Genomic DNA, 112654 nt, shown 5'->3' with positions numbered 1-112654 from the left:
CGCTGCGGCGCTTGCAGTCCAACGGATTGGTGGAACGGCAGTCGTACCCCGGAGCACCGCCGCGCGTGGAGTACCAACTCACCTCCCTGGGGCGCACCTTGCTGGCCCCCATCGATGCTGTCGGAGCATGGGCGTTCGAGTATGGCGATGAGCTCATGGCCGCCCGGGAAGCCGACTGTGCTGCCACCATCCGGTCCTCCTCAGAGTGATCGCAGACGCCGGCAGCAGATGAGTGCGCAGCCAGGAGTGAGGAAGGCTTCGTGGATGTCGTCGTGGATGTCGTCGCGGATTTCCCAGCGGATTCGCAGACGGCGGAACCCGTGCCGGTGGGCGAACGTACGCATCACGACTCAGCGTTGAGAGCCCAGCCCGGACCCGTGCTCGATGCCGCGGCGGGCGATCAGCGGCTTCACGCCGAGATCCCAGGCCAGGCGGTACTTGTCGTGGTCGTAGCCGCGGTCGCCCAGGACCACGTCGGGGCGGCGCCGGGGCCGGCCGCGCTTGCCGCGTACCGGCGGCACGGCTTGGAGGAGCGGGATCAGCCGGGTGGCGTCGTTGCGGTTGCCGCCGGTCAAGGTGGCGGCGAGCGGTATGCCGCCGGCATCAGTGATCAGGTGTCGACTTCGCGGTTTCGGCCGAGCCACCCCGCATCCCCAGATCAACGGTCCGGGAGTGGTCCCACCACCTCGAAGGTCATTTCGTCAGCGGTTCTCAACACCACCTGATCACCGACGGCAACGGCACACCGCTGGCAGTCATCCTCACCGGCGGGAACCGCGGGCGGCGTCACCCGGCTCCTGCCGCTGCTCGACGCGCTCCCCGCCGTCCGCGGCGGGCGCGGGCACCCCCGCCGAAAGCCGGACTCGCTGTTCGCCGACCGCGGCTACGCCCCCGACATCTACCGCGACCAGGTCCGCGCCCGCCGCATCGTGCCGGCCATCGCCCGCCGCGACAGCCGACACGGCACCGGCCCGGGCACCTGCCGCTGGGTGGTCGAACGCACCTTCGCCTGGCTCCACGGCTTCAAACGACTCCGCATCCGTTGGGAACGACGAGCCGGCATCCACGAAGCCTCCTTGAGCTCGCCTGCTGCCTGATCACCCTGCGACAGATCAACTCGTCGTGTGAGCCACTGTCAGCGCAACACGTCGCGCAGGAGTCTGGCGTTCTGCACGATCTGGCTCGATCCCTTGCGCGCGGCCACCTCGTCGACCTCGGGGATGGAGCCCTTGGCCCCGGAGTGGGAGGCGCACTCGGCGGCCAGTGCCAGGATCGCTCCAGCTCCGTTGACCGGTTTGTCGCGCAGCAGGGCCGGCAGGGCGGCCTCGAGTATCGACCAGACGGTCGCCCAGGCGCCGGTCTCGGCCGCGGCCCGCAGTGCGGCGGTGGCCCGGGTGTGGGTGCTCGCGCCGAGCCGCAGCAGGGCCTGCCACTGCCCGGCGAGCAGCCCTGGGTCCAGCTGTCCCTGCGCGGCGAGGACCAGGAGGGCGTCCACCACCGCGTCCGCCTCCTTCGGGTTCCCGCCGAGCCGTCGCGCGATCTGCCAGTGCGTCGCGTAACCCGCAGGGCCGTGGGTTTCCATCAGCCACGGGAGCGCGCGCTGGTGGGTGGTACCGAGACGCGCGGCCATTTCGTCGCGGTGGTGCGGCAGTTGCGCGAGCCAGAACGGAGCCGCCCAGGAAGTGCACCAGCCGTGGGGGCTGAGGAGGGCCGCGGCGACCGGCGGGAGAGGCAGGTCGTGGTCGATGCAAGGGACGGCGGGTTCCCACCATCCTGGTTCTGCACCGGTCGGGTGGTCGTTCGGCCACTTCTCGGGCGTCGTGTCCCGGTGGGGGACGCCGCCCTGGTTCAGCCACCGTGCCAGCAGGCGGCCCGCGTCGGAGTGGAGTGCGCCCGCCGTCTGCCGTACCTGCTCGTCGTCCGTGGGGGTGACCCGGAGCAGGGCCTGGGCCAGGTCGACGGGTGCGGGGATGACGCCCAGGCTCTCGAACTCGGCGATGCGCTCCACCAGGGTGGCCGCGTCCACCGCCCCGTTGGCCCGGGTCGGCAGGGCCAGCAGACAGGGCTGTGTGCCGGACTCGATCAGGTCGATCGCCTCGCTGAGCCGCGCCTTGAGCATGTCGCCCGGTGAGTCGGGTGTCCCGGCGTAGTAGGTGAGGAAATTGGTGTGTTCGTGACGGAGGTGGATGTGCCATATTCGCGGCTTGTCGCCGCGCACCGCGGTCACGACGTCGTAGATGTCGAGCTGCGCGTCGGCCGGCGACCAGCTCCAGTACCAGTTGTCGTCCGGTTGGTGCAGCTTCTTGCGCACGACCGGTTCGAGCGCCTTGGACAGGGTGCTGCGGTCGAGGCGTGCGTGCCGGACGAGGCCGTCGAGGGCACGCTCGAAGGCCACCACGTTGTCGGGGTCGGCGAGCGCCACCGCGACCTGGGGGGCGACCTCGGCCGTCGTGGCGACCGGGTGGACCGGTGCCGGCTCGGGCACGTCCGGCAGGACGTCCGGGAGCACCTCGCCGGACGGCCCGGCAGACCCTCCCGGGGCGTTCTGCTCCGGCAGGCCGAACATCTCGGTGGCGCGCGGGGTGAGAGCGGGGGTGAGAAAGGCCGCGGCCTCGCGCAGGGCGCACAGCACCTCCTGGTCACCGTCGTGGACGGCCGCCCTGCGCAGGTGACGGGCGACCAGGTCGAGGGCGCTTTCCTGGAGGCCCACGTCGGGATGCTGGAAGGCGAGCGCCATGTCGGTCAGGAGCCTGCCGGTGTGGGCGGCGTCCCGCTTGGCCGCCCGGTTCAGCCAGGCGAGCTGGGCGCGGACCAGTTTCTTCTCGGGACGCAGCAGGACGCGTTCGCTGATCTCCGTGAGGACGTCGGCCTCGACAAGCCCCGCCTCGTCAAGGCCGATGAGGACTTCCTGGCCGTAGGCGGCGACGGGTGACGACAGGTCGAGCATCGCGACGTGGTCGCGGAGCAGGGGCGCGTTCTCGGCGGGGGTGAGGGCAAGGGCCCGCAGGTACGCGAGCGTCGGCGCGGTCGCCGCAGGGGTGCCGTCCTCCAGCAGCCGGGCGGTCAACGGCTCGGCGAGTGCGCGGCGTTCGCGGGACACCGAGGCGTGTTCCGCCGGAGTGAGCGCGAGTTCCGTCAGCGCGACGGTGGCGTCGAGTCCCCCTGCCGCGTCGTCGGACAGGAGGGCGAAGATGCGCGGGACCAGTGCGGCACGGTCGACCAGGCCGTCGCCCTCCGTGGAGAGGCTGATGAACACGCCGAGCCTGGTGTTCTCCCGCACGTGCTGTGAGCCGTGCTTCTTCACGAGGTGGTGGAACATTTCCACGCCACCGACGGAGATGTCCGGCCGGTCCACGACCAGCGGGAGGAGCTTCGGCGTCAGCCCGTCCGCGCGCAGCCGCGCCAGGAGGCTGTCGCCGGGCAGGCCCCCGCCGCACAGGTGTGCGGGAGGCTCGCTGTTCCAGCCGCGCCAGCTCAGCCAGCTCTCGATGAAGCCGTCGGAGGTCGGGACAGGGCAGCCCGTGCTGTGGACGAGGTGGTCGAGGAGGTCGAACCTGACGGTTTTCCCGGGCGTCGAGCGCTCCGCGAGCCGGGCGACCAGCTCGGCTCGCCAGGCGGCGGGGTAGAGGTCGACGACGTCGAGTATCCAGGCACCGCGGCGGGGCAGGTAGAAAGTCAAGTGGTGTTCGCGCAGGATCCAATCGGCCGCGGCCACCGGGTCGGTCCGGCAGCCGAGTTCGGCGGCGAGCTGGGCGTCTCTCTCCCCCGCGGGACAGGCGTGCCAGCCTTCCGGCGTCTGTGCGCGCCGGTCCTCCAGGGCTTCGACCTGCGCCGCCCGCTCGTCCGGGGTCAGCGCGGCGAGTTCCCGGAGTACTCCCTCGACGTCGCCGGCCTCCACGAGGTGGATCAGTGTCATCGTGCCTTCTCCGCTCGTGCCGTTGCTGTTGCCGCCGTCGCCGTCGTGCCTCCCGCGGCGGTTTCCGCTTCCCTGTCCGTCTCCCTCCCGCGCACCATGCCCGCTGCGAGCACGTGCTTGCACGGTCCGCGCCCGCCCTGGTAAAGCGCCCACCAGAGGCAGGTACAGGTCGCCCGCCCGGCGTCGTCCGCACCGACCATGTGCGCCTGGTCGTCCTTCCCGACCCAGGCGAGCGCGCCGTCGAGCCGGACGGCGCCTTGGTCCACCAGGGCCCGCGCCCCGCGCAACCGGGGGTTACGGGCCTCCGCGTCGCCCGCCGACCAGGGCAGGTGGCGGTGGAAGTACGCCTCTTCGGCGAGGTCGTAGCCGATCTGCCCCGAGGTCCCGAGCACCGTGAGCGCCGCGCGGACCCGCTCGAGGGTCAGGCCGGCCTGGGCGGACAGGACGGCCATGTCGATCTTCGGCTCCCAGGCGAGGTGTTCCGCCACTCGTTCCGCGTCTCGCGTGACGGGTCCGGTGGCGAGGTCGTCGAGGACGCCGCCCTCGCCGGAGAACCCGCGCGACGCGCTCTGGGAGAGCAGCAGCGTCAGCCGCATGCCGGGCAGAGCGACCTCCCAGGCGACGGCCGTCTCAGCGCCCTTGGCGGCCTCGGGGGCGTAGAGCCGCACGCTCGTCGCGTGCCGCAGCACGGGTGTCAGCCCGGCCAGCCGCTCGGCGCCGGGCAGGCACACCGCACCGCGGGCCGGCCTGCTGACGGGTCGCAGGGTGTGCCCGGTGGGCACCACCCAGCGCGTGGTGCGGGCACCGGAGCCCAGGGTGAGGCGCGGCAGGGACCGCAGGACGGCGGCCGCCTGCGCGGGCGCCACCTCGGCGCGCGGCACCAGCCCGGCCCCGAGCACCTGGGCCTCGGCGAAGCCGCGCAGCCAGCGCTGCGGGAGCGGGACCTTCTTCTCCACGAACCGTCCGTCGAAGGTGGTGGCCTCCACTCCCTCGGGGCCCACCCGCAAGTGCAGCGGATCCAGGCCGCCGAGCTTGGCGAGGGCCTGACGGAGCGGCACGTTGATGTCGACGTTGGTGGTGCCGTGGCCGATGTCGTCGCCGTCGAGGCCGGGGGCGAGGACGTCGAGGCGCGCGTAGACGCCGCAGCAGCCGGAGAAGGACTCCACGCGCAGCCGGTCGCCGTTGGCGGTGACGACCGGGTCGAGAAAGGCGGCGGAGCGCGGCCGGTAGTAGCGGGTGGCCGCGACGTCCGCGACAGCGAGCAGCGCCGACGCCGCGGCGGTCGGCGCGGTCAAGAACCCGTCGAAGAACCGTGGGTTGGCCGCCTCGCCGGCCGGAGTCGCACCACCCGAGGTCTCCAGGGCGAGGCTTCGTCCGGCGGCGGATTCCCGCACCGCCGACGCGTCGAGGTAGGTGTAGGACTGGGTCGCTGAGATCACGCCCGCACGCTACCGGCCGGCGCTGACAGCGATCTCCGTGACGGACCGACTGCCGCCGCGCGCACGGGCGCAGCCCGGTCACCTCCCCGGCACCGGCCGCGGGCCGGACCGGCGTGCTGTGCGAGTTCCGCGCAACGGCGTCACCGGCCCGGATCGCCCCCCGGCCGAGGGTCTGGTGCCCGATCGGGTGACGTCTTGACCTGTCGCCCCACCCTGCACCAGACCCTCCCCGCGGCCTTCGCGCCGAGCTCGTGTGTTCCTTGGCCGGACCACGTGCTCAGCCGAAGGCCGCCTGTGCGTTGAGCAGTTACCCACCCGAGTGATCACGTACGCGGCCTCGTTCGGACACCGGGGTCAAGCCGGGCGGTGTCCTCCATGGCTGGTCGGGCAGGCGAGCGCCCTGGCCTGGGCCGCTCTCCTCGGCGTCAGGCTTCTCCAGGGCGTCGAGCGCACCGGGATCCAGCTCCGTGTGAGCAGAGTCGTCATTGACCGGGACCCGACGCCCCCTTCCGCCTCCCTCCCCGGAGCGGTCCACCAGCCGCGGCCGCCTTCTGCCGGTCGCCGCGCCCTGCCACCGGGGCCCGCCACCGGGGCCCGCCACCGGTGTCGGAGGGCCGGCGGTCCAGCACGCCGGAGAGAACGGCGAAGCCGAGACCGAGCGCGGCCAGAGCGGCCCCGACCAGGTTGGGGGCGGTGTACCCGTCGCCCTTGCGGATGACCAGCCCGCCGAGGGACGCCCCCAGCGCGTTGGCGACGTTGAACGCCGACAGGTTCAGGGTGGCGGCCAGCGTCGGGGCCCCGGCTGCCTTGTCCAGGATGCGCATCTGAAGGACGGGCACCGTCGCGAACCCGAACATGCCGAGCAGGAACAACATCACGGCCGCCAGCAGTTTGACGTGCGCGGTGACAGCGAAGACCGCCAGTACGAGGGTGAGGCCGGCGAGGAACACCTGGAGGGCGGGCAGCAGTCCCCGGTCGGCGTACCGGCCGGACAGCGCGTTGCCCGCGGTCATTCCCAGCCCGAACAACACCAGCAGCGGGGTCATGGCAGTCGCCGAGTAGCCGGCGGTCTCGGTCATCATCGGGGTGACGTAGCTGAAGGAGGCGAAGACGCCGCCGAAACCGGTCGTGGTCACGGCCATCGCGAGCCACACCTGCGGCCGGCGCAGCACCGCGAACTCCGCCCCGATCCGCACGTCCTCGGGGCGCGGTCGCCGCGGCACGAGCAGCGCGACCCCGGCCAGCGCGACGCAACCCAGCGCGGCTATGGCCCAGAACGACGCCCGCCAGCCCGCGTGCTGTCCCAGCAGCGTGCTGCCCGGGACCCCGGCGACGTTGGCGAGGGTGAAGCCGGCGAACATCACCGACATGGCCCTGGCCCGCCGCTCAGGAGCGGCCAGCTCCGCGGCCACCACGGCACCGACCCCGAACAGCGCGCCCTGCGGGGCTCCGGCGAGAAAGCGGGCGGTCATCAGGAGCCCGTAGGTGGGCGCCACAGCCGACAGCGCGCTGCCCACGATCAGTAGCCCGGTGATGACCATCAGCGTGGTGCGGCGCGGCAGCCGAAGGGAGAGCAACGTGAGGAGGGGCGCTCCGACGATCACCCCTACCGCGTACGCGGTGATCAGCCCGCCCGCGGCGGGGATCGACACCCCGGTGTCGTGCGCGACGTCGGGCAGCAGGCCCATGATCGCGAACTCGGAGGTCCCGATGCCGAAGGCGGCGAGGGCCAGGGCGAACAGTGCGTGGGGCATGGAAGGTCTTCCTGTACGGTGCGAGCTGCGGGCTCGTCCCATGGTGTCCGCGCTCGACCGCACGACGGGAGCTGCGGAAACGACGCTCCTGGTGAGATTGCCGCCATGCAGCGGATTGGCATCCTGGTCTTCGACCGGATACGGGTCTTCGAGTACGCCGTGGCAGCGGAGGTGTGGGGCATCGACCGCACGGCCCACGGGGTGCCGGCCTTCGACGTCCTGGTCTGCGGTCCGCGGGAGAGTCCGGCCCGCCTCGCGCCCGGTCTGCACTGCACGCCCGACCACCCCCTGGAGGCCCTGTCCGGCTGCGACCTCGTGGTCGTCCCCGGCGTCGAGGACGTCCAGGCCCCCGTCCGTCCCGACGTGCTCGCCGCGCTGCGCGCCGCGCACCGGGCGGGCGCCTCGCTCGTCGCGCTCTGCTCCGGCGCGTTCGTCCTGGCCGCGGCGGGCATCCTCGACGGACGGCGGGCCACCGCCCACTGGCTGGACAACGACGAACTCGCCCGCCGCTACCCCGCGGTCTCCGTCGAGCCCGGCCTGCTGTTCGTCGGAGACGGACCCGTCTGGACATCCGCGGGCACCGCTGCAGCCATCGACCTCTGCCTGCACCTCATACGGGAGGACCACGGCGCCGCCGTCGCCGCCGAAGTGGCCCGCACCATGGTCGCCGCGCCTTTCCGGGCCGGAGGCCAGGCGCAGTACGCCCCCGCGCCGGGACCAGGCCCCGACAGCCGGACCGACGTGATGGCGCACGTCCGCGCCCACGCCTTGGAGGATCTCGCCCGCCCGTGGACGGTGCGGGAACTGGCCGCCCGCGCGTGCATGTCGGAGCGCACCTTCGCCCGCCAGTTCACCCGGTCGACCGGCGCGACCCCACTGCGCTGGCTGCTCACCCAGCGGGTCCTCGCCGCACAGCGCCTGCTGGAGATCAGCGACCTGCCCGTCGGCACCGTCGCCCGCCAGTGCGGCTTCGGAACGGCGCTCTCGCTGCGGCAGCACTTCACGCGCCACGTGGGTCGCACGCCCCACGCCTACCGGCTCACCTTCCGCAGGCGGACGGCAGGCGAAGGCGTTTCCTGAGGCCCTGAAAGAGTTCTCGGCCCGTCTTCGACGCCGACGCGGTACCACGCGAAATCCGCGTGATCGCGGACGACCTGTACTGCGACGCCGTACGGATCACCGGTGGCGACCCGCGGCGACTGGCCCTGGCGGCCCGGCACGCCGCCGACGCCGATCTGGAGATCTGGTTCTCCCCGTTCCCTTGCGAACTGTCCGCCGAGGAGCTGCCTGCCCTACTGCGCCGACTGCGCTGATCGCGCCGAAGAGGTGGGAGCGGACGTCTTCGTCGCCGGCTGCGCGTTGAGCCTGTTCGCCGCTGAACTCCTCCCCGGAGACGACAGCAACGCCAGAAGCGAAGCCCTGACCGGCGGCGCTCCCGCCGGGACGACACCGGCCGCCCTCGCCGGGGTGCCCGCCCGGCTGAATTCCTTGCTGTCCGACATCGCGGCCACGGTCCGCCCATCTCCCGCCGACGCCGATTCGACAGCCCCGGAACCCGGCCGCTCTTCAGGACTTCCTCGACTGGCGGCACATCCCCCGGCCCCGATCCTGGCGCGTCGCCACCCACCCTGCCCGGATGAACTGACCATTCTGAAGGTGCTGACCGGCACCTCGCTCCGGACCGCTCCGGAGACGGACGCCGAATCCAATCCTGGCACTGCACCCCGGCGGGGCGGCGGGCCGGTCTGCTTGCCGGGAATCGGATCGCCATCAACGGGGTTGGTGGGGAATGAGCCGTTACTGGAGGGTCATGCGAGCGATTCAGGTGTACGAAGTGGGCGGTCCCGAGGTGCTGCGGGAGGCCGAGGTGGACCAGCCGCGGCCGGGTCCGGGCGAGGCGGTCGTGGAGGTCGCCGCGTCCGGGGTCAACTTCCTCGACGTCTACCACCGCGAAGGCCGCTACAGCCTCCCGCTGCCCTTCACCCCGGGCGCTGAGGGCGCCGGCACGGTCGTCGAAGTGGGACCCGGCGTCGCCGACGTCGCAGTCGGGGACCGGGTCGGTTGGGTGGAGATTCCCGGCACGTATGCCGAGCGGGCCGTCGTGGACTCCTCCCGGCTGGTGCCGCTGCCCGACGACATCGGCTTCGAGACAGCCGCCGCCGTGCTCCTCCAAGGCATGACCGCGCACTATCTCGTCAAGGACGCCTACCCGGTTCAGGCGGGCGACACGGTGCTCGTGCATGCGGCTGCCGGTGGCATGGGGCTGCTTTTGACCCAGCTCATCACCCATCTCGGCGGCAGGGTGATCGGCACGACGTCGACCACGGCGAAGGCCGGGCTGGCGAAGCGTGCCGGGGCCGCCGAGGTGATCCTTTCCTCCGCGGTCGACGATCTCGCAGCCGAGGTGAGGCGGCTCAACGGCGGTCAGGGATTGCCGGTTGTCTTCGACGGCGTCGGCGCGCACACCTTCGATGCGAGCCTCGCCAGCCTGCGCACCCGCGGCCATCTCGTGCTCTTCGGCGCGGCAAGCGGTGCCGTGCCGCCGTTTGACCCGATTCGGCTCGCCGAGGGCGGTTCGCTGACCCTGATCCGGCCCAGCCTCGGGCACTTCATCGCCGATCGGCCCGAACTGCTCCGCCGGGCCGCCGATGTGTTCGAGTGGGTGCGCTCCAAGGCGCTTGAGGTCACCGTAACGGGCCGCTACGCATTGTCCGAGGCCGCCCGGGCCCACAGCGATCTGGAGGCTCGGCGTACCACCGGCAAGCTGCTCGTCCTACCCGGTGCGGCCGCTGTTGGACGCCGCGAGGAGACGCAGAGCTGATCGCGCACCGGCACGCGCAAGCCGGCCGGTGGTCCGCTCAGGCGCTCGTCCCGGCCGGCGCGGCCGGGATCGCGGTGGGGAGTCATCCTGGCGTGATGATCAGCTTGCCCCGCTTGGCCGCGCCGCCCTGCTCGAGTTCGGTAAGCGCCGGGATGGCTTGCGAGAGCGGGACGGTGCGTGCGATCGGCAGCCGCAGTGTCCCCTCGCCGGCGGCTCGTGTGACCTCTTCGAGGTCTTCGGTGACCGGCTGGGTGACCAGGACCTTGTACGGGCCGGGCAGGAAGCTTCTTACGAAGTTCGCGGGTGTGGGGGCGATGCTGACGATGTGACCGCCCGGCTTGAGCATCGTCCGCGCGGCCTTGACCGGCAGCGAGTGCTTGCCGCCGGCATCGAGGACGAGGTCGAACCGCCCTGCGAGCGAGGCGGGGTCGACGTCGAAGTCGACCACCGGGTCGACACCGAGGGCGCGTGCTTCCGACCTGGCGGTATCCCGGCAGCTGCCCGCGACCGTGGCCTGGTGCGCGAGGGCGATCTGCACGGCGGAACGGCCGACCCCGCCGAGGCAGCTGTGCACGAAGACGGCCTGGCCCGGCCGCAGGTTTCCCTTGGTGAGGAGGGCCTGCAGGGCGGTGGCCCCGACCGTCGGGAGCGTGGCAGCGTCCTCGAACGAGAGATTCGCGGGCTTTTTCACGACGAGCTTCTCCTGGGTGACGATCATGTCGGCGAACGCGCCCGCGGACTTCATCGTCGCCCCGCCGAGCACTTCGTCACCGACGTGCAGCCGGGTGACGCGGTCGCCGACCGCCTCGACGACGCCCGCGAAGTCATAACCCATCGCCCGCGGGAAGCTCCGGCCGGTCACCATCTTCATGCGGCCGGCGCGGATCCCGAAGTCCATCGGGTTGGCCCCGGCCGCGCGCACCCGGACGAGGACCTCCCCGGTGCCGGGCGGTGCCGGATCGAAGTCCTCGAGCCGCATGACCTCCGGCCCGCCGTACTGGTGATACTGAATGCGCTTCACTGTCATCCCCTCATCGCTTTTTGGTGAGTTCTGTCCGACGTCGTCACAGCGTGACCACGACTTTGCCGTGGACGTGCCGTCCGGCCTGCACGGTGACGGCGTCACGGATCCGCTCGACCGGGAAAACCTCCGCGACGGGGACGGTGAGCCGGCCCGCCAGGATCGCGTCGGTGACCTGCTGAAGGGCATCCGGCGCTGCGTCGAAGCCCCCGGTGGCGCGCACGCCGCCGGGAGGGTTGGGGCCCGCGGCGATCGTCGAGATCCGCTCGGGCGGCACGCCGAGCGCCAGCGCGGCCTCGGCCGTCTCGGTGCCGAACAGGTCCGTCGCCGCGCTCACCCCGCCGGGGGCCAGTGCCCGGACCCGGTCCGCCAGCCCGGGGCCGTAGGCCACGGGCTCGGCGCCGAGCTGCCGCAGGAAGTCGAAGGTGCCCGGCGCGGCAGTGCCGATCACGGTCGCGCCGGCCAGGACCGCGAGCTGTACGGCGAACACGCCCACGCCGCCGGCCGCGCCGCCGATCAGGACGGTGTCGCCGGACCGCGGGCCGATCGCCGCCAGGGCGGCGACAGCGGTGGCGCCGGCCACCCCGAGCGTGCTCGCCACCTCGTCGCTGATGCCCTCCGGCGTGGGCCACAGCGCATCGGCAGGGGGCCTGACCACCACGAAGTCCGCCACGGACCGTCCCAGGGCGGCCCCGTAGACGCGGTCGCCCACGGAGAAGCCGGTCACCCCGTCGCCGACCTCGTCGACCACGCCGGCGAGGTCGGACCCGAAGCCGGACGGCACGGTGATGCCGAACCGCGCCGCCGTCTCCGGCCGTGCGGCGATGCCCCAGTCCATCGGGTTCAGCCCGGCGGCGGTGACGCGGACGCGGACCTCACCCGGGGCGGCGTGCGGCTCCGGAACCTCCCGCACCTCCAGTACCTCAGGGCCTCCGAACGTCTCGTAGATGACAGCTCGGCTCATGGTCGGACCTCCAGCGGACCAGTGACGGAACTTGGTTCCCTCACCCTACACGAGTGACGGAACCAAGTTCTGTAAACTGCGTCCATGGCTCGCTGGGAACCGAACGCACCCGAACGGCTCGCTCAGGCCGCCCTCGACCTGTTCGCGGAGCGCGGCTACGAGAACACGTCCGTGGTCGACATCGCGCGGCGGGCGGGACTGGGGAAAACCACCTTCTTCCGGCACTTCCAGGACAAACGGGAAGTGCTCTTCGGCCGCGGCACGATGGACGACCTGGTCACCAAGGCGGTAGCCGACGCGCCGGCAGCCGCCACCCCGCTCGAAGCGGTCGCCCACGCACTTGACGCGACCGGGAGGGAGGTCTTCACGCCCGCCCGCCGCGCATTCACCATCCGCCGGCAGGAGGTGATCGCCGCCCACCCCGAACTGCGGGAACGCGAAGCGCTGAAGCACCTCGGCCTCATCGCATCGATGACCGCCGCGCTCGAACGGCGCGGCGTTCCCGGCCTCACCGCTCGCGTGGCCGCGGAGCTCGGCGCGCTCGCCTCCACGATCGCCTACGAACGCTGGAGCGACCCCGCCAACGGAGACGACTTCGGCGAACTGGCCCGCAGAGCGCTCGACGACGTGCGGGCGACCACCGCCCTCTGCTGAGACGGCAACAGCCTTGAGCGGGCCTGCGGCGGGATGGAGACACGCCGTGCCGACCCCCGCACCCGGCCGGCCGAGCGTGGCGCCGGGGTACTGCCGAGGGGTGGGCCTCGGCCACCCCCTCCGCCCCCCCCCCGGGCGGCCGCCGGTCACCGGGGGGTGGGGGGCGCCCCGGAGGTCGGCGTCGGTGTGACCGGGGGCTGCGGGTGCGGCTGCTCCGGTGTCGGGTCCGTCGTCCAGGGGCGCAGCGGCATGGCTTCGTTCAGGAAGTCCGTGTGCTGCTGCGCCCACAGGGCCATCGGGTTGCCGAGCTGGAGCTTGTCGCCTTCGTGCTTGCTCTTGAGGGTCGCCTCCCATTGCGTCAGATCGCTGCCCTGGTAGAGCTGGGTGAGCATCCCGACGTCGTAACGGATGGTGTAGCGCTTGTCCTTGTCCGCGTCGTCCGCGAAGGCGCCCATGATCGCCGCGATGTACCTGATCGAGCCGTCGTCGCTGCTGAGCAGGTTCTCACGCTCGCCCAGCGTCGTCCTGGGCATGTAGCCGCGGTCCTCGATCTCCTTCACCAGGGGGAAGTCCGTGTGTATCTTTCCCGGTCCGGTCGCCCAGCGGGCCAGCCGCTTGTTGATCCGGCCGAGCCCCGAACCCGCCGGGATCGGGTGGCGGAAGGGCTGCGGATTCTCGATCGCCTCCCACGCGATCGCCGCGGCGATCGCCTGCGGGGAGATGTTCCGCCGCCGGGCCTCGGTGATGATCGTCTCGCGGTGCGCCTGGAGCCAGGCGATCACCGCGTTCTCCTCGCGGGAGAACGGCCTGCCGTCCGGGTGGTAATGGACGGGCCGGGGAAGGAAGTTCGCGTCCCACAGCTCGTAGGACAGGTAGGCCGGGTCCTTCGGCGGAGCGGCGCCGGGCTGGGGCGACGGGGTGGCGCCGGGCGCGGAGAACATCCGGCCGCCGAGGGCGGCCAGGAAGTCCTTGTCCTGCGTGCCGCCCTGGAGCAGCGGCGTCAGGCGGTCCGCCGTGAAGCCCTGCTGCCCGCCGGTCACGAACGCGCCGAACCACGTGGTCCAGAAGGCCTGCTTGTCCTGGGGCGTTTTGCCCTCGGCTGCGGTCCGGGTGAATGTGCCGAAGGTCTGCACGAGCAGGGAGCGGTCGGCCGGCGTCATGGTCGGCCCGGCCGACTGATCGGACAGCCAGGCGAGTTTGTCCGGGCCGAGGGTGCTGTAGAAGGCGTTGAGGTAGTCGCCGTCGCCGGCGTGCGCCCGCAGGGCGGCGAAGAGCTGCGGGGGGATCGGACCGCCGCCGGCGATCGCGTTCCGGAACCGCGTCCCGAGGTCCCCGCCGTCCTTCTGTGCCTGGGCGGCGGCGAACCTGGTCACCTTGGCCTCGTCGATGCGGACCATGTGCCCGGGGGTCGCGTCGACGGCCACCGCCAGCCGGTACCGCCGCCGCAGCATCGGCACCTCGTCCCGCGCCCACGCCGCGATCTTCTGGACGTCCGTCAGGGTGCCCTGCGCTATTCCGTATTCGGCGAGTTTCGACTTGTAGTACTGCGCACGGAAGTGCAGTGTGTCGTGGTCCGTCACGATGGAGTCGATGGTCTCGTTGAGTTTCGCCGAATCGATACCGGAAAAACCGGAAGAATTGTCGCCCATCTCCTGGCTCCCACTTCGTCCGCTCTACCGCAGGGTGTGCCACTTGTTCATCGCCGCGGCCTCCTGCACGGTGACCTTCTCCGGCATCGCGTCGATCTTCCGCTGCATCTCGTCGAGAGTGCGGCCGAGCAGCCTCTTCACGTGGCCGCGCCGGCCGCGCACGTCCCCGCGCCAATTGTCGGCGGTCCGGCCGACCCACGCCCTGCCCGAGTCCTTGCCGCCGTCACCGATCGTCGTCTCGGCCTGCTTGAAGACGCTTTCGAGATCCGCTTGCTCCTTCTCGAATTCGATCTTCAGACTCTTGAGCCGCTCGCGATCGGGATTGGGCACTTTCGGACCTTCCGTCATGGCCGCCGCCCTTCGCCTCACGATTACCGGGCACCTCTGTGAAAGAGAGCGCCGCTCGGGCCCGTACGGTTCCGCGCCACGGCCTGGGAAACTCCGCCCGCGGTTCGCCGACCGGGCGCAGCCGCCCCCTTCCGCCCGCCCCGGGCCGTCGACATGGCGCGGGGGCCCCGGGGGGTTGAGGGCGACGAGGCCGAGCGGAGGTGGGGCGGCGCGCCCCCGGAGGCCGATGTGACGACGGAGGGGCCGTGCAGGGCCGTGTCGGTGCGGGCGGCCGCCCGGCTGTGGCCGCATGCGGCGTGAGCGCCCGGGGTACGTTTCGCCCATGACGCACGTGGCGGAGCCCGCGGATGATCCCGCCCGTGCGAGGTGGGCCTGTCTGGAGGAACAGACCCGGCGGGAGGTCGACGCGCATGTCCTGGCGGAGCGCCGGGTCCAGGCGGTCGTCGTCGTCAGGAAGGCCCTGCACGCGGTGGGGCTGGAAGCGACCCTGGGGGACGCGATGGCGGTCGTCAACGCACGCCGGGACCTCTTCACCTCCGTCCGGTTCCCCCCGCACGACTGGCAGGTGTGGCTCCTGCTGCGCCTGCAGAGCGACGCCCGGTCGGGACGGGTCGCCGCGATCGAGGCGTTCTGGGATCGCGATGCCGCCCGGGGCTGGTTCGTGGTGCTGGTCGCCGTCCTGCAGCACAGGGAGAGGCACGTGGCAACCGTCTACCAGCAGGACGGAGGATCCCCGGTGGGGGCCGTTGCCGACCAGGCGGGACGCGCTTTGGCCCACTTCGTCGACGTGCCCTTCCACTTCCCCTGTCCGGACGGTCCCGACGACCGGGCCCCACGCCTGTACGACACCCCCCGCCCGTCCGGGGGCGCGTGAGCGGGAGTTGCGGCCGCCGTCCGTGGGGGGGCGTCCCGGGAGGCCGCGGCGCCCGGAACCGGGTGGGCCGGGCCCGGTGTCAGGTGGCGGCCTCGGCGGTGCCGGTGAGGCGGTAGGCGTCGGAGGTGTCGACGCCGAGGGCGGACAGCAGGCCGAGGGCTGCGGTGAGGGGTGGGTTTCCGGCGAGGCGGGCGGCGGCGAGGCGGGTGGGGAGGCGGCCGGTGGCGGTCAGGGCGTCCCACTGCGGTTCGGAGAGGGCGAGGTAGCGCAGGCCGGGGAGGTCGGCCAGGAGTGACAGGTCGGGTGTGGGGCAGCGGGACAGGTCGAGGGCGCGCAGTGCGGGGAGGGTGCGCAGGGGGGTGAGGTCGATCGGGGTCTCGGAGCCGACGGCGAGTGAGGCGAGGTGGGGGTGGCCGGTGAGCGGGGTGAGGTCGGCACCGGGGGCGAGGCCGGCCGTCAGGTCCTCGACGGGAAGCGCGGCCAGGGGCGTGAGGTCACCGGCGGCGCAGCGGTTGAGGTGGAGGCGGCGCAGACGCGGGGTCGCGGAGAGCGGGGTGAGGTCGACGGGGGAGGCGGCGTCGTTGAGGTGGATGGCCTGGACGGCGGGCGTGAGCTGTGCGTCCAGGGAGGAGACGATCAGCCTGCTCGGCTCGTCCTCGGGCTGGTGCGGGGCGTGCGGGTCGGGCAGGCCCAGGATCCGGCCGAGCCAGGCGGTGACGGAGGAAGCGACGTAGCGCGGGCCCTCGTCGAAGTCCCGGCCGACCTCGATGACCTGGCCGGGGTGGCCGTCCGGCGCGGGGGCGAGGTCGACGGCCAGGAAGTTCCCGTCGAACCAGCTGGCGAAGGGGAGCCAGCCCGGGTGCCCCGAGCAGCGGCGGACCGTGTTCGGAGGGTCGGCGTCGAAGACCACGTGGCGCCATCCGAGTCCCCAGCCGTACCAGGTCGGGACGCCGGTGTGGTCGTCGTGTTCGGCGAGGGCCGAGTCGAGCGGCAGCCAGCAGTACCCGTCCAGCGCCTCGTTGTCGCCGTCGCCGTCCGCCTCCAGGTAGAGGGCCCGCAGGTCCGGCGGCAGCGGGCGGCCGAGGTGCTGCTCGGCGGCGGCGAGCTGCGCCTCGGTGACGGGCGCGGGCATCGTCGCTTCCTCGCCGGACTCCTCGGCGTGCCGACGGAGGAGGGCCCGCAGCCGCTCGACCGCTTCGGCCGGATCCCCGGACGGGGGCAGCACGGACGGCGCCACGTCGTCGGCCGCGCCCGGTTCCGGCGGTTCGTAGGCCGGGTCGACGGTCAGTGTCCACCCGTCCTCGACGCCGCCCCCGGGCGCCAGCGTGAGCCGGAACACCACGAGTGCGAAGGCGCCGGACGGGCGGCACCTCAGCTCCAGGGCGACGTGCTCCCAGCCGTGGGTGTCCCGGAACGACGTCCCCAGGGCCGCGAGGTCCTCGTGCGGGGACGGCATCCCGTAGAACGCGCCCGTCCGGCCCGGCACCACGTACCCGCCGCCGGAGGTGCCCGTGCCTCCCGGGCCCGCGTGCCCCCGCACCACGCACTCCGTCCAGCCCTCCGGCCCCGCGGCGACGATCGCCGCCGCCATCCGCCGTGCCACCTGCTCCACCGTCACGTCCCACCCCTTGCTCGTACCTGTCGGGCGATCATGCCAGCAGCCTCTGACAGCGCGGCGCCCCGGAGCAGCGCACCGTCCGGCGGCGTCCGCCCCGCCGGTGACCGGCCGGAGCCCGGGACCGGTGGTGTGACGGTTCCGGAGACCGTGGGACCGGCCGCGAAGCCCGGTCCCGGCAGCGGAAGGCCCGGGCGGGGGAGGAAGCCGGAGCCGAACGGACCGGGCCCTGGCAGGATTTCCCCATGGAGATCCGCCGCATCACCCGGGCCGAGGCCGTCCAGGACGCCGGGCATCTCTTCGACGTGGCCCCTCTGCCGGAGGCGACCGAGAGGTTTCTGGCGGACGAGGGCCACCACCTGCTGATCGCCTACGACGAGGGCGTCCCGGCGGGGATGGCCACCGGCGTCGAGATGACACACCCGGACAAGGGCACCGAGATGTTCCTGTACGAGCTGGGCGTGGACGAGTCGTTCCGCGGACGCGGTGTCGGCCGGGCCCTGACGTCGGCGCTCGCGGACCTGGCGCGCGAACGGAACTGCTACGGCATGTGGACGGTCACGGCCGAGGACAACGCGGCGGCGCGGGCGGCCTACGGTCGTGCCGGAGGTGTCCCGGAGGACGGGCAGGTGGTGCTCGTCTGGACCTTCGACCAGGAGTAGGGCCACGGAGTGGGCCGCCGCCCGGTCCGCGCTCCCCGCGCCGGGGGCGGCCCCACCGGCGGGGCCGGGCCCCGTCGACGCCGGGCTAGAGGAAGCGGAAACGGGCCGGGTCGGTGAGCTCGGGCAGGATCTCGCGCATCCAGGGGCTGCCGGCGGCGGGGAGCCGGACGAGGGTGTGGCGGAAGACGTGCCAGTCGGGCCACAGCGGGCGGTCGGGGCGTGGCGGGGGCGGGTCCTCGTCGGCCAGGAGGTGCCGGGTGCGTGGCCCGATGCGGTGGTGGGCGGGTTCGGGCGGGGCGAAGGCCAGCCGGTGCCACACCCCGAAGGGCAGGGGGACGAGGCGGGCCGGACGGGAGGGCGCCCAGGTCAGCCCGGTGTGCGGGTGGACCGGGACGAGGAGGACGGCGGCGTCGGTGCCGGGGAGGCCGGGTCCGGCGAGGCCCGCGCGGAGCGGCGGCGGCCCCGCGGGCAGGAGTTTGCCGAGCGCCCCTTGGAACATCTGACCGGCCGGGCCGGGCGGGACGGTCACGGGCCGGCCCCGCGAGGCCACCAGCAGGTGCGCGAGGGCGTGGCCCGCCGCCGCTGCCCAGCGGGGGCTCCAGGACCACTGGCAGTGCGGACCCGGGCGTGCGCCCCATCTGACGAGGGGTTCGTACGGGGGTGTGCCCGCACTGTGGGTCACCAGGTGCTCCCAGGACGGCGGTTCGGGGCCGTCACCGTCGGAGGGGAGGCGGTGGACGGCGGCGGGGTCGAGCCACACGGCCTGCCACAGCGAGCAGTCGTCGATGCGCGTGGCCACGGGCAGGCCGCACGCCCCGCAGGTCATGTTGGGGCCGTCGCCCCCGGCGAGGCCGCAGCAGGCGCCGCCGCGCCGGTCCGGGGTGAGGACGGTGCCGCGGACGTCTCCCGGTGCGACGGCGACCGCTCCGGCCGGGCCGTAGGACAGGGACCGGACGGGCGCGTGGATGCCGCGGGCCGCCGCCTCGTCCGGGTCGACCTCCTCCCACCTGCGGTAGGGCGGTCCCGACGGTTCCGGATCGACGGCGAAGGTGCCCGGCTCCATGAGCACCGGCAGCTGGAGCCCGTTCCCGAAGGACTGGTGGGCGTGGATCGGCAGGGCGACCTGCGAGAGCGGCACCGTCAGCTCCCTGCCGCATCCGGCGCACACGAAAACGTACACGCATCCTCCGTACGGGAGACGGGCACATCGTCACATCCCCCGCGGCGCGCTGCCAACGGTGTTCTGGCCGGGAGACGACCCGGCACCGGGGGGCCGGGCGTGTCTGCCGTTCGGATGGCGGTGCGCGGCCGGGCCGGGCGGTGACGGGTGTGCACGGCGCACCGGGGGACAGGATGGGTCAATGGAGATCGGTTACAAGCTGGCCGCGGAGGCCTTCGGCCCGCAGGAGCTCGTACGGCAGGCGGTGCGCGCGGAGGCCGCCGGGTTCGACTTCGTGGAGATGAGCGACCACTTCCACCCGTGGCTCGACGTGCAGGGCCACTCGCCCTTCGCCTGGACGGTGTTCGGGACGATCGCGGCCAGGACCGAGCGGGTCGGGCTGGCGACCGGGGTGACGTGCCCGACCGTGCGCTACCACCCGGCGGTGATCGCGCAGGCGGCCGCGACGCTCGCGCTGCTGTGCGGGGACCGCTTCGTCCTGGGGGTCGGCGCGGGCGAGCGGCTCAACGAGCACGTCGTCGGACCCGGTTTCCCGGAATCGGCCCAGGAGCGGCACGAGCGGCTGCGGGAGGCACTGGAGATCATCCGGCTGCTGTGGCAGGGCGGCTACCAGTCCTACCAGGGGACCCACCTGCGGCTGGAGGACGCCCGGATCTTCGACCTGCCGGACCGGCCGCCGCTGATCGCCGTGGCCGCGGGCGGCCCCGAGGCGGCGCGGCTGGCCGCCGAACTCGGCGACGGGATGTTCGCGACCGAGGACAGGCCCCAGCTCGTCGAGCAGTACCGTGCCGCCGGCGGGTCGGGGCCGCGCTACGCCGAGGTGCCGGTCGCCTGGGCGCCGGACGAGGAGACCGCGGCGCAGGCCGCGCGGGAGACCTCGCGGTGGGCGCTGACGGGGTGGAAGGTGATGAGCGAACTCCCCAACCCCGTCAACTTCGAGGCCGCCACCACGACCGTACGCACCGACGACGTCCGCGAGGCGTTCACCTGCGGCACCGACCCCGAGCGCTACGCCGGGGCCGTTCAGCGCTACCTGGACGCCGGATTCGACCGCCTCGTCCTCCAGAACGCCGGCCCCGACCCGGACGGCTTCCTCGACTTCTACGCCCGCGAACTCGACCAGCCCCTGCGCCGCCTGCGCCCGAACGGCACCGCGGCCGGGTGAGCAGGACGCCGCCCGCGGCCGGGGCGCGGAGCCGGACGGAGGCCGTCCGCCGTACGGCCGGTGCCGGGCCCGGTCCCGCGGCCGGCCGGGGGGAGAGGGAGGGCGGCGCGTGGTGCGCCTGGTGCTGACGTCCGACACGCACGTGCCCGCACGGGCGCGCCGGTTGCCCGCGGAACTGCTCGCCGCCGTCGACGCGGCCGACGTCGTCCTCCACGCGGGGGACTGGGTGGACGAGGCGACCCTCGACGTGCTGGCGGCCCGGTCACGGCGGCTGGTGGCGGTGTACGGCAACAACGACGGCCCCGGCCTGCGGGCGCGGCTGCCGGAGGTCGCCGAGGCGGAGGTGGGCGGGCTCCGCTTCGCCGTGGTGCACGAGACGGGTGCCGCCCGGGGCCGCGAGGAGCGCTGCGCCCGCCGCTTCCCCGGCGTCGACGTGCTGGTCTTCGGCCACAGCCACATCCCCTGGGACACCTCGGCCCCCGGCGGCCTGCGCCTGCTCAACCCCGGCTCCCCGACCGACCGGCGGCGCCAGCCGCACCGCACATACATGACCGCGACCGCGGCGGACGGGGTGCTGGCGGACGTCCGTCTGCACCGGCTGTGAGCGTGCCCCGCCGTAGGGCCGGGCAGCGCGGGGCCGCCGCGCCGGCTGCCCCGGGGCCGGGCTCGCCGCTCTCCCGGCCCTGCCCTCTCAGACGGCCCGCCGGCGGGCGAACGGGCCGTCCAGGGCAGCCCACTGCAGCAGCATGACCGTCTTGCCGTCGACGATGCGGCCGTCGCGGGTCATGCCGAGGGCCTCGGTGAAGGGGAGTTCGAGCACCTCGATGTCCTCGCCCTCCTCCGCGAGCCCCCCGCCGGTGCCCGTGCGGTCCGCCGGTGTGTAGGGGGCGGCGAAGAAGTGGAGGCGCTCGGTGACGGAGCCCGGGCTCATGTAGGCGTCGAGCACGTGGGTGAGCGGGCCGAGCCGCACACCCAGCTCCTCCGCGCTCTCGCGGCGTATCGCGGTGTGCGGGTCGTCCGCGTCGAGCAGTCCGGCGGCCGCCTCGACGAGAATGCCGTCGGGATGGTCGTTGACGTAGGCCGGGTAGCGGAACTGGCGGGTGAGCAGGACCCGGCCGCGTCCGGTGTCGTACGGCAGGACGACGGCGCCGTTGCCGCGGTCGTAGGTCTCGCGCTGCTGGGTCTCCCACCGCCCGTCGCGCCGCCGGTAGTCGAAGGTCGTGCGGCGCAGGACGTGCCAGCCCGAGGAGGTCAGCTCGACGTCCCGTACCCGGACGCCGGGGTTGCGGTCGAGGCCGCGTCCGGCGAGGTGGAGTCCGGTGCGCCCGCGGTGGTCCGGGGAGTCGGTGCCCGGGCGGCTCGTCACGCGGTCTCCCGGGGTACGCGGCGGAAGATCCCGGCGACGCCGTGACGGACGGGCGGGCCGGCGATCGGGGCGGGCAGGGGCACGTCGTCGTTCATGCCGCTACGATACATGCAGAATCGTGCAAGAACGCGGAGGAACGTGAATGCTGGCCGCCGAACGACGCGAGCACCTGCTCGACCTGCTCGCCCGTACCGGGAAGGTCGTGGCCAAGGACGTCGCCGCCGCCCTCGGCATCTCCGAGGACAGCGTGCGGCGCGACCTGCGCGACCTCGCCGCGGAGGGCCTGTGCCAGCGGGTCTACGGCGGCGCGCTCCCGGTGTCCCCGGCGGTGGCGGACTACGGCGCCCGGCAGGCACTCGGCCCGGAGGGCAAGCGCAGGGTCGCCGCCGTCGCGGCCGGTCTCGTCCGGCCGGGCGGCTCGGTGATCCTGGACGGCGGCACGACCGCCCTCGCCGTCGCGCGGGCGCTCCCGAAAGACCTCACCTGCACGGTGATCACCCACAGCCCGACGATCGCGGCGGCCCTGATCGGCCACCCGCGGGCGGATCTCTTCCTGCTCGGCGGCCGCGTCTTCAAGCACTCCGCCGTCACCTGCGGCGCCGCCGCCGTCGAGGCCGCCCAGAACGTCTCGGCCGAGATCTGCCTGCTGGGCGTCACCGGCGTGCACCCCGAGGCGGGGCTGACCACCGGGGACGCCGACGAGGCGGCGATGAAGCGCGCCCTGTCCGCGCGGGCCGCGGACACCTACGTCCTCGCCTCCCGCGAGAAGATCGGCACGGCCTCGCCCTACCGCGTCCTCCCGTGGGAGGACGTCAGCGGGCTGATCACCGACGCCGGCCCGCACGACCGGGTCACCGGCCGGCTCGCGTCGCTCGGCGTGCCGATCCTCCACGCCGGCTGACGTCCCGCCACCGCGGCCCCGCCCGCGGGATCCGCCGCCGGTGACGCGGCGCCGGCGGCGCGGCGGACGGCCGTCCGGTGTTCGGGTGCGCGATCGTCGGGGTGCGCCGCCGCGGACCCGGGTAAGGTCCTGCCGGAGAACACCGCGGACGCGTACGCCGGTGCGGCCGGCGCACGGGGACGGCGGTCGGCGGCGGGAGGCCGCGTACGGACGGGACCGCCGCCGGAACCAGGACCCCGCGCGGGGCTTCCGGACAGGCCTTCACCGCCCGTGGTCCGGCCGGGGGGCGGGGGAGCATGGGGCAGAACGGCAGATCGGTGCTGGTGCAGTTCGCGGTGGCCGCGGTGGCCGCCGCTCTGCTGTGGGTCGGGGCCTGGTGGCTGACCCCGTTCGTGATCCGGGGACTTCTCGGCGGTTGGTGACGGCCGGCCAGGGCAGGGAGGCGCACATGGTGAACGCCGGCGACACGGGGCCCGCGTACCCCGTCCGCTTACCGGGCGAGGGCGACGGCCACCCGCTGCCCGGCCCCGCCGAGCGGGTGGCCGTCGCCTTCGAGGGCCTCCCGGCGGGCGTCGAGGAGCTGACCTGGGGGCAGGCCTCGCTCTGGGAGGCGATGACGCGCCACGGGTCGTGGATGCCGCTGGGCGGCGTGAAGCGCCTGGAGGCCGGGGTCCTGGTCCGCGACGTCGCGGAGGAACTGCGGTACCTGGTGACCCGCTACCCGTCGATGCGCACCCGGCTGCGCCGCGGACCGGGGCCCGCGCCCCGCCAGGAGCTGTTCGGCTCCGGCACGGTCTTCCTGGAGATCCACGACGCCGGCGACGGCGAGGATCCCGACGGGACGGCCGCGGCCGTCGAGGCGCACTACCGGCACGCGCCCTTCGACTTCGCCGCCGACTGGCCGGTGCGCATGGCCGTCGTCCGGCGGAACGGGGAGCTCACGCACATGGTGGTCGTCATGTGCCACCTGGTGACCGACGGCGCCGGCGCCCGGGTGATGCTGCGCGAGGTCGCGGCCAGGACCGCCACCCCGCCCGACGGCATGCAGCAGCTGGAGCAGGCGCGCTGGCAGCGCTCCGCCGCCGGCCGCCGCCAGGACGACAGGGCGCTGCGCTACCACGAGAAGCTGCTGGCCGCCGTCACGCCGCACAGGATCCCCGGCCCCGCGGACCCGCGCAGCCCGCGGTACTGGAGCGCGGAGCTGCGGTCCCGCGCGCTGCGGCCGGCGGCCGCGGCCCTCGCCGAGCGCACCGGCGCCACCGCGTCCACCGTGCTGCTGGCGCTGCACGCTGCCGTGCTCGCCCGCGTCACCGGGGCCAACCCGGTGCCGGTGCGGCCCCTGGTGGGCAACCGCTTCCGCCCGGGCCTGGCGGACGTGGTGTGCATGCTCACGCAACCGGGCCTGTGCGTCCTCGACGTCGCGGACACCACCGTCGGCGAGGCGGTGGCCCGCACCCAGCGCGCCGTGACGGGCGCCTACAAGTACGGCTACTACGACCCGCGTCGGCTCGCGGACCTGATCGACCGCGTCTCCCGCGAACGCGGCCCCGACTTCAGCGTCTCCTGCGTGGTCAACGACCGGCGCGACCCGTCCGCGGCCGGGGCCGCGGCCGCCCCGCCGACCGGGGAGGAGATGCGGGCCGCGCGCGAGAGCAGCACGTTCGGCTGGACGGGCCGGACCGACAGGCCGTCCGAGCGCATGTTCCTGACCGTCGAGGACGCGCCGGAGGGCATCGTGCTCGGCTTCGGCGCGGACACCCACCACTTCCCCCCGGCGCTCTTCGAGCCCCTGCTGCGGGGCATCGAGGACCTCGCGGTCGAGGCCGCACTCGACCCCACGGCACCCACGGGTGCGGCCGGGGCCGGGCGCTGATCCGGCGTCACTCCGGCCACGGGCTGTCGCGGATCATCTCGACGAAGTCCTTGCGGCGGAACGACGGGTCGAAGTGGGCCAGGACGTCGTCGTTCATGGTGCCGAACGTCGTGTCGGGCCGGTCGGCCATGCCGTCGTGGAAGGCCTTCAGGATGCGGTTCTTGAAGTCGGGGCGCGGATGGGCGGCGACGACCTCGGCCCGCTGCCGGTCGGTGAGCTCCGCCAGGCCGGCGCCCAGGACGTCGGTCTCCACACCGAGGATCACCACCGCCACCTCGGGGGACAGGTGCAGGGGCACCTCCGGGGTGGTGTGGAGGGCGATGGCCAGCCAGACGTCGCGGGCCTCCCGCTCGGAGCGGCCGTGGTCGAGCAGGAACCCGCGGGCCGCCTCGGCGCCGTCGAGTTCGAAGCGGCGGTCCGTGGTGGCGTACGACCGGGTCAGGCCGAGGTCGTGGAAGAGGCCGCCCACGTAGGCCAGTTCCGGATCGACCTCCAGCCCGCGCGCGGCCGTCCGCAGCGATCCCCAGAAGTAGACACGGCGCGAATGGTGGAAGACCGTCTCGTCGGCGGCGTCCCGGACGAGCCGGGTGGCCTCGCGGACCAGCGGGGTGTCGGGGACGGCGATTCCCGCGACGGTCTCCGGCATCGTGTGCTCCTCGGCAGGGTGGGGAGTGGGCCGGCCCCAGCTTCACCCACCGGCGTGCGCGGCACCGGCACGAACCGCCGGGTGTCCCACGGATGCGGCCCCGGCCGTACGGACCGGGGCGCCGTGCCCGCCGCGCCGCCTCACCGCCGCGCTGCCCCTGCCGGGGCGGCCTCCAGGGGCGCGGGCGCCGGCTCCGGCGGGGGCTCCGGCAGCCGGGTCAGCAGCGCGACGGCGAGGAGCACGGGGAGCAGCGCGGCCAGCGTGCGGGTCAGGCCGCCGGCGTCGGCCGCCCAGCCCACGGCCGCGGGGCCGAGCAGGACGCCCGCGTAGGTGAAGGTGCTGAAGCGGGACACCGCCGTCGCCGCGCTCACCCCCTCCGTCCGGCCGACCGCGCTGAAGGCCAGCGGCAGCAGGACCGACATCCCGATGCCCATCACGGCGAAGCCCCCGACCGCGGCCACGGGCCGGTGGGCCAGCACGGCGACACCGAGCCCGGCGGCCGCGACGAGCCCGCCGGCGCGGAAGACGCGCCGGGCGCCGTGGCGCGTCGCGAGCCGGTCGCCCACCACACGTACGGCGGTCTGGCCTGCCGCGTAGGCGGTGACGGCGGTCGCCGCGAGCCCCGCCGGGACGCCGCGGGCCTCGTGCAGGAAGATCGGCCCCCAGCCGAGCGCCGCGCCCTCGCACACCATCAGGGCCGTTCCCGCCAGACCGAGCGCGACGAACGCCGGGCTCCAGCGGCCCGCGCGGGCCTTCCCCCGCCGGGCCGGGGCGGTCCCGGGCGTGCGCCCGGTCCCGTGCGTGCGGTCGGCGACGGGCGGCAGCAGCCGTCCGAGGACCAGACCGGCCGCCGCCAGCACCGCCGCGGCGCCGACGAAGTGCGCGGTGAGCGGGACCCCGGCCCGGGACAGCCCCGCCGTCGCCAGCGACGCCACGACCGCGCTGACGCTCCACGCGGCGTGGCAGCCGCTCAGGATCCGCCGTCCGGTGCGCCGCTCGACGGCGACGGCGTGCGCGTTCATGGCGGCGTCCGTCGTCCCGTGCACGGCGCCCAGCGCGGTGTTCGCGGCGGCGAGCGCTCCGAAGCCGCCGGCCAGGCCGACCAGCGCCAGCAGCAGCGGCATCACGGCGAGCGATCCGCGCAGCACCGGCCGGCTGCCCACCCGGGCCACCAGCGGCCCGACGAACTGCATCGCCACGACCGCCGCCACCGCGAACAGCAGCCCGAGCACGCCCATCCGGCCGTCGCTCAGGTGGTGCTCGCTCTTCAGCGAGGGCTGCCGTGCGATGGACGTGGACAGGGTCAGCCCGTTGAGGAAGAACACCGCCGTCGCCGGCCACCGCCCGCCCCCGGCCCCGCCCGCCCCTGCCCGCCGCTCGTGTCCCGCCATCCCGCGTCCTCCGTCCGTCCCGTTCCCGCGCCCCCGGAACCGGGGGCCGTACCAACGACGAACGGCACGGCGCCACATCGACACCCGCCGGCGACCGGCGGCGGGCGCGGGGCACGGCGACCCGGCGGAAGGCGCGCCCCCGCCCCCGGCGCAACGCACCGCCGGGGGCGGGGGGAACGGGCGGGCCGTGCGTGCGCTCGCGGCCGTCAGCTGTACGTGACGGAGCTCAGGGAGCAGTAGCGGACGAACGGCCCGGGGTAGACGTACTCGTCCAGGCAGTAGCCGTTCGCGCTGATGGTCGAGGTGCCCGGCGTGATGGTGTAGCCGTAGCCCTCGTACATCGGGGTCTGCGGGTCGTTCTCGCAGAAGCCCGTGTTGATCGCGAGGCTCGTGGCGCTCGCCGGGATCTGGACGGTGAAGTACTTGACGCCGCCGGAGGCGTAGCTGGAGCCGTCGGGGTAATACCAGCCGGAGCCGTTGTTGACGCTCAGCCCGTACGGCAGGCCGTAGGAGCAGCTGAGGGCGACGTTGAAGGTGCGCATCGTCTCGGCCGAGGCGGACTGCGGCGCCGCGGCCGCGATCAGCAGCGCGGCGGCGGTCGCCGACCCGAGCGCCACGAGCCGGCCGGCCGTGCTTCGTGTGTTCATCGTTGCGTCCCTGTCCTTCCGGGCGCCGTGGCGCCCTGGCGAGTGGGGGGTGCGGACGTGCGGGGAGGCCGTCCGCGGACCGCCTTCGCGTCCGCGGCGCCGGACCCCGGACCCGGCGCCGCGGACGGCGGCCCGCCCGCGGACGTGCGGGGGCCGTCCCGGGCTGCTCCCGCCGCTGCGGACGGCGGCCCGCCCGTGGACCTGCCGCCCCATCCTGGCCGCGCGGCGCGGCGGCCACCGCGGGTTCCGGGCACGGGCGAACACCGGCGGAGAGCGGCGAAGAGCGCCGAAGCCGCCGCGCCGCAGCGCCCCGGCGGACCCGCCGGACGCCGCGGCGCCGGGGCGGTCGCGGCGTGCGGGGGCCGTGGGGCGTGCGGGCCGTGCGGGGAACGGCGTACGCGTCCCGGCGCCGCCGGGGTGGCGGTAAGCTGCCGCCCGCCCACGGTTTTCGGGCTCGTGCCACGCGGAGAACGGGACGAGAGAGGACGTGGAGTGAGGCAGCCCCCGCCGGACCCGGCCGCAGCCCCGGTGGCGGAGGCCGCGGCGGCCGTCCGCACGGTGGACGGACTCGCCCTCCTTTTACGGGACTTACGGCGGCGGCACGCGCGCGGCCGGCAGGACAGCCCGCTGACCTACCGTGAACTCGCCTCGCGGACCGGATGGTCGCAGACGGCGATCGCCGAGTACTTCACCGCCCGCACGCTGCCGCCGACCGACCGCCTCGACGGGCTCCTCGAACTGCTGGGCGCCACCCCCGCCGAGCAGCGCGCGCTCGCCACCGCCCGGGACCGCGTCGAGGAGGCCGCCCGCCGTGAAAGGCGCCGCGCCACCCCCCGCCCGCGCACAGCCCCGCCTGCCGGTGCCGCCGTGCCTGGTGCGGACGCCCCTCTGACGGCGGGGGTCCTGCCCGGTCCTGGTGCCGGGGGGCCGCCCGCCGCCGGTGCCGCGCCCGTGGGGGGTGCCGCTGCTGCTTCCGCGGCCGGGGTCCTGCCCGGTGCCGGTGCTGCCGTGCCTGGTGCGGAGGTCCCCTCGGCGGCGGGGGTCCTGCCCGGTCCCGGTACCGAGGGCCTGACCGCTGTCGGTGCTGCGCCCGTGGGGGGTGCCGCTGCTGTTTCCGCGGCCGGGGTCCTGCCCGGTGCCGGTGCTGCCGTGCCTGGTGCGGGGGTTCCCCTGGCGGCCGGGGTCCTGCCTGCCGCCGGTGCCGCGGCCGCTGTTGGGGCCCCGCCCGCGCCCGGCGTGGCGGCGCCGCGTCAGCTGCCCGCTCCGCCCGGGGCGTTCGTCGGGCGCGTGCACGAGCTGGCCCTCCTCGACGACGCCGCCGGTGCGGGTGGCGTCTGCGCGATCGGCGGCATGGGCGGTGTCGGCAAGACCTGGCTGGCCCTGCACTGGGCGCACGCGCGTCGCGACCGCTTCCCGGACGGCGAGCTGCACGCCGACCTCCGCGGCTTCGACCCCGGGGGCCGGCCCGCGGCCGCGGCGGCCGCGGTGCGCGGCTTCCTCGTGGCCCTGGGTGTGGCACCGGCCGCCGTCCCGGCGGGGGCCGAGGCGCAGGCCGCGCTGTACCGCAGCCTGACCGCGGAGCGGCGGATGCTCGTCCTGCTGGACAACGCGTTCGACACCGCGCAGGTCACCCCGCTGCTGCCGGGTGGCACCGGCTGCACGGTGCTGATCACCAGCCGCCGGCGGCTGAGCGGGCTGATCGCCGCCCAGGGCGCGCGGACGGTGGCGCTCGGCGTCCTGCCGGCGGACGACGCGCACGAGGTGCTCGCCCGGCGCCTGGGCCGCGCCCGGCTGGACGCGGAGCCGGGCGCGGCGGCCGACCTCGTCGCCTGCTGCGCGGGCCTGCCGCTCGCCCTCGGCATCGCCGCCGCCTGCGCCGCCACCCACCCCGACCTGCCGCTCGCCACCCTGGCCGGTGACCTGGGCGACGACGCACGCCGGCTGGACGCCCTGGACGGCGGCGAGCCGCGTGCCGACCTGCGGGCCGTGCTGTCGTGGTCCGGCCGGGCCCTGTCGCGGGACGCCGCCCGCGGGTTCGCGCTGCTGGGCCTCGCCCCCGGCCCGGACGTCACTCCGGCCGCGGCCGCGCACCTGCTCGACCTGCCGCCCGCGGCGGCCCGCGCCCTGCTGCGCGAGCTCGACCACGCCCACCTCGTCCAGCGCCACGCCCCCGAGCGCTACCGCATGCACGACCTCCTCCGCCTGCACGCCGCCGAGCAGGCCCGGACGCAGCTGACCCCGGCCGGGCAGCGGGCGGCGGTCCGCCGCCTGGTCGACTTCCGTACGGAAGCCGCGTGCGCGTCCGCCCGCCTGATCGCGCCCCATCAGCCGCCGCTCTTCGCCGGCGACACCACCCCGCCACCGGGCTCCGCGCCCCCCGGACGCGCCTCCGGCGTTCCTGCGCCCGCCGGCGCGGCGATCTGCCGGACCGTCCCCGGCATGCCCGCACCGGGCGATAGCGTCCGCGGCGCGCCCGCACCGGGCGACACCGCCGCCGGCCGCGCTCTCCCCGGCGCCGCTCTCGCGCCCGGCGAGGCTCCGGGGAACCCCGCGGGCCAGGGCGCGGCGATGGACTGGTTCGGCGGCGAGCACGCCAACCTGCTCGCCGCCCAGCAGGCGGCTCGTGCCCACGGGTGGGACGAGCAGGTGTGCCGGCTGGCGTGGGCGCTGGACCCCTACCATCGCAGCCGCGGGTACTACGCAGAGCAGGCGGCGGCGTGGGAACTCGCCGTGGAGAGTGCCGAGCGGCTGGGGGAGTCCGGCGTGCGGGCCCGCGCGCACCAGATGCTCGGCGACGCCTGCGCGCTGCTCGGGCGGACGGGGGACGCGCTCCGGCACCTGGGCCGGGCGCTGGAGCTGGCCGGGAGCGGCGACCCCGCCGTCCGGGGCGAGATCCACCACAGCCTGGGCGGGGCGTGGGAGCGCCACGGCGACGACCGGCTCGCGCTGGAACACGCCCTGCGGGCGCTCGCGCTCTTCCGCGAGCTGGACGACACCTACCGCCAGGCCCGCGCGCTCAACGCGGTGGGCTGGCTGCGCACCCGGCTCGGCGACCACGCCGAGGCCCGCGCCGACTGCCTGGCCGCGCTCGCGCTGCTGCGCCGGCATCCCGCCGACCGCCGCCAGCTCGGCGAGTCCAGCACGCTCGACAGCCTCGGCTGCATCGCGCACCGCCGTGGTGAACACGAGCTCGCGGTCGCGTACTACGGTGAGGCGCTCGCCATCTGCCGGGCGCAGGGCCACAGCCACCTCGCAGCCGACGTGCTGCGCCACACCGCTGCCGCCCTGCTCGCCCGTCACCGCACGGACGAGGCCCGCGCGAGCCTGGTACGGGCCCGCGCGATGCTCCTGGCGCAGCACCGCCTGGCCGAGGCCGAACAGGTCGACCGTGAGATCGCGGATCTCGAAGGGTCCCTGGGCGCCGGCGCCTGAGCGGTCCGCGAGCCCCGGGCCGCGTCCGCGGGCGTTCGCGGTAGGGCCCTCACACGGCGGGCCGGGCGGTGAGGGATTGCCGGGCGCGGCGGCCGCGGAGCGCCGAGCCCTGGCCGAGGCCGAACAGGTCGACCGTGAGATCGCGGATCTCGAAGGGTCCCTGGGCGCCGGCGTCTGACCGGTCCGCGAGCCCCGGGCCGCGTCCGCGGGCGTCCGCGGTAGGGCCCTCACACGGCGGGCCGGGCGGCGAGGGACTGCCGGGCGCGCCGGCCGCGGAGCGCCGGCCCTGGCCGAGGCCGAACAGGTCGACCGTGAGATCGCGGATCTCGACGGGCCCCCGGGCGCCGGCGCCTGACCGGTCCGCGAGCCCCAGGCCGCGGGCGTCCGCGGTACCGGGCCCTCACACGGCGGGCCGGGCGGCGAGGGAACGCCGGGCGCGGCGGCCGCGGAGCGCCGAGGAGGCGATCGCGACCAGGGTGCCGCCCGCCGCCCAGGCGGCGAGTACCCAGAGCGCCCCGGCGGTGCCGTGGCCGTCGAAGTACACGGTGTTGCGGACCGCGGTGGTGCCCGCGCCGGGCGGCAGTGCCTGGCCGATCGCCCGCCAGAACGGCGGCAGCAGCGGCGCCGGGTAGACACCGCCGGAGCTGGGGTTGCCGAGGACGGTGAAGATCAGGATGGTCAGGCCCAGCCCGACCGTGCCGGCCAGCGACTGCAGGGCGACACCGGCCGCCGCCGACGCGTAGACCACGAGGGTGCCGATGCCGGCCAGTTCCCAGAAGGCGCCGGGCAGGCAGTTCAGTACCGGGCCCACGATGACCGCGCCCCCGACGCCGGACACGAACGCGTACGGCAGCATCACCAGCAGCCGCACCAGGATGCGGCGCAGGGTGGGGCGGCGGGAGCCCGCGGCCATGCTGAGCGCGGAGGACGCGAGGTAGCCGCCGATCGTCCAGCTCAGCACGAGGTAGAAGGACGACAGTCCCCGGAAGTCGCCGGCCGCGGCGGGGCGGATGTCGCGCACCACGACGGCACGGTGCTGCGCGGTGTTCACCGTCCGCACGACCCTGGTGGCCGCGTCGCTCGCCGAGGAGCCGGCGGCGGAGGCGACCAGGAGGGTGTCCGCCTTCGCGCGCGGGTCGACGAGGAAGGCGGCGTCCGTGCGCCGCTCCAGCAGCCGCTTCCTGGCCTCCGCCCCGCCGCTGACGGCGGTCGCGTGCACCGGCTCGCCGGGGAGGGCGTTCAGCCGCGAGACCGCCGCCTGCCGTACGGACGGGGGCGCGGCCACCACGACCGGCACCCGGTGTGCCCGCGGCGCGTGGAAGGCGCCCATGTACGACAGGGCGAAGCCCAGTTGGAGCAGCAGCACCCCGAGGACGACGAGCGCGGAACGCGGCGTGACCGCGTCCCGCAGCTCGCGCACGACCCCGTGCACCCCACCGACCGGCTCCGCCTCCGGCGGGCCACCGGGCCGATCCGCTCTGTCCGCCACCGCCGCCGCCCTTCCCGTGCACCGCTGCGTCCCGGGCCCGGGGCCGGGGTCGTCACATCGTCGGTCCGGTCAGGGGGCCGGTCCTGGCGGGCGCGCCCGCGCCCGGCTGCGGCCCAGCCGTTCGGCCCAGCCGGGCGCCCCGCGGCGAGGGGCGCCCGGCCGCGGTCACCGGGAGGGCGCCCAGGGCGCCGAGCGCAGGTCGGCGACACTGCGCCGGGCGCGCCCGGCGGCGGGGGGTTCGGCGGGCCTGCCGACGGCGATCATGGTGACGATCTCCCACCCGGGGCCGGGGCGCAGCTCGGCGGTCAGCTTCTCCAGGTCGAACGCGCGGAACTGGTGTGCGGCGAGCCCCATCGCCTGGGCCTGCAGGGTCAGATGGGCGACGGACTGGCCCAGGTCGTAGTCCGCGAATTCGGAGTAGAGCAGGCCGCTGTCGTCGACGTAGCGGTGCGCGAGGGTGACGACGAGCAGTCCGGCGTCCAGCGCCCAGCGGGCGGAGCTGCGCGCGAGGTGGGCCGCGACGCGGGCGTGGTCCACCTCGCCGGGGCGGGCGGTGACGTACGCCCAGGGCTGCGAGTTCCCCGCGGAGGGAGCCCAGCGGGCGGCCTCCAGGAGGAGTGCGACGGCGTGGTCGTCGACCGCGCCGGACGGGTCGAACTTCGACGGGCTGAAGCGGCCGGCGAGCAGCGGGTGGAGGCCGTCGAGCGGCGGGTGGTCACGGTTCACTGCGCGTGCAACCCGCCCCCTCAGGGACGTATTCCGCGCGGCGGGGGCGCCGGGCACGGAAAAGGGGGCGCGGCCTCAGGCCAGCGTCAGGAACAGCTTCTCCAGCTCGGCCTCCGACATCGGCGGCTGGTTCTCGTCCGCCGCGGTCATGCACTGCCGCATCCCGCTCGCGATGATCTTGAAGCCCGCCCGGTCCAGCGCGCGGGAGACCGCGGCGAGCTGCGTGACCACGTCCTTGCAGTCGCGGCCCGCCTCGATCATCGCGATGATCCCGGAGAGCTGCCCTTGCGCCCGCCGCAAACGGTTGAGGACCGACTGTGCCGCGTCCTCGTCCACCGCCATTCCCATGGCCGCCACTCCTCTCGTCCGGCAACCGTCCAGCGCCCAAGTGTACCCCTGGGGGTATGAAGTGCGGGGCCTTCGCAGGGCGCCTGCCGCATTCAGCCCCGCCGTTCCGCGGCCGGCCGCCGGGCGCGCCGGACGGCCCACAGCGGCACCGCCAGCCAGCACAGCGTGAACCACAGGACCAGCCCGCCCGCCAGCCACGCGGCGAGGGTGTCCGGCACCACGAGGCGCAGCACGAGCAGCAGCGAGCAGGTCGTCGTGCACAGCAGCAGGAAGAGGCCGAGGACGGTCAGCCGGGAGGCCCAGGCCACCGTCTCGGGCTTGAGGCGGCGGCCGGTCAGCAGCCGGTGTATCGCCGCCGGCGCCACCAGGACCCCGGTCGTGGCCGCGCCCAGCACGACGGTGACCGCGTACAGGTGCCGCTCGGTGTCGGACAGGCCGGTGAAGCGCTGCTGGAAGGCCACGGTGAGCAGGAAGCCGAAGAGGATCTGCACGCCGGTCTGCGCGACCCGCAGCTCCTGCAGCAGATCCGACCAGCGGCGGTCGGCGCGCTCCTCGGGGGTCTCGTCGCGTCCCCAGTCCTCGGTGTCCCCCGTGTTCCCCCTGTCTTCCTCGTTCCGTCTGTTCCCCGCGTCTCCCGTGTTCCCGTGCGGGCGTTCCGTCATGGCCTGTACTCCTTTCGCGGCCGGGGCGGCGGGCGCGGCGCCCGCCCGATGAATCTGCCCCGATCCGCGCGGTGCAACGGCACCGCCGCGCCGCGGGTGATCGAAACTGTCGTATCGCGGGCCGCCCGTGGGGTTCCTGTGATTGAACGCGTTTGAACGCGAGACGTGTCGTCTGACGCGAAACGCGTCTCCGCGTACCCGGTGGAAGGCGCTGCCACCTGCGGATTGTCATGCGTTCAGGGCGTCAGGGGGCTTTCGATCGCCGGCACAGCACCTGCGCGCTCATGGGGGATTTTGTGCGAAAGTCTTGCGCGCCGATCTCTCTGAAGTTACGTTTCCGCGGCACGCCCCCGCACTCCAGCACGCCCAGCTCAGCCCTGTCGCCGAAGGGAATCCCCCTGTGGAACTGTCCCGCCGCACCTTCACCGCTCTGACCGGTGGCGCGGCCGCCGCCGTCGCGCTGCCGGCCGCCGCCGCCCGGGCCGCCGACGCGGACGCCCCGGGGGCCGCCCCCTCCGGGATCCTGCCGCGCCCCGCCGCCGACGGCCGCCCGCACACCGTCGCCTTCGACCGCTACTCGCTGCTCGTCGACGGCCGGCGGGTCCCGCTCTGGTCCGGCGAGGTGCACCCCTTCCGGCTGCCCAGCCCCTCCCTCTGGCTCGACGTCCTGCACAAGATGGCGGCCAACGGCTACAACGCCGTGAGCATCTACGCCGCCTGGAACTTCCATTCGCCCGCGCCCGGCTCCTACGACTTCACCGGCGTCCGCGACCTCGACCGCTTCCTCGACCTGGCCGCGGAAGCCGGGCTGTACGTCATCGCCCGCCCCGGCCCCTACATCAACGCCGAGGTGGACGCGGGCGGTTACCCGGCCTGGCTGGCGACGACCCCCGGCCGCGCCCGCACCAGCGACCCCACCTACCTCGGCCACGCCGACGAGTGGCTCACCGCCGTCGACGCCGTGATCGGCCGGCACCTGTACACCAAGGGCCAGGGCACGGTCGTGCTCTACCAGCTGGAGAACGAGTACGCCTCCTACGTCACCAGCGCCACCGGCCAGGACTACATGGCCCACCTCTACGCCAAGGTGCGCGCCGACGGCATCGACGTCCCGCTCTTCCACAACGACAAGGGCCGCAACGGCTACTGGGTCCCCGGCAGCTTCGGCACCGGCGGCGAGCAGGGCCGCTACCTCTACGCCTTCGACGGCTACCCCTCGCCCAGCGGCCTCGCCCCCGACTGGGGCTACTTCGGCACCGGAGGCGCCAAGGGCGGCGCGACGGCGAGCCCCGACACCCCCGGATTCATGGCCGAGTTCGGCGGCGGCTGGTTCGACCCGTGGGGCGGCGCGGAATTCGGCGGCCTCGGCTACGCGGAGTCCCGCAGGACCCGCGACGCGGCCTTCGAGCGGCGCTTCTACCTCACCAACCTCGCCAACGGCATCAAGATCCACAACGTCTACATGACCTTCGGCGGCACCTCCTGGGGCTGGCTGCCCGCCCCCGTCGTCTACACCTCCTACGACTACGGCGCCGCCATCGACGAGGCCCGCAACCAGACCTCCAAGCTGCTGCCGATGCGCCAGATCGGCTCGATGCTCGCCGCCTTCCCCGACCTCGGGCAGCTCGACCGCGCCGGCGACGTGACGGCCACCCCCGTCACCGGCGGCGCCGTCCGCGTCTACCACCTGACGAACCCCGAGCGCGGCTCCCACCTGTACTTCCTGCGCAACGACAGCAGCGCGGACGCCACCTGCACGCTGCCCGTGACCACCGCCGCGGGCGAGCTGACGGTGCCCGCCGCGCCCGGGGGGCTGCGGGTCACCGGCAAGGACATGAAGGTTGTCGCGGCCAACCTGTCGCTCGGCAGCCGCGCCCTGCTCTACACCACCGCCCAGCCCATGTGGCGCGCCGCGGGCCGCGCCCAGGACCTCGCGCTGCTCACCGGCCGCCCCGGCGACCCCGTCGAGACCGTGCTGCTGTGCCGCACCCGGCCCACCGTCACCGTCACCGCCGGCGCCGCCGAGACCACCTACGACGCGGACGCCGGCACGCTGCGGATCAACGCCGTCCTCGACGGGCTCACCCGCGTCCGCGTCGAGGACGGCGGCAGCGGCACCCCGCTGCTGCTGCTCCTCGCCGACGACACCGCCGCCGCCACGCTCTGGCCGAGCACCACCGCGGCAGGCCCCCTGCTCGTGCGCGGGCCCGCGCTCGTGCGCTCCGCCCGCGTCCACGGCGTCAACCTCGACCTGACCGGCGACACCGACGCCCCCGCCCCGCTGGAGGTGTGGGCACCCGACGGCGTCAAGCACGTCGACTGGAACGGCAGCCGCGCCGCCACCCGTACCACCCGCGACGGCAGCCTCGCCGCCACCGCGCAGCTCCCCGGCCCGCAGCCGGTCCGGCTGCCCGGGCTGACCGGCTGGCGCTACGCCGCGGAGAACCCGGAGTCCGAGCCCGGCTTCGACGACCGCCGCTGGCGGGTGTGCGACCTCACCACCTCGCACAGCTCCACCGCGCTGCCCGCGGGCCAGCCCGCCGTGCTCTTCGCGGACGACTACGGCTGCTACTACGGCGACGTCTGGTACCGCGCCCAGGTCGGCGACGCGGCCGGTGCCGACACCCTGTCGCTCACGTACCAGGGCGGCACCCTCGGCCTGCTGATGGCCTGGTGGGACGGCCGCCCGCTGGGCACCCACCGGCTCCCCACCCCGGCCAAGGCGCAGGACACCGTCGCGACCTGGACCGGCACCGCCGACTTCACCGTGCCCGCCGAGCTGCGCGGCCCCGGCCCGCACACCGTCGCCGTGCTGGTGCGCCCGATGGCCCACGCCGAGGACGGCGGCGCCAACGACGCCTTCAAGGCCGCCCGCGGCCTGCTCGCCGCGACCCTCGACGGCGCCCCGCTGACCTGGCGCATCCAGGGCGCGGCAGGCCTCGACACCGTACGCGGCCAGCTCAACACCGGCGGCCTGTACGGCGAACGCTCCGGATGGCACCTGCCCGGCTTCCCCGACGGGCAGTGGGCGCAGGTCGCCCTGCCGCACACCGAGACCCGCCAGGGCGTCAGCTGGTACCGGACCGACTTCCGGCTGGACGTCGACCCCGGCACGGACGCGTCGATCGGCCTGAAGCTCACCGACGACCCGGCCCGCGCCTACCGCGTGCAGATCTTCCTCAACGGCTGGAACCTCGGCCAGTACGCCAACGACGTCGGCCCGCAGCACACCTTCGTCCTTCCCAACGGCGTCCTGCGCACCCGCGGCACCAACAGCCTGGCCCTCGCCGTCCTCGCCGACGGCACGACCCCGGCGGGCCTGCCGCAGCCCGAGCTGACGCTGCTCGGCGCCGTCGCGGGCGGCGTCCCCGTCGAGGACGTCCCCGCCCCCGCCTACGGCGGGCGCTGAAGCCGTGCGGTCCGGCACCCGGCACCTGGTGCCGGACCGCACGCCCCGCCCGGCTAGCGCGCGGGCTCGATCCGGCCCGCGACCTCGCCGAGGCCCACCGGGGCGCCGCCCGGGCCCGCGGCCGTCGCCGTGATGACGACCTCGTCGCCGTCCTCCAGGAAGGCCCGGCGGGAGCCGTCCGGCAGCTCCACCGGGCGCGTCCCGCCGTGCGTCAGCTCGATCAGCGCGCCGACCTGCTCCGGCTCCGGCCCGCTCACCGTGCCGGAGGCGAAGAGGTCGCCGGGGCGCAGGCTCGCGCCGTTCACCGTCAGGTGCGCCAGCATCTGCGCGTAGGTCCAGTACATCGACGCGAAGGGCGGCCGGGAGACGGTGTGCCCGTTGAGCCGCAGCTCCATCGCGATGTCGAACCCGCACGGCGGCTGCACGCCCGCGTCGTCGAGGTACGGCAGCAGCGGCGTGTCCCGCGGCGGCGGGGCCGTACGGGCGTGGGCCAGCGCCTCCAGCGGCACCACCCACGGCGAGACCGAGGTGGCGAAGGACTTGCCCAGGAAGGGGCCCAGCGGCACGTACTCCCACGCCTGGATGTCCCGCGCCGACCAGTCGTTGAGCAGGCACACGCCGAAGACGTGCTCGTCCGCCTCGGCCATCGCGACCCGGCCGCCGCGCGGTGACGCGCCGCCCACCACGAAGCCCAGCTCCACCTCCACGTCCAGCCGCAGCGACGGCCCGTACACCGGCGCCGCCTCGCCCGCCGCCCTGCGCTGCCCGCACGGCCGCAGCACCGGCGAGCCCGACACGACGACGGTGCCCGCGCGGCCGTGGTAGCCGATCGGGAGGTGCTTCCAGTTCGGTGTGAGCGGGTCGGCGGCCTGCGGGCGGAAGATCCGGCCGACGTTCGCGGCGTGGTGCTCCGAGGCGTAGAAGTCGACGTAGTCGGCCACCTCGAAGGGCAGGTGCGGCAGCGCCTGCGCGAGCGGCACCAGCAGCGGGGCGACGGTGGCCGCGTGCTCCGGCGCCGTCAGCCACTCCGCCACCGCGGCCCGTACCCGCGTCCACACCGGCCGTCCCGCGGCCAGCAGGGGGTTCAGCACGGGCGCCGACAGCAGCGTCACCAGCTGCGCCGGCGCGCCCACCGCCCGCGCCGCGGCCCCCGCGTCCAGCACGTGCCCGCCGTAGCGCACGCCGATCCGGGGCGCCGGGGCCTCGGCGGTCGAGTAGACCCCGTAGGGCAGGTTGTGCGGCCCGAACGGATCGTCGAGCGGTACGGACAGCGGGTTCGCGGCGTTCAACGGACCTCCAGCGCGGGGCGGCGGCAACGCCCCGAGGCTACCGCCGGGGAACCTCCACCGCGTTTGGAGCTGCCCGCAGGTCAAACGTAAAGTCGATCCGTTGACCCGGGAGGCGTACCCCGGCGGCACGGGGCCGGCCCGACCGGCGGACACGGAGAGCGGCAGCGGCATGACGGCGACCACGCAGGACCTTCACGACCCCGCGCACGAGGCGCCGGTCCCGCCCGCGCGGGTAGCGGAACCCGGCGGCGCGGAGGACGTCCCCGGTATCGACCCGGCGCGTCTGGAGATCTGCCTCGCGGTGCTCGCCGAGCTCGACGGGCTGCCCGTCGACCACCCCGACGCGATCGCCGTACGCCGTGCCACGGCCGGCATCTACCGCTCGGTCAAGCAGCGCCGCCGCCAGGAGCGCCGGGCCGCCAAGACCGCCAACGACAAGCGCGTCACCGAGGCCACCGCGACCGGCGCAGCCGACCGCATCGACGACGAGACGCTCGGCATCCAGCTCGCGCCCTCCGTCAGCACCGAGATCGCCGGCATCCTGGAACGTCCCCGGTCCTGCTACGTGTGCAAGACCCGCTACGTCGAGGTCGACGCCTTCTACCACCAGCTGTGCCCGGCCTGCGCCCGCGAGAACCGGGCGCGCCGCGACGCGCGCACCGACCTCACCGGGCGCCGCGCGCTGCTCACCGGCGGGCGCGCCAAGATCGGCATGTACATCGCCCTGCGGCTGCTGCGCGACGGCGCCCACACGACCGTCACGACGCGCTTCCCGCGCGACGCCGTCCGCCGCTTCAAGGCGATGCCGGACAGCGACCAATGGATACACCGGCTCAAGATCGTCGGTATCGACCTGCGCGACCCGGCCCAGGTCGTCGCGCTCGCCGACTCGGTGGCCGCCGAGGGCCCGCTGGACATCCTCATCAACAACGCCGCCCAGACCGTACGCCGCTCCGAGGCCGCCTACCGCGAGCTGGTCGCCGCCGAGTCCGCGCCGCTGCCCCCGGGCGAGCTGCCCGGCACCGAGGTCCTCGGCGTCTTCGGCAGCGGGGCGCGCACCGCCGCCGCCCTGCCCGCCCCGCGCGGCGGGCGCGGGCTCACGGCCGCCGACGTCACCGGCCTGGCGCTGGTCAGCGGCTCCGCCTCGCTGGCCCGTATCGAGGCGGGCACCGCGATCGACGCCGGCGGTCTCGTCCCGGACCTGGACCCGACCAACACCTGGGTCCAGACGGTCGGCGAGGTCGACCCGGTGGAGCTGCTGGAGGTCCAGCTCTGCAACATGACCGCGCCCTTCATCCTCGTCAGCCGCCTGCGCCCGGCGATGGCCGCGGCGGCGGCCCGGCGCAAGTACGTCGTCAACGTCTCGGCGATGGAGGGCCAGTTCTCCCGCGGCTACAAGGGCGCCGGCCACCCCCACACCAACATGGCCAAGGCCGCGCTCAACATGCTCACGCGCACCAGCGCCAAGGAGATGCTGGAGACGGACGGCATCCTCATGACCGCCGTCGACACCGGCTGGATCACCGACGAGCGCCCGCACCCCGACAAGATCCGCCTCGCCGCCGAGGGCTTCCACGCCCCCCTCGACCTGGTCGACGGCGCGGCCCGCGTCTACGACCCCATCGTGCGCGGCGAGCTCGGCGAGGACCTCTACGGCTGCTTCCTGAAGGACTACGCCCCCGCCGCCTGGTGACCGGCCGGGCACCGGCTCAGGGCCCGACCTCGAACTCGTTGCCCTCGGGGTCGGTGCGGGCGCCCGGGTCTCCCGGCGGGGCGGCGGCCAGCCGCAGCCGGAGCCGGTTGCGGCCGGACTTCGGCGTCGCCGGCGGGCCCATCACCAGCGGCGGCGCGAGGCCCGCCGGGTCGCGCAGGCACACGCCCCACTGCCCGCGCTCGGCGACCGCCCAGCCGGTCGCGGCCGACCAGAAGCGGCCCTGCGCCTCCGCGTCGCCGGCGTCCAGGCATATCTGCGCGAGCGCGGCGCCCGGCGCCCCGCGGTGCTCGGGCAGCACGCACAGCTCGTTGCCCTCGGGATCGGCCAGCACGTCCCACGGCACGCCGCCCTGGCCGATGTCGGCCCGTACCGCCCCGAGCCGCAGCAGCCGCGCCACCACCGCCTCCTGCTCGCCGCCCCCCGCGAGGTCCAGGTGCAGCCGGTTCTTCCCGCGCTTGCCCTCCGCGCCGCCCGCGAACCGCAACTCGATCCCGCCCCCCGGCGCCCGCACCACCCCGGCGCCCCGCCGCGGCCACTCCAGCGCCGCGGCCCAGAACCCCGCGAGCCGCTCCGCGTCCACCGCGTCGACCACGACCGCGACCACGCCGTCGGCCACACCGCCCGCCACCGCCACCACCCCCGTATCCGCTCCGTCCTGCGACGAGCTTAGGGGCGGGGTCAGACAGTGAGGCGGTAGCGGGCCATCATGCAGTCGTCCTCGTGGTCGAGGATGTGGCAGTGCCAGACGTAGCCCTGCAGGGACATGCCGTCCAGGGCCGTGAAGGCGGCGTCCGGGTCGAAGCCGAGCTCGTCGGCGGTGGGGAAGCGGACCAGGACGCGCGTGACGGTCGCCGGCGGGCAGGCGACGGTGTCCTTGAAACCCGTCTCCCAGGGGAGGGGCGGCTGCGCGGTGCCGAGCAGGTGGGCGTCGGGGGACGGGCGCCACGGGGTGCCCGCGGCCGGGCGGGGGTTGGCGCGGACGTAGGCCCCGACGTCGAGGCGCTGCCGGTCCAGGAGGCGCATGTGCACCAGGTGCAGGTGCATCGGATGGGCCTGCGGGGAGACGTTGACGAACTCCCACACCTCGGTGGTGCCCTGCCGGGGGGCGATGACCGGCCCCTGGCCGTACAGCAGGTTGTCCATCGTCATCCCGGCCGGCGGGTAGCCCGGGACGCGGGCCGGGGTGAGCGTCACGACGCGGCGCGGGGCGGTGGGCGACGGGGGCGCGGGCAGCGGGGCGGGCAGGCCCGGGCCGCCGCGCAGCACGTCCGGCGGGGGCGTGCGGAAGCCGGGGAGCCCGGTGCCGGTGAAGCGCACGATGTCGGTGGTCGGGGTGACGCCGGTCGCCGCCACCACGGCGGGCGACTCCTGCTGGTCGTTGGTCAGGTCGACGTGCTCGCCCGCCGCGAGCGAGCCGAAGTCCACGACCAGGTCCAGGCGCTCGCCCGGGCTGATGCGGACGGACGTGGTGCGGGCCGGCGCGTCCAGCAGGCCGCCGTCCGCGCCGACCACCCAGAAGGGCATCCGGTCGGAGAAGAAGAGCCGGTAGGCGCGGGCGTTGGACGCGTTGAGCACCCGCAGCCGGTAGAAGCCGCGGGCCACCCTCAGATACGGCGACACCACGCCGTTGACGGTCATCGTGTCGCCGAACATGCCGCCTTCCCAGTGCCCCTGCGGCACCGCGCGGGAGGTGCGGAAGACGAGCGAGCCGTCGTCGCCGAAACGGCGGTCGGCGAGCGTGAGCGGCACCTCGAACTCGCCGCCGGGCAGACCGAGCGGGTTGCCGGCCGCGCCGGTGTCGAACCTGTCGCGCAGCAGGTACTGCCCGGCGAGCCCGGCCACGGCGTTGAGCCGGGTGATGCCCATGGCGTGGTCGTGGTACCAGAGGTGGCCCGCCGGCTGGTCGTTCGGGTGCCGGTACGTCATCCGGCCGCCGGGCCGGAAGGTGTCCTCCGGGTGGCCGTCCGCCTCCGGCGGCGTCACGGAACCGTGCAGGTGGACGGTGGTGCGCGGGCGGGTGCGGTCCAGCTCGGACGCGCCCTGGAGCGCCGGGTCGACGTCGGCGGCGAAGAGGTGGCCCTCGAAGCCGTTGCTGAAGGTCAGCGAGAGCGGCACGCCGCTCTGCGCCTCGATCGTCGGACCCAGGTACGGCTGGCCGCCGTACGACCACGTCCGCGCCACGCCCAGGTCGCGGTGGAAGCGGTGTGCCGCGGGGGCCATGGCCAGTGTCCGGTCCCCGACGAGCACGGGAGGCACCGGCAGCTCGTCGACGTACGGCGTCAGCCGCGGGGAGGCGAAGGTCAGCTGCCGCGCGTCCGGCCCGGGAACGGGGCCGTGCCCCGCCCCGGCGGCACGGGCGGCCCCTCCCGAGGGCCCCAGCACCCCGGCGGCGCCGAGTCCGGCGGCGGTGAGCAGCGAGCGACGGGACGGGCCGTGCGGCATGCGGGCTCCTCGGGGTCGGCGGGGACCGACCATAGGCAGACAAATGACGCATCGTCAACGATATGCGGCCGTGTCCGGCGCCCGTCGGCGATCGGCGCGGGGCGCCGCCCCCCCCGGCCCGCCCGGGGAGCCGGTGCCGGACGGGCCGGGAGCGGCCCCGTGGCGCGCCGGTGCGGGACCGGGCGCGCGGGCCGGGGCACGCGGACACCGCCCCCCGGGGCGGCACGGGCGCGCGGCGGGATAGTTTCGCGTGGCCGCCCCCGCGCGGGCGTCGGAGAGGAGGAGTGCCATGGCCGGCACCGGCGACCGCCCACGCCCCGGGGGGAAGACGCTCGCGGTGATCGCCGCGGAGGCCGGCGTGTCGGTGTCCACCGTGTCCAAGGTCCTGCACGACCGCTCCGACGTCGCGGCCCGCACCCGCGCCAGGGTCCAGCGGCTGCTGGCCCAGCACGGCTACCCCGCCAGGAACGGTCCCGCCGCCACCGCGCTCGCCCCCGGCGGATTCGTCGACTTCGTCGTCGACGAGATCGACGGGGCCTGGGCCGCCGAGCTGATCCGCGGTGCCGAGGAGGCGCTCGACGCGGCCGGCATGGGCCTGGTCGTGTCGGCCGCGCACGGCGGCGGCGGCAGCCCCGCCCGGCGCTGGGTCGACTCCCTCGCCGCCCGCCGCACCCTGGGCGCCATCCTGGTCGTGCGGGAACTGGGCCAGGCGCAGCACCGCGAGCTGCTCCGGCTCGGCATCCCCTTCGCGCTCATCTCCCCGGCCGAGGAGCCGCCACCGGGCGTGCCCTGGGTCGGCGCCACGAACTGGCCCGGCGGGCTCGCCGCCACCCGGCACCTTGTCGGCCTCGGCCACCGCAGGATCGCGGTCATCGGCGGCCCGCCGCAGCGGCTCGCCTCACGCGCCCGCGTCGACGGCTACCGCTCGGCGCTGGAGGAGGCCGGACTGGCCTACGACCCCGAGCTGGTGCGCCACGGCGACTTCACGAACGAGCCCGCCTACCGGCACGCCCTCGACCTGCTGCGGCTGCCGGACCGGCCCACCGCCGTCTTCGCGGGCAGCGACCAGCAGGCGCTGAGCACCTACCGCGCCGCGGCGGCGCTGGGGCTGCGGGTGCCGGACGACGTCAGCGTCGTGGGCTTCGACGACCTGGCCTTCGCCGACTGGGTGACCCCGCGGCTGACCACCGTGCGCACGCCACTCGCCGACATGGCGGCGCTGGCCGCCGGGATGGTGCTCCAGCTCATCGCCGGCGAGCGCCCCGCCTCCCTCCGCGTCGAGGTCGCGAGCGAGCTGGTCGTCCGGGAGAGCAGCGGGCCCCCGCCGGGCCGGGCAGCGCGCCCGTGACGGCTACGGCTGGGTCGTGGCCGTGTAGAAGATCTCCCAGTGGTGCCCGTCCGGGTCGTAGAAGCTGCGGGTGTGCATCGGGCTCGCCTCCTCCGTGGCCTTCGCCGGGCGCGCCCCCGCGGCCAGCGCCGCGTCCCCGATCCGGTCCACCTCCTCCGCCGAGTCCTGCTGGACGGCCACGACCACCTCGGTCACCGACCCGGTGTCGGCGACGGGACGGCCGGTGAAGGACATGAAGAAGGGCTCCGTCAGCAGCATCACCACGCTGTCGTCCCCGACGGTCATGCACGCGGCGCGCGCGTCGGTGAAATCCGGGTCGAAGGAGAAGCCGAGCTGCTCGAAGAAGGCCATGGACCTCGGGAGGTCCTGCACGGGGAGGTTGACGAAGATACGGCCGGCCATGGGGTCCGCCTCTCTCGGGTGCGCTGCGCACGGGTCCGTTGTGCAAGGGTGGACCGGCCGGAGCGGCAGAAGTCATCGCCCGCCCCGGCCCCGCGGGCTCATTCGCCCAGACGGGCCCGCAGCCACGCCAGCGCCTCCCGGCCCTGGGCGGCCTGGAAGGCCCGCAGCGTCGGCAGCCCCGGCGGGGCCGGGCGCCGGGCGTGACCGAGCAGGTAGCCCGCGAAGGCGGCGAGCACGGCCGTGACGGCGTCCGGGTCGGCGCCCGCGGCGGCCCGGTGCGCGGCGAAGAGCCGCTCCGGCGGCGGGCCGCCCTGCATGCGCACGCTCGGCAGCATCAGCAGCAGGTCGTACCAGGGCGCGGCCAGGCAGGCCCACGGCCAGTCCACGACCACGACCCGGCCGTCCGGGGTGAGCAGCAGGTTGTCGGCCCGCAGGTCGGCGTGCGCGAGGGTGCCGCCCGCCGCGCCCGCGGCCCAGCCGGACTCCAGTTCCGCCAGCGCGGGCAGGTTCCGCGCCGCCCACGGGTCGAGGCCCGCCAGGTCGTCGGTGCCCGCCGCGTGGTCGGCGGAGAGGACCCGCCAGCCGCGGAAGGCGCTCTCCTGCCGCTGCGCGACCGGTGGCACGGCGACCGGACTCGGCGTCAGCACCGCGGCGAGGTCCCCGACCGCGCCCAGCACGAGATCCAGCTCGGCCGGCTCCCACGGCAGGGCCGGCAGCCGTCCCTCGACGTCCTCGAAGAGCAGTACCACCCAGCCGTCCAGGTCGAGGTCCGCGAGCAGCCGCGGCGCCGGGACAGCCGCGGGAAGGGCCCGCGCGATACGGACCTCGTCCCGGTGGATGCCCGGGCTCTCCGGGTTCTGGGCCGCACTGACCGCCTTGACGAAGACCCGCCGCCCGTCCGCGAGCCCCAGCCGCGCCGCGACGCCCGGGGAGAACCCGGCGCTCTGCGTGCGCGCCCGCACGACCCGCGCGCCCAGCCGCCCCTCGACCGCCGCCCGCACCCGGGCCGGCACCGACCCCCACGCCGTCCGCACCCCGCGGGCCGGGGGAGCACCGGCCTCCGCCGTGTCGTCCATCCCGGCATCCTCCCGGCCTCCGTCCTGCCGGGCGACCCCTTTTCCACGGAAGAGGAGCCCCCTGGGCCGTGGTGCCCACCACGTGGACTGCGCGGCCGGGCCACGCATGCCGAGCCGCACCCGTGTCCCCGGCCGCAGGCAGGAAAGCGGCTGTTGCGGTCCCGCGGCCTCGCCGGCACGTCCTGGGCGGCCGCCGTCCTCCACGGCGCCCGCGGTGCGGGCGTCGGCGGCCGGTCACCCGAGGACGGGACGCGGAAGCCCGCCGCCCCGGGACCCGGCCCACCGTCCCGGTCCGGCCCGGGAACGCCCGGCCGCAGGCCGGGCGATGGGCCGCGCCACTGCCGGGAAAAGCAGAAGACCCCTGGTCAACAGGGGTCTCAGCTGGTGTCCGAGGGGGGACTTGAACCCCCACGCCCGATAAAGGGCACTAGCACCTCAAGCTAGCGCGTCTGCCATTCCGCCACCCGGACGGGTGTGACGTCACGGCCTCCCGGCCGTGGCGACGGGGTAAACCATAGCAAAGATCGAGGGGTGCCGATCACCGCCCTTTCCGGGGCGGGAGCGCTGGTCGGAGGCGGGTGCGCCTTGGGGGAGCGCGGGGTCGGGGGGCAGGATGGGGGAGGCGTCCGGCGCGAGCGGCGGACGCCTCCGCGACGGGTGAGGGCGACGAGGAGGAGGCATCGTGAGCGAGTCACGGCCGGGCGGTGCGGCAGCGGGCGCCGGGGGAGGGCGCGGCGAGGACGAGGTGGCCGCCCTGTGCAGCGACCTGATCCGGATCGACAGCAGCAACTACGGGGACCACTCCGGGCCCGGCGAGCGCGCCGCGGCCGAATACGTGGCCGAGAAGCTGGCGGAGGTCGGTCTCGAACCGCAGATCTTCGAGTCGCACCCGGGGCGCGCCTCGGTCGTGGCCCGCGTCGAGGGCGAGGACCGCTCGCGGCCCGGGCTGCTCATCCACGGGCACACCGACGTCGTCCCCGCCAACGCCGACGACTGGACCCACCACCCCTTCTCCGGTGAGATCGCCGACGGGTGCGTGTGGGGCCGCGGCGCGGTCGACATGAAGGACATGGACGCGATGACGCTGGCGGTCGTCCGCGACCGGCTGCGCAGCGGCCGCAAGCCGCCGCGCGACCTCGTCCTCGCCTTCCTGGCCGACGAGGAGGCCGGGGGCACGTACGGCGCGCGCTTCCTCGTCGACAGGCACCCGGACCTCTTCGAGGGCGTGAACGAGGCCATCGGCGAGGTCGGCGGCTTCTCCTTCACCGTCAACGACGACCTGCGGCTCTACCTCGTCGAGACCGCCGAGAAGGGCATGCACTGGATGCGGCTCACCGTGGACGGCACCGCCGGCCACGGCTCGATGACGAACAAGGACAACGCCATCACCGAGCTGTGCGAGGCCGTCGCGCGGCTCGGCCGGCACGAGTTCCCCGTGCGCGTGACCAAGTCCGTCCGCGGCTTCCTCGACGAGCTGTCCGACGCGCTCGGCACCGAGCTGGACCCCGAGGACATGGAGACGACGCTCGCCAGGCTCGGCGGTATCGCCAAGATGATCGGCACCACCCTGCGCAACAGCGCCGCGCCCACCATGCTCGGCGCCGGCTACAAGGTCAACGTCATCCCCGGCCAGGCCACCGCGCACGTCGACGGGCGCTTCCTGCCCGGCTACGAGGAGGAGTTCCTCGCCGACCTCGACCGCATCCTCGGCCCGCGCGTCAAGCGGGAGAGCCTGCACTCCGACAAGGCCGTCGAGACCGACTTCGACGGCGCCCTCGTGGACGCGATGCAGCGCGCGCTGGTCGCCGAGGACCCGGGCGCCCGTGCCGTCCCGTACATGCTCTCCGGGGGCACCGACGCGAAGTCCTTCGACGACCTGGGCATCCGCTGCTTCGGGTTCGCGCCGCTGCGGCTGCCGCCCGAGCTGGACTTCGCCGGGATGTTCCACGGTGTCGACGAGCGCGTGCCGGTGGACGGCCTGCGCTTCGGCGTCCGCGTGCTCGACCGCTTCATCGACCAGAGCTGAGGCGCGACCGGCCGCCCGCGCGCGGCCGGTGTCGAACACAGCTGAACGGTCGACCGGGTGTACCCGTACCGGTGGTTTCCTTAGCCGGTACGGGTGAAGGGCCCGGTCCATTCGTAGCTCTGTTCCTCCCGGTGTCGTTACGACGATGTGGTCCGCAGGCTGGGGCCGCACACGTCCACGAGGAGGAACGAGAATGATCAAGAAGGTCGTCGCGGCCGCGGCTGCCACCGGTGGTCTGGTGCTCGCGGGTGCGGGCATCGCCGCCGCCGACGCCGGCGCGCAGGGCGCCGCGGTGCAGTCCCCCGGCGTGGCCTCGGGCAACGTCGTCCAGATCCCCGTGCACATCCCCGTGAACGTGTGCGGCAACACGGTCGACGTGATCGGGCTGCTCAACCCCGCCTTCGGCAACGTCTGCGTCAACCAGTGACCCCGCGGCGGCCGCACCGACGCGGCCGCCTGCTCCCGACCGGCCCCGGGCGCGCACCCGCGCGCCCGGGGCCGGTCGGCATTTCCCCCGCCCTCATGGCGCACGCGCGCAGGGCCGGCGTGGTGCCGGCGCAGGGGCGAAGTAGAACGAGGAGAACAGCAATGCGACAGGTCGCGACCAAGGGCCTGCTCACCGTGATCGCCACCGGCGGCGTGCTCGCCGCCGCCGGCGGTTTCGCGTATGCCGACGCCGGCGCCGCCGGAGCGGCCACCGGCTCGCCCGGCGTGGTGTCGGGCAACGCGGTGCAGGTACCGGTGCACGTGCCGGTGAACCTGTGCGGCAACACGATCGACGTGATCGGGCTGCTCAACCCGGTGTTCGGCAACCACTGCGCCAACACCTCCACGCCCGCCGCCGGTCAGGGAGGCTCCGGCGCCACCGCCCGGGGCGGCGCCCACGGCTCGCCGGGCGTCGGCTCGGGCAACGCCGTGCAGGCCCCCGTCGACGTCCCCGTCAACCTGTGCGGGAACAGCGTGGACGTGGTGGGTCTGCTGAACCCGGCCTTCGGCAACGAATGCGCGAACGGCCCGGGCACGCCGGGCACGCCGGGGACCCCCGGCACCCCGGGTACGCCCACCACCCCGGGCACCCCCGGTACGCCCACCACCCCGGGCACCCCCGGTACGCCCACCACCCCGGGCACGCCCGGAACCCCCACCACCCCGGGAACTCCGACCACCCCCGCCACCCCGGTGACGCCGGCCACGCCGGTCACCCCGGCCACGCCCACGGGCGACACCCCCGCCCCGGCGCCCGCCGGTGCCACCCTCGCGCACACCGGCGCCGACGGCGTGGCCTTCAGCGCCTTCGCCGCCGGAGCCCTGATGCTCGGTGGGGCCGTGCTCTACCGCCGCGGCCGCCGCACCTCTCGCGGCTGAGAGAACGCGGACACGACGCGTACGCGTCCACACCCCGGCCGCGTACGCGAACGGGCGCCCGCGGGCGCCCCTTCCCTGCGGGCCGCACTCCTGCGGCCCGCGCCCGGGCCCTTCGCCGCGCCTGCCGGCCGTGGCTGTGGGGCCCGTCAGCCTGCCGCGTCCGCCGCGGCGCTCACCAGGTGGCCCGCAGCTGGCGGATGATGCGGCGCCGCAACCGGACGCGTCTGCTCCCGTCCGGGTACAGGCGCAGCCGATCCAGCTCCCAGTGGCCGTACTCGGCCTCGTCCGTCAACAGGCGCGTCGCGTCCTTGCGGGAGACCCCCCGCGGGACGTACATCTCTCTGAATTCGTATTCCGGCATCGCATCTATTGTGCAAGCAACGCCCTGGTGCGGATAGCGTCTGCTCCATGTCTGATGACGTGCAGCCCACGGCGGCCGAGGTCCGTGCCGCAGTCGAGGCGGTCAAGGCCGCGCTCGACCGGCATCTCGACGCGGTCGAGAAGCGCAGCGGCGAGGACGACCCCGCCGTTCACGAGGCGTTCGAGGCCCTGGCCTCGGCGGCCGAGTCGTATGACGAGTTGCTGTACGAGGTGTACGACGAGGTCACGCCGCTCGAAGTGCCCGGCGGCAACGCGATGGCCGACTACGAGGGTCCCGAGGAGCCCGAGGCGATCAGCGTGCTGATCCGCCGCGACTACCAGATCGTGGCGCCCGACCGGCTCTTCTCGCAGGCCAGACATGCGAGTGAGGACAACGACGGATCGGCCACGGCGTCGGTCGGCGCGGCGCTCGGTGTGGTCTTCGGGGAGTACGAGCCCGACGAGATCGCCCAGCGCCACAAGGACTTCGGCCTCGAGGAGGGCGACTCCGCGGTGTGGGTGTCCGCGGTGGAACCGGCTGAGCCCGGAGAGTGGCTCGAAGCGCCCTTCGACCAGGCGGATCCGCACATGGTCATCTGCCGCTTCGACATCAGCGCCTTCTACGACGACGAGCTGAGCGTCCTCGACCCGGACTGACCGGTGTGTCCGCGGGGCGCTGCCGCCCCGTGGACGCGTGGAGGACGTGCCGGGCCGCGCCGCCGCCCCCGGGCGCCCTGGTGGGCGGGCCCGGGCGGCCGGGGGCGCGTGCCGGGCGTCAGAGGCCCGCTGCCAGCTCGGCCAGGGCCGCCGGGAGGCGGGTCGTGCGGGGCGCGGCGGCGGGTCCCGCGACCGCGTCGGCCAGACGGCCCTCCGCGCCCTGGACCACCGAGAGGTGGCGCTCGCCGCGGCTGAAGGCGGTGTAGACCCAGGAACGGGTCAGCAGCGGTCCCGCGTCGCCGGGGATCACGACCACGGCGGCGGGCCAGCGCGACGCGGCCGCCTGGTGGCCGGTGACGGCCCAGCCGTGGCGTACGGACGCGGCCACGTCCGTACGGGGGACGACCACCGGGCCGTGCTCGCACTCCAGCCGCAGCCCCTCGGGCCCGGCGCCCGCCACCGTGCCCGGTTCCGCGCGGCCGGGCGCGGGCACGTACACGACGCGGTCGCCCGGGTCGAAGCCGCCGAAGCGGCCGGGGCCGGGATTCAGCCGTTCTTTGAGCGCGGCGTTGAGGGCACGCGTGCCGACGGGGCCGCCGTGGCCCGTGGTGATCACCTGGACCTGGGCCCCGGACACGCCGAAGGCGCGCGGCACCGAATCCGCGACCAGCTGGACCGTGCGGTGCACGGCCTCGCGCGGATCGTGCACCGGCACCACCACGACCTCCCTGCCCGGCGCGTCCACGGCGGCCAGCTCCCCGACGCCGACGCACGAGACCAGCTCGCCGATCGGCCCCGGGTCCGGCGTGCGGGACACCACGCGCGGGCAGGCGCGGGAGGCCAGCAGATCGGCGAAGACCCGGCCGGGCCCGGCCGACCACAGGCCGTTCGGGTCGCCGCTCAGCACCAGCCGGGCGCCGTCCGGCAGCGACTCCACGAGTGTCGCGGCCTCCTCGACGGACAGCTGCGGCGCGTCCAGCACCGCCAGCAGGTCCAGGTCGAGACTGCCGTCCGCGGCCCGGCCCGGGCCCTCGGCGCCCGACAGCAGTCCGTCGAGCGTCACGGCCGCGTCCTGACCGGTGTCCGCCGCGAGCCGGGCGCGCCCGCTGCCGGAGTACGCGGCCGCGTACGCGCGCAGGCCCGCGGCCCGCGCGGCGGCGACCAGCGCGGCGGGCTCGGCGCGCGCCGCCTCCCCGCCGCAGTGCACGACGAGGCCGCTGCCCGCCGCGGCGCGGATCAGCTCGGCGGCGGAGGGCGTCGGGGCCGCCGCCCCCGACCATGCCGCCCCGTCGTCCGCCAGGGAGCGCAGGAGCCGGACGAAGCCTTCCGCGAGCGCCTCCTCGGCCATCGCGTAGCGGTCGAGGGCGAGGAGCACCTCGGGCTCCTCCGCGCCTTCGTCCTCGTCCTCCTCGTCGCCGCCCTCGCGGAATTCCAGCAGCTGCCCTTCGGCGACCGCCGCGGCGACCGCGGCCTCCGGCTCCGGCAGCCCGTACCGCCCGAGGGCGGCGAGCAGCCCGGCGGGGGCCAGCGCGGTGTGGCCGTGCAGGGCGGCGTCCTCCAGCGCCCGGGTGACCAGCGCGCGGGCCCGCCGCTCGTCCCCGGGCCCGCAGGCGGCACCGAGCAGCGCGCGCGCGAAACCGTCCGCCTGCTCGACCCGCACGCCGCCGAGCCCCAGCAGCAGCCACGGATCGTCCCGCAGCTCCTGCGCCGCGCGCTCCCCGAGCACCCGTACGACGCCGCCCGCCAGCTCCGCGGGCGCGCCGCCCTCCACCAGCACCTCGGCGGCGGCCTCGACCGCGGCCGGATCGACCGCGGCCGCCCGCGGCACGGCCGGAGCGGCCGGTGCACCGCCGGGCCGCCCGGAGGCGGCGGAACCGCCGTGCTGCCCCGGGGCCCGGGACCCGGCAGAGCCGCCCGCCGCGGCCGCCCCCGGGGCCCCGGCCGAAGCGCCCGCCCCACCCGGTGCCTGCGGCGCGTGATCCCCGCTCCCGGGGGCGGCCGCGGCGCCTCCGGGGCGTCCGGAGCCGTCGGCCCCGCCGGGGGCCAGACCCTCCCGGCCGGCGGCAGCGGGCCCGGACGCGCCGTCCGCCCCCGGACCGCCCGGCCCGGCGGGGGTGCCCGTCCCGCCGTCCGCGGGTCCGGCGTCTTCCGGGTGGGCGTCCGCGTCCGCCGTGGTGCGGTCCACCACCGCGGGGGTGTCCGTCCCGCCGTCCGCGGGTCCGGCGTCTTCCGGGTGGGTGTCCGCGTCCGCCGGGGTCGTCCCGCTGTCCGCCGGTGCGTCGCCGTGGTCCTGCCCGCCCGCCGCCGGGGCGGAGCCGGCGGCACCGTCCGGGCCGGCGGCTCCGGCCGTCCCCGCCGCGTCCGCAGCGGCCCCCGCGCCCGCCGCAGGGGCCGGCTCGCCCGCGGCCTCGGCCGCTTCCGCCGCCTGCAGGGCCGCAGCCTCCGCCGCCATCGCCTCACGGCGTCTGCGGCGGGCCGCGGCGGCGTCGCCGCGCGGGGCGGGGGCGGCGGCGTTCTCGCCGCGCTCGATCGAGCGGATCGCCGCCGCGAGGTCGGCGAGGCCGGAGGGTTCGGCGGGGGGCATTGCGGCCTCCGTGGGAGGAGCGTGACGCGCGTTCAGAGCGTGCTCCAGTCGTGGTCCGGATAGCGGTGCAGCGGCGCCGACACGTCGTCGAGCGCCAGGTTGATCTCTTCCGGAAGGGTAAGCGCCTCCACTGACAGTGCCGCGGTGAGCTGCTGCGCGTTGCGCGCGCCGAGCAGCGGGGCGGCCACGCCGGGCCGGTCGCGTACCCATGCCAGGGCGACGTGCAGCGGCGAGACGGCCAGGCCGTCGGCCGCTATGGCCAGCGCGTCCACGATGAGCCGGGCGGTGTCGTCGAGGTAGGGGGCGACGAAGGCGGCGAGGTCCTCGTCGCCGCCGCGTGAGTCCTGCGGGACGCCCCCGCGGTATTTGCCGGTGAGCACGCCGCGCCCGAGCGGCGAGGAGGGCAGCAGCCCGACCCCGAGGTCCAGCGCGGCGGGCAGCACCTCGCGCTCGACGCCCCGCTGGAGCAGCGAGTATTCCATCTGGGTGCTGGCCAGCGGGGTGCGGCCGGGGCCCGCGAGCTGCCATGCGGCGGCCTTCGCGAGCTGCCAGCCGCAGAAGTTGGAGACCCCGACGTAGCGCGCCCGGCCGGAGCTGACGGCGATGTCGAGGGCCTGGAGCGTCTCCTCCAGCGGCGTGCCGGGGTCGTATGCGTGCACCTGCCACAGGTCGACGTAGTCGGTGCCGAGCCGCTGGAGCGAGGCGTCGAGGGCCGAGAGCAGGTGGCCGCGGGAGGTGTCGAAGCGGCGGTCGGGGTCGGGCACGCTGCCCGCCTTGGTCGCGACGACCAGGTCGGAGCGCGGCACCAGGTCCTCCATGAGCCGCCCGAGCAGGTACTCGGCCCCGCCGTCCGCGTAGACGTCGGCGGTGTCGACGAGCGAACCCCCGGCGTCCCAGAACGCCTTGAGCTGGTCGGCGGCGTCGCGTTCGCCGGTGGTGCGGCCCCAGGTGAGCGTGCCGAGCCCGAGCCGGGAGACGCGCAGACCCGTGCGGCCGAGGTGCCTTTGCTCCATGGGCGCTGAGATTACTGCCCGCACCGCCCGAATGGGCGGCAGTGACGTACCTGACAGGTCGCGTGGCGGCGGGGCACGCTACAGTCCGGTGGAGCACAGACGTTACCGGCCAGTACGAAGGTCGGCGGCACATCGATCGGTACGACACCGACCAGCTCAAGGGAGAGCCATGAAGCTCGGGATCAACCTCGGCTACTGGGGTGCCGGCATGGACGCGGACAACCTCGCCGTCGCCCAGGAGGCCGACCGGCTCGGCTACTCCGTGTGCTGGGCCGCCGAGGCCTACGGCTCCGACGCGCCGACGGTGCTGTCCTGGGTGGCGGCGCAGACCGGGCGGATCGACGTCGGCTCGGCCATCTTCCAGATCCCGGCCCGTACCCCGGCGATGACGGCGATGACCGCCGCGACCCTGGACTCGCTGTCCGGCGGCCGCTTCCGCCTGGGCCTGGGGGTGTCGGGCCCGCAGGTCTCCGAGGGCTGGTACGGCGTCAAGTTCGACAAACCGCTGTCGCGGACCCGCGAATACGTCGAGATCGTCCGCAAGGCCATGGCCCGCGAGCGGCTGTCGTACGAGGGCGAGCACTGGACGCTGCCGCTGCCCGGCGGCCCCGGCAAGCCCATCAAGCTGACCGTGCACCCGCAGCGCGAGCACATCCCGCTCTACGTCGCGGCGATCGGCCCGAAGAACCTGGAGCAGACGGGCGAGATCGCCGACGGCGCCCTGCTGATCTTCGCCTCCGCCGCGCACCTGGAGGAGACCGCGCTGCGTCACCTCCGGGCCGGCCGCGCCAGGGCCGGGCTGACGCTCGACGGCTTCGACGTGTGCCCGACGCTGCCGCTCGCGGTCGGTGACGACGTCGCCGCGCTGGCCGACCTCTTCCGCCCCTACACCGCGCTCTACGTCGGCGGCATGGGCAGCCGCAAGCAGAACTTCTACAACCAGCTCGCCCGGCGCATGGGCTACGAGCGCGAGGCGGCCGAGATCCAGGACCTGTACCTGGCCGGCGACAAGGAGGGTGCGGCGGCCGCCGTGCCGCGGCAGCTGATCGACTCCACGTGCCTGCTCGGCCCCGTCGAGCGGATCGCCGACGGCATGCGGGCGTACGCCGAGGCGGGCGTCACGACGCTGACGCTGGCCCCCGCCGGTTTCACCCTGGAGGAGAGGGTCGCCGGGCTGCGGGCGGGCGTCGAGGCCCTGGAGCGCGCCGGACTGGCGTGACGCCGGGCCGCCGCGGCGCCCCGTGAACGCCGTCGGCCGGCCGCTCAGCCGGGGACGAGCCGGCCGAGCAGCCGGCCGAAGTCGATCAGCCGGGCTATCTGGCCCGGGCCCCCGTCGTCGAGCGACTTGCTGAAGCGGAAGGCCTCGGGCCGGAACCTGGCCGAGGCCACCGGCAGCGCCGCCTCCGGGTCGGCCGCGACCGCGCTCAGCTCGTGCGGCATCGCGGTGGCCAGTACCAGGTAGACCCCGCGGTCCACCCGTCGCCCGAGGCTGTCGCGGCCGACCAGGGTGCGCATCCCGACGTGCCCGATCGCCTCCAGCGGCAGCACCTGCACCGACGAGTCCAGGACCGTACCGCCCGGCGCGGAGGCGTCGGCCAGCTCCTCGCTGTGCCACAGGATGAGCCGCCGCCCGTCGCACACCGCGGCCTCCTGCCACACCGACGCCCCCGCCTCGGTCAGGTCCACCACCCGCTCCAGCGTGAAGCCGCGCACCCGGCGGCGGCCGAGCACCCCCGTGATGGCGTCCAGGGCGACGTCCGCGTGCAGGAAATAGACCCCCGCGGCGTCCTCCAGCCGGCCGTACGGCGACCAGTCGGTGCCGGCCGTGTGGCTCCCGCCGGGAGCCGGGCGGCTCCTCGTCGCCTTGCTGAACATCTCCACCCGCTTTGCGATACCGGCTCCCGGGGCCCCTCGACCCCTGGTGCACCTTACCGACGGGGCGGGACTCCCGGGCCTGTCCCGGAGCGAGCGGATCCGGCGAATCCCGCGGAAGGCGCGCCGAAACCCCGCGGCCGTGGTGGGGGCTCGGGGGGGATCATCCCCGCCACGGCCGTCGCCCAGCACAACGGACGCCACCGGAAAGGGTTACGGTGGCGGACATGCCTACCGCGATCCTCGTCCGGCACGGCCGGTCCACCGCCAACACCCAGGGCGTGCTGGCCGGCTGGACCCCGGGCGTCGCCCTCGACGAGACCGGGCGGGCGCAGGCCACCGCGCTCGCCGCCCGGCTGGCCGCGCTCCCGCTGGCCGCCGTGGTGTGCAGCCCGCTGCAGCGCTGCCAGGAGACCGTGCGCCCGCTGCTGGAGACCCGCACCGGGCTGCAGCTGCACACCGACGAGCGGGTCGGCGAGTGCCACTACGGCGACTGGACCGGCCGCAAGCTCGCCGAGCTGGCCGACCAGCCCCTGTGGACGACCGTCCAGCGGCACCCGTCGGCCGCGGCCTTCCCCGGCCCCGGCGGCGAGTCGCTGCGGGCCATGCAGGCCCGCGCGGTGGACGCCGTCCGCGACTGGAACGCGCGGATCGAGGACGAGCACGGTCCGGACGCGCTGTACGTGGTGTGCTCGCACGGCGACGTCATCAAGGCGCTGGCCGCCGACGCGCTCGGCATGCACCTCGACCTCTTCCAGCGGATCACCACCGAGCCGTGCTCGGTGACCGCCGTCCGCTACACCCCGCACCGCCCCTTCCTGCTGCGCCTGGGTGACACCGGCGACCTGGGCGCCCTGGCGCCGCCGCCCGCGCCGCCCGGCGGCAACACCGCCGACGCGGTGGTCGGCGGGTCCACGGGCGCCCCGTGATCAGCTTCCGCAGTAGGGTGGGGGCGGATGCGTGTTCGCGGTGAGCCCCACCGTGTGCGGCGCCCGCGCCGCGCGCCGCCGCCTCCCCGCGGCACCGCCGCACCGCGTCGGAGCCATCCAGCGTCACCGCCACACAGCCCCACAGCCGAGCAAACGGAGCAGGACGTGCCCCGCCAGGTCTTCTTCTACGAGCACCCGGACCGTTTCGTGGCCGGTACGGTCGGCCAGCCGGGTCAGCGTACGTTCTTCCTGCAAGCCACGGCCAAGGGCAGGACCACCAGCGTGGCCCTGGAGAAGACCCAGGTGGCCGCGCTCGCCGAGCGCATCGACGAGCTGCTGGACGAGGTCGTGCGGCGCAGCGGCGGCAACGCCCCGGTACCGGCGGTCGCGCCGACCGAGCTGTCCGACACCGCGCCGCTGGACGTGCCGGTCGAGGAGGAGTTCCGGGTCGGCACCATGGCCCTGGCCTGGGACGGCGCGCACGACCGCATGGTCATCGAGGCGCAGGCGCTGGTCGAGCTGAGCGGCGAGGACGAGGAGGACCTGGAGGCGGCCGAGGAGCAGATGCTCCAGGACGAGGAGAACGGCCCGCCGCTGCTGCGGGTGCTGCTCACCGGCGCCCAGGCCCGCTCCTTCGCCAAACGCGCCCTGGACGTGGTGTCCGCGGGCCGCCCGCCGTGCCCGCTGTGCAGCCTGCCCCTGGATCCGGAAGGACACGTATGCCCGCGTCAGAACGGGTACCGGAGGTCGGCCTGAGCGCCGCCGCCGCGGCGCTGACCCTGCTGTCCGAGGGCGAGCTGACCGTGCGCGGCCAGGTCCGCGACGCGTCGAACGCGGTGCTGTACTGCGAGGTCGCCCACCAGGGCGGGACGGCCGCGTGCGTCTACAAGCCGGTCGCGGGGGAGCGCCCGCTGTGGGACTTCCCCGACGGCACGCTCGCCCAGCGCGAGGTGGCCGCCTTCCTGGTCTCCGAGGCGACCGGCTGGGGCCTGGTGCCGCCCACCGTGCTGCGCGAGGGCCCGTACGGCGAGGGCATGGTGCAGCTGTGGATCGAGTCCGCAGAACAGGGTGAGGAGACCGCGCTGCTGGCCCTCACCGAGGACACCGAGCCGGCGCCGGGCTGGAAGGCCGTGGTCGAGGCCGAGGTGGGCGAGGGCCGCACCGCGCTGCTGGTGCACGCCGACGACGACCGGCTGCGCCGCCTCGCGGTGCTGGACGCGGTGATCAACAACGCCGACCGCAAGGGCGGCCACCTGCTGCCCGGCCCGGACGGCCGGCTCTACGGCATCGACCACGGGGTCACCTTCCACGCCGAGGACAAGCTGCGCACGCTGCTGTGGGGCTGGGCGGGCGAGCCGCTGCCCGAGGAGGCCGTGACGGTCCTGGACGGGCTCACGCGGGCGCTGGACGGCGAGCTGGGCGTACGGCTGGGCGCACTCGTCACGGAGGCGGAGATCCACGCCCTGCGGGCGAGGGTCGCGCGGTTGCTGGAGACCGGGATCCACCCCCTGCCGGGGGGCGGCTGGCCCTCCATACCCTGGCCCCCGGTCTGACGCGCACGGCGGACCGCGCGGCCGTGACCGATGGGGCGAGCGGGCCGCGCGGTGACCGAAACCGCTGCCCGCCCAGGTAAACGTGCTGCTCCCGCTCGTTCCGCCCGCGGGCGGAAGGTTAATCTCATTTCATGCATGCCTGGCCCGCTTCCGACGTCCCTGCCCTCCCGGGCACTGGACGCGCACTCCGTCTCCACGACTCCGCGACCGGTGGCCTGGTGGCCGTCGATCCCGGACCGGTCGCCCGCCTCTACGTCTGCGGCATCACGCCGTACGACGCCACGCACATGGGGCACGCGGCCACCTACAACGCGTTCGACCTCGTCCAGCGCGTGTGGCTCGACACGAAGCACCAGGTCCAGTACGTGCAGAACGTCACGGACGTCGACGATCCGCTGCTGGAGCGCGCCGACGCCACCGGCGACGACTGGACGGCACTCGCCGAGCGCGAGACCGCACTCTTCCGCGAGGACATGACCGCGCTGCGGATGCTGCCGCCGGCGCACTACATCGGGGCCGTCGAGTCCATCCCGCGCATCGTGCCGCTCATCGAGCGGCTGCGCGAGGCCGGCGCGGCCTACGAACTGGACGGCGACACCTACTTCTCGGTCGACTGCGACCCGCACTTCGGTTCCGTCTCCGGCTTCGACGCCACCGTCATGCGGGCGCTGTCCGCCGAACGCGGCGGCGACCCGGAGCGCCCCGGCAAGAAGAACCCGCTCGACCCCATGCTGTGGATGGCCGCCCGCCCGGGCGAGCCCAGCTGGGACGGCGCGTCGCTCGGGGCCGGGCGCCCCGGCTGGCACATCGAGTGCGTGGCCATCGCCCTGGACCACCTCGGCATGGGCTTCGACGTCCAGGGCGGCGGCTCCGACCTGGTCTTCCCGCACCACGAGATGGGCGCGTCGCACGCCCAGGTGCTCACCGGCGAGTACCCCTACGCCAAGGCGTACGTGCACGCCGGGATGGTCGCGCTGAACGGCGAGAAGATGTCGAAGTCCAAGGGCAACCTGGTCTTCGTCTCCGCGCTGCGGCGGGCGGGCGTCGACCCGGTCGCCATCCGGCTGGCGCTGCTCGCCCACCACTACCGGTCCGACTGGGAGTGGACGGACGCCGTCCTGGAGGGCGCACAGGAGCGGCTGGGCCGCTGGCGTGCCGCGGTGTCGCGGCCCGACGGGCCGTCCGCCGAGGCGCTCGTGGACGAGATCCGCGCGGCGCTCGCCGACGACCTGGACGCGCCGGCCGCGCTGGCCGCCGTCGACGCGTGGGCCGCGCGGCAGCAGGAGGCGGGCGGCACGGACACCGGGGCGCCGGGCCTGGTCTCGCGCGCGGTGGACGCGCTGCTCGGGGTGGCGCTCTGACGCCGGGGCGCACCGCGCCCCGGCCCCACGGGGGGCCCTGACACGGTGAGGGAGGGGCGGCCACCGCGCACCGGCGGTGGCCGCCCCTCCTTCCCCTGCTCCGGGGTCCCCCCCGATCCCCCCCGGCTCGGACGCCCCCCCGCGCCCGGGTCTGTTACGTGCAGTTCCCCGCGGCGGCCGCACCGCCGAGGTCGGCCGCGTGCCCGGGCAGTTCCCGGGCCGCCAGCAGGTTCAGCTCCGCGACCTTCAGCCCCAGCGCGAAGCGGCCGGAGACGCCGAGACTGTCCATCATGTGGCATATCCGCCGCTGAATGGTCCGGTGACCGCGCGAGAGTTTTCTCCCGATGGTGGCGTCGGAAAGCCCTTCGCGCATGAGTGCCAGAATGCGGAAATCCACGTCGTCCATACGCTCGCTGATTACCACGATCCCCCCCCGGGGAAAGTATGCCAACGGATGAATCTTATGCTAACCGGCGACAGTTCCCCCGCGCAACTGACGTTCCGGTGAACGGGCGTGACCGCACCGGGCACGGGATCCGTCCGTGCCGGGCGGGGTGCCGCAGCCGGCACCGCCAGACTGGCAGGTGCCGGGCGTGCGCGCCTTGACGTGACGTGCCCGGCACTTGACGGTCCGTCGCAAGCGGGCGGCCGGCGCCCTACTCCCCGTCCTCCCCGGTGCCGTCGCCGGAGTCGTCCGTGTCGCCGTCACCGGAGTCGGCGGCGTGCCCTTCGCCGTTCCGCGGCTCCTCCGGACGCTGCTGCCGTCCGAGGTCGCGGAATTGCGGGACGCCGTCCCCGCCTTCGCTCGCGTAATCGCCGGGCTGCGGATCGCGGCGCCTCAGATAACGCTCGAATTCCCGCGCGATCGCCTCACCGGACGCCTCCGGCAATTCCGCGGTGTCGCGGGCCTCCTCCAATGTCTGCACATATTCGGCGACCTCGCTGTCCTCGGCGGCCAGCTGGTCGACGCCGACCTGCCAGGCCCGCGCGTCCTCCGGCAGCTCGCCCTGCGGGATGCGCAGGTCCAGCAGGTCCTCCAGGCGGTTGAGCAGTGCGAGGGTGGCTTTGGGGTTGGGCGGCTGGGAGACGTAGTGCGGCACCGCGGCCCACAGGCTGACGGCGGGCACCCCTGCGTGCGCGCAGGCCTCCTGGAGGATGCCGACGATGCCGGTGGGGCCCTCGTAGCGGGACTCCTCCAGGTCCAGGGCGGTGGCCAGGTCCGGGTCCGAGGTGACCCCGGTGACGGGGACCGGGCGGGTGTGCGGGGTGTCGCCGAGCAGCGCGCCCAGCACCACGACCATCTCCACGCCCAGTTCGTGCGCGAAGCCCAGCAGCTCGTTGCAGAACGACCGCCAGCGCATGCTGGGCTCGATGCCGCGGATGAGGACCAGGTCGCGCGGCTTGGGGGACTGGATCCTGGCCACCGACAGCCGGGTGGTGGGCCAGGTGATCCGCCGCGCGCCGTCCTCCATCCACACGGTGGGGCGGTTGACCTGGAAGTCGTAGTAGTCCTCGGCGTCCAGCGCGGCGAAGACCTCGCCCTTGAACTCCCGGTCCAGATGGGCCACCGCGGTGGAGGCTGCGTCCCCTGCGTCGTTCCAGCCCTCGAACGCCGCCACCATGACCGGATCGATCAGCTCGGGTACTCCCTCAAGCTCGATCACCCGGCGCCTCCTTCCGGCCGGCGGGGCCGTGCGGCCCCGATCCGGCGCTGCTCTCACTTGCTCGTCACGTGCGTCCCCAGCCTACGTGCCCGGGCCCGCGCGGACCGCTGTCCCGTCGCTGCCCGGGGCGTTACCGCCGACGGCGGCCGCGGGCCCCCGGCGGCTGCCGGAAGGCGCCGATGCGCCGCCGGCGCCCGCTCCGGAGACATCCGATCTGTTACCCACAACTTCCCCCGGCCCTCTGGACGGGCCCGCAGGACTCCCGCTATACATCGGATCACCAGGAAAAGATCCGATGTCTCGCGACGGGAGTGGGCATGAGTCCGACCATCACCGGGGTCGACGTGTACGACATCCGCTTTCCGACCTCGGAACAGCTGGACGGCTCGGACGCCATGAACCCCGACCCCGACTACTCCGCCGCCTACGTCGTGCTCCGCACCGACGCGCCCGGCGGCCTCGCGGGATACGGCCTGTGCTTCACCATCGGCCGCGGCAACGACGTCGTCGCCGCCGCGATCGGCACGCTGCGACCGTACGTCGTCGGCCGCCCGGTGGACAGTGTCACGGGCGACCTCGGCGCCTTCTACCGGCTGCTCACGCAGGACTCGCAACTGCGCTGGCTCGGCCCCGAGAAGGGCGTGATGCACATGGCCGCCGGGGCGGTGGTCAACGCCGCCTGGGACCTCGCCGCACGCGCGGCCGGAAAACCGGTCTGGGCGCTACTGGCCTCCATGAGCCCCGACCAGCTCGCCGACCTCGTCGACTTCCGCTACCTCAGCGACGCGCTGACCCGCGACGAGGCGCTGGACATCCTGCGCCGCGCCGAACCGGGCCGCGCCGCACGCGCGGAACTGCTGCGGGCGCAGGGCTACCCGGCCTACACCACCGAGCCCGGCTGGCTCGGCTACTCCGACGAGAAGCTCACCCGGCTGGCGAAGGAGGCGGTCGCCGCCGGTTACGGCCAGATCAAGCTCAAGGTCGGTGCCGACCTGGAGGACGACCTGCGCCGGATGCGGCTGGCCCGCGCCGCCGTCGGCCCCGGCATCCGCATCGCGGTGGACGCCAACCAGCGCTGGGACGTCGCCGAGGCCGTGGCGTGGATGGAGGCCCTCGCGCCGTACGACCCGTACTGGATCGAGGAGCCCACGAGCCCCGACGACGTGCTCGCGCACGCCGCCGTGCGCGCCCGGCAGCCCGTTCCGGTCGCCACCGGCGAGCACGTGGCCAACCGTGTGGTGTTCAAGCAGCTGCTCCAGGCCGGCGCGGTGGACTTCGTCCAGATCGACGCGGCGCGCGTCGCAGGCGTCAACGAGAACCTGGCGATCCTCCTGCTGGCCGCCAAGTTCGGCGTCCCGGTCTGCCCGCACGCCGGCGGGGTGGGCCTGTGCGAGCTGGTCCAGCACCTGGCGATGTTCGACTACGTCGCCGTCTCCGGCAGCCTCGAAGGCCGCGTCATCGAGTACGTTCCGCACCTGCACGAGCACTTCACGGACCCCGCCGTCGTCGAGAACGGCCGCTACGTCGCCCCCGGCGCGCCCGGCTTCTCGGCCCGCATGGTCCCGGAAACGCTCACCGACTACCGCTACCCCGACGGGCCCGTGTGGCAGGAGCGCGCCCGGCGAAAGGAGTTCACCCGATGACCGACGCCACCACCCCCGCCCCCCTGAAGGACTTCGCCGGCCTGGGCGCGCTGGTCACCGGCGGCGCGTCCGGCATCGGAGCGGCCACCGCCGCCCTGCTCACCGCCCGCGGCGCCCGCGTGGCCGTGCTGGACCGCGATCCCTCCGGTGCCCCCGCGGGCTGCCTCCCGGTCGCCGCGGACGTGACCGACGACGCCGCCGTGCGCGCCGCCGTCGCGGAGGCGGCGCGCGAACTGGGCGGCCTGCACGTCCTGGTGAGCAACGCCGGGATCGGCGCCGTCGGCACCGTCGAGGACAACGCCGACGACGAGTGGTCGCGGGTGCTGGACGTCAACGTCCTCGGCATGGTCCGCACCGCCCGTGCCGCGCTCCCGCACCTGCGCCGGGCCGCCGCCGAACGCCCCGGCTGCGCCTCCGTCACCCACACCTGCTCCATCGCCGCCACCGCGGGGCTGCCGCAGCGCGCCCTGTACAGCGCGAGCAAGGGCGCGGTCCTCTCGCTGACCCTGGCGATGGCGGCCGACCACGTACGTGAGGGCATACGCGTCAACTGCGTCAATCCCGGGACCGCCGACACCCCGTGGGTCGGCCGGCTGCTCGACCAGGCCGGCGACCCCGCCGCCGAGCGGGCCGCTCTCGACGCCCGCCAGCCGATGGGCCGGCTGGTGACGGCCGACGAGGTCGCCGCCGCCATCGTCTACCTGGCGAGCCCCGCGGCCGCCGGTGTCACCGGCACCGCGCTCGCCGTGGACGGCGGCATGCAGGGCCTCCGTGTGCGCCCCGCCTGACTCGCGTACCACCCCGGGGCCGCCCGCGCGGCCGGCGCCCGCGCCGACCGCGTCACATGGACCGTGCCGGCCCCCGGCGGCCGCGACGGGTCGTCGGCCCGCACGCGGTCGTGAACGTCACCGCCCCCGGCGGAGTGCCGCCGCTGCGGGGCAGGTTCCTCTACGGTGCCATCATCGTCGTCGCCCGGACCATCTCCCGCTTCGCCGGCGGCGAGAAGCAGGACCGGCACCCCGCCCCCGTCCCCTCCCGTCTCCCGGCGCCCAGCCGGCCGGACCCAGCAGAAGGACACCACGTATGCCCCTCCCGGCACTGCCCCGGCTCGGCCTCGGCTGCGCGCCGCTGGCCAACCTCTACCGCGCCGTCACCGACGAGGAGGCGGCGGCCACCGTCTCCGCCGCCTTCGACGCGGGCCGGCCCGTCACCTACTTCGACACCGCCCCGCACTACGGCCTCGGCCGCTCCGAGGAACGGCTCGGCCGGGCGCTCGCCGGCCGGGACCGCGCCTCGTACGTGCTGTCCACCAAGGTCGGGCGGCGGCTGCGGGACCTGGCGCCGGGCGAGCAGCCCGACGGCCAGGGCTTCACCGACGTCCCGCCCCGCGCCAGGGTGTGGGACTTCACCGCGGACGGCATCCGCGCCACGCTGGAGGGCTCGCTGGAGCGGCTCGGTGTGGACGCCGTCGACATCGTCTACCTGCACGACGTCGAGGACCACCTCCCGGAGGTCTACGACAGCGGCTTCCCCGCCCTCGCGGAACTCCGCGACCAGGGCGTGGTCAAGGCCATCGGCTTCGGCATGAACCTCAGCGGCGTGCTCGCCCGCCTCGTCGCCGACCTCGACGTCGACGTGGTGCTGTGCGCGGGCCGCTGGACCCTGCTGGAGCGCACCGCCTACGACGACCTGCTGCCGGTGTGCGAACGCCGCGGCACCAAGGTCGTCGTCGGCGGCGTCTACAACTCCGGGCTGCTCGCCGACCCCGGGCCCGGGGCCCGCTACGACTACGCGGCCGCGCCGCAGCCGCTCATCGACCGGGCGCTCGCCATGGCCCGGGTCTGCGGCGACTTCGGCGTCCCGCTGCGGGCCGCCGCGCTCCGCTACCCCTTCGCGCACCCGAGCGTCGTCTCCGCGGTCGTCGGCGCCGCGAGCGCGGAGGAGGTCCACGACAACGAGGCCATGTTCGGCCACGACATCCCCGACGCGATGTGGCACGCGCTCGTCGCCGAGGGGCTGCTCGACGCGGACGTGCCGCTGCCGCTCACGGCCGCCGCGGGCGGGTGACGATGCCGGGGCCGGCCGGGACGCGGCGGATCGACGCCCACCACCACCTGTGGGACCTCGGCCGGCGCCCGCAACCGTGGATGAGCGGGCCCGGACTGGACCGCATAGCCCGCACCTTCGACTTCGCCGAGCTGGAACCGCTGCTCGACGAGCACGGTGTGGACGCGACCGTGGTCGTGCAGTCCAGCTCCTCACCGGACGAGACCCGCGAGCTGCTGGAGACCGCCGCGGGTTCCGGCGGGCGCGTCGCCGGCGTCGTCGGCTGGGCCGACCTCACGGACCCGGCGCTGCCCGACGCCCTGGCCTCCCTGACCGGGCCGCTGGTCGGCGTACGGCACCAGGTCCAGGACGAGGCCGACCCCTGGTGGCTGGCCCGCGCGGACGTCCGCCGGGGCCTCGCGAGCGTGGCCGCGGCCGGGCTCGTGTACGACCTGCTCGTCACACCGCGCGAGCTGCCCGCGGCCCTCGGCGCCGCGGCCGCGCTGCCCGGGCTGCGCTTCGTCCTCGACCACGCGGGCAAGCCGCCCATCGCCTCCGGCGGGTGGGAGCAGTGGGCACCCCAGGTGACGGCGCTCGCCGCGCTGCCCAACGTGGTGTGCAAGCTCTCGGGGCTGGTGACCGAGGCGGACCGGTCCGGCTGGGAGCCGGCCGGCCTGCTGCCGTACGCGCGGCACGTGCTGGACGTCTTCGGCCCCGGCCGGGTGATGTTCGGTTCCGACTGGCCGGTCTGCACGCTGGCCGCGTCCTACGGCGACGTGCTCTCGCTCGCGGCCGAGGCGGCCTCCGGGCTCTCGGCGGCGGAGTCCGGTGCGGTCTTCGGCGGTACGGCCGCCGCGGTGTACGGGCTGGGGTGAGGCCCCGGGCGCCACCCGAGGCGGCCTTCCCGGGCTTCCCGCCCGGTGGCGGGTTGCTCGCCCGGTACCCCGCGCCCCTGGAGAACGCTCACCCCGCGCGGCAGGAGCTCCCGCCGGCCGCGCGGGGGACGGACAAGCGGGGCGGGGGGCTCACAGGGTCGAGCGGAGCCACTGCTCGACGGAGGCGATGTGGACCGTCGCCCAGCTGCGTGCGGCCTCCGCGTCGCGGTCGCGGAGTGCCGCGAGGATCGCGCGGTGCTCCAGGAGCGTGCGCGACACCGCGTCCTCCTGGGTGAGGCCGCGCCAGACGCGGGCGCGGGTCGTGGGGCCGGACAGCCCGTCCAGCAGGGAGCAGAGGACGGAGTTGCCGGACGCGGCGACGATCCCGCGGTGGAATTCCAGGTCGGAGGCGACGAGTTCCTCCACCGACGGCTGGTCGCCCAGCGCGTCGAGCTTGCCCTGGAGGGCGTCCAGCTCGTCCTCGGGGATGCTCGACGCCGCCATCGCGGTGGCCGCCGGCTCCAGGATGCGGCGGACCGCCAGGAATTCGAGCACCGTGTCGTCGCGGTGGAAGTCCACCACAAAGCTCAGCGCCTCCAGCAGTAGCTGCGGGTCGAGGCTCGTGACGTAGGTGCCGTCGCCTTGGCGGACGTCGAGGATGCGGATGAGGGACAGCGCCCGTACGGCCTCGCGCAGCGAGTTGCGGGAAAGGCCCAGCTCGGCGGCGAGTTCGCTCTCCTTGGGGAGCCGGTCGCCGGGCCGCAGCGCCCCGGAGACGATCATCTCCTTGATCTTCTCGATCGCCTCGTCGGTGACCGCCATCCCGCGCCTCCCCGTGTACCCGGTCCGCAGCGCCGCCAGACCTCCGATGTATGCCCTCATTATGTGCCCGTACGGCCGGAACGCCTAACGGAACCGGGGATTCACGCCCGGGCGTAGCGGCCCGGTGTGGTCCCCACCGCCGCGGCGAAGTCCCGCGTGAGGTGGGCCTGGTCGGCGTAGCCGAGGTCGGCGGCGAGCGCGGCCCAGTCGAGGCCGGTGCCGGCGTCCGCGCGGGCGGCGGCCTCGTGCAGCCGGGCCCGGCGCAGCACCCACTTGGGCGAGGCCCCGACGTAGTCGGCGAAGAGCCGCTGGAGGCGCCGCACGGGCACGTCCAGCTCGCGGGCCAGCGCGTCGACCCGGAAGAGCTGCGGGCTCGCGGTGATCCGCTCGACGAGGGCGGTGACCTCGGCGATGCGCGGGTCGGGCGGCCCGTCGGGGAGCCGCCCGAGCAGGAAGCGGTCGGCGAGCGCGGCCATCTCCGCGAGGCCGTCGAGCGCGAGGATCCGCCGCCCGGTCGCCTCGGCGCCGGCCCCGAAGACGGAGGCGGCGGGCACGGCGCGGTCGGCGAGCGCGGCCGCGGGCCCGGCCGAGAAGGCGCGGAGGGCGCCGGGCCGGAACTTGACGCCGAGCACCTGCCCCCTGCCGGCCAGCCGCCGTACGTAGACCTCCCGCTGCACCCCGTAGACGAGCGGCCCCGCGGGCTCGAAGACCAGGTGGACGTTGGGGTGGGCGAGCACCTTCTGGTCGTAGGGCTCGCGGCCGCGCAGATCCCAGCGCGGGTTCCAGTAGAAGTCCACCAGGGCGGCCAGCTCCGGCGCGGGCGGGTGCGTCCGCACCTGGAGGAAGTCCGCGGCCGCCTCCGGCCGCAGCACCCCGCGGCGGAAGCCGTGGCTGCTCATGGGCCCAGCCTATGCGCTGTCGCGTTTTTTCAAGACCGGCCGCGGAGGCCTCCGTAGCGTCGGGGGCATGACCTTCCCAGCAGACCTCGCCGACGCCGCACGTGCGGCGGCCCGCGTCACCGCGTCCGTCACCCCCGGCCGGCTCGCCGGGCCCACCCCCTGCGCCGGCTTCGACACCCGCACCCTGGTCAACCACCTCGTGGCGTACACCGGCATCGGCATGGAGCTGCGTGCCCGGCGCGAGCCGCACCCCGAGGGCCTGGCCACCCGCGACTTCACCGCCGAACCGGACTGGCAGGCCGCCTACGCGGCGCAGCTGGAGCGTTCGGTGGCGGCGTGGTCCGAGCCGGCCGCCTGGGAGGGCGAGGTCAACGGCATGCCCGCCGAGGCCGTGGCGGGCATGCTCCTGCTCGAACTGTGCCTGCACGGCTGGGACCTGGCCCGCGCCACCGGCCAGGAGTTCCAGGTCGCCGACGGCACCGCGGAGCGGGTGCTCGCCGGGGTGCGCGAGAACGCGCAGCTGTACCGCGACTTCAAGGGCTTCGGGGAGCCGGCCGAGGTCCCCGCGGGCGCGGGGCCGCTGACCGCCGCTGTCGCTCTGTCGGGCCGCGACCCCTACTGGGCCGGGTGATCCAGGACCGCCTCATCTCCCGCGTGCGCGGGCTCTGCCGCGCCGACGGGACGATCCGCGCCTCGCTCGTGCACGGGTCCTTCGCCGCGGGGGAGGGGGACGAGCGCAGCGGCGTCGAGTTCTGGCCCTTCTTCGACCCCGCCGCCCGGGCCGCCCTCGACCCGGCCGCGTGGTGCGCGCGCGTCGCGCCGGTGAACCTGGTGCTGCGCCACGAGTCCGGCACGCACGTGGCCTTCTTCGAGGGCCTGGTGCGCGGCGAGTTCCACTTCGCCCCGACCGGCGACATCGCCTCGGTCGGCGACGGGCCGGCCCGCGGCGCCGCGGTCGGGGCGATGGCGGTGACCGACCGGGACGGCGCGCTCACCCTCCGTCCTGGCCGCGCTGCCCGGGCGCCCGGCGGTCCCCGGTGACCCGGCCGGGATCGCCGACCTGCGCGGGCGCTTCGCGAACTGGCCGGTGCCCGCCGCGCACGAGAGCGCGCGCGGCGAGCGGCTGCGCGCGCAGGACGCGCACGCGCACGCCGCCCGCCACCTGCTGTGGATGGCCCGGCCCGCCGGGGGCCGCACCGCCCACCGGCTGACCCCGTCGCGCGCCGCGGAGACCGGGCTGCCCGCCCGTGCGGTCGCGGCCGTCGCCGCCGGGACGCCCGCGGTCCTGTGACACGAGGGCCGCGGGCACTGGCGGACCCTGCTGGGCCGCACCGGCGGCGAGGTGCCCGCGGCGCTCTTCGCGGAGCGGGACGCGCTCTTCCCCTGAGCCGGGGCTCAGCCGCGGGGCGCGTCTTCCTCCTCCAGCCAGCCCATGGTCGCCTTCACGGCCTTGAGCCACTGCCGGTACTCGCTGTCGCGCTGCGCGGGGTCCATCCGCGGGGTCCATTCCGCGGCCCGCCGCCAGTTCTCCCGCAGCGCGTCGGTGTCCGGCCAGAAGCCGATGGCCAGGCCCGCGGCGTAGGCCGCGCCCAGGCAGGTGGTCTCGGCGACCATCGGGCGCACCACGGGCACGTCCAGGAAGTCGGACAGCGTCTGCATGAGCAGGTTGTTGGCGGTCATGCCGCCGTCGACCTTGAGGGTGCTGACCTCGGTGCCGGAGTCCTTGAGCATCGCGTCGGCGATCTCCCGGGTCTGCCACGCGGTCGCCTCCAGCACCGCGCGGGCCAGGTGCGCCTTGGTGACGTAGCGCGTGAGCCCGGCGATCACGCCGCGCGCGTCCGAGCGCCAGTAGGGGGCGAAGAGGCCGGAGAAGGCCGGTACGAAGTACGCGCCGCCGTTGTCCTCCACCGTCGCGGCGAGCGTCTCGATCTCGGCGGCGGTGCCGATGAGGCCCATCTGGTCGCGCATCCACTGCACGAGCGAGCCGGTCACCGCGATGGAGCCCTCCAGCGCGTAGACGGGCCTGGCGTCCCCGATCCGGTAGCCGACCGTGGTGATGAGCCCGGCGTAGGAGTTGACCGGGGTCTCGCCGGTGTTCATCAGCATGAAGGTGCCGGTGCCGTAGGTGGACTTCGCCTCGCCCTCGGCGAAGCACGTCTGGCCGAAGAGCGCGGCCTGCTGGTCGCCCAGCGCGGAGGCCACGGGCACCGCGTTCAGGCCGCCGACGTCCGTGCTGCCGTAGACCTCCGAGGACGAGCGGATCTCGGGCAGCACCGCGGTCGGCACGCCGATCGAGGCGCAGATCTTCTCGTCCCACTGGAGCGTCTTGAGGTCCATCAGCAGGGTCCGGGACGCGTTGGTGACGTCCGTGACGTGCCTGCCGCCGTCGACGCCGCCGGTGAGGTTCCAGATGACCCAGGAGTCCATGGTGCCGAAGAGGATCTCCCCGGCCTCGGCGCGCTCCCGCAGGCCGTCGACGTGGTCCAGCAGCCAGCGCACCTTGGGCCCTGCGAAGTACGAGGCGAGCGGCAGACCGGTCTGCCGCCGGAAGCGGTCCTGGCCGACGTTGCGGCCCAGCTCGCGGCACAGCGCGTCGGTGCGGGTGTCCTGCCAGACGATCGCGTTGTGCACCGGCTCGCCGGTGTTCTTGTCCCACAGCAGCGTCGTCTCGCGCTGGTTGGTGATGCCGATCGCCTTGACGTCCGACGGGGTGAACCCGGGCACGTCCTCCCCGGCCTTGCGCAGCGCCCCGGCGACGACCTCCTGGACGTTGGCCCAGATCTCGGCGGCGTCGTGCTCGACCCAGCCGGGCTTGGGGAGGATCTGCTCGTGCTCCTTCTGGTCGACGGCGACGATCCGCCCCTCGCGGTCGAAGACGATGCAGCGGCTGGACGTGGTGCCCTGGTCGATCGCGGCGATGTACGGTCCCGTACCGCCGGCGGGCGTGTCGGTCATGGTGTCCTCCTCGTCGAGGTTCGGGGCTCAGGGCTCGGGGACTGCGGGCGTGCGTCCGGTGACACGCCCACCGTCTATGTGAACGCGAGCTGGTACAACCCGCCCGCGATGGCGGCCCCGGCCAGCGGGCCGACCACCGGGATCCAGGCGTAGCCCCAGTCCGAGCCGCCCTTGCCGCGCAGCGGCAGCAGGGCGTGCACGATCCGCGGCCCCAGATCGCGCGCCGGGTTGATCGCGTAGCCGGTCGGCCCGCCCAGCGACAGGCCGATGCCGACCACGATCAGGGCCGTGAGCAGGATGCCCATTCCATTCTCCGCCAGACCGTCGGTCATGCCCTGCGTGAGGACGAAGAGCACCAGGACGAAGGTCGCGACGATCTCCGTCAGCAGATTCTGCACGGTGTTGCGGATCTCCGGCCCGGTGGAGAAGACGCCCAGCACCGGTCCGCCGGGGCCGGCGGGCCCGGCGGGCGGGGAGTCGGGGCCGTCGGGGGCGCCCGTTCCCGCCAGGTGGGCGGAGAACTGCCCGAGGTAGGCCACCCACACGAGGAAGGCGCCGATCACGGCGCCCACGAGCTGCCCGAGGAGGTAGTACGGCACCTTCGACCACTGGCCGGTCTTGATGGCTATGCCGAGGGTGACCGCGGGGTTGAGGTGGCCGCCGGAGTAGCCGTTGGCGATGTAGGCGCCGCCCAGCACGGCGAACCCCCAGCCGAAGGTGATCGCCAGCCAGCCCGCGTCCCTGGCCTTGGACCGTTTGAGTGTCACGGCGGCGCAGACGCCGCACCCGAGCAGGATCAGTACCGCGGTCCCGAAGATCTCGCCGGTGACGATATGACCGTTGGACACAGCGACCCCCTTGTCGCGAATGTGTTCGATATCTGGACACCTGGTCGATCGGAGGACGGGAGTCTCCCCATTGATCTGTACCGGTCAAACATTCGCCCTGGTCGGGAGCCCGTGCGCGCCCCCGTGCGGCGGCCGACCGGGGGACGCGGGGTGCGGACCACCCGTCCGCCCCTCGGAATGCCGTCCCGGGTCCGCGGCCCGGAAGGCTACGCTGGCGAGGTGCGTGGTCCGCCCCCGCGGGGGACGGACCGGTGCATAGCCGACAGCCGTCGCATCCCAGGGAGCAGTTCCATGGCCTCGCCGTCCCCTTCGTCCGCCGCGAGCAACGCCCGCGCCGCCGCCCTCCGTGAGGCGCTCGCCTCCCGCATCGTCGTCGCAGACGGTGCCATGGGCACGATGCTCCAGGCCCAGGAGCCGACCCTCGACGACTTCCAGCAGCTCGAAGGCTGCAACGAGGTCCTCAACATCACCCGCCCCGACATCGTGCGCTCGGTGCACGAGGAGTACTTCGCGGCCGGCGTGGACTGCGTCGAGACCAACACCTTCGGCGCCAACGCCACCGCCATGGCCGAGTACGACATCGAGGACCGCATCTTCGAGCTCGCCGAGGCGGGCGCCCGGCTCGCCCGCGAGGTCGCCGACGGCTTCTCCGCGGACGGCCGGCAGCGCTGGGTGCTCGGCTCCATCGGACCGGGCACCAAGCTGCCCAGCCTCGGTCACACGACCTACCGCCACCTGCGCGACGGCTACCACGCCAACGCCGCCGGCCTCGTCGCCGGCGGCGCCGACGCGCTCGTCGTCGAGACGATGCAGGACCTGCTCCAGGTCAAGGCCGCGCTGGTCGGCTCCCGGAGGGCGATGGCCGAGGCGGGCGTGGACCTGCCGATCATCTGCTCGGTCGCCGTCGAGACCACCGGCACCATGCTGCTCGGCTCCGAGATCGGCGCCGCCCTCACCGCCCTGGAACCGCTCGGCATCGATCTGATCGGCCTGAACTGCTCCACCGGCCCCGCCGAGATGAGCGAGCACCTGCGCTACCTCTCCCGGCACTCCCGCATCCCGCTGACGTGCATGCCCAACGCCGGCCTGCCCGTCCTCACCAAGGACGGCGCGCACTACCCGCTCGGCCCCGCCGAGCTGGCCGACGCGCACGAGACCTTCGCCGCCGAGTACGGCCTGTCGCTCGTCGGCGGCTGCTGCGGTACCACGCCCGAGCACCTGCGCCAGCTCGTCGACCGCATCGGCGGCCACGACCTGACCCCTCGCTCGCCCCGCCCGGAACCCGGCGCGTCCTCGCTCTACCAGACCGTGCCCTTCCGCCAGGACACCTCGTACCTGGCGATCGGCGAGCGCACCAACGCCAACGGCTCGAAGAAGTTCCGCGAGGCGATGCTGGAGGGCCGCTGGGAGGACTGCGTCGAGATGGCGCGCGACCAGATCCGGGAGGGCGCCCACCTGCTGGACCTGTGCGTGGACTACGTCGGCCGGGACGGCGTCGCCGACATGGCCGAGCTCGCCGGGCGCTTCGCGACCGCCTCCACGCTGCCGATCGTGCTGGACTCCACCGAGGTCGACGTGCTGCGCGCGGGCCTGGAGAAGCTGGGCGGCCGGGCGGTGCTGAACTCCGTCAACTACGAGGACGGCGACGGCCCCGAGTCGCGCTTCGCGAAGGTCACCGCGCTCGCCGTCGAGCACGGCGCCGCCCTCATCGCCCTCACCATCGACGAGGAGGGCCAGGCCAGGACCGCCGAGAAGAAGGTCGAGATCGCCGAGCGGCTGATCGCCGACCTCACCGGCAACTGGGGCATCCGCGAGTCCGACATCCTCGTCGACTGCCTGACCTTCACCATCTGCACCGGCCAGGAGGAGTCCCGCAAGGACGGCGCCGCGACGATCGAGGGCATCCGCGAGCTCAAGCGCCGCCACCCCGAGGTGCAGACCACCCTGGGCCTGTCCAACATCTCCTTCGGCCTCAACCCCGCCGCCCGCGTGGTGCTCAACTCCGTCTTCCTCGACGAGTGCGTCAAGGCGGGCCTGGACTCCGCGATCGTGCACGCCTCCAAGATCGTGCCCATCGCCCGTATCCCCGAGGAGCAGCGGCAGGCCGCCTACGACCTGGTCTGGGACAACCGCCGCGAGGGCTACGACCCGCTGCAGAGGCTCATGGAGCTGTTCGAGGGCGTCGACGCCAGGTCCGTGAAGGCGGGCAAGGCCGAGGAGCTGGCGGCGCTGCCGCTGGACGAGCGGCTCCAGCGGCGCATCGTGGACGGCGAGAAGAACGGCCTGACCGACGACCTGGACGCCGCGCTCGCCGAGCGCCCCGCCCTGGACATCGTCAACGACACCCTGCTGGCCGGCATGAAGACCGTGGGCGAGCTGTTCGGCTCCGGCCAGATGCAGCTGCCGTTCGTCCTCCAGTCCGCCGAGGTCATGAAGACGGCGGTGGCCTACCTCGAACCGCACATGGAGAAGAGCGACGACGGCGGCGGCAAGGGCACCATCGTGCTCGCCACCGTGCGCGGCGACGTGCACGACATCGGCAAGAACCTGGTCGACATCATCCTGTCCAACAACGGCTACAACGTCGTCAACCTGGGCATCAAGCAGCCGGTCTCGGCGATCCTCGACGCCGCCCAGGAGCACCGCGCCGACGTCATCGGCATGTCCGGCCTGCTGGTGAAGTCCACCGTGGTGATGAAGGAGAACCTGGAGGAGCTCAACCAGCGCGGCCTGGCCGCCGAATACCCCGTCATCCTCGGCGGCGCCGCCCTGACCAGGGCCTACGTCGAGCAGGACCTGCACGAGGTGTACCTCGGGGAGGTCCGCTACGCCCGGGACGCCTTCGAGGGGCTGCGGCTGATGGACGCGCTGATCGGCGTCAAGCGCGGGGTGCCGGGCGCGGCGCTGCCCGAGCTCAAGCAGCGCCGGGTGCCGATCCGGCCGCAGGACGAGCAGGACGCGCAGGAGGCCGGCGACGAGTCGCGCGGACCGGTGCGCTCGGACGTCGCGGTGGACAACCCGGTGCCCGAGCCGCCGTTCTGGGGCAGCCGGGTGGTCAAGGGCATCCCGCTGGCGGACTACGCCTCGTGGCTGGACGAGGGCGCGCTCTTCAAGGGCCAGTGGGGCCTGAAGCAGTCGCGCGCGTCGGGGCCGTCGTACGAGGAGCTGGTGGAGAGCGAGGGGCGGCCGCGGCTGCGCGGGCTGCTGACGCGGCTGCAGTCCGAAGGGCTGCTGGAGGCCGCGGTGGTCTACGGCTACTACCCGTGCGTGTCCAAGGGCGACGACCTGATCGTGCTGCACGAGGACGGCAGCGAGCGCACCCGCTTCACCTTCCCGCGGCAGCGCCGCGGCCGGCGGCTGTGCCTGGCCGACTTCTTCCGGCCCGAGGAGTCCGGCGAGACCGACGTCGTGGGCTTCCAGGTGGTCACCATGGGCAGCAGGATCTCCGAGGCCGCCAACGAGCTGTTCGCCTCCGACTCCTACCGCGACTACCTGGAGCTGCACGGCCTGTCGGTGCAGCTCGCCGAGGCCCTCGCCGAGTACTGGCACGCACGGGTGCGCGCGGAGCTGGGCTTCGCGGGGGAGGACCCGGGCGAGATGACGGACATGTTCGCGCTGAAGTACCGCGGCGCGCGCTTCTCGCTCGGCTACGGCGCCTGCCCCGACCTGGAGGACCGGGCGAAGATCGCGGCCCTGCTGGAGCCGGAGCGGATCGGCGTGAAGCTCTCGGAGGAGTTCCAGCTGCACCCGGAGCAGTCCACCGACGCGATCGTGATCCACCACCCGGAGGCCAAGTACTTCAACGCCCGCTGAGGCCCCTCACGCGCCCCCGTGGGGCTCCTGCCCGCCCCGGTTGTCACCCGGACGCCGCACGGCCGTTACCCGCCCGTCAGGCGTGCCCGGGGGCGGCCACGTAGACTGGTGGGTCCGGCGAAGGCCGGTCGTCCTCCCGCACCGCGGGACGCGGCGACCGGCCTTCGTGTCCCCCGGACGGGGCGCTCCGGACCCGGCCCGGGGCCGGTCCCGGGCCCGGATCCGCACCTCGGCCGAGGAGTGAGCCCATGACCAGCAGCATCCCCGTCACGGCCACCCGCCCGGCGTACGGCCAGGAGCTCCAGGCCGTGCTGCTGGACATGGACGGCACCCTCGTGGACACCGAGGGCATCTGGTGGGCGGCCGAGACAGGTGTGTTCGCGGACCTGGGACACGTGCTGGACGAGGTGCACAAGTCGGTCGTGGTGGGCGGCCCGATGGCGCGCAGCGTCGGCCACCTCATGGAGGTCACGGGCACCACCGCGACGCTCGCCGAGCTGATGGTCGCGATCGACACCCGCTTCGAGGAGCTGATCGAGCAGCGCGGTGCCCCGCTGATGCCGGGTGCCCGGCGGCTGCTGACGGAGCTCGCGGCGCACGGGGTGCCCACCGCGCTGGTGTCCGCCTCGCACCGGCGCACGATCGACGCCATGCTGCGCACCCTGGGCGCCGAGAACTTCGCCTTCACCCTCGCGGGGGACGAGATCGGCCGGACCAAGCCCCACCCCGACCCGTACCTGACGGCGGCCCGGCGACTGGGCGCGGACCCGGCGCACTGCGTGGTGGTCGAGGACACCGTGACGGGCGTGGCGTCGGGTGAGGCCGCGGGCTGCCACGTGGTCGCGGTGCCGTCGCTCGTGCCGATCACGGCCGCCCCCCGGCGCACCGTGGTGGGCTCCCTCGGCCAGGTGGACGTGCCGTTCCTGAGGTCCCTGATCGGGGGCTCGGCGGCGGCCGATGTGAATATGGATCTTCACCGAGGGTGACGGCTGAATAGCGTCTCACGAAGTGGAATCCGGGCAGTGTGATGATTGTCACACGACGCCCCATCGACAGCTGCTGGTGCACCTGGGTGAGATTTCACTTATCGGTTTCTTGCCCGGGTGATATGACCCTTTTGTCGCTCCAGCACTCGATAGCCCCGACGTTCGCATATCGGTGGTGAACGTCCTGTTACCGGTATGTAATGTCCCCTCAATCACTCCGTGTCCCGGTGGGCGACGGCCACCCCGCTAATGTCCAGGGCGGTCGATGCCGACTCAACCGACCGGCATGTGAGCAAGGGGATTCACTGGATGTCACGAAACAAGCGTGTCGTCGCCGCAGCCGCCGTGGCCTTCCTGGCCATCGGCGCCTCTGCGTGCGGTGGCAAGAAGGATAATTCGTCCGGCAGCAGCAGCGGCGGTGGCAACGGTGGCGGCAAGGGTGCCGTGATCGTCGGCACCACCGACTCGGTGTCCTCGCTGGACCCCGCGGGAGCGTACGACTACGGCTCCTGGGAGATCATCGACAGCGTCTACCAGAAGGTCATGCACTTCCCGACCGGCGCCACCACCCCGGCCCCGGACGCGGCGAAGAGCTGCTCCTTCACCGACCCCAAGACGTACGCCTGCCAGATGCAGCCCGGCCTGGTGTTCTCCAACGGCGACCCGCTCACCGCGGCCTCCGTGAAGTTCACCTTCGACCGGATGCTGAAGATCGCCGCTCCCAACGGTCCCTCCAGCCTGCTGGCCAACCTCGACAGCACCACCGTCACCGGGACCGACCAGGTCACCTTCCACCTGAAGAACCCCGACTCGACCTTCCCCTCGGTGCTCGCCACCGACGCGGGCGCGATCGTCGACGAGAAGCTCTTCCCCGCGGACAAGCTGCTCGACGGTTCGAAGATCGTCGGCTCCGGTCCGTACACCCTGGACAAGTACACCGCCAAGCAGCAGGCGTCGCTGAAGGCCAACCCGAAGTACAAGGGTGACGCCAAGCTCAACAACGGCCAGGTCGTGCTGCAGTACTTCTCCGAGGCCTCCGCGCTCAAGCAGGCCGTCAAGGACGGCACCGTGACCGCCGCCTTCCGCAGCCTGTCGCCCACCGACACCGAGGACCTGAAGAAGACCTCCGGCGTCCAGGTGCTGGAGGGCACCGGCACCGAGAAGCGCTACATGGTCTTCGACGCCAAGGTGAAGCCCGCCGACCAGAAGGCCGTGCGGCAGGCCGTCGCGCAGGTCATCGACCGCGCCGGCATCGCCAAGGAGGCCTACAACGACACCGTGGCGCCGCTCTACTCGATGGTCGGCAACGGCATCGAGGGCCACACCGAGGCCTTCAAGGACAAGTACGGCACCCCCGACACCGCCAAGGCCAAGGCGCTGCTCGACGCCGCCGGCATCAAGACCCCGGTGAACCTCGCCTACGCCTGGACGCCCACCCACTACGGCGCCGCGTCCGCCGACGAGGCCACCGCGATCAAGCGGCAGCTGGACGCCACCGGCCTGTTCAAGGTCACCCTGAGCTCCACCGAGTGGCAGCAGTACCAGAAGGACGAGAAGTCCGACACGTACGCCTCGTACATGATCGGCTGGTACCCGGACCTGCCGGACCCCGACAACGACGTCGCGCCGTTCCTGACCAAGGAGCCCTTCCTGGGCACCGGCTACCTCAACCCGCAGATCCTGGACCTGCTGAGCAAGGAGCAGGGCACGGACGACAAGGCCGTCCGCGACAAGGCCTTCGCCGACATCCAGAAGATCGTGGCGGAGGACGTCCCGATCATCCCGCTGTGGCAGGGCAAGCAGACCGTCGTGATCCGCGACGGCGTCACCGGCGCCGACAAGGCGCTCGACCCGACGATGTTCCGGTTCTACGAACTCGGCACGAAGTGAGCGGTGGCCGGCCCGCGGGGGAGTGACCCCCGCGGGCCGGCCCGGCCCGCGGCGCCCGCGCCGCGCATCCCGTCGTCCCCGGTCCGGGCCACTCCGGACAGCCACCGGAAAGTCACCGCATGAGCAACACGAGCAACCAGTCGGGCTCGCTGCGCCGCTACATCCTCACCCGGATCGCACTCGCCGTGCCCATGGTGCTGATCCTGCTGATCCTGGTCTTCGTGATGATGCGGGTGGCGCCCGGCGATCCCATCTCGTCGTCGCAGGGCGGCAAGCTGAACGCCACCGAACTCGCCGCACGGCGGCACGCGGCCGGCTTCGACGCCCCCCTCTACCAGCAGTTCTGGGACTACCTGAAGTCGGTCGTCACCCTGAACTTCGGCACCACCTTCTCCGACCGCCGCAGCGTGCGCGACATCATCATCGAGAACGGCGGCGCCACCCTCACCCTGACCGCGGGCGCCCTCGTTTTCGCCGCCGTCATCGGCATCCCCGTCGGACTGCTCGCCGGCCGCTACCGGGACAGCGCGGTGGACGTGGTCAGCCGGATGGTCAGCATCATCAGCTACGCCTCCCCGGTCTTCGTCACCGCGCCGCTGCTCATGCTCGCCTTCGGCACGACCTCCGGCCAGGCCTCGCCGCTCGTCCAGCTCAACGTGCCGACCCAGACCCACATCCTGGTTCTCGACGCGGCCCTGAACGGCGACTGGGACGCGGTCCAGGACATCCTCCAGCACCTGCTGCTGCCCTCCGTCGCCCTCGGCCTGCTCATCCTCGGCGTCTTCATCCGGATGATCCGCATCAACCTCATCCAGTCGCTGCAGGGCGACTACATCGAGGCGGCCCGCGCCCGCGGCGTCCGGGAGCGGCACGTCGTCGCCCGGCACGGCTTCCGCAACGCGCTCGTGCCGGTCATCACCGTGCTCGGCCTCCAGGTCGCCATGCTGCTGAGCGGCGCGGTGCTCACCGAGCGGATCTTCAACTGGCCCGGCATCGGCCGGCAGCTGATCGACTACATCAACCAGCGCGACTACGTCGCCGTCCAGGGCATCGTCACCGTCTTCGCCCTGGCCGTCGTCGTGATCAGCCTGCTGATCGACTTCGTCAACGCGCTGATCGACCCGAGGGTGCGCTACTGATGGCCACGACGACTCTCCCCACCGGGCCGATCGAGCCCGCCGAGCCGGGCCCCTCCGGCACCCCCGCCCCCGGCGGCACCCGCTTCGGCGGGCTGCGCCGGATCACCACCGCGGTCCGCGAGGCCCACGGCGTACCCAAGTTCATGCTGTGGGCCGGCGCCGTCATCTCGCTGCTGTTCGTGCTCACCGCGGTCTTCGCGCCGCTCATCGCGCCGTACAGCTTCGACACCTACCGCGACGGCGGCAAGAACTTCCCCAAGCAGGGCGCACCCGACGGCGACCACTGGTTCGGCACCACCGTGCAGAGCCTGGACGTGCTCTCCCGCACCGTCTACGGCGCCCGCACCGCCCTGGAGGTGATGGTCCTCGCGGTCGTCTTCTCGCTCATCCTCGGCGTGCTGCTGGGCCTGCTGTCGGGCTACTTCGGCGGCTGGCTGGACCGCATCCTGGTCCTGGTCATGGACGCCCTCTTCGCCTTCCCGTACCTGCTGCTGGCGATCGTGGCCGGCTTCGTCTTCTCCGGGGTCTCCGGCGGCGGCGTGGTCACCGCGGCCCTGTCCATCACGGTGGTCTACATCCCGCAGTACTACCGGGTGGTGCGCGCCTCGGCGCTGTCCGCCCGCGAGGCCACCTTCGTCGAGGCGGCGCGCGCCATGGGCGCCAAGCCCTCGGTGGTGATCCGCAAGTACCTCTTCGGCAACGTCATCCAGTCGGTGCCCGTCATCACCACCATGAACGCCGCCGACGGCATCGGCACCCTGGCCGGGCTCGGCTTCCTGGGCCTGGGCATCCAGCCCACCCAGGCCGCCGAGTGGGGCTACGACCTGGAGCGCGCGATCGACGACGTCAACGCCGGCATGTGGTGGACCTGCCTCTACCCGGGCCTGGCCATGGTCATCGCGATCCTCGGCTTCACCCTCCTCGGCGAAGGCCTCAACGACGTGCTCAACCCGACCATGCGCCGCCGCAGGATCCGCAAGGTACTGCTCCCCGCCCACACCAGGCGCCGTACCGTCACGGCTCCCGAACTGCCCGACGCGTCCGAAGGCGAGGCCGTCAAGTGACCGAACCCGTCCTGTCCGTCCGCGACCTGCGCGTCTGGTACGGCACCGACCGCGGCGCGGTGCGCGCCGTGGACGGCGTCAGCTTCGACGTGCGGCCCGGCGAGACCCTCGGCCTGGTCGGCGAGTCCGGCTGCGGCAAGTCCACCCTCGGCCGCGGCGTGCTCGGCCTGACGCCGAGCGCCGCCGCCGTCGACGGCGAGGTGGTGCTGCGCAGCGCCGGCGCCGCCGGCCGCAACCTCGTCGGCCTGCCGGCCAAGGAGCTGCAGAAGCTGCGCGGCCCCGAACTCGGCCTGATCTTCCAGGAGCCGATGACCCGGCTCAACCCGCTCATGCGGATCTCCCAGCACTTCGAGGAGGCGCTGCGCGCCCACCACAAGGGCATGCCCAAGAAGGAGATCAGGGCCCGCGCGCTGGAGGCGCTGCGCGGCATGGGCATCCCGGAGAGCCGCTACGCCAGCTACCCGCACGAGTTCTCCGGCGGCATGCGGCAGCGCATCATGATCGCCCTCGCGCTCGTGCTGCGGCCCGCGTTCATCGTCGCCGACGAGCCGACCACCGCGCTCGACGTGCTGGTCGAGGCGCAGATCATCAAGATCCTCGCCGACCTGCGGAAGAACTTCGACACGTCGCTCGTCCTGATCACCCACAACCTCGGCATCGTCGCCGAGGCCTGCGACCGGGTCGCGGTGATGTACGCCGGGCACATCGTCGAGCAGGGCGACGCCCGGGAGGTCTTCGCCCACCCGCAGCACCCGTACACCAAGGAGCTGCTGCGCTCCACCATCTCGCTGGCCACCACCGGGCTGCACTTCATCCCGGGCAGCCCGCCGGACCTGGTGGAGCCGCCGCAGGGCTGCCGCTTCCACCCCCGCTGCCCGGTCGCGATGCGCGGCTGCGCCGAGGTCGAGCCGCCCGAGGTACTGCTGCCCAGCGGGGTCACCAGCGCGTGCTGGCACCAGGCGCTGGACGTCGCGCCCGAACTCGCGGACGAGCTGGGACCGGACGGGCGCGAAGCGCTCCACGCCGTAGAGGAGATCAGCGTTGCTGACGAAGCCTGACATCGAGCCGGCCGGCGACGGCGCCCCCGGCGAGGCCGGCGAGCCGCTGGTCGAGGCGTCCGGCCTGGAAGTGCACTTCGGCCTGCGCGGCCGGCTGCTGGGCCGCCTCTCCGGGCAGCCCGCGGGCGGCGCCGTACGCGCCGTCGACGGCATCGACCTGCGGCTGCGCAAGGGCGAGGTGCTGGGCCTGGTCGGCGAGTCCGGCTCCGGCAAGACCACCCTGGGCCGCACCCTGATCGGCCTGACCAGGGCCACCGGCGGGTCCGTCCGCTACCGCGGGCAGGACATCACCGGGCTGGGCGAGCGGCAGCTGCGCCCGCTGCGCCGCCGCCTCCAGATGGTCTTCCAGGACCCGCACGCCTCGCTCAACCCGGCGATGGACATCCGCACGGCGGTCGGCCACCCGCTGCGCATCCACAACCTCGTCTCCAGCGACGCCGAGTACGAGGCCCGCGTCGTGGACGCGCTGGAGAGGGTCGGCCTGACCCCGCCCGAGCGCTACCTCGGCAAGTTCCCCGGTGACCTGTCCGGCGGCCAGAAGCAGCGCGCGGTGCTCGCCCGGGCGATCATCGCCGAGCCCGAACTGCTCGTGGCCGACGAGCCGATCTCGATGCTGGACATGAGCGTCCGCGCCAAGATCCTCCAGCTGATGCTGGACCTCAAGCGCGACCTGGACCTCACGTACGTCTACGTCACGCACGACCTGGCCAGCGCGAAGTTCTTCTGCGACACCATCGCGATCATGTACCTCGGCCGGATCGTGGAGTACGGGCCGACCGCGGACGTCTTCGCCAACCCGCAGCACCCCTACACCGAGGCGCTGCTCGCCGCGATCCCCGAGCCCGACCCCGAGCGGGCCGTTCCGCGCGAACTGCCGCGCGGAGAGATCCCGGACGCCGCCCGGCCGCCCATGGGCTGCTCCTTCCACCCGCGCTGCCCGGTGGCCGTCGCCGGCTGCGGCTGGGAGGCCCGCGACCTGCGCACGCTGCTGGAGAGCCGCTGGCTGGAGCTGGCCCCGGAGGCCGCCGAGCGCGAGCGGGCCCTGTTCGCCGACGTCGAGGCGCTCGCCGAGCCGGGCCGGGGCACGGCCGTGATCCAGCCCGGCCGCGGGCACACCGCGGACGAGGTCCTGGACTTCCTGCGGACGCTGCGCGACGAGGACGGCGCCGAGGACCGGCCGCACGAGCCGCTCTGGCGCGGTGTCGCGGACCTGCGCAGCGAGAACGGCCGGGCCGTCGTCGAGTTCGCCGCCGCCCGCGACCCGCGGCTGGCGCTGGTCGCCGGCACGGACGTCCAAGTTGCCTGCCACCTGCGGGAATCCGCCGGCTGACGGTCAGCGCGACCGCGGCCGGAACCGCACAGCACAACGAATAGGGTGAACCACGCGAGCCCCGCACACCACGCGGGGCTCGCACATCTCGTGAGCCACGCCAACAAGCGGAACTCATGACCACGCCAGGCAAGAGGAGAACGACGAGGATGAACCGCAAGCTTCTGGTGCTGCCCGTGCTGCTGGGCGCGATGTCGCCACTGGTCACCGGGTGCGGCAGCACCAGTGTGGGGAGCAGCGGCGGCAAGCCCATCGTCGTGGGCACCACCGACAGCATCGAGCTGAGCAAGGACAACCCCGCGCCGCTCGACCCCGCCACCTCGTACGACAGCGCCACCTGGAACATCTTCTACAACACCTTCCAGATGCTGCTGACCTACCAGCGCGGCAGCACCACCCCGAGCCCGGACGCCGCGTCGGAGTGCCACTACTCCGACAACACCGTGCTCACGTACCAGTGCCGGATACGCGACGGCCAGGAGTTCTCCAACGGGCACCCGGTCACCGCCCAGGACGTGAAGTTCTCGGTCGACCGGATGCTGAAGATCAACTTCGCGGCCGGCCCGGCCTCCCTGCTGTCCGGGGTGAAGTCCGTCGAGGCCCCCGACGAGACGACCGTGGTCTTCCACCTCAAGGCGCCCGACACGACCTTCCCGGCCAAGCTCGCCACACCGGCCGCCGCGATCCTGGACCCCGCCGTCTACCCGGCCGACAAGCCCTACACCGGCTTCCGGCTCGTCGGCTCCGGCCCGTACACGCTGGACTCCTTCAAGCAGGCCGACGGCGGCGACTTCAGCAGGAACAGCCACTACAAGGGCATGCTGAAGATGAACAACGACAAGATCCGGCTCAAGCTCTTCACCGACTCCCACGCCATGGAGAAGGCGCTGAAGTCGGGCGGCATCGACGTCATGGCCCGCACCATCAGCCCGGACCAGATCGGCGGCCTGCTGTCCAGCACCGACACGGCCATCAGGACCACCGAGTCCTCCGGCGGCGAGGCCCGCTACCTCTTCCTCGACACCACCTCGACCGATCTGAAGACGCTGGCCGTACGCCAGGCACTGGCCCAGCTCGTCGACCGGGACGCGATCACCCGCAACGTCTACCAGGGCACCGCCGACCCGCTGTACTCGGTGATACCGGCGGGCATCACCAGCCACACCAACTCCTTCCACAACCGCTACGGCGACCCGTCGGTGCCCAAGGCGAAGGCGCTGCTGCGCCATGCCGGGGTCACCGAGAAGATCCCGCTCACCGTCAACTTCCGCCGCGACACCGGCGGCACGATGAACGAGGCGGAGGCCAAGGAGATCGCCCGGCAGCTCAACGCCAGCGGGCTGTTCACGGTCACCACCAAGAGCGAGCAGTGGAACACCTTCCTGAAGAAGGCGACCGAGCACGACTACGAGCTGTTCGCGCTGAGCTGGCTGCCCGACTTCCCCGACCCGGACAACTACCTGGCGCCGTTCTTCGACAAGGAGAACTTCCTCAACCTCGCCTACAACAACACCACCATCCAGAACACCCTGCTGCCCGCCACCCGCAAGCTCGCCGAACGCGGCGCGACCGCCACGGCGTTCGGCAAGGCCCAGGACCTCATCGCCGACGACGTGCCGATGCTGCCGCTGTGGCAGGGCAAGCAGTACATCGCCGCCCGCACCGACATCACCGGCGTGGAGTGGGCACTCAACTCGTCCACCACCACGCAGTTCTGGGAGCTGGGCCGCGGCAAGACCGGCTGACGCGCGCCGCGTACCCCAGGCGCCGCCGTACGGCGCAACGCCGCCCGGCCCCTCCCGGGGGCCGGGCGGAGCCCCGGGGGGCTGTCAGCCCGCCCCGGGGCGCACCAGCCCGCTCTCGTACGCGTACACCGCCGCCTGCACCCGGTCGCGCAGGCCCAGCTTCGTCAGCACGTGCCCCACGTGCGTCTTGACGGTGGTCTCCGAGACGAAGAGCTCGGCGGCGATCTCCGCGTTCGACAGTCCGCGGGCCACGAGCCTGAGCACCTCGACCTCGCGCTCGGTCAGCGCGTGCAGCGGCTGCGGCACCGAGTCCTCCCCGGACGGCAGCCGCCCGGCGTACTTGTCCAGCAGCCGCCGGGTGATGCTCGGCGCGAGCATCGCCTCGCCCGCGGCCACCACGCGGATCGCCTGCACCAGCTCGGCCGCCGGCGCGTCCTTGAGCAGGAAGCCGCTCGCCCCCGCCCGCAGCGCCTCCACCACGTACTCGTCCAGGTCGAAGGTCGTCAGCACCAGCACCTTCGCCGGACCCGAGCGGTCCGGCCCGGTGATCTGCCGGGTCGCCTCGACACCGTCCATCCGGGGCATCCGGATGTCCATCAGCACCACGTCGGGCTGCAGTGCCCGCACCTGGTCCAGCGCCTGCTGGCCGTCCCCGGCCTCGCCCACCACCGCGATGTCGGGCTCGGCCTCCAGGATCATCCGGAAACCGGTACGCAGCAGGGGCTGGTCGTCCACCAGCAGGACGCGGATCGCCACGGTCTTCCTCCGTCTTTCGCTAGACCGGACCATTCTCGCCGACGACGGGCAGCTCTCCGGCTGTTTCCGCCAGCGGATAGGGCGGGGGAGTCCCGCCGAACTCCGGACAGAACGCCTGGTGGTCGCACCACCCGCACAGCGGGGTGCGGCGCGGGAGCCACTCCCCGCTGGCCGTCGCCGCCCGGATCGCCTCCCACAGCGCCAGCAGCCGCCGCTCGGTCCGCAGCAGATCGCGCTCCGACGGGTCGTACGTGAGCACGTCGCCGCTGCCCAGGTAGACCAGCTGGAGCCGCCGCGGCACCACCCCGCGCAGCCGCCACAGCACCAGCGCGTAGAAGGACATCTGGAACAGCGGCTCGTCCCGGTACTCCGGCCGCGGGGCCTTGCCGGTCTTGTAGTCCACCACCCGCAGATCGCCCGTCGCCGGTGCCACGTCCAGCCGGTCGACGTAGCCGCGCAGCGTCAGCCCCGACTCCAGCACCGTCTCCACGTACAGCTCGCGCTCGGCGGGCTCCAGCCGCGTCGGGTCCTCCAGCGTGAACCAGCGGTCCACCAGCGCGCCGGCGCTGTCCAGCCACTCGGCGAGCGCGGCCGGCTCCGCCGCGTCGAACAGCGCCGCCAGCTCCGGGCGGGCCGCCAGCAGCCGCTCCCACTCGCCGGGCACCAGGTCCCGGGCCCGGCGCGCGGTCCGCTCGGCGGCCGGCGCGTCGAAGAGCCGTTCCAGCACCGCGTGCACCACCGTGCCGCGTGTCGCGGCCAGACTGGGCTTCTCCGGCAGCTTGTCGATCACCCGCAGCCGGTACAGCAGCGGGCAGCGCATGAAATCCGCCGCGCGGGACGGCGACAGGGACGACGGCGGCCGCGGCGGCCTGTCCCGCCCCGCCGTGTCCGCGCCTGCTCCGCCTTCGGTGGTCGTCCCCATGGCAGACGACCTTACGGCCTGCCACCGACAAGCCGCTGCCCGCCGGACGTGGCGGAGCAATAGCATGGCTGCCGAGGCCTCGGTCTCGCGTGATCGGTACCGACCTGACCGATCGGGACCGGGATCTTCCAGCCGAACGAGGGGAAGCAGTGAGCGAGAGCGGTGGGCCGCCGTCCGGCAAGAGCGACGCCCCGGGAGACGGCCCCGGCGCGGCCGCGCGCGGACCCGGCGGCGGGCTCCTCATGGGCCGCTTCTTCGGCGTCCCCATCTACGTGGCACCCAGCTGGTTCCTGATCGCGGCCCTGATCACCTGGGTCTTCGGCGACCAGCTCGACACCGTCCTGCCCGAGCTCGGCCGGGCGCGCTACCTCGTGTCGCTGTTCTTCGCGATCGCCTTCTACGGTTCGGTGCTGGTCCACGAGCTGGCCCACACCGTGGCCGCGCTGCGCTTCAAGCTCCCCGTCCGGCGGATCCAGCTGCAGTTCTTCGGCGGCATCTCGGAGATCGAGAAGGAGTCGGACAGCCCGGGCCGGGAGTTCGTGCTCGCCTTCGTCGGGCCGCTGCTGTCGCTGGTGCTCGCCGGCGCCTTCTTCGGCGGCATGCAGCTCGTCGAGTCCGGCACCGTGCCCGGCGTGCTGCTCGCCGGGCTCATGATCAGCAACCTCATCGTTGCGATCTTCAACTTCCTGCCCGGGCTGCCGCTCGACGGCGGCCGCATGCTGCGCGCGGTCGTCTGGAAGATCAGCGGCCGGGCCATGACCGGCACCGTCGCCGCCGCCTGGGTCGGGCGCGCCCTCGCGCTCGCCGTCCTCGTCGGGCTGCCGCTGCTCTCCTACGGGCGCGACGCCGGCGGCAGCGGCGTCGACTCGCTCACCGACGCACTGCTCGCCGCGGTCCTCGCCGCCATCATCTGGACCGGCGCCGGCAACAGCCTGCGGATGGCCCGGCTGCGCGAGCGGCTGCCCGCGCTGCGCGCCCGCACCCTCACCCGGCGGGCCGTCCCGGTCGCCTCCGACACGCCGCTGTCCGAGGCGCTGCGCCGCGCCAACGAGGCCGGCGCCCGCGCGCTCGTCGTCGTCGACGGGCACGGCACCCCGACCGCCCTGGTGCGCGAGTCAGCCATCGTCACCACTCCCGAGCACCGCCGCCCCTGGGTCGCCGTCGGCGGCCTCGCCCAGGACCTCACCCCCGGCATGCGGGTGTCCGCCGAGCTGGGCGGCGAGGACCTGCTCGACCGGCTGCGCGCCAGCCCCGCCACGGAGTACCTGGTCGTCGAGCCCACCGGGGAGATCTACGGCGTGCTGTCCACCTCGGACGTCGAGAAGGCCTTCCTCGCGGCCATGTCGCGGCCGTAGGGGACGCCCGTCCGGGCCCGGGGGCGGGTCCGCCGGCGGTCGGGAGCGGGGGAAAAGCCCGATAAGGTGATCCCCATGTCCGAACCGACCGGTGCCGCCCGCCGTCGCGGGCCCTTCAGAGTCGGGGACCAGGTCCAGCTCACCGACCCCAAGGGACGCCACTACACCTTCACGCTCGAAGCCGGGAAGCAGTTCCACACCCACAAGGGCGCCTTCCCGCACGACGAGCTGATCGGCGCCCCCGAGGGCAGCGTGGTGCGTACCACGGGAAACGTCGCGTACCTCGCGCTGCGCCCCCTCCTCCCCGACTACGTCCTGTCCATGCCCCGCGGAGCCGCCGTGGTCTACCCCAAGGACGCGGGGCAGATCCTGGCCATGGCCGACATCTTCGCCGGCGCCCGGGTCGTCGAGGCCGGCGTGGGATCGGGGTCGCTGAGCACCTTCCTGCTGCGCGCCGTCGGCGACCACGGCATGCTGCACAGCTACGAGCGCCGCGCGGACTTCGCCGAGATCGCCGCCCAGAACGTCGAGCGCTACTTCGGCGGTCCGCACCCCGCCTGGCAGCTCACCGTGGGCGACCTCCAGGACAACCTGTCCGACACCGAGGTCGACCGCGTCATCCTGGACATGCTCGCCCCCTGGGAGTGCCTGGAGGCGGTCTCCAAGGCCCTGGTGCCCGGCGGCATCCTGTGCGCCTACGTGGCCACCACCACGCAGCTCGCCCGCACCGTCGAGTCGATCCGCGAGCACGGCAGCTTCAACGAGCCCGCCGCCTGGGAGACCATGGTGCGCACCTGGCACGTCGAGGGCCTCGCCGTCCGCCCCGACCACCGGATGATCGGCCACACCGGCTTCCTGCTCACCGCCCGCCGCCTCGCGGACGGCGTCGAGCCGCCCCTGCGCCGCCGCCGCCCCGCCAAGGGCGCCTACGGCGAGGACTACACCGGGCCCGGCAGCTCCTCCGGATCCGGCTCCGACAGCTAGGGACAGGCCGAATTCCGGCCAACTTCGGCACACCGCCGCCGGTTTGTCCGCTCCGGACAGACCGGCGGCCTCGTCCGGCCACTGCCCCGGACGGCGCAACCCGCCCCCGCCGTACCGGCCCGGTGTGATGTGTGGCACGATGCCCGCAACCCCCGCCGAGCGACCCCGGGAGACAGGCGAGTGCAGCCCTCCGCAGGTCAGGACGTGGACCTCCCGCACACCCGCGCCCGGAGCGTCCACTGGATCACCACCGCCGCCGCGGTCGGTGCCGTGGTGGCCGCGCTGGCCGCCATCCAGCCCGCCGACGCCTCGCCGCGCACCCGTACCGCGGCCGCCCCGGCCGCCCCGGCCGGCCCCGCGGCCCCCGTCGCGCCCCCCGACCCGCTCGCCGCCACCTACCCGCTGACCTGCGCCCCGGGCTCCGAGCCCGACGTCGTCAGCCACGTGTCGGGCGACCTCGACGGCGACGGGCGGCCGGAGACCGCGGTCGTCGTCCGCTGCCACTCCGACACCGGCACCCCGCCCAGCGGCGTCTACGTGCTCACCGCCCCCGCCAGGCCCGGCGGGCCACCGAAGATCGCCGTCACCCTGGTCAGGCCGCAGGACGACCGGCAGGTCCGGGACTTCCGGCTGGAGGGCGGCACCGTCAGGGCGACCGTGCTGGGCTTCTCCTCCGACAGCGTCCCGCGGTGCTGCCCCGACATGAGCCGCACGTACTCCTGGGAATGGCGCGGCGATCGCTACGTCGCCCTTCCCGGCCCCGCCCCGAACGCCGTCTGACGCGCGGGGGCGGGCCCCCCGCGCGCCCGCACGGGCTACTCCGCGTCGGGCCCGTACACCTCGACGCGGTCCGCCACGCGCCGCACGTGGATGCAGTCGCCGGGGCACTCCCGGGCGGAGTCCGCCACGTCCCGCAGCAGCGGCAGCGGGACGGGTACGGCGCCCCCTGGGGTCTGGACCAGCTCGTCGTCAGCGTCCTTGACGTAGGCCAGACCGTCGATGTCCAGCTCGAACACGTCCGGCGCGTACTGCACGCAGATCCCGTCGCCGGTGCACAGGTCCTGGTCGATCCAGACCTCGAGCGCCTCGGCCGTCTCGTTGCTCACGGAAACTCATCCCTGCCGTTGGTCGTTCAGGAAGCAACCGGCCCATCCGGCTGTTGACCGAATCGACGATACAACCGGCTGCTTTCCGGGCGTGCTCGGTGGGTATCTCAGTGGCGGAGGGACGTGCGCAAGGGTGAAGATCGGACACACCGCGATCGTCTTTGTGATCTAGGGGTTTCAACCCCCACCAGCCCAGGTAGGGTCTGGAAACGTCCAGCTCCCCTTGGAGGAGGTGAGGACCGTGGCGGCCCACGACGACGACATCAACCGTGGCGGCCGACCCGCTCGGGGTTCGGAAGACCCCACGAGCGAGGTCGCCTTTCTTGAGCAGGAGATCGCCGTCCTGCGACGCAAGCTCGCCGACTCTCCGCGGCACACGAGGATTCTCGAGGAGCGGATCGTCGAGCTGCAGACCAACCTGTCCGGCGTGTCCGCGCAGAACGAGCGGCTGGCGGGCACCCTTCGGGAGGCCCGCGACCAGATCGTGGCCCTCAAGGAGGAGGTCGACCGGCTCGCGCAGCCGCCGGCCGGCTTCGGCGTCTTCCTGCAGGCCAATGACGACGGCACGGCGGACATCTTCACCGGCGGGCGCAAGCTCCGGGTGAACGTCAGCCCGTCCGTCGACCTCGACGAGCTCCGGCGCGGCCAGGAACTGCTGCTCAACGAAGCGCTCAACGTGGTCGAGGCCATGGAATTCGAGCGCATCGGCGACATCGTCACCCTCAAGGAAATCCTGGAGGACGGCGAGCGGGCCCTGGTGATCGGCCACACCGACGAGGAGCGCGTGGTCCGGCTCGCCGAACCGCTCCTCGACGGCACCCTGCGCACCGGGGACGCCCTGCTGCTCGAACCCCGCTCCGGGTACGTGTACGAACGCGTGCCCAAGAGCGAGGTCGAGGAGCTGGTGCTCGAAGAGGTCCCCGACATCGACTACCGCCAGATCGGCGGCCTCGGCAACCAGATCGAGCAGATCCGCGACGCGGTGGAGCTGCCCTACCTGCACGCCGACCTGTTCAAGGAGTACGAACTGCGCCCGCCCAAGGGCGTCCTGCTCTACGGTCCCCCCGGCTGCGGCAAGACGCTCATCGCCAAGGCCGTGGCCAACTCGCTGGCCAAGAAGGTCGCCGAGGTCACCGGCCGGCCGCAGGGCAAGAGCTACTTCCTGAACATCAAGGGCCCCGAGCTGCTCAACAAGTACGTCGGCGAGACCGAGCGGCAGATCCGCCTGGTCTTCCAGCGGGCCCGCGAGAAGGCCAGCGAGGGAACGCCCGTCATCGTCTTCTTCGACGAGATGGAGTCGCTCTTCCGCACCCGCGGCAGCGGCGTCAGCTCCGACGTGGAGAACACGATCGTCCCCCAGCTGCTCGCCGAGATCGACGGCGTCGAGGGCCTGGAGAACGTGATCGTGATCGGCGCGTCCAACCGCGAGGACATGATCGACCCGGCCATCCTGCGTCCCGGCAGGCTGGACGTGAAGATCAAGATCGAGCGCCCGGACGCCGAGGCGGCCAAGGACATCTTCTCGAAGTACCTGGTGGACACCCTCCCGCTGCACGCCGACGACCTCGCCGAGCACGGCGGGTCGCCCGCGGCCACCGTGGACGCGATGATCCAGTCGGTCGTCGAGCGGATGTACTCCGAGACCGAGGAGAACCGCTTCCTGGAGGTCACCTACGCCAACGGTGACAAGGAGGTCCTGTTCTTCAAGGACTTCAACTCCGGCGCCATGATCCAGAACATCGTGGACCGGGCCAAGAAGATGGCGATCAAGGCCTTCCTCGACCACGACCAGCGCGGGATGCGGGTCTCCCACCTGCTCGCCGCCTGCGTGGACGAGTTCAAGGAGAACGAGGACCTGCCCAACACGACCAACCCCGACGACTGGGCCCGCATCTCCGGCAAGAAGGGCGAGCGGATCGTGTTCATCCGCACCCTGGTGACCGGAAAGCAGGGCGCGGACACCGGACGCTCCATCGACACCGTGGCGAACACCGGACAGTATCTGTAGGCACTACCCTCCGGCTGCGGGTCCCGACAGCGGGTACCCGCAGCCGGTGTGTGTTTCCCGGCCCGCACGGGCCGGGGCCGGGCAAGGAGGGCCGCATGACCGTACGGCGAGTAATGGGTATCGAGACGGAGTACGGGATCTCCGTCCCCGGCCACCCCAATGCCAATGCCATGCTCACCTCGTCCCAGATCGTCAACGCGTACGCGGCGGCGATGCACCGGGCGCGCCGCGCCCGCTGGGACTTCGAGGAGGAGAACCCGCTGCGGGACGCCCGCGGCTTCGACCTCGCCCGGGACGCCGCGGACACCAGCCAGCTGACCGACGAGGACATCGGCCTGGCCAACGTCATCCTCACCAACGGTGCCCGGCTGTACGTCGACCACGCGCACCCGGAGTACTCGTCCCCCGAGATCACCAACCCGCGCGACGCGGTGCTGTGGGACAAGGCGGGCGAGCGCATCATGGCCGAGGCGGCGGAGCGCGCCGCCCAGCTGCCCGGCGCCCAGCCGATCCACCTCTACAAGAACAACACCGACAACAAGGGCGCCTCCTACGGCACCCACGAGAACTACCTCATGCGGCGCGAGACGCCGTTCTCGGACATCGTCCGGCACCTCACCCCCTTCTTCGTCTCCCGCCAGGTCGTCACCGGCGCCGGGCGGGTGGGCATCGGCCAGGACGGCCAGGGGCACGGCTTCCAGCTCAGCCAGCGGGCGGACTACTTCGAGGTCGAGGTCGGTCTGGAGACGACCCTCAAACGGCCCATCATCAACACCCGCGACGAGCCGCACTCCGACGCCGAGAAGTACCGCCGGCTGCACGTGATCATCGGCGACGCGAACCTCTCCGAGATCTCCACCTACCTCAAGCTCGGCACCACCGCGCTGGTCCTGTCGATGATCGAGGACGGCTTCATCAAGGTCGACCTCGCCGTCGACCAGCCCGTCCGCACCCTGCACGAGGTCTCCCACGACCCCGGCCTGCGCCAGCTCGTCACGCTCCGCAACGGCCGGACACTCACCGCCGTACAGCTCCAGATGGAGTACTACGAGCTGGCCCGCAAGTACACCGAGGAGCGCTACGGCACCGACGCCGACCCGCAGACCAAGGACGTCCTGACCCGCTGGGAGGACGTGCTGAACCGGCTGGAGAGCGACCCGATGAGCCTGTCGCGCGAGCTGGACTGGGTCGCGAAGCTGGAGGTCCTGGAGGGCTACCGGCGCCGCGACGGCCTCGGCTGGGACGCAGCCCGGCTCCAGCTCGTCGACCTCCAGTACGCCGACGTACGCCCCGACAAGGGCCTCTACAACCGCCTGGTCGCCCGTGGGCGCTTCCAGCGGCTGCTGGACGAGCAGGAGACCGCCCGTGCCGTCGGCAAGCCGCCGGAGGACACCAGGGCGTACTTCCGCGGCCGCTGCCTGGAGCAGTACGCCGACGACGTGGCCGCCGCGTCCTGGGACTCGGTGATCTTCGACCTCCCCGGCCGTGACTCCCTGCAGCGGGTCCCCACCCTGGAGCCACTGCGCGGCACCCGCGAGCACGTCAAGGACCTCCTGGACCGCTGCCGCACGGCCGAGGAGCTGGTCCGCATCCTGTCCGGCGGCTGATCCGGCGGCCGGTTGCCGGGGCCCGCCCGCGGTGACCGATCTCCGGCGGCCGAAGTACGGCTGAAACGGGTCAGAACCGGGAATCAACGGGGTAGCACTCGGACGTTGACTAATCGAGAGCCAAGATCAGAGCCGCCTTGTAGGGTCGGATCTTGCAGGGCACGCAACCGAGCGGGGTGAGGGACATGGCAACCAAGGACACCGACGGCGGGCAGCAGAAGGCAACGCGTTCCACGGACGAGGTCGAGGAGGTCCAGGAGGACACCAAGGCCGCCGATGACCTCAAGGAACGCCACGAGAAGCTCTCCAACGACGTGGACTCCGTCCTCGACGAGATCGACGACGTGCTCGAGGAGAACGCCGAGGACTTCGTGCGGTCCTTCGTCCAGAAGGGCGGCGAGTAGCCGTTCTCACCCCGCCCCGCGACCGGTATTGCCGGTCCGCGGGGCGGATGGATGTCCGGACCGGCGGGTAGTGTCCGTACCACCTCAAGATCGTGTGGAAGGAATCGCGTGGAAGCCAACACTCGCAGCACCGGGCGACTGCCGGCCGCCTTCCTGACCCCCGGCTCGTCGTCCTTCCTGGACTTCCTGGGGGATCACGCCCCCGGCCTGCTGCCGGGGAACCGGGCGCTGCCGCCGCTCAAGGGGGCGGTGGAGCTGCCGCACGGGACGACGATCGTGTCCGCGGTCTTCGACGGGGGCGTCATCCTCGCGGGTGACCGGCGGGCCACGATGGGCAACGTGATCGCGCAGCGCGACATGGAGAAGGTCTTCCCGGCCGACGAGTACTCGGCGGTGGGCATCGCGGGCACCGCGGGGCTCGCCGTGGAGATGGTCAAGCTCTTCCAGCTGGAGCTGGAGCACTACGAGAAGATCGAGGGCGCCACGCTCTCCCTGGAGGGCAAGGCCAACCGGCTGTCCACGATGATCCGCGGCAACCTCAGCATGGCCCTGCAGGGCCTCGCCGTCGTCCCGATCTTCGCCGGCTACGACACCGACCGCGGCAGGGGCCGGATCTTCTCCTACGACGTCACCGGCGGCCGCAGCGAGGAGCTGGGCTTCGCGGCCACCGGCTCCGGCTCCGTCTACGCCCGCGGCGCCCTGAAGAAGCTCTACCGCAGCGACCTGACGGAACGCCAGATGATCACCGCCGTCGTCCAGGCGATCTACGACGCGGCGGACGAGGACTCGGCGACCGGCGGTCCCGACCTGACCCGGCGCATCTTCCCGACCATCACCGTGATGACGGACGAGGGCTTCCGCTGGCTGCCGGACTCCGAGGTCGGCCCGATCGCCCGCGAGGTGGTCGAGGCCCGCCAGGAGCGCCCCGACGGCCCCCAGGCCCCGGTGCTGTGACCGCGAAGCAGCAGACGTCCCTCCGCGCGCTCCCAGCGCCGACCGCAGAAAGGCACGGTTAGCCGGTGTCCACGCCCTTTTACGTCTCACCCCAGCAAGCCATGGCGGACCGCGCCGAATACGCCCGCAAGGGCATCGCGCGCGGCCGCAGCGTGGTGGTGCTGCAGTACACGGACGGCATCGTCTTCGTCGCCGAGAACCCGTCCCGTGCGCTGCACAAGGTCAGCGAGATCTACGACCGGATCGCCTTCGCGGCAGTCGGCAAGTACAACGAGTTCGAGAACCTGCGGCTCGGTGGCGTCCGCTACGCCGACCTGCGCGGATACACCTACGACCGGGCCGACGTGACGGCCCGGGGCCTCGCCAACGTCTACGCCCAGACGCTCGGCACGATCTTCTCCAGCGTCGGCGAGAAGCCCTACGAGGTGGAGCTGATCGTCGCGGAGGTCGGCGCCGCGCCGGAGGACGACCAGATCTACCGGCTCCCGCACGACGGCTCCATCGTCGACGAGCACGGCGCCGTCGCGGTCGGCGGGAATTCCGACCAGATCGGCAGCTACCTCGACCAGCGGCACCGCGACGGGATGAACCTCGCGGAGGCGCTGGCGCTGGCCGTTGAGTCGCTCAAGCGCGACGCGGCCGGCGGCGACCGGCAGATCACCGCCGAGCAGCTGGAGGTGGCGGTCCTGGACCGCACCCGGCCGCAGCAGCGGAAGTTCAAGCGGGTGCTCGGGCCGCAGCTGGCCCGGCTCCTCGACGGGGCGTCCGCGTCCGAGGCCGAGCCCGACGCCGAGGCCGAGGCCGAGCCGGACGCCCCCTCGGGCGAGGAGGAGCCGCCGCCCACCGCGTAGCGCCCGGAGGCGTACCTCCGGGCTGCCACCTGCGGCGGCCCGGAGCGCGGGCGGCCCCCTACGCGGGCGGGGGTGCCGAGGAGGCCCGGGGGACGAGGGTCAGCGGGAGCTCCACCGCGGAGGCGGGGCGGCCCGCGAGGACGTCCAGCAGCGCCCGCATTCCGTGCTCGCCGATCGCCTCGGCGGGCAGCCGTACGGTCGTGAGCTCGGGGTCGAGCGCCCGCGCGAGGGCCAGGTCGTCGAAGCCGGTCACGGACACGTCCGCCGGTACGGAGAGCCCGAGCGTCCGGGCGCCCTTGCAGGCCCCGGCGGCGAGGACGTCGTCGTCGCACAGCAGTGCGGTGGGCCGCGGGCCGGGTGCGGTGAGGGCGCGGACCGCCGCCTCGCGCGCCGCGTCGACGTCGAGCGCGCTGCGGTGCCGTACCGCCGCCGGTGCGCCCGCGGCGGTGAGCTCGGCGGCGACGGCCTGGGCGCGGGCCCGGAAGGTCCAGGTGTCGACGTCCGCCGCGAGGTGGGCGATCCGGTGGTGGCCGAGCGCGAGCAGGTGCCGGACGACCTGGCGGATGCCGTCGGCGACGGCGAGGTTGACGGTGGGCGGGCCGCCGGGCGCGCCGGGATCGCTGTCGAGCATGACCAGCGGCAGCCCCCCGTCGCCGATGCCGGCGAGCGCGTCGGCGGCCATGGAGGAGGCGATGACGCCGTCGATGGCGGTGCGCGCGGATCCGAAGGGGTCGCGGGCGGGACCGACACCGGCGGGGGAGGGGTAGAGCACGACGCCGAAACCGTGGTCGGCGGCGGCGCGGGCCGCCCCGGCGTAGACGCGGGCGAAGTAGTCGTGCGTGAGGGCGGGGACGACGAGCATCGCGGTCCTGGTCGCGCCGAGCCGCAGGCTGCGGGCGGCGAGGTTGGGCCGGTAGCCGAGCCGGCCCGCGGTGTCGCGCACGGCCTGGGCGGTGCGCTCCGAGACCCGGCCGCGCCACTTCCCGCCGAGGACGAGGGACACGGTCGCCTGGGACACCCCGGCGGCGCGCGCCACGTCCCGCGAGGTGACCGGCGCCCCCTGCCCCGCCCCGCGGCGCCCGGCGGCCCCGTCCCCGCGGGGCGCGCCCCGCCCCGCGGCCGGTGCGGCCGGGCCCGCGCCCGTGCCCGGCCTGCCCGCGGCAGCGCCCGCGCCGTGACCGGCGGGGTCCTGCGGATCGTGGGCGGAGGCCGGCGGGGTGGCGGGGTCGTGCACGGGCGGGCTCCGTTCGCGGGGCCGGGCGGATGGACCGGCGGCTGGCGCCATGGTACGTATGGGGGCGGTCGTTATACGTAACACTCGGGTGGAAGGGGCGGGCATGGGCGGCGCCGGGTACGGGGAGCTGCTGCGGACACCGCACGCGGCGCGGCTGCTCGGCGGGACGCTGCTGGGGCGGCTGCCCAACGCGATGGCCGCGCTCGCGGTGCTGCTCTTCCTGCGGCACGAGGGCGCGGGCTACGGTCTCGCGGGCGCCCTGTCGGCCGGGTACGGCTGCGCGGTGGCCGTGGGGCAGCCGCTGCTCGGGCGCGCGGTCGACACACGGGGGCAGCCGCGGGTGATGGCGGGGGCGGCGCTGCTGTCGGCGGCCGGCTTCGCGCTGCTCGCGGCGACGGGGCCGGACCCGTTGCCGCTCGCCGTGGCCGCCGTGGTGCTCGCCGGGGTGGCGACGCCGCCGCTGGAGGGCGGGCTGCGCGCGCTGTGGCCGGGCGTCCTGGGCGGCAGTCCGGAGCGGGTGCAGCGGGCGTACGCGCTGGACGCGGCCGCCCAGGAGGTGATGTTCGTCGTCGGGCCGCTGCTGGTGACGCTCCTGGTGGCGGTCGCCTCGCAGGCCGCCGCGCTGGTGGCGACCGGGCTGCTGGGCGTGGCGGGCACCCTCGTGGTCGTCACCTCCCCGCCCTCGCGCCGCTGGCGGGCCGCCGGACGCGAGGCGCACTGGCTGGGCGCCCTGCGCTCGCCGCGGCTGGTGGTGCTGCTGGGCGCCTTCTTCTTCCTCGGCATCGCGCTGGGCGCCCTCGCCCCGGCCGCGGTCGCGTACGGCGACGCCCACGGCGGCGCCGGCACGGCCTCCTACGTGCTGGCGGCCAACGGCGTGGGCGCGCTGGCCGGCGGTGTCGCGTACGGCGCGCGGGACTGGCCGGGCACCCCGGAGCGGCGGCTGCGCATCCTCGCGGTGGCGCTCGCCGCGTGCTACCTGCCGCTGCTCGCGGCCCCCGGCGTGTCCTGGATGCTGCCGCTCGCCGCGCTCTCCGGCTTCTTCCTCGCCCCGGCGCTGGCCTGCGGCTTCGTGGTGGTCGACCGGCACGCGCCGGCGGGCACCGTGACCGAGGCCTTCTCGTGGGTGGTGACGGCGGTCGGCGTCGGCGGCGCGCTGGGCACCGCGGCCGCGGGCGCGGCGGCCCAGCACGGCGGCGCGGCGGGCGGATTCGCCGTGACGGCGGCGGGCTGCGTTGCCGCCACCGCCGTACTGCTGGCCACCGGCGGATTCCTGACACCGGCAAACCTCGAAACCCGGCCGGAAAAAGATCCAAATCGTGCCGTCGAACCCCGTTTCAGCTCCACGCATCAGGCGTAATGTTCAGACATGGACCGCCGCATTTTCGGGCTGGAGAACGAGTACGGCGTCACGTGCACGTTCAGGGGACAGCGCCGCCTGTCCCCTGACGAGGTGGCGCGGTACCTCTTCCGCCGTGTCGTGTCATGGGGCCGGAGCAGCAATGTTTTCCTCCGCAACGGCGCCCGCCTCTACCTCGACGTCGGCTCGCACCCGGAGTACGCCACTCCCGAGTGCGACAACGTCACCGAACTCGTCACGCACGACAAGGCCGGTGAACGGATCCTGGAAGGCCTTCTCGTCGACGCCGAACGCCGGCTGCACGAAGAGGGCATCGCCGGGGACGTCTACCTCTTCAAGAACAACACCGACTCGGCCGGCAACTCCTACGGATGCCACGAGAATTACCTGGTGGCCAGGCACGGCGAATTCTCCCGGCTGGCCGACATCCTGATTCCCTTCCTGGTGACGCGGCAGCTGCTGTGCGGCGCGGGCAAGGTCCTCCAGACCCCGCGCGGCGCCGTCTTCTGCGTGAGCCAGCGCGCCGAGCACATCTGGGAGGGGGTCAGCTCGGCCACCACCCGCTCCCGGCCGATCATCAACACCCGCGACGAGCCGCACGCCGACGCCGAGCGCTACCGCAGGCTGCACGTCATCGTCGGCGACTCCAACATGTCGGAGACCACGATGCTGCTCAAGGTCGGCGCGACCGACCTGGTGCTGCGGATGATCGAGGCCGGGACGGTGATGCGCGACCTGACCCTGGAGAACCCGATCCGGGCCATCCGCGAGGTCAGCCACGACATAACGGGACGCCGCAAGGTGCGCCTGGCCTCCGGGCGGGAGGCGTCGGCGCTGGAGATCCAGGAGGAGTACTTCTCCAAGGCCGTGGAGTTCTGCGAGCGCCGCGGCATCCGCAACGGCGTCATCGAACAGGTGCTGGAGCTGTGGGGCCGGGCGCTGGAGTCCATCGGCAGCGGCGACCTGGGCCGGATCGGCACCGAGATCGACTGGGTCATGAAGTACCAGCTCATCGAGCGGTACCGGACCCGGGACAACATCTCCATGTCGCACCCGCGGGTCGCCCAGATAGACCTCGCCTACCACGACATCCACCGCCGGCGCGGGCTGTACTACCTGCTGGAGCGCAAGGGCCAGGCCGCCCGGGTCTGCAACGACCTGCGGATCTTCGAGGCCAAGTCCGTGCCGCCGCAGACCACCAGGGCCCGGCTGCGCGGCGACTTCATCCGCCGCGCCCAGGAGCAGCGCCGCGACTTCACCGTCGACTGGGTGCATCTGAAGCTCAACGACCAGGCGCAGCGCACCGTGCTGTGCAAGGACCCCTTCCGGTCGGTCGACGACCGGGTGGAGAAGCTGATCGCCGGGATGTAGGACCGCGGGCCCGGCGCGCCCGCGCCACCGGGGCAGCGGCGGCGGAACACCTGCACAGCAGGCCCACAGGCCCCGTACGGAACTCGTACGGGGCCTGTGGCACGCCGTAGGGTGTGGGGCGCACGACCGAAAGCCCCCGCCCCCGAACCCGAACGAGGATCCCGTGCGCCGACGCTCCGTCCTGCTCGCCGTACCCGCGCTCATGCTCACCGCCGCCGGCTGCGGTAAAGACTCCGGCAAGAGCGACTCCGGGGCCTCCACGTCGCCCTCGGCCTCGGGCACGCCCAGCGCGTCCGCCGACCCCACCCCGAAGACGGCCTCCGGACCGATGCCCGCGATCACCGCGGGCACCGCCTTCAACATGAAGCCGACCGTCGCGAAGGGCACCGAGACCCCGTCGAAGGACCTCGCCGTCAAGACGGTCATCGAGGGCACCGGTCCCGCGGTCGCCTCGGGCGACTACATCCGGGTGAACTACCTGGGCCAGATCTGGAAGTCCGCGAAGGTCTTCGACACCTCGTTCGGGAAGAAGCCGTACGCCACCCAGATCGGTGCGCAGAAGGTCATCCCCGGCTGGGACCAGGGGCTGATCGGTGCCAAGGCGAACAGCCGGGTCATGCTGAGCATCCCCCCGGCCCTCGGCTACGGCAGCTCCGGCAACGCCCAGGCGGGCATCGCCGGCACGGACACGCTGGTCTTCGTCGTGGACGTCCTCGACGTGTGGAACGGCCGCTCGTCGGCCAAGGGCAAGCTCGTCACCCAGGGCGACGCCAACCTCCCGAAGGTCGGCACCAACGTCGACGGCCTGGCACCGTCGATCACCGTGCCCAAGGGGAAGGCGCCCACCAAGCTGGTGTCCAACTACGTCATCGAGGGCGACGGCGCCACCGTCAAGGACAGCGACACGCTGCTGGTGCAGTACAAGGGCGTGCTGTGGGACGGCGGCAAGGAGTTCGACTCCAGCTACTCCCGCAAGCAGCTCACCGACTTCCCGCTGACCGGTGTCATCCCCGGCTGGACGAAGGGCCTGACGGGCAAGAAGGTCGGCAGCCGGGTGGTGCTGGTCACCCCGCCGGACCAGGCCTACGGCGCCCAGGCGCAGCAGTCGATCCCGGCCAACTCCACGCTGGTCTTCACCGTCGACATCATCGCGGTGCTCTGACCCGGGGCCCCGCCGCCGGCCTCGCCGCCGCCGTCCACAGGCCCTCCGGACGCTGCCGACCGGACTCTGCGAGACTGTCCAGGTTGCCCGCAACCGCACAAGGAGCACGGACGTGAACATCGAGAAGCCCGAGATCGACTTCCCGGGCGGCGAGCCGCCGGCCGACCTGGAGATCAAGGACATCTGGGAGGGCGACGGCCCCGTCGCCGAGGCCGGCGCCCAGGTCGCGGTCCACTACGTCGGCGTCGCCTTCTCCACCGGCGAGGAGTTCGACGCGAGCTGGAACCGCGGCGCGCCGCTGCGCTTCCAGCTCGGTGTCGGCCAGGTCATCCCCGGCTGGGACCGCGGGGTGCAGGGCATGAAGGTCGGCGGCCGCCGCCAGCTGACCATCCCCGCGCACCTGGCGTACGGCGACCAGGGTGCCGGCGCCGCGATCAAGCCGGGCGAGACGCTGATCTTCGTCTGCGACCTGGTCTCGGTCTGACGCAGGTCCCGCGGACGGAGGGCCCGTCCCCCGCGCGTGCGCGGGGGACGGGCCCGGACCTGCACGCAACCCGCGCACGGTACGGTGCGGGAGGACATCCGGGCGGCGGCCGACGCCGTGGGACGCGGACGAGACAGAAGGGGGTGGCGGTGGCGATCGCCAAAGCCGAGCGGCTGATGAACCTGGCCCTGTGCCTGATGAACACCCGCCGTCCGGTCAGCAAGCGCGAGCTGCGCGCCTCCATCGAGGCCTACCACGAGGTGACCTCGGACGACGCCTTCAACCGGATGTTCGAGCGGGACAAGGACGACCTGCGCGAGCTGGGCCTGCTCATCGACACCGTCGAGAACCTGGACGGCGAGTTCGGCTACCTCGCCCGCCGCGACCGCAACCGGCTGCCCGACATCGCCCTCGACCCCGAGGAGGCCGCCGCCCTCGCGCTGGCCGCGAAGGTCTGGCAGCAGGCCCGGCTCGCCGAGGCCGCCAGCGGCGCACTGCAGAAGCTGCGCGCGGCCGGGGTGCCCTACGAGGACGCGCACAGCGCGCTCGAACCGCGGATCCCCACGCCCGAGCCGGCCTTCGAGGCGCTGATGCTCGCCACCCGCGAGCGCCGCGCGGTCGCCTTCGACTACCGCAAGGCCAACGCCGTACGCCCCGAGCCGCGGCTCGTCGAGCCGTGGGCGCTGGAGTGCTGGCGCGGCCACTGGTACATGGCGGGCCACGACCGCGACCGCGGCGCCGTACGGGTCTTCCGGCTGTCCCGGATCAGCGGGAAGGTCAGGACCCGCGGCCGCTTCACCGCCGAGGTGCCCGCGCACGTCGACGTCCGCGCGGCCGTGGAGCGCTGGGCGGGCGAGGGCGCGACGGCCACCGCCACCATCCGGCTGCGCCGCGACAGCGGCTACCCGCTGCGGGCCCGCGCGGTGGTCCTGACCCCGGTCGACGCGGAGTGGGACGAGCTGGAGGTCCCCTACGGGCACGGGCTGGACGCCTGGCTCGCCGAATTCGGGCCCGACGTGGTCGTGCTGGCACCCGAGGAGCTGCGCTCCGAGGTGCTGGACCGGCTGCGCGCGGTGGCCAAGGGCTGACGAGGGCTGAGGGGAGACGGCGGCATGAGCAACGCGATCGACCAGACCCGCAGGATGCTGTCCCTGGTGACGTACCTGCGCGAGCGGCCCGGCGCCCGGGTGGACGAGGTGGCGCGCGCCTTCGGCGTGACCGAGGCCGAGCTGATCGGCGACCTGAACGTGCTGCCGCTGTGCGGCACCAGCTTCCGCGGCGGCGACCTGCTCGACATCGACACCGACGGCGAGCAGATCTGGTGGCACAACCCCGGCACCGCCGACGACGTGGCGCAGCCGCTGCGGCTGGCCGCCGACGAGGCGACAGCCCTGCTGGTCGCCGCGCGCGCGGTCGCCAACCTGCCCGGGCTGCGGGACAGCGACCGGCAGGCCCTGCTGCGGGCCGGAGCCAAGCTGGAGGCCGCCGCGGGTGAGGCGGCCGGCGGCAGCGCCCGGCTGTCGGTGACCTTCGAGTCCGAGGGCAGCGTCTTCGCCACCGTGGACCGCGCGCTGACCGAGCGGCGCCGGCTGTGGATGCGCTACTACTCCCCGGCCCGCGACGCGCTGACCGAGCGCGAGGTCGACCCGATCCGGCTGTTCGCAGTGGGCCACACCTACGTCGAGGGCTGGTGCCGGCTGTCCGAGGACCGGCGCACCTTCCGGCTGGACCGGGTCGCCGAGATCCGGCTGCTGGACGAGCCGTCCGACCCGCCCCGGCTGGAGCCGCGCGACCTGTCGCAGGGGCTCGTGCAGCCGGCCGGCGACGACCCCGAGGTCGTCGTCGAGGTGGGGCCGGGCGGGCGCTGGGTCGCCGAGTACTACCCGCACGACAGCGCGGAGGAGCTGCCGGACGGCGGGCTGCGCATCACCCTGCGCACCCCCGACCCCGGGTCGCTGCGCCGCCTCGCGCTGCGGCTGGGCCGCGACGGGCGGATCGTGGCACCCGCCGAACTCGCCGCCGACGCGCGCGACGCGGCCGTACGCGCCCTCGCCGGATACGGGGAGTAGGCGCGCCCATGACGGTCGGCTGCCCGCCGCCGGAGGCCGGTGCCGCGGTCTTCCGGGCCGGCTGCCCGCACTGCCGGACCAGCTTCGAGATCACCGCCGACGCCCTGCGGCTGGCCATCGGGGCCAGCGCGCGCACCACCTTCTACTCCTTCACCTGTCCCGGATGCGGCGAGGCCGTGCGCAAGCCGGCCGGGGAGCGGATCGTGGAGCTGCTGACCGTCGGGGGCGTCAGGACCATGCGGCTGCAGGGGTAGGCTGCCGGGCCATGTGGTGGATCTTTCTGAGCATCGGCCTGGCGGCCGCGGGCCTGCTGGTCCTCGCGGTGTTCGCCGCCCGGGTCTTCCGGGCGGTGGGGGAGCTGGCCGCCCAGGTGGCCGCCAGCGGCGAGGCGCTGGGCGCAGCGGGCGAGCGGCTGCAGCGCGCCGCCGCCCCGCTGGCCAGGACCGCGGGCGAGATGACCCGCCGCTGAGCCTGCCGCGGGCGCCTGCGTGAAGGTACGCTGAGCCGGCGGCCGAACGCCGGTCCGGGCCCGCTGATCAGGCACGGTCCCGGTGCGGTCGCAACCTGGTGGACCCCGGCAGACATTCCGGCGTTCACCACCGCACGCTACGATCCTTGCGTGGGTGATGGCCGGAGGACCGGGAGACCGGGGCGTACCGTACGGCCAACGGCCACCGCAAGGACGTACCGCACGGACCACGCCGCCCCCGGTGAGAAGGTAGACGAATCATGCTCGGCAACCTCAAGCCCCTTGAGCTCCTACTGATCCTTCTCGTCGTCGTCCTGCTCTTCGGCGCCAAGAAGCTGCCCGACATGGCCAGGTCGCTCGGCAAGTCGGCCCGCATCCTCAAGAGCGAGGCCAAGGCGATGAAGAACGACGACCCGACTCCCGCCGCGCAGCCCGGCACCGCGGCCCAGGAGCAGGCGGCCCCGAAGACCATCCAGGCCGCGCCCGGCGACACCGCCAGCGCCCGCCCGGTCGAGGACCGCACCACGACCACCGGCTGACCGTCCGGCGGCGCCGGGCCCGTCCGGCCGGCGCACCGGACGCCCGTCCGCCCCGCCCCCGCGGCCGGGCCCGCCGGGCCGGACAGCGAACGACCAAGCCGAACGACCAAGCCGAGAAGCACCGCCGACGGCTGCCGCACGAGACGAGGACGTGGGTGCTCAAGACTGCCCGCAAGCAGCAAAAGGACCCCGAGGGGCGGATGCCGCTCGCGGACCACCTGCGAGAGCTGCGCAACCGGCTGTTCAAGTCCGTGCTCGCGGTCATCGCCGTCACCGTCGTGGCCGCGTTCTTCTACAAGGACATCATCCACCTGCTCCAGCAGCGCATCCCGGACGGCGCCCGCTGCGTCGACGGCAGCTCGGCGGGCAGCAAGGACAGCGAGCCCTGCGCCCTGATGACCGTCAGCGGTCTGATGGGCGGTTTCTCCATCGCGCTGAAGGTCTCGCTGATGGTGGGCGTGGTCGGCTCCTCCCCGGTCTGGCTCTACCAGCTGTGGGGCTTCCTCGCCCCGGGCCTGCACAAGAACGAGAAGCGCTACACGCTGGGCTTCGTCGCCGCCGGTGTGCCGCTCTTCCTCGGCGGTGCCGTCCTGGCGTACGAGATCCTGCCGCAGACCGCGCGGATCATGATCGGCTTCGTGCCGGAGGACACCACCAACCTGCTGCCGCTCGACGACTTCCTCGACCTCGTCGTCCGGCTGGTCATCGTCTTCGGCCTCGCCTTCGAGCTGCCGCTCGCGCTCGTCGCGATGAACTTCACCGGCCTCGTCACCGGCAGGCGGATGCTCGGCTGGTGGCGCGCCATGGTGATCGGCATCACCGTCTTCGCCGCCGTCGCCACGCCCACCGGCGACCCGCTCACCATGTGCCTGCTGGCCGCGCCCATCGTGCTGCTGTACTTCCTGGCGGTCGGCGTGTGCTTCTTCAACGACTCGCGCCGGGCCCGCCGCCGCGCCGCCGACCCGGACTTCGGGCTCGACCCGGACGAGGCCTCCAGCCTGGACCACATCCCCGAGCAGGTCGGCTCCGTGGAGCCGCTCGACGACGAGGACGGCGACAGCGGCGCCGGCCGCGGCAACGGCTACGACGACGCCACCTGACCGGCGCTTTCCCGAAAGGCCCGGCCCGTACCGCCGGAGCGGTGATACGGGGTAGGGTCCGCCCGTGACCGGCGACATCACCCTTCTCGTCAACCCGACCTCCGGCCGCGGCAGAGGCGCCAGGGCCGCCAGGCCCGCCGCCGAGGCGCTGCGCTCGGCGGGTCTGGCCGTCCGCACCGTTGTCGGCTCCGACGCCGCCGACGCCCTTGACCAGGCCCGCAAGGCCGTCGACGGCGGCACCGGCGCGCTCGTCGCGGTCGGCGGCGACGGCATGGTCTCGCTCGCCCTCCAGGCCGTCGCCGGCACCGGGACCCCGCTCGGCGTGGTCGCCGCCGGTACCGGCAACGACTTCGCCCGGGTCAGCGGTCTGCCCGTGCGCGACCCGGCCGCCGCCGGCGCCGTCGTCGCCGCGGCGCTGACCGAGGGCCGCAGCCGCCCGGTCGATCTGGGGCGTGCCGGTGAGCGCTGGTTCTGCACCGTCATGGCCACCGGTTTCGACTCGCGCGTCAACGACCGCGGCAACCGGATGAGCTGGCCCCGCGGCCGCTTCCGCTACGACGTGGCGATGCTCGCCGAGCTGGCCGCGCTGCGCCCCATCCGCTACCGCGTGCAGTTCGACGACGCCCCCGAGCGCGAGCTGGACGCCACCCTCGTCGCGGTCGGCAACGGCTCCTCGTACGGCGGCGGCATGCGGATGTGCGCGGACGCGGTGATGGACGACGGGCTCTTCGACGTGTGCGTCGTCGGCCCCTGCACCCGGCGCACCCTGCTGCGGGTCTTCCCGCTGGTCTACAGCGGCAAGCACCCCCGCCACCCGGTCGTCACCGTGCACCGGGCCGCCCGCGTGCGGCTCGCCGCCGACGACGTCACCGCGTACGCGGACGGGGAGCGCATCGGCCCGCTGCCCCTCCACGCCGAGACCGTGCCGGGCGCCCTGCGGCTGCTGGTCTGAGCCACTGGCGTCCCCTCCGTCCCGCCGGCGGGCAGGCGTGCTCCGCCGGAGATAAAGATCACGCGGTGTGTCGGTCCCGTTGGGTAGGCTCAGGAGCGAGATGACAGACGAGAAGTCCGACGAGATGTCGCCTGCCGAGCGCTATGCCGCGAGCCGCCGCCGTGCCGTGGAGAACACCACCGCACTCGCGCAGTTCCGCGAGCTGTACGACTTCGGCCTCGACCCGTTCCAGATAGAGGCCTGCGAGGCGCTGGAGGCGGGCAGCGGTGTCCTCGTCGCCGCCCCCACCGGCTCCGGCAAGACCATCGTCGGCGAGTTCGCCGTCCACCTCGCCCTCGCCGAGGGCCGCAAGTGCTTCTACACCACCCCGATCAAGGCGCTCTCCAACCAGAAGTACAACGACCTGGCCCGGCGCTACGGCACGGACAAGGTGGGCCTGCTCACCGGCGACAACAGCGTCAACGGCGACGCACCGGTGATCGTCATGACCACCGAGGTGCTGCGCAACATGCTCTACGCGGGCTCCGCAGCACTCGACGGCCTCGGCTACGTCGTCATGGACGAGGTGCACTACCTCTCCGACCGCTTCCGCGGCGCGGTGTGGGAAGAGGTGATCATCCACCTCCCGCAGTCCGTGACGCTCGTGTCGCTGTCCGCGACGGTGTCCAACGCCGAGGAGTTCGGCGACTGGCTCGACACCGTGCGCGGCGACACCCGGGTCATCGTCTCCGAGCACCGCCCCGTCCCGCTGTGGCAGCACGTGCTGGCCGGCCGCCGGATGTACGACCTCTTCGAGGAGAAGGCCGGCGCCACCGACGCCCGCGGCCGCCGCGAGGTCAACGCCGACCTCGAGCGCCTCGCCCGCATGGAGAACCAGCGCACCTACCACCCGCGCGCCAAGCGCGGCCGCGAGGCCGACCGCGAGCGGGAGCGGCGTGCCCGCAGCCGGGTCTGGACGCCCAGCCGCGCCGAGGTCATCGACAAGCTCGACTCCGAGGGCCTGCTGCCCGCCATCACCTTCATCTTCAGCCGGGCCGGCTGCGAGGCCGCCGTCCAGCAGTGCCTGTACGCCGGGCTGCGGCTCAACAACGACGAGGCCCGCGCCCGGGTCCGGGCGGTCGTCGAGGAGCGGACCCGCTCCATCCCCGACGAGGATCTGCACGTCCTCGGCTACTTCGAGTGGCTGGAGGGCCTGGAGCGCGGTATCGCCGCCCACCACGCGGGCATGCTGCCGGCCTTCAAGGAAGTCGTCGAGGAGCTCTTCACCGCCGGTCTGGTCAAGGCCGTCTTCGCCACCGAGACGCTCGCGCTCGGCATCAACATGCCGGCCCGCTCGGTGGTGCTGGAAAAGCTCGTGAAGTGGAACGGCGAGATGCACGCCGACATCACCCCCGGCGAGTACACCCAGCTCACCGGGCGTGCCGGGCGGCGCGGCATCGACGTCGAGGGCCACGCCGTGGTGCTGTGGCAGCGCGGCTTCGACCCCGGGGCCGTCGCGGGCCTGGCCGGCACGCGCACGTACCCGCTGCGGTCGTCCTTCAAGCCGTCGTACAACATGGCCGTCAACCTGGTCGGGCAGTTCGGGCGGCACCGCTCGCGGGAGCTGCTGGAGACGTCCTTCGCGCAGTTCCAGGCCGACCGCTCCGTCGTCGGCATCTCCCGGCAGGTGCAGCGCAACGAGGAGGGCCTCGACGGCTACAAGGAGTCGATGACCTGCCACCTCGGCGACTTCGACGAGTACATGGCGCTGCGCCGCGAGCTCAAGGACCGCGAGGCGCACCTGTCGCGGCAGGGCGCCGCGCTGCGCCGGGCCGCGGCGACCGAGGCGCTGGAGAAGCTCAAGCCCGGCGACATCATCCATGTCCCCGCCGGGAAGTACGCCGGGCTCGCCTTGGTGCTGGAGCCCGGTATCCCGGGCGTCCGCGCCTCCGGGCACATCCCGCGCGACGGCGTCCACCACGACGGGCCGCGCCCGCTGGTGCTCACCGCAGAACGGCAGGTCAAGCGGCTCGCGCAGCTGGACTTCCCGGTGCCCGTCGAGGCGCTGGACCGCATGCGGATCCCCAAGTCCTTCAACCCGCGCAGCCCCCAGTCCCGCCGCGACCTCGCCTCGGCGATGCGCAGCAAGGCCGGCACGGCCGGCTGGGCGGCCCCGCCGCACCACCGCCGCAAGGACCGCTCGGCCGCCGCCGACGACACCGAGATCATGCGGCTGCGCGCCGCGATCCGCGCGCACCCCTGCCACGGCTGCGACCAACGCGAGGACCACGCCCGCTGGGCCGAGCGCTACCACCGGCTGCGCCGCGACACCCAGCAGCTGGAGCGCCGCATCGAGGGCCGCACCAACACCATCGCCCGCACCTTCGACCGGGTGTGCGCGGTGCTCTCCGAGCTGGGCTATCTGCAGGGCGCCGACGGGGAAACGGTGACCCCGGAGGGCCGCCGGCTGGCCCGCCTGTACGGCGAGCTGGACCTGCTGGCCAGCGAGTGCCTGCGGGACGGGGTGTGGGACGGGCTGAATCCGGCGGAGCTGGCCGCGTGCGCCTCCGCCCTCGTCTACGAGTCCCGGCAGGCCGACGACGCGGCCGCGCCCAAGCTGCCCAGCGGTGCCGCGCGGGCCGCGCTCGGCGAGATGGTCCGTATCTGGGGCCGCCTCGACGCGCTGGAGGAGGACCACCGGATCAACCAGACCGAGGGCGTCGGCCAGCGTGAGCCCGACCTCGGCTTCGCGTGGCCGGCCTACCGCTGGGCCTCCGGCCACGGCCTGGACGCCGTGCTCGGCGACGCCGACATGCCCGCGGGCGACTTCGTGCGCTGGTGCAAGCAGCTCATCGACGTCCTGGGCCAGATCAGCGAGGCCGCCCCGGAGGGCAGCCCTGTCCGGCGGACCGCCCGCAAGGCCGTGGACGGCCTCCTGCGGGGGGTCGTGGCGTACTCCTCGGTGGGCTGAGGCGGCGCTCAGCTCACGCGGGTGCAGGTCAGGGAGCCCTTGAGGGTCACCACTGCACCCGCGCCGCTGTAGTCCTTCGCGATCTGCAGGCCGTCGACGGTCACCGTCCAGGTGCCGCCCGATTTGTGCGCGCTCACGCCCTGCGACTTCGGCACCCGACCCGAGTACGACGTGCCGTCCGGGGTGTTGAAGAGGGCCACCTGCGTGGGGCTGTCGGCGGTCGTGGCGATGAAGGACGGGAAGACCTGCTTCTTCGCCAGCACGTCCGGCGTCGTCACCCCGATGAGCTTGCCGTTCTTGACCTCGCACAGCACCCCGCCGGAGAAGTCCGCCCCGCCCGTGGCGGCTCCGGTGTAGTCCAGGTGCCCCGAGACCTTCCGTGCGGGCTTCGCGGGCGGGCTGCTGCTCGCCGCGGGCGCGCTGCTCCCGCCCGACGCGGAGGGCGTCGCCGTCGAGTCGGCCTTCGCGTCGTCGGACGTCGTGCCGGACGAGTCCGACGAGCATCCGCCGAGCGCGGTGACGGCGAGCGCCGCGCCGAGCGCGACAGCGGTGAGTGCGGTGCGGTGACGCATGAGGCGGGTGTCCTCTCCCCGTGTCCTGTGGTGCGCGCCAGTGTACGGACGCGGCGGGCACGGCCCGCAGCACAGGTCGCGGGACCGGCTGCGGGCCGCGGGCCCGGTGCGGTCCGGCGCGCCGGGGGCCCCGGCGTACCCGGGCCTCGGCCCGGCGCCGCACGGCCTCCCGCCCCCGCGCCGGGGGACGTTGCCCGCCGCTGCCGTGGCGGCGCGGCGGGTGCGGGGGTGGGGGCGGGCGCGGGCTCAGGGCGTACGGGGCAGGTGGGTGCGCCGGCCGCGGTGGGCGGTGGTGTCCGCGGTGGCGGCGCGGGCGGGTGCGCGGGTGGGGGCGGCTCAGGGCGTACGGGGCAGGTGAGTGCGCCGGCGGCCGTGGGCGGGCGCGGGCTCAGGGTGTACGGGACAGGTAGGCGCGCCAGCCGCCGTGGGCGGTGATGTCCGCGGCGTCGGCGAGGGCGGCGGGTTCGCAGAGGAAACCGGTCGCCTCGGTGCCGTCGTGCAGCGTCACCCGGCCCAGGGCCATCGGGCGGGGGAGGGCGGCGGTGAGGGAGCCGAGGGCCGCCGGGGACAGCTCCCACACCTCGGCCTCCACGGCCGCGCCGCCCTCCGCGACCCGTACCAGGCCCGGCTTGGGCGGCACGGTGTCCAGCGCGTACAGCCGGTAGGCGGGCGCCGTGGCGGTCGTGCCCGCGAGCCGGGCGCCCAGCGCGAGCAGCTGCGGATTCAGCGGCTGGCCGGACAGGTGCGCGCCCACCACCGCGAGCCGCACCGGCGGCTGCAGCAGCGCGGCGATCTCCGCGACCCGGTCGTCGGCGCCCGCCGGCCCCAGCAGCATCACCCCGAACGGCCGGCCCTCCACCGTGCCGCCCGGCACCGCGGCCGCGCACAGGCCGAGCAGATTCGCCGAGTTGGTGAAGCGGCCGAGCCGGGTGTTGGCGCCGACCGGGTCGGCGGCGACCTCCGCGAGCGTCGGGTGGCCCGGCGTGGTCGGGAGCAGCAGCGCGTCGCACCCGTTCAGCTCCGCCGCCGCGCGGACGCGCAGTACCGCGAGCCGCTCGCGGTCCGCGACGAGGCGGTGCGCGGGGATGTCGCGGGCCGCGCGGACGATGCCGGCCACCGTCGGATCGAGGTCCGCGCCGCCGCGCTCCACGAACGCGCCCACCGCGGCGTAGCGCTCCGCGACGAACGCCCCGCCGTACAGCAGCTCCGCCGTCTCGCTGAAGGGCGCCAGGTCGATCGTCCGCAGTGCGGCGCCGGCCGCCGCGAGCCGGCCGGCGGCCGCCTCGTACGCGGCCGCCCAGCCGTCGTCCAGCTCGCCGAGCTGCTCCGGGCGCGCGACTGCGACCCGCCACGGGCCCGGGCGGCGCGGCGGCGGCACCGGGCTCGCCAGCAGCGCGAGGGCACGGCGGGCCTCCGGCAGCGTACGGGCGAAGACGCTCACGCAGTCGAGGCTCGCCACCGCCGGGACCACGCCGTCCGTCGGCACCAGGCCGGGCGTCGGCTTGAGGCCCACGATGCCCTGGAAGGCGGCCGGGACGCGGCCCGAACCCGCGGTGTCGGTGCCCAGCGCGATGTCGGCGAAGCCGAGCGCGACGGCGGCGGCCGATCCCGAACTCGACCCGCCGCCGACCCGTTCCGGCGCCGGCACGCTGGCCACCGCCCCGTACGGGCTGCGGGTGCCGACCAGGCCGGTGGCGAACTGGTCCATGTTCGTGGAGCCGAGCACGATCGCGCCGGCCGCGCGCAGGGCCGCCACCGCGGGCGCGTCGCGCTCCGGCACGTAGGCGTACGAGGGGCAGCCGGCGGTGGTGGGGAGCCCGGCGACGTCGATGTTGCCCTTGACGGCGAGCAGCGTGCCGGCCAGCGGGAGCGGGGCCCCTGCGGCGGCCCGGGCGTCCACCTCCCGCGCGTCGGCCGCGGCCTCCTCCTGCGGCCGCAGCGCGATCCACACGTCCGCCCTGCCGGCCCGCTCCATCTGCTGATACGCCGCCGCGACGCGCGCCTGCGCCCTGCCCATTCGTGGCCCCTCTCACTCCGGCTGCCTCACGCGGCGGGTGCCGCGGCCGCCCGGCGGGTGCCGAACCCGCCGCGCGGTTCCTCGCGCTCCTCGTGCCGCGGGCTGCTGCCCGCGGCGGTTACCGCGGTCTCCCGCGCGGTGGGGGCCGGGCACGCGGTTTCCCGCGGCCCCGGAACCGCCTTCCCTGCCCGTGACCTCACCGCGCCGGACGGGGGCGCACCCGGGGCGCGGGGAACCGCGCGCCCGGCCTCCGCGGGGGGAAGGCCCCGGGGCCACCGCACGCGGCGGCCCGGAGGGCGGGGGCCGTTCCGGTGGGAAGCCAGCCCGTGCCGGGCGGGGCGGGCGGGACGGCGTCACAGGGGGGCCAGGGTCAGCAGGGCGGTGCCGGGGGAGACCTGGTCGCCCGGCGCGACGTGCACGGCCGACACGCGGCCGGCGACGGGCGCGGCCACCGGGGACTCCATCTTCATCGCCTCCAGCGTGAGCAGGTTCTGCCCCGCCGCGACGCGGTCGCCCTGGCGGACGGCGACCCGCCACACCCCCGCCGCGAACTCCGCCTCGACCGCGCAGCCGCCCGGCGGCACCGCGACCTCCTCCGGGCCCGGGGCGGCGGGAGCCGCCCCCGCGGAGTCGGCCCGGGCGAATTCCCCGGCGGCCTCCCAGGCCGACCGCTCCGCCGCGAAGGCGGCCTGCTGCCGGGCGCGGAAGCCCGCGATGGACTCCGCGTTCCCGGCGAGGAAGCGCATGTGCTCCGCGAGGGCGAACTCGCCCTCCTCCACCCGCAGCCGCAGGCGCCCGGCGGCCATGTCGGCCCGCAGGTCGAGGAGTTCGTCGGCCTCGACCGGATACCACCGGATGCGGTCGAAGAAGCGCAGCAGCCACGGCTCGGCGGAGCCCGCGGCCGCGTCCCGCCCGGACCAGACCTGGACCGTACGCCCGACGAACTGGTAGCCGCCGGGCCCCTCCATGCCGTAGATGCACAGGTAGGCCCCGCCGATGCCGACGGAGTTCTCGGCGGTCCAGGTACGTGCCGGGTTGTACTTGGTGGTGACGAGCCGGTGCCGCGGGTCGAGCGGCGTGGCGACGGGCGCCCCGAGGTAGACGTCGCCGAGCCCGAGCACCAGGTACTCCGCGTCGAAGACCGTGCGGTACACGTCGTCGACGGAGTCGAGCCCGTTGACCCGCCGGATGAACTCGATGTTCCACGGGCACCAGGGCGCGTCGTCGCGGACGCCCGCCATGTAGCGGGCGATCGCCTCGCGGGTCGCGGGGTCGTCCCAGGACAGCGGCAGGTGGACGGTGCGGCTGGGCACCACCAGGTGCTCGGTGGGCGGGAGCAGGTCCTCGGCCTCGCGGACGAGCCCGAGCAGCTTGCCGGCCGGCAGCACGTCGGGGTCGACGTGGATCTGGAGCGAGCGGATGCCGGGCGTGAGGTCGACGACGCCGGGCAGCCGCTGCGCGGCGAGGTGCTCCGCGAGCGCGTGCACCCGCATCCGCATCGCCAGGTCCAGCTGCATGGGGCCGTACTCGACGAGGAGGTTGTCGTCGCCGCTGCGCCGGTAGGTCACCGCGGGGCGGTCGGCGCCCGGTTCGGCGCGGCCGAGGACGCCGCCGTCGCCGGTCGCCGGCCGGCACGCGACGGGCGCCGCCGCGGGCGCGGCCCGCAGCCGGGCGGCGGCGTCCTCGGTGACGGGCACGAAGCGCACGGTGT

At 74.1% G+C, this 112654-nt stretch carries 99 protein-coding genes, 1 tRNA gene and 2 pseudogenes (2 of these 102 running past the window's edge); 61 read left to right on the top strand and 41 right to left on the bottom strand.

Going from position 1 to position 112654, the window contains the following annotated elements; translation table 11 throughout:
• Window positions 1-209 carry the 3' portion of a winged helix-turn-helix transcriptional regulator gene (locus ACH4SE_RS09165; protein ID WP_398542657.1) on the top strand. The gene continues 166 nt to the left of window position 1, outside the view, so 209 of the gene's 375 nt are visible here — the last part of the coding sequence; the start codon falls outside the window, past its left edge; its stop codon occupies window positions 207-209.
• On the opposite strand, the pseudogene ACH4SE_RS09160 reads toward ACH4SE_RS09165, so the two are convergent.
• Window positions 201-683 (bottom strand): annotated as a pseudogene (locus ACH4SE_RS09160) (transposase); the annotation flags it as partial. The gene ACH4SE_RS09165 and the pseudogene ACH4SE_RS09160 sit on opposite strands and share 9 nt — an antisense overlap.
• Before the next feature lie 23 nt (window positions 684-706).
• On the opposite strand from ACH4SE_RS09160, the pseudogene ACH4SE_RS09155 reads away from it, so the two are divergent.
• A pseudogene (locus ACH4SE_RS09155) lies at window positions 707-1120 on the top strand (IS5 family transposase); the annotation flags it as partial.
• Window positions 1121-1135: 15 nt separating this feature from the next.
• Here the strand turns inward: ACH4SE_RS09155 and ACH4SE_RS09150 are convergent.
• From ACH4SE_RS09150 to ACH4SE_RS09140, 3 genes are all read right to left on the bottom strand, one after another.
• Window positions 1136-3916: a DUF6493 family protein gene (locus ACH4SE_RS09150; protein WP_398542656.1), complete on the bottom strand. Its 2781-nt coding sequence runs from the start codon at window positions 3914-3916 to the stop codon at window positions 1136-1138.
• Window positions 3913-5355 (bottom strand): SWIM zinc finger family protein, encoded by a 1443-nt coding sequence (locus ACH4SE_RS09145; protein WP_398542655.1) that lies wholly within the window; start codon window positions 5353-5355, stop codon window positions 3913-3915. Before ACH4SE_RS09145 ends, ACH4SE_RS09150 begins: the two co-directional genes overlap by 4 nt.
• A 482-nt stretch (window positions 5356-5837) precedes the next feature.
• A complete protein-coding gene (locus tag ACH4SE_RS09140; protein WP_398542654.1) occupies window positions 5838-7109 on the bottom strand; it encodes an MFS transporter in 1272 nt (423 codons plus the stop codon).
• A gap of 105 nt (window positions 7110-7214) precedes the next feature.
• Here ACH4SE_RS09140 and ACH4SE_RS09135 point away from each other — a divergent pair, with 105 nt between their 5' ends.
• From ACH4SE_RS09135 to ACH4SE_RS09125, 3 genes are all read left to right on the top strand, one after another.
• Window positions 7215-8189: a GlxA family transcriptional regulator gene (locus tag ACH4SE_RS09135; protein WP_398542653.1), complete on the top strand. Its 975-nt coding sequence runs from the start codon at window positions 7215-7217 to the stop codon at window positions 8187-8189.
• Window positions 8190-8248: 59 nt separating this feature from the next.
• A complete protein-coding gene (locus ACH4SE_RS09130; RefSeq protein ID WP_398542652.1) occupies window positions 8249-8422 on the top strand; it encodes a hypothetical protein in 174 nt (57 codons plus the stop codon).
• Window positions 8423-8919: 497 nt separating this feature from the next.
• Window positions 8920-9930 (top strand): quinone oxidoreductase family protein, encoded by a 1011-nt coding sequence (locus tag ACH4SE_RS09125; protein ID WP_398542651.1) that lies wholly within the window; start codon window positions 8920-8922, stop codon window positions 9928-9930.
• A gap of 82 nt (window positions 9931-10012) precedes the next feature.
• Here ACH4SE_RS09125 and ACH4SE_RS09120 read toward each other — a convergent pair whose 3' ends face one another.
• Window positions 10013-10957 carry an NADP-dependent oxidoreductase gene (locus ACH4SE_RS09120; RefSeq protein ID WP_398542650.1) on the bottom strand — a complete coding sequence of 315 codons (945 nt, stop codon included), beginning with the start codon at window positions 10955-10957 and terminating at the stop codon, window positions 10013-10015.
• 37 nt (window positions 10958-10994) lie between these two features.
• Entirely contained in the window at window positions 10995-11915 is a 921-nt protein-coding gene (locus ACH4SE_RS09115) for an NADP-dependent oxidoreductase (RefSeq protein ID WP_398542649.1), read from the bottom strand.
• A gap of 84 nt (window positions 11916-11999) precedes the next feature.
• On the opposite strand from ACH4SE_RS09115, the gene ACH4SE_RS09110 reads away from it, so the two are divergent.
• Window positions 12000-12569: a TetR/AcrR family transcriptional regulator gene (locus ACH4SE_RS09110; protein ID WP_398542648.1), complete on the top strand. Its 570-nt coding sequence runs from the start codon at window positions 12000-12002 to the stop codon at window positions 12567-12569.
• A 146-nt stretch (window positions 12570-12715) separates the two neighbouring features.
• Here the strand turns inward: ACH4SE_RS09110 and ACH4SE_RS09105 are convergent, their stop codons facing one another.
• Both ACH4SE_RS09105 and ACH4SE_RS09100 read right to left on the bottom strand, forming a co-directional pair.
• The gene (locus ACH4SE_RS09105) at window positions 12716-14218 is read right to left on the bottom strand and encodes a hypothetical protein (protein WP_398542647.1); all 1503 of its coding nucleotides are present in this window, start codon (window positions 14216-14218) and stop codon (window positions 12716-12718) included.
• A 24-nt stretch (window positions 14219-14242) separates the two neighbouring features.
• Entirely contained in the window at window positions 14243-14548 is a 306-nt protein-coding gene (locus ACH4SE_RS09100) for a hypothetical protein (RefSeq protein ID WP_398542646.1), read from the bottom strand.
• A gap of 340 nt (window positions 14549-14888) precedes the next feature.
• Here ACH4SE_RS09100 and ACH4SE_RS09095 point away from each other — a divergent pair, with 340 nt between their 5' ends.
• The gene (locus ACH4SE_RS09095; protein ID WP_398542645.1) at window positions 14889-15440 is read left to right on the top strand and encodes a hypothetical protein; all 552 of its coding nucleotides are present in this window, start codon (window positions 14889-14891) and stop codon (window positions 15438-15440) included.
• A gap of 79 nt (window positions 15441-15519) precedes the next feature.
• On the opposite strand, the gene ACH4SE_RS09090 is transcribed toward ACH4SE_RS09095, so the two are convergent.
• Window positions 15520-17058: an SMI1/KNR4 family protein gene (locus ACH4SE_RS09090; protein ID WP_398542644.1), complete on the bottom strand. Its 1539-nt coding sequence runs from the start codon at window positions 17056-17058 to the stop codon at window positions 15520-15522.
• A gap of 242 nt (window positions 17059-17300) precedes the next feature.
• On the opposite strand from ACH4SE_RS09090, the gene ACH4SE_RS09085 reads away from it, so the two are divergent.
• Window positions 17301-17717, top strand: a complete 417-nt coding sequence (locus ACH4SE_RS09085) for a GNAT family N-acetyltransferase (RefSeq protein ID WP_398542643.1) — start codon at window positions 17301-17303, stop codon at window positions 17715-17717.
• An 85-nt stretch (window positions 17718-17802) separates the two neighbouring features.
• Here ACH4SE_RS09085 and ACH4SE_RS09080 read toward each other — a convergent pair whose 3' ends face one another.
• Complete coding sequence (locus ACH4SE_RS09080; RefSeq protein WP_398542642.1) at window positions 17803-18897, bottom strand: hypothetical protein; 1095 nt, start codon at window positions 18895-18897, stop codon at window positions 17803-17805.
• A 181-nt stretch (window positions 18898-19078) separates the two neighbouring features.
• On the opposite strand from ACH4SE_RS09080, the gene ACH4SE_RS09075 reads away from it, so the two are divergent.
• Window positions 19079-20062 (top strand): TIGR03557 family F420-dependent LLM class oxidoreductase, encoded by a 984-nt coding sequence (locus ACH4SE_RS09075; protein ID WP_398542641.1) that lies wholly within the window; start codon window positions 19079-19081, stop codon window positions 20060-20062.
• Window positions 20063-20174: 112 nt separating this feature from the next.
• Complete coding sequence (locus ACH4SE_RS09070; protein ID WP_398542692.1) at window positions 20175-20666, top strand: metallophosphoesterase family protein; 492 nt, start codon at window positions 20175-20177, stop codon at window positions 20664-20666.
• Window positions 20667-20753: 87 nt separating this feature from the next.
• On the opposite strand, the gene ACH4SE_RS09065 is transcribed toward ACH4SE_RS09070, so the two are convergent.
• Entirely contained in the window at window positions 20754-21428 is a 675-nt protein-coding gene (locus ACH4SE_RS09065; RefSeq protein ID WP_398542640.1) for an NUDIX domain-containing protein, read from the bottom strand.
• Between the two features lie 142 nt (window positions 21429-21570).
• Between ACH4SE_RS09065 and ACH4SE_RS09060 the strand changes: the two genes are divergently transcribed.
• From ACH4SE_RS09060 to ACH4SE_RS09050, 3 genes are all read left to right on the top strand, one after another.
• On the top strand, window positions 21571-22329 hold the full coding sequence (locus ACH4SE_RS09060) for a DeoR/GlpR family DNA-binding transcription regulator (protein ID WP_398542639.1): 759 nt from the start codon (window positions 21571-21573) through the stop codon (window positions 22327-22329).
• 296 nt (window positions 22330-22625) lie between these two features.
• Window positions 22626-22751 (top strand): hypothetical protein, encoded by a 126-nt coding sequence (locus ACH4SE_RS09055; protein WP_398542638.1) that lies wholly within the window; start codon window positions 22626-22628, stop codon window positions 22749-22751.
• Window positions 22752-22777: 26 nt separating this feature from the next.
• Window positions 22778-24202, top strand: coding sequence for a condensation domain-containing protein (locus ACH4SE_RS09050; RefSeq protein ID WP_398542637.1), 1425 nt, complete (start codon window positions 22778-22780; stop codon window positions 24200-24202).
• Window positions 24203-24209: 7 nt separating this feature from the next.
• Here ACH4SE_RS09050 and ACH4SE_RS09045 read toward each other — a convergent pair whose 3' ends face one another.
• The 3 genes from ACH4SE_RS09045 to ACH4SE_RS09035 form a co-directional block, all read right to left on the bottom strand.
• A complete protein-coding gene (locus ACH4SE_RS09045) occupies window positions 24210-24848 on the bottom strand; it encodes an HD domain-containing protein (RefSeq protein ID WP_398542636.1) in 639 nt (212 codons plus the stop codon).
• Between the two features lie 140 nt (window positions 24849-24988).
• On the bottom strand, window positions 24989-26239 hold the full coding sequence (locus ACH4SE_RS09040; RefSeq protein ID WP_398542635.1) for an MFS transporter: 1251 nt from the start codon (window positions 26237-26239) through the stop codon (window positions 24989-24991).
• Window positions 26240-26445: 206 nt separating this feature from the next.
• Window positions 26446-26886, bottom strand: a complete 441-nt coding sequence (locus tag ACH4SE_RS09035; RefSeq protein ID WP_398542634.1) for a hypothetical protein — start codon at window positions 26884-26886, stop codon at window positions 26446-26448.
• 492 nt (window positions 26887-27378) lie between these two features.
• Between ACH4SE_RS09035 and ACH4SE_RS09030 the strand changes: the two genes are divergently transcribed.
• Complete coding sequence (locus ACH4SE_RS09030; RefSeq protein WP_398542633.1) at window positions 27379-30318, top strand: NB-ARC domain-containing protein; 2940 nt, start codon at window positions 27379-27381, stop codon at window positions 30316-30318.
• 400 nt (window positions 30319-30718) lie between these two features.
• Here the strand turns inward: ACH4SE_RS09030 and ACH4SE_RS09025 are convergent, their stop codons facing one another.
• The 4 genes from ACH4SE_RS09025 to ACH4SE_RS09010 all read right to left on the bottom strand — a co-directional run bounded on the left by ACH4SE_RS09025 (window position 30719) and on the right by ACH4SE_RS09010 (window position 33543).
• Window positions 30719-31729 (bottom strand): DUF3533 domain-containing protein, encoded by a 1011-nt coding sequence (locus ACH4SE_RS09025; protein WP_398542691.1) that lies wholly within the window; start codon window positions 31727-31729, stop codon window positions 30719-30721.
• 243 nt (window positions 31730-31972) lie between these two features.
• Complete coding sequence (locus ACH4SE_RS09020; protein ID WP_398542632.1) at window positions 31973-32533, bottom strand: nitroreductase family protein; 561 nt, start codon at window positions 32531-32533, stop codon at window positions 31973-31975.
• A 75-nt stretch (window positions 32534-32608) separates the two neighbouring features.
• Window positions 32609-32875: a metal-sensitive transcriptional regulator gene (locus ACH4SE_RS09015; protein ID WP_398542690.1), complete on the bottom strand. Its 267-nt coding sequence runs from the start codon at window positions 32873-32875 to the stop codon at window positions 32609-32611.
• Window positions 32876-32973: 98 nt separating this feature from the next.
• Complete coding sequence (locus ACH4SE_RS09010) at window positions 32974-33543, bottom strand: DUF6328 family protein (protein ID WP_398542631.1); 570 nt, start codon at window positions 33541-33543, stop codon at window positions 32974-32976.
• A gap of 400 nt (window positions 33544-33943) precedes the next feature.
• Between ACH4SE_RS09010 and ACH4SE_RS09005 the strand changes: the two genes are divergently transcribed.
• A complete protein-coding gene (locus tag ACH4SE_RS09005) occupies window positions 33944-36952 on the top strand; it encodes a beta-galactosidase (RefSeq protein WP_398542630.1) in 3009 nt (1002 codons plus the stop codon).
• A 53-nt stretch (window positions 36953-37005) separates the two neighbouring features.
• Here ACH4SE_RS09005 and fahA read toward each other — a convergent pair whose 3' ends face one another.
• A complete protein-coding gene (fahA, locus tag ACH4SE_RS09000) occupies window positions 37006-38241 on the bottom strand; it encodes a fumarylacetoacetase (protein ID WP_398542629.1) in 1236 nt (411 codons plus the stop codon).
• 169 nt (window positions 38242-38410) lie between these two features.
• Here fahA and ACH4SE_RS08995 point away from each other — a divergent pair, with 169 nt between their 5' ends.
• Window positions 38411-39934 carry an SDR family NAD(P)-dependent oxidoreductase gene (locus tag ACH4SE_RS08995; RefSeq protein ID WP_398542628.1) on the top strand — a complete coding sequence of 508 codons (1524 nt, stop codon included), beginning with the start codon at window positions 38411-38413 and terminating at the stop codon, window positions 39932-39934.
• A 16-nt stretch (window positions 39935-39950) separates the two neighbouring features.
• On the opposite strand, the gene ACH4SE_RS08990 is transcribed toward ACH4SE_RS08995, so the two are convergent.
• Both ACH4SE_RS08990 and ACH4SE_RS08985 read right to left on the bottom strand, forming a co-directional pair.
• Entirely contained in the window at window positions 39951-40592 is a 642-nt protein-coding gene (locus ACH4SE_RS08990; RefSeq protein ID WP_398542627.1) for a VOC family protein, read from the bottom strand.
• Window positions 40593-40633: 41 nt separating this feature from the next.
• A complete protein-coding gene (locus ACH4SE_RS08985) occupies window positions 40634-42397 on the bottom strand; it encodes a multicopper oxidase family protein (RefSeq protein ID WP_398542626.1) in 1764 nt (587 codons plus the stop codon).
• Between the two features lie 289 nt (window positions 42398-42686).
• Between ACH4SE_RS08985 and ACH4SE_RS08980 the strand changes: the two genes are divergently transcribed.
• Window positions 42687-43745, top strand: a complete 1059-nt coding sequence (locus ACH4SE_RS08980) for a LacI family DNA-binding transcriptional regulator (RefSeq protein ID WP_398542625.1) — start codon at window positions 42687-42689, stop codon at window positions 43743-43745.
• 3 nt (window positions 43746-43748) lie between these two features.
• Here ACH4SE_RS08980 and ACH4SE_RS08975 read toward each other — a convergent pair whose 3' ends face one another.
• From ACH4SE_RS08975 to ACH4SE_RS08965, 3 genes are all read right to left on the bottom strand, one after another.
• A complete protein-coding gene (locus ACH4SE_RS08975) occupies window positions 43749-44147 on the bottom strand; it encodes a VOC family protein (RefSeq protein ID WP_398542624.1) in 399 nt (132 codons plus the stop codon).
• A gap of 98 nt (window positions 44148-44245) precedes the next feature.
• Window positions 44246-45223 (bottom strand): aminoglycoside phosphotransferase family protein, encoded by a 978-nt coding sequence (locus tag ACH4SE_RS08970; RefSeq protein ID WP_398542623.1) that lies wholly within the window; start codon window positions 45221-45223, stop codon window positions 44246-44248.
• A gap of 382 nt (window positions 45224-45605) precedes the next feature.
• Window positions 45606-45693 (bottom strand) — tRNA-Leu (locus tag ACH4SE_RS08965).
• Window positions 45694-45905: 212 nt separating this feature from the next.
• Here ACH4SE_RS08965 and ACH4SE_RS08960 point away from each other — a divergent pair.
• The 3 genes from ACH4SE_RS08960 to ACH4SE_RS08950 all read left to right on the top strand — a co-directional run bounded on the left by ACH4SE_RS08960 (window position 45906) and on the right by ACH4SE_RS08950 (window position 48614).
• Window positions 45906-47249: a M20/M25/M40 family metallo-hydrolase gene (locus ACH4SE_RS08960; protein WP_398542622.1), complete on the top strand. Its 1344-nt coding sequence runs from the start codon at window positions 45906-45908 to the stop codon at window positions 47247-47249.
• A gap of 193 nt (window positions 47250-47442) precedes the next feature.
• Complete coding sequence (locus ACH4SE_RS08955) at window positions 47443-47676, top strand: chaplin (RefSeq protein WP_398542621.1); 234 nt, start codon at window positions 47443-47445, stop codon at window positions 47674-47676.
• Window positions 47677-47837: 161 nt separating this feature from the next.
• Window positions 47838-48614 (top strand): chaplin, encoded by a 777-nt coding sequence (locus ACH4SE_RS08950; RefSeq protein ID WP_398542620.1) that lies wholly within the window; start codon window positions 47838-47840, stop codon window positions 48612-48614.
• 172 nt (window positions 48615-48786) lie between these two features.
• On the opposite strand, the gene ACH4SE_RS08945 is transcribed toward ACH4SE_RS08950, so the two are convergent.
• The gene (locus ACH4SE_RS08945) at window positions 48787-48975 is read right to left on the bottom strand and encodes a DUF5703 family protein (RefSeq protein ID WP_031515032.1); all 189 of its coding nucleotides are present in this window, start codon (window positions 48973-48975) and stop codon (window positions 48787-48789) included.
• Between the two features lie 47 nt (window positions 48976-49022).
• Here ACH4SE_RS08945 and ACH4SE_RS08940 point away from each other — a divergent pair, with 47 nt between their 5' ends.
• A complete protein-coding gene (locus ACH4SE_RS08940; RefSeq protein ID WP_398542619.1) occupies window positions 49023-49631 on the top strand; it encodes a hypothetical protein in 609 nt (202 codons plus the stop codon).
• Window positions 49632-49749: 118 nt separating this feature from the next.
• Here the strand turns inward: ACH4SE_RS08940 and ACH4SE_RS08935 are convergent, their stop codons facing one another.
• Together ACH4SE_RS08935 and ACH4SE_RS08930 are read right to left on the bottom strand one after the other, a co-directional pair.
• Complete coding sequence (locus ACH4SE_RS08935) at window positions 49750-52215, bottom strand: helix-hairpin-helix domain-containing protein (protein WP_398542618.1); 2466 nt, start codon at window positions 52213-52215, stop codon at window positions 49750-49752.
• A 32-nt stretch (window positions 52216-52247) separates the two neighbouring features.
• A complete protein-coding gene (locus ACH4SE_RS08930; protein WP_398542617.1) occupies window positions 52248-53228 on the bottom strand; it encodes an aldo/keto reductase in 981 nt (326 codons plus the stop codon).
• A gap of 169 nt (window positions 53229-53397) precedes the next feature.
• On the opposite strand from ACH4SE_RS08930, the gene ACH4SE_RS08925 reads away from it, so the two are divergent.
• Window positions 53398-54447: an LLM class F420-dependent oxidoreductase gene (locus tag ACH4SE_RS08925; protein ID WP_398542616.1), complete on the top strand. Its 1050-nt coding sequence runs from the start codon at window positions 53398-53400 to the stop codon at window positions 54445-54447.
• Between the two features lie 44 nt (window positions 54448-54491).
• On the opposite strand, the gene ACH4SE_RS08920 is transcribed toward ACH4SE_RS08925, so the two are convergent.
• Entirely contained in the window at window positions 54492-55103 is a 612-nt protein-coding gene (locus ACH4SE_RS08920; RefSeq protein WP_398542689.1) for a hypothetical protein, read from the bottom strand.
• A 224-nt stretch (window positions 55104-55327) separates the two neighbouring features.
• Between ACH4SE_RS08920 and ACH4SE_RS08915 the strand changes: the two genes are divergently transcribed.
• The 4 genes from ACH4SE_RS08915 to mshC all read left to right on the top strand — a co-directional run bounded on the left by ACH4SE_RS08915 (window position 55328) and on the right by mshC (window position 58943).
• The gene (locus ACH4SE_RS08915; RefSeq protein WP_398542615.1) at window positions 55328-56029 is read left to right on the top strand and encodes a histidine phosphatase family protein; all 702 of its coding nucleotides are present in this window, start codon (window positions 55328-55330) and stop codon (window positions 56027-56029) included.
• 165 nt (window positions 56030-56194) lie between these two features.
• Complete coding sequence (locus tag ACH4SE_RS08910) at window positions 56195-56785, top strand: DUF3090 domain-containing protein (protein WP_031515046.1); 591 nt, start codon at window positions 56195-56197, stop codon at window positions 56783-56785.
• A complete protein-coding gene (locus tag ACH4SE_RS08905) occupies window positions 56749-57582 on the top strand; it encodes an SCO1664 family protein (protein ID WP_398542614.1) in 834 nt (277 codons plus the stop codon). The genes ACH4SE_RS08910 and ACH4SE_RS08905 overlap by 37 nt, the downstream gene beginning before the upstream one ends.
• 131 nt (window positions 57583-57713) lie before the next feature.
• A complete protein-coding gene (mshC, locus tag ACH4SE_RS08900) occupies window positions 57714-58943 on the top strand; it encodes a cysteine--1-D-myo-inosityl 2-amino-2-deoxy-alpha-D-glucopyranoside ligase (RefSeq protein WP_398542613.1) in 1230 nt (409 codons plus the stop codon).
• A gap of 154 nt (window positions 58944-59097) precedes the next feature.
• Here the strand turns inward: mshC and ACH4SE_RS08895 are convergent, their stop codons facing one another.
• Together ACH4SE_RS08895 and ACH4SE_RS08890 are read right to left on the bottom strand one after the other, a co-directional pair.
• Window positions 59098-59349 (bottom strand): DNA-binding response regulator, encoded by a 252-nt coding sequence (locus tag ACH4SE_RS08895; protein WP_398542612.1) that lies wholly within the window; start codon window positions 59347-59349, stop codon window positions 59098-59100.
• 250 nt (window positions 59350-59599) lie between these two features.
• A complete protein-coding gene (locus tag ACH4SE_RS08890; RefSeq protein ID WP_398542611.1) occupies window positions 59600-60607 on the bottom strand; it encodes a PAC2 family protein in 1008 nt (335 codons plus the stop codon).
• 317 nt (window positions 60608-60924) lie between these two features.
• Here ACH4SE_RS08890 and ACH4SE_RS08885 point away from each other — a divergent pair, with 317 nt between their 5' ends.
• The 4 genes from ACH4SE_RS08885 (at window position 60925) to ACH4SE_RS08870 (ending at window position 65171) form a co-directional block, all read left to right on the top strand.
• Entirely contained in the window at window positions 60925-62250 is a 1326-nt protein-coding gene (locus ACH4SE_RS08885) for an enolase C-terminal domain-like protein (protein ID WP_398542610.1), read from the top strand.
• A complete protein-coding gene (locus ACH4SE_RS08880; RefSeq protein WP_398542609.1) occupies window positions 62247-63038 on the top strand; it encodes an SDR family NAD(P)-dependent oxidoreductase in 792 nt (263 codons plus the stop codon). The genes ACH4SE_RS08885 and ACH4SE_RS08880 overlap by 4 nt, the downstream gene beginning before the upstream one ends.
• A gap of 295 nt (window positions 63039-63333) precedes the next feature.
• On the top strand, window positions 63334-64317 hold the full coding sequence (locus ACH4SE_RS08875) for an aldo/keto reductase (RefSeq protein WP_398542608.1): 984 nt from the start codon (window positions 63334-63336) through the stop codon (window positions 64315-64317).
• 2 nt (window positions 64318-64319) lie between these two features.
• Window positions 64320-65171 carry an amidohydrolase family protein gene (locus tag ACH4SE_RS08870; RefSeq protein WP_398542607.1) on the top strand — a complete coding sequence of 284 codons (852 nt, stop codon included), beginning with the start codon at window positions 64320-64322 and terminating at the stop codon, window positions 65169-65171.
• A gap of 150 nt (window positions 65172-65321) precedes the next feature.
• Here ACH4SE_RS08870 and ACH4SE_RS08865 read toward each other — a convergent pair whose 3' ends face one another.
• Window positions 65322-65993 (bottom strand): FadR/GntR family transcriptional regulator, encoded by a 672-nt coding sequence (locus tag ACH4SE_RS08865; protein ID WP_398542606.1) that lies wholly within the window; start codon window positions 65991-65993, stop codon window positions 65322-65324.
• 101 nt (window positions 65994-66094) lie between these two features.
• Window positions 66095-66892, bottom strand: a complete 798-nt coding sequence (locus tag ACH4SE_RS08860) for a DUF6597 domain-containing transcriptional factor (RefSeq protein WP_398542605.1) — start codon at window positions 66890-66892, stop codon at window positions 66095-66097.
• A 67-nt stretch (window positions 66893-66959) separates the two neighbouring features.
• Here ACH4SE_RS08860 and ACH4SE_RS08855 point away from each other — a divergent pair, with 67 nt between their 5' ends.
• The 3 genes from ACH4SE_RS08855 to ACH4SE_RS08845 are packed head-to-tail and all read left to right on the top strand — an operon-like array spanning window position 66960 to window position 68183.
• On the top strand, window positions 66960-67523 hold the full coding sequence (locus ACH4SE_RS08855; protein ID WP_398542604.1) for a TIGR03086 family metal-binding protein: 564 nt from the start codon (window positions 66960-66962) through the stop codon (window positions 67521-67523).
• On the top strand, window positions 67520-67933 hold the full coding sequence (locus tag ACH4SE_RS08850; protein ID WP_398542603.1) for a hypothetical protein: 414 nt from the start codon (window positions 67520-67522) through the stop codon (window positions 67931-67933). The genes ACH4SE_RS08855 and ACH4SE_RS08850 overlap by 4 nt, the downstream gene beginning before the upstream one ends.
• Before the next feature lie 46 nt (window positions 67934-67979).
• Window positions 67980-68183 carry a hypothetical protein gene (locus ACH4SE_RS08845; protein WP_398542602.1) on the top strand — a complete coding sequence of 68 codons (204 nt, stop codon included), beginning with the start codon at window positions 67980-67982 and terminating at the stop codon, window positions 68181-68183.
• Between the two features lie 104 nt (window positions 68184-68287).
• Here the strand turns inward: ACH4SE_RS08845 and glpK are convergent, their stop codons facing one another.
• Both glpK and ACH4SE_RS08835 read right to left on the bottom strand, forming a co-directional pair.
• Entirely contained in the window at window positions 68288-69847 is a 1560-nt protein-coding gene (gene glpK / locus ACH4SE_RS08840) for a glycerol kinase GlpK (RefSeq protein ID WP_398542601.1), read from the bottom strand.
• A 74-nt stretch (window positions 69848-69921) separates the two neighbouring features.
• A complete protein-coding gene (locus ACH4SE_RS08835) occupies window positions 69922-70695 on the bottom strand; it encodes an MIP/aquaporin family protein (protein WP_398542600.1) in 774 nt (257 codons plus the stop codon).
• A 291-nt stretch (window positions 70696-70986) separates the two neighbouring features.
• Between ACH4SE_RS08835 and metH the strand changes: the two genes are divergently transcribed.
• From metH to ACH4SE_RS08795, 8 genes are all read left to right on the top strand, one after another.
• On the top strand, window positions 70987-74508 hold the full coding sequence (gene metH, locus ACH4SE_RS08830; protein WP_398542599.1) for a methionine synthase: 3522 nt from the start codon (window positions 70987-70989) through the stop codon (window positions 74506-74508).
• A gap of 248 nt (window positions 74509-74756) precedes the next feature.
• Window positions 74757-75494: an HAD family hydrolase gene (locus ACH4SE_RS08825; RefSeq protein ID WP_398542598.1), complete on the top strand. Its 738-nt coding sequence runs from the start codon at window positions 74757-74759 to the stop codon at window positions 75492-75494.
• 309 nt (window positions 75495-75803) lie between these two features.
• Complete coding sequence (locus ACH4SE_RS08820) at window positions 75804-77384, top strand: ABC transporter substrate-binding protein (protein WP_398542597.1); 1581 nt, start codon at window positions 75804-75806, stop codon at window positions 77382-77384.
• Between the two features lie 119 nt (window positions 77385-77503).
• Window positions 77504-78523 (top strand): ABC transporter permease, encoded by a 1020-nt coding sequence (locus ACH4SE_RS08815; RefSeq protein ID WP_398542596.1) that lies wholly within the window; start codon window positions 77504-77506, stop codon window positions 78521-78523.
• The gene (locus ACH4SE_RS08810; protein WP_398542595.1) at window positions 78523-79587 is read left to right on the top strand and encodes an ABC transporter permease; all 1065 of its coding nucleotides are present in this window, start codon (window positions 78523-78525) and stop codon (window positions 79585-79587) included. The genes ACH4SE_RS08815 and ACH4SE_RS08810 overlap by 1 nt, the downstream gene beginning before the upstream one ends.
• Window positions 79584-80645, top strand: coding sequence for an ABC transporter ATP-binding protein (locus tag ACH4SE_RS08805; RefSeq protein WP_398542594.1), 1062 nt, complete (start codon window positions 79584-79586; stop codon window positions 80643-80645). Before ACH4SE_RS08810 ends, ACH4SE_RS08805 begins: the two co-directional genes overlap by 4 nt.
• Window positions 80629-81975, top strand: coding sequence for an ABC transporter ATP-binding protein (locus tag ACH4SE_RS08800; protein ID WP_398542593.1), 1347 nt, complete (start codon window positions 80629-80631; stop codon window positions 81973-81975). The genes ACH4SE_RS08805 and ACH4SE_RS08800 overlap by 17 nt, the downstream gene beginning before the upstream one ends.
• A 149-nt stretch (window positions 81976-82124) precedes the next feature.
• On the top strand, window positions 82125-83720 hold the full coding sequence (locus ACH4SE_RS08795; RefSeq protein ID WP_398542592.1) for an ABC transporter substrate-binding protein: 1596 nt from the start codon (window positions 82125-82127) through the stop codon (window positions 83718-83720).
• Window positions 83721-83804: 84 nt separating this feature from the next.
• On the opposite strand, the gene ACH4SE_RS08790 is transcribed toward ACH4SE_RS08795, so the two are convergent.
• On the bottom strand, window positions 83805-84476 hold the full coding sequence (locus ACH4SE_RS08790; protein ID WP_398180723.1) for a response regulator: 672 nt from the start codon (window positions 84474-84476) through the stop codon (window positions 83805-83807).
• 19 nt (window positions 84477-84495) lie between these two features.
• Window positions 84496-85398: a RecB family exonuclease gene (locus tag ACH4SE_RS08785; RefSeq protein WP_398542591.1), complete on the bottom strand. Its 903-nt coding sequence runs from the start codon at window positions 85396-85398 to the stop codon at window positions 84496-84498.
• Window positions 85399-85547: 149 nt separating this feature from the next.
• Between ACH4SE_RS08785 and ACH4SE_RS08780 the strand changes: the two genes are divergently transcribed.
• The 3 genes from ACH4SE_RS08780 to ACH4SE_RS08770 all read left to right on the top strand — a co-directional run bounded on the left by ACH4SE_RS08780 (window position 85548) and on the right by ACH4SE_RS08770 (window position 88517).
• Window positions 85548-86753 (top strand): site-2 protease family protein, encoded by a 1206-nt coding sequence (locus tag ACH4SE_RS08780; RefSeq protein WP_398542590.1) that lies wholly within the window; start codon window positions 85548-85550, stop codon window positions 86751-86753.
• A 75-nt stretch (window positions 86754-86828) separates the two neighbouring features.
• Window positions 86829-87737, top strand: coding sequence for a tRNA (adenine-N1)-methyltransferase (locus ACH4SE_RS08775; RefSeq protein WP_398542589.1), 909 nt, complete (start codon window positions 86829-86831; stop codon window positions 87735-87737).
• Between the two features lie 180 nt (window positions 87738-87917).
• Entirely contained in the window at window positions 87918-88517 is a 600-nt protein-coding gene (locus ACH4SE_RS08770) for a hypothetical protein (RefSeq protein ID WP_398542588.1), read from the top strand.
• A 35-nt stretch (window positions 88518-88552) separates the two neighbouring features.
• Here the strand turns inward: ACH4SE_RS08770 and ACH4SE_RS08765 are convergent, their stop codons facing one another.
• The gene (locus tag ACH4SE_RS08765; RefSeq protein ID WP_398542587.1) at window positions 88553-88843 is read right to left on the bottom strand and encodes a ferredoxin; all 291 of its coding nucleotides are present in this window, start codon (window positions 88841-88843) and stop codon (window positions 88553-88555) included.
• 241 nt (window positions 88844-89084) lie between these two features.
• On the opposite strand from ACH4SE_RS08765, the gene arc reads away from it, so the two are divergent.
• The 5 genes from arc (at window position 89085) to prcA (ending at window position 94667) form a co-directional block, all read left to right on the top strand.
• Complete coding sequence (gene arc, locus ACH4SE_RS08760; protein WP_398542586.1) at window positions 89085-90851, top strand: proteasome ATPase; 1767 nt, start codon at window positions 89085-89087, stop codon at window positions 90849-90851.
• A gap of 95 nt (window positions 90852-90946) precedes the next feature.
• Window positions 90947-92458: a depupylase/deamidase Dop gene (gene dop, locus ACH4SE_RS08755; RefSeq protein ID WP_398542585.1), complete on the top strand. Its 1512-nt coding sequence runs from the start codon at window positions 90947-90949 to the stop codon at window positions 92456-92458.
• A 185-nt stretch (window positions 92459-92643) separates the two neighbouring features.
• Window positions 92644-92862, top strand: coding sequence for a ubiquitin-like protein Pup (locus ACH4SE_RS08750; RefSeq protein WP_398542584.1), 219 nt, complete (start codon window positions 92644-92646; stop codon window positions 92860-92862).
• A 108-nt stretch (window positions 92863-92970) separates the two neighbouring features.
• Entirely contained in the window at window positions 92971-93816 is an 846-nt protein-coding gene (gene prcB / locus ACH4SE_RS08745) for a proteasome subunit beta (protein WP_398542583.1), read from the top strand.
• Between the two features lie 65 nt (window positions 93817-93881).
• Window positions 93882-94667, top strand: a complete 786-nt coding sequence (prcA, locus tag ACH4SE_RS08740) for a proteasome subunit alpha (RefSeq protein ID WP_398542582.1) — start codon at window positions 93882-93884, stop codon at window positions 94665-94667.
• Between the two features lie 58 nt (window positions 94668-94725).
• On the opposite strand, the gene ACH4SE_RS08735 is transcribed toward prcA, so the two are convergent.
• On the bottom strand, window positions 94726-95703 hold the full coding sequence (locus tag ACH4SE_RS08735; protein ID WP_398542688.1) for a LacI family DNA-binding transcriptional regulator: 978 nt from the start codon (window positions 95701-95703) through the stop codon (window positions 94726-94728).
• 301 nt (window positions 95704-96004) lie between these two features.
• Between ACH4SE_RS08735 and ACH4SE_RS08730 the strand changes: the two genes are divergently transcribed.
• The 12 genes from ACH4SE_RS08730 to ACH4SE_RS08675 all read left to right on the top strand — a co-directional run bounded on the left by ACH4SE_RS08730 (window position 96005) and on the right by ACH4SE_RS08675 (window position 108354).
• The gene (locus ACH4SE_RS08730) at window positions 96005-97258 is read left to right on the top strand and encodes an MFS transporter (RefSeq protein ID WP_398542581.1); all 1254 of its coding nucleotides are present in this window, start codon (window positions 96005-96007) and stop codon (window positions 97256-97258) included.
• Between the two features lie 9 nt (window positions 97259-97267).
• Entirely contained in the window at window positions 97268-98629 is a 1362-nt protein-coding gene (gene pafA, locus ACH4SE_RS08725; RefSeq protein ID WP_398542580.1) for a Pup--protein ligase, read from the top strand.
• Between the two features lie 163 nt (window positions 98630-98792).
• Window positions 98793-99791: an FKBP-type peptidyl-prolyl cis-trans isomerase gene (locus tag ACH4SE_RS08720; protein ID WP_398542579.1), complete on the top strand. Its 999-nt coding sequence runs from the start codon at window positions 98793-98795 to the stop codon at window positions 99789-99791.
• Between the two features lie 112 nt (window positions 99792-99903).
• On the top strand, window positions 99904-100275 hold the full coding sequence (locus ACH4SE_RS08715; RefSeq protein ID WP_398542578.1) for an FKBP-type peptidyl-prolyl cis-trans isomerase: 372 nt from the start codon (window positions 99904-99906) through the stop codon (window positions 100273-100275).
• A 149-nt stretch (window positions 100276-100424) separates the two neighbouring features.
• A complete protein-coding gene (locus tag ACH4SE_RS08710; RefSeq protein WP_398542577.1) occupies window positions 100425-101363 on the top strand; it encodes a helix-turn-helix transcriptional regulator in 939 nt (312 codons plus the stop codon).
• A gap of 24 nt (window positions 101364-101387) precedes the next feature.
• On the top strand, window positions 101388-102344 hold the full coding sequence (locus tag ACH4SE_RS08705) for a helix-turn-helix transcriptional regulator (protein WP_398542576.1): 957 nt from the start codon (window positions 101388-101390) through the stop codon (window positions 102342-102344).
• An 8-nt stretch (window positions 102345-102352) separates the two neighbouring features.
• Entirely contained in the window at window positions 102353-102598 is a 246-nt protein-coding gene (locus ACH4SE_RS08700; RefSeq protein WP_398542575.1) for a hypothetical protein, read from the top strand.
• An 11-nt stretch (window positions 102599-102609) separates the two neighbouring features.
• Entirely contained in the window at window positions 102610-102813 is a 204-nt protein-coding gene (locus tag ACH4SE_RS08695; RefSeq protein WP_398542574.1) for a hypothetical protein, read from the top strand.
• Window positions 102814-103073: 260 nt separating this feature from the next.
• Complete coding sequence (gene tatA, locus ACH4SE_RS08690) at window positions 103074-103352, top strand: Sec-independent protein translocase subunit TatA (RefSeq protein WP_031515138.1); 279 nt, start codon at window positions 103074-103076, stop codon at window positions 103350-103352.
• A 155-nt stretch (window positions 103353-103507) separates the two neighbouring features.
• The gene (gene tatC, locus ACH4SE_RS08685) at window positions 103508-104452 is read left to right on the top strand and encodes a twin-arginine translocase subunit TatC (RefSeq protein WP_398542573.1); all 945 of its coding nucleotides are present in this window, start codon (window positions 103508-103510) and stop codon (window positions 104450-104452) included.
• Window positions 104453-104516: 64 nt separating this feature from the next.
• Window positions 104517-105404 (top strand): diacylglycerol kinase, encoded by an 888-nt coding sequence (locus ACH4SE_RS08680; protein ID WP_398542572.1) that lies wholly within the window; start codon window positions 104517-104519, stop codon window positions 105402-105404.
• 100 nt (window positions 105405-105504) lie between these two features.
• The gene (locus ACH4SE_RS08675; protein WP_398542571.1) at window positions 105505-108354 is read left to right on the top strand and encodes a DEAD/DEAH box helicase; all 2850 of its coding nucleotides are present in this window, start codon (window positions 105505-105507) and stop codon (window positions 108352-108354) included.
• 8 nt (window positions 108355-108362) lie between these two features.
• Here ACH4SE_RS08675 and ACH4SE_RS08670 read toward each other — a convergent pair whose 3' ends face one another.
• The 3 genes from ACH4SE_RS08670 to uca form a co-directional block, all read right to left on the bottom strand.
• Complete coding sequence (locus ACH4SE_RS08670; RefSeq protein ID WP_398542570.1) at window positions 108363-108926, bottom strand: hypothetical protein; 564 nt, start codon at window positions 108924-108926, stop codon at window positions 108363-108365.
• 388 nt (window positions 108927-109314) lie between these two features.
• Window positions 109315-110943: an allophanate hydrolase gene (locus tag ACH4SE_RS08665; RefSeq protein WP_398542569.1), complete on the bottom strand. Its 1629-nt coding sequence runs from the start codon at window positions 110941-110943 to the stop codon at window positions 109315-109317.
• Between the two features lie 353 nt (window positions 110944-111296).
• Window positions 111297-112654, bottom strand: partial view of an urea carboxylase gene (gene uca / locus ACH4SE_RS08660; RefSeq protein WP_398542568.1) — the final stretch only. Its footprint extends 2203 nt past the window's final position; 1358 of the gene's 3561 nt are visible here — the last part of the coding sequence; its start codon lies off the right edge, out of view; it ends in the stop codon at window positions 111297-111299.

Source organism: Streptomyces sp. NPDC020983 (assembly GCF_044333485.1).
GTDB lineage: Bacteria > Actinomycetota > Actinomycetes > Streptomycetales > Streptomycetaceae > Actinacidiphila.
The sequence above is the reverse complement of the archived record's forward strand: the minus strand, read 5'-3'. Positions and strand labels throughout refer to the sequence as shown.

Excerpts from the sequence above, each read along its gene's own strand:
- ACH4SE_RS09150 (WP_398542656.1), bottom strand. The coding sequence starts at position 3,916 with ATGACACTGATCCACCTCGTGGAGGCCGGCGACGTCGAGGGAGTACTC.
- ACH4SE_RS09140 (WP_398542654.1), bottom strand. The coding sequence starts at position 7,109 with ATGCCCCACGCACTGTTCGCCCTGGCCCTCGCCGCCTTCGGCATCGGG.
- ACH4SE_RS09135 (WP_398542653.1), top strand. The coding sequence starts at position 7,215 with ATGCAGCGGATTGGCATCCTGGTCTTCGACCGGATACGGGTCTTCGAG.
- ACH4SE_RS09125 (WP_398542651.1), top strand. The coding sequence starts at position 8,920 with ATGCGAGCGATTCAGGTGTACGAAGTGGGCGGTCCCGAGGTGCTGCGG.
- ACH4SE_RS09120 (WP_398542650.1), bottom strand. The coding sequence starts at position 10,957 with ATGACAGTGAAGCGCATTCAGTATCACCAGTACGGCGGGCCGGAGGTC.
- ACH4SE_RS09115 (WP_398542649.1), bottom strand. The coding sequence starts at position 11,915 with ATGAGCCGAGCTGTCATCTACGAGACGTTCGGAGGCCCTGAGGTACTG.
- ACH4SE_RS09110 (WP_398542648.1), top strand. The coding sequence starts at position 12,000 with ATGGCTCGCTGGGAACCGAACGCACCCGAACGGCTCGCTCAGGCCGCC.
- ACH4SE_RS09105 (WP_398542647.1), bottom strand. The coding sequence starts at position 14,218 with ATGGGCGACAATTCTTCCGGTTTTTCCGGTATCGATTCGGCGAAACTC.
- ACH4SE_RS09095 (WP_398542645.1), top strand. The coding sequence starts at position 14,889 with ATGACGCACGTGGCGGAGCCCGCGGATGATCCCGCCCGTGCGAGGTGG.
- ACH4SE_RS09085 (WP_398542643.1), top strand. The coding sequence starts at position 17,301 with ATGGAGATCCGCCGCATCACCCGGGCCGAGGCCGTCCAGGACGCCGGG.
- ACH4SE_RS09075 (WP_398542641.1), top strand. The coding sequence starts at position 19,079 with ATGGAGATCGGTTACAAGCTGGCCGCGGAGGCCTTCGGCCCGCAGGAG.
- ACH4SE_RS09060 (WP_398542639.1), top strand. The coding sequence starts at position 21,571 with ATGCTGGCCGCCGAACGACGCGAGCACCTGCTCGACCTGCTCGCCCGT.
- ACH4SE_RS09055 (WP_398542638.1), top strand. The coding sequence starts at position 22,626 with ATGGGGCAGAACGGCAGATCGGTGCTGGTGCAGTTCGCGGTGGCCGCG.
- ACH4SE_RS09050 (WP_398542637.1), top strand. The coding sequence starts at position 22,778 with ATGGTGAACGCCGGCGACACGGGGCCCGCGTACCCCGTCCGCTTACCG.
- ACH4SE_RS09045 (WP_398542636.1), bottom strand. The coding sequence starts at position 24,848 with ATGCCGGAGACCGTCGCGGGAATCGCCGTCCCCGACACCCCGCTGGTC.
- ACH4SE_RS09040 (WP_398542635.1), bottom strand. The coding sequence starts at position 26,239 with ATGGCGGGACACGAGCGGCGGGCAGGGGCGGGCGGGGCCGGGGGCGGG.
- ACH4SE_RS09035 (WP_398542634.1), bottom strand. The coding sequence starts at position 26,886 with ATGAACACACGAAGCACGGCCGGCCGGCTCGTGGCGCTCGGGTCGGCG.
- ACH4SE_RS09015 (WP_398542690.1), bottom strand. The coding sequence starts at position 32,875 with ATGGCGGTGGACGAGGACGCGGCACAGTCGGTCCTCAACCGTTTGCGG.
- ACH4SE_RS09010 (WP_398542631.1), bottom strand. The coding sequence starts at position 33,543 with ATGACGGAACGCCCGCACGGGAACACGGGAGACGCGGGGAACAGACGG.
- ACH4SE_RS08995 (WP_398542628.1), top strand. The coding sequence starts at position 38,411 with ATGACGGCGACCACGCAGGACCTTCACGACCCCGCGCACGAGGCGCCG.
- ACH4SE_RS08985 (WP_398542626.1), bottom strand. The coding sequence starts at position 42,397 with ATGCCGCACGGCCCGTCCCGTCGCTCGCTGCTCACCGCCGCCGGACTC.
- ACH4SE_RS08980 (WP_398542625.1), top strand. The coding sequence starts at position 42,687 with ATGGCCGGCACCGGCGACCGCCCACGCCCCGGGGGGAAGACGCTCGCG.
- ACH4SE_RS08975 (WP_398542624.1), bottom strand. The coding sequence starts at position 44,147 with ATGGCCGGCCGTATCTTCGTCAACCTCCCCGTGCAGGACCTCCCGAGG.
- ACH4SE_RS08970 (WP_398542623.1), bottom strand. The coding sequence starts at position 45,223 with ATGGACGACACGGCGGAGGCCGGTGCTCCCCCGGCCCGCGGGGTGCGG.
- ACH4SE_RS08955 (WP_398542621.1), top strand. The coding sequence starts at position 47,443 with ATGATCAAGAAGGTCGTCGCGGCCGCGGCTGCCACCGGTGGTCTGGTG.
- ACH4SE_RS08950 (WP_398542620.1), top strand. The coding sequence starts at position 47,838 with ATGCGACAGGTCGCGACCAAGGGCCTGCTCACCGTGATCGCCACCGGC.
- ACH4SE_RS08945 (WP_031515032.1), bottom strand. The coding sequence starts at position 48,975 with ATGCCGGAATACGAATTCAGAGAGATGTACGTCCCGCGGGGGGTCTCC.
- ACH4SE_RS08940 (WP_398542619.1), top strand. The coding sequence starts at position 49,023 with ATGTCTGATGACGTGCAGCCCACGGCGGCCGAGGTCCGTGCCGCAGTC.
- ACH4SE_RS08935 (WP_398542618.1), bottom strand. The coding sequence starts at position 52,215 with ATGCCCCCCGCCGAACCCTCCGGCCTCGCCGACCTCGCGGCGGCGATC.
- ACH4SE_RS08930 (WP_398542617.1), bottom strand. The coding sequence starts at position 53,228 with ATGGAGCAAAGGCACCTCGGCCGCACGGGTCTGCGCGTCTCCCGGCTC.
- ACH4SE_RS08925 (WP_398542616.1), top strand. The coding sequence starts at position 53,398 with ATGAAGCTCGGGATCAACCTCGGCTACTGGGGTGCCGGCATGGACGCG.
- ACH4SE_RS08920 (WP_398542689.1), bottom strand. The coding sequence starts at position 55,103 with ATGTTCAGCAAGGCGACGAGGAGCCGCCCGGCTCCCGGCGGGAGCCAC.
- ACH4SE_RS08915 (WP_398542615.1), top strand. The coding sequence starts at position 55,328 with ATGCCTACCGCGATCCTCGTCCGGCACGGCCGGTCCACCGCCAACACC.
- ACH4SE_RS08905 (WP_398542614.1), top strand. The coding sequence starts at position 56,749 with ATGCCCGCGTCAGAACGGGTACCGGAGGTCGGCCTGAGCGCCGCCGCC.
- mshC (WP_398542613.1), top strand. The coding sequence starts at position 57,714 with ATGCATGCCTGGCCCGCTTCCGACGTCCCTGCCCTCCCGGGCACTGGA.
- ACH4SE_RS08895 (WP_398542612.1), bottom strand. The coding sequence starts at position 59,349 with ATGGACGACGTGGATTTCCGCATTCTGGCACTCATGCGCGAAGGGCTT.
- ACH4SE_RS08885 (WP_398542610.1), top strand. The coding sequence starts at position 60,925 with ATGAGTCCGACCATCACCGGGGTCGACGTGTACGACATCCGCTTTCCG.
- ACH4SE_RS08880 (WP_398542609.1), top strand. The coding sequence starts at position 62,247 with ATGACCGACGCCACCACCCCCGCCCCCCTGAAGGACTTCGCCGGCCTG.
- ACH4SE_RS08875 (WP_398542608.1), top strand. The coding sequence starts at position 63,334 with ATGCCCCTCCCGGCACTGCCCCGGCTCGGCCTCGGCTGCGCGCCGCTG.
- ACH4SE_RS08870 (WP_398542607.1), top strand. The coding sequence starts at position 64,320 with ATGCCGGGGCCGGCCGGGACGCGGCGGATCGACGCCCACCACCACCTG.
- ACH4SE_RS08865 (WP_398542606.1), bottom strand. The coding sequence starts at position 65,993 with ATGGCGGTCACCGACGAGGCGATCGAGAAGATCAAGGAGATGATCGTC.
- ACH4SE_RS08860 (WP_398542605.1), bottom strand. The coding sequence starts at position 66,892 with ATGAGCAGCCACGGCTTCCGCCGCGGGGTGCTGCGGCCGGAGGCGGCC.
- ACH4SE_RS08855 (WP_398542604.1), top strand. The coding sequence starts at position 66,960 with ATGACCTTCCCAGCAGACCTCGCCGACGCCGCACGTGCGGCGGCCCGC.
- glpK (WP_398542601.1), bottom strand. The coding sequence starts at position 69,847 with ATGACCGACACGCCCGCCGGCGGTACGGGACCGTACATCGCCGCGATC.
- metH (WP_398542599.1), top strand. The coding sequence starts at position 70,987 with ATGGCCTCGCCGTCCCCTTCGTCCGCCGCGAGCAACGCCCGCGCCGCC.
- ACH4SE_RS08825 (WP_398542598.1), top strand. The coding sequence starts at position 74,757 with ATGACCAGCAGCATCCCCGTCACGGCCACCCGCCCGGCGTACGGCCAG.
- ACH4SE_RS08820 (WP_398542597.1), top strand. The coding sequence starts at position 75,804 with ATGTCACGAAACAAGCGTGTCGTCGCCGCAGCCGCCGTGGCCTTCCTG.
- ACH4SE_RS08815 (WP_398542596.1), top strand. The coding sequence starts at position 77,504 with ATGAGCAACACGAGCAACCAGTCGGGCTCGCTGCGCCGCTACATCCTC.
- ACH4SE_RS08810 (WP_398542595.1), top strand. The coding sequence starts at position 78,523 with ATGGCCACGACGACTCTCCCCACCGGGCCGATCGAGCCCGCCGAGCCG.
- ACH4SE_RS08795 (WP_398542592.1), top strand. The coding sequence starts at position 82,125 with ATGAACCGCAAGCTTCTGGTGCTGCCCGTGCTGCTGGGCGCGATGTCG.
- ACH4SE_RS08785 (WP_398542591.1), bottom strand. The coding sequence starts at position 85,398 with ATGGGGACGACCACCGAAGGCGGAGCAGGCGCGGACACGGCGGGGCGG.
- ACH4SE_RS08775 (WP_398542589.1), top strand. The coding sequence starts at position 86,829 with ATGTCCGAACCGACCGGTGCCGCCCGCCGTCGCGGGCCCTTCAGAGTC.
- dop (WP_398542585.1), top strand. The coding sequence starts at position 90,947 with ATGACCGTACGGCGAGTAATGGGTATCGAGACGGAGTACGGGATCTCC.
- ACH4SE_RS08750 (WP_398542584.1), top strand. The coding sequence starts at position 92,644 with ATGGCAACCAAGGACACCGACGGCGGGCAGCAGAAGGCAACGCGTTCC.
- ACH4SE_RS08730 (WP_398542581.1), top strand. The coding sequence starts at position 96,005 with ATGGGCGGCGCCGGGTACGGGGAGCTGCTGCGGACACCGCACGCGGCG.
- pafA (WP_398542580.1), top strand. The coding sequence starts at position 97,268 with ATGGACCGCCGCATTTTCGGGCTGGAGAACGAGTACGGCGTCACGTGC.
- ACH4SE_RS08705 (WP_398542576.1), top strand. The coding sequence starts at position 101,388 with ATGAGCAACGCGATCGACCAGACCCGCAGGATGCTGTCCCTGGTGACG.
- ACH4SE_RS08700 (WP_398542575.1), top strand. The coding sequence starts at position 102,353 with ATGACGGTCGGCTGCCCGCCGCCGGAGGCCGGTGCCGCGGTCTTCCGG.
- ACH4SE_RS08695 (WP_398542574.1), top strand. The coding sequence starts at position 102,610 with ATGTGGTGGATCTTTCTGAGCATCGGCCTGGCGGCCGCGGGCCTGCTG.
- tatA (WP_031515138.1), top strand. The coding sequence starts at position 103,074 with ATGCTCGGCAACCTCAAGCCCCTTGAGCTCCTACTGATCCTTCTCGTC.
- ACH4SE_RS08675 (WP_398542571.1), top strand. The coding sequence starts at position 105,505 with ATGACAGACGAGAAGTCCGACGAGATGTCGCCTGCCGAGCGCTATGCC.
- ACH4SE_RS08670 (WP_398542570.1), bottom strand. The coding sequence starts at position 108,926 with ATGCGTCACCGCACCGCACTCACCGCTGTCGCGCTCGGCGCGGCGCTC.
- ACH4SE_RS08665 (WP_398542569.1), bottom strand. The coding sequence starts at position 110,943 with ATGGGCAGGGCGCAGGCGCGCGTCGCGGCGGCGTATCAGCAGATGGAG.